Origin of the sequence: Agromyces sp. NPDC058126 (assembly GCF_042884595.1) — a bacterium.
Taxonomy (GTDB): domain Bacteria; phylum Actinomycetota; class Actinomycetes; order Actinomycetales; family Microbacteriaceae; genus Agromyces.
This window is the reverse complement of record NZ_JBHVTS010000004.1, coordinates 1-112,932: the sequence shown is the minus strand read 5'-3', so window position 1 is coordinate 112,932 and position 112,932 is coordinate 1. Positions and strand designations below refer to the sequence as shown.

The following is a 112,932-nucleotide window of genomic DNA, read 5'->3' as shown; positions in this document are numbered from 1 at the left end:
GAGCCAGCCGCGGATGCGGCTGAGGTCGAGTCGCTCGTCGGGGGAGTGGGTCACGTGGGCGCTCCTTTCGTCGCATCGGTCGTGGGCGCCGGTACCCGGGTTTCGATGCTATTCCCGGGCGGCGGGCCGGCGCGAGGTGTCGGCCCGACTCGGAGCGTTTGCCAAGGGTTTCGTCGGCTCGTGCTCGGCTGCGCGACGAGTCGCCGGCGGGGGTGACCCGGGCCTCGAATGGAGTTGTGGCGCGCGAGATGTTAGGCTCTCGTGGCTGGACGCACTTCGGTGCGACCACACATGCGCGAGTGGCGGAATTGGCAGACGCGCTGGCTTCAGGTGCCAGTACTCGCAAGGGTGTGGGGGTTCAAGTCCCCCCTCGCGCACGACAGGGGTCTTCGCGAAATCGCGGAGATCAATTAGCGAATTAGAGAACGGCTCGGGCCTCGATGAGGTTCCGGGCCGTTTTCGCGTGTTGCGGACGTCGTTTGCACGGTCTCGGCTGTGGTGATTCTGCCGGGGCGGGGCGTACTGGGCTGTTGGCGACCGTTAAACGCCGAATCGCCCTGCTTTCGGGCAGGGCGAAGCCGCTGGTACGCGGTGTCGAGCGGGTGTCAGGCGGGCAGCGAGGCGCCTATGACTGTTGCGGCGGGGGATCCTCGTCGCTTCGCGGGCTGGGGAGTCGCCTACGCATATCCCGGAGATCGTCTTCCGAGTAGTACGTGGTGAAGTCGAGCGCGTTGGCGGAGCCGAGCGCCTTCTTCGCCAGCCGCTCCCGGAAGAATGCGAGGAGCTTCTGGAGGTTGAGCGCGACGAGCGACAGGCCGACTGTCAGTGCAGAGAATGTATTGCCGCGGGGAGCGCGCTTGCGTGCGTTCCCGATGTCGGTGGACTTCTCTCCCTTGAGCATGTTGTTCACGCCTTCGACGGTGTTTCTCAGGCCGTAGTGCGCCTTCCACGCGTCCGAGTCGTACGAGTGCAGCTGGAGACGGCATTCGATCTTGCGGGGTATCACGACGGTCTTCTGCTTCGGGGGATCGACGATCTCGCCGGTCGTTGCGTCGATGAGGAGGCCGTAGTCGTCGGGCGAGGGGTACGAGTACTGCTGGCTGCCGTCACTTCGGCGTGTGCCTCGGCGCCGCAGTCGATACACCTCACGCTCGAGCAGCCGCTGCGCGAGCAGGCTCTTCTCGGCTGCCTTCGCCTTCCGGTAGGCGGCCTTCGGGAGACCACGCGCCTTGAGTTCCTGCTTCGCGGTTGTGTACAGGAGGTGCGCATCCTGGAGGTGCTCTGGCATCTGCGCCAGATACGGGGAGCCGGCAACGATGATCACGTGTTCGTTCTGCTTCAGTCGCTCGACTGCGTTGTCGGCTCGAGCGATAACGGCCGGAGCGCGCCTGCGCGACGAAGTCCCGCGTGGTCGCGGCCCGGGCGCCCGAGCAGCCTCTGCAGAGCCTTTCGTCCCACGGTCCTTCAGCTTGTAGTCGAAGACGGCGTGGTAATTGTGGTCGGCCAGGCACTCCATGAGTTCTTGGCCACCGTAGGGGGCATATGCGCGGTCGGAGATATAGAGCCCGGCCTGATACCCGCGGCGATGCAGGCTCTCGACCATCTTGATGGCGGCGCCCTTGATCTCGCCCGGAACGTGGAAGTCGTAGCCGAGGATCATGAGCGGGAACTCAGCAGGCTTCCCTGGCTCGTTCTTCGCCATGATCGCGATCTCGGCCTCAAGAGCCCATTCGGTCTTGGACTTCTTCGATGTGCTGCCGTCGTGATCGCCGCCGCGCTTGTACCGCCCTGCGTCGAAGTTGATGGATGTTCTGTCGGACTCGAGGTCGTGGTACAGCGGGTTACCGCGCGCGCCGTACATCGCGAATCGGGTCGCGTCTTGGACGATGTTGCCCTTGCTCGCTCGTCGGAGCCACCTGGGCTGCAGATTGAATGTTGCGTCGAGGAGGCCGTCGATGAGTTCGTTGAATCGATTGCGGCGGATTGCCATCTTCTTCTCGTCGCGTGCGGCGACCGTCCGCCGGTATTGAGCGGCATCGGGGACGACTTTGCGCTGGCCTGGGTACGCGTCGATCATCGGTTCGAGTCGTTGATATGCCCGGCGCAGTACGTGATACCAGTTCCCATCCGGATCGGGCTTGGCCCAGATTGCCCGCTGCTGTTCGACAGTGAGCTGGATCATCGTTCGGTTGAGTGATACCCACCGCATGTCGCTGTCGATCCGGGCCTGGATCAGCATGAGCGCGATCACGGTGAGCTCCGCCATCTGGGGCTTCCTGCCCGGGCGCGATCGCGGATGGTCCTCGCGATCCCATTGCTCAATGAGCGACCGCGTGTTCGATCTATCGATCACACGGACAGCGTCATCGACATAGGCCTCCAAAGGCCGATTGCGTTCGATCCGAAGGTAGTGGTGGTGGCTCTTGCCGAAGCCTTCGAACATTGCGTCCGCCGCGTCCAGTGCGGGCCGAATTCGATCGCTGGCCCTCATCGGTCCGACTCCAGCCGGAGGAGCCTTCTGTACTCGTCGCTATCGAGTTCGGGGAGATGCTTGAGGAGGGCGGCGAGGTTCTCGAACTTCGAAATACCTGCGGCTTTCATGAGTGCACGCATGTCGGTCCGAGCCGGGAGGTGCGTGATGAGCCAGGTGTTGCGCAGGCGGTTGGATTGCGGCTTCGGCAAGCCCGGGATGCCTTGGCTCTTCGCAACGAAGGCGTTCACGAGATTCGGGTAGTTTGTCCGCGTTGGTAGCCCGAGGAAGTAGTGCTCGGGGCTCGCGCCGTCAACCGCGGACAGCGCCCATTTGAGGTCGGGTTCCCATTCAGCAAGAAGCTGGACGTCTCGCGGAGTTCCGTCGGTGACGGTGACGAGAACGCCATCGGAGTCGATCGCGATGTCCTGGAACCGAACCCCACCGAGCTCACGTGATTTCAACCCCGCACCAGCGGCGAGAGCGAGAATGATCGTCGCGCTTCGCCTCGAGTGAAGCGTTGGCTGAGCTTTCGCCCATGTACGGAATCGGAGGAGCGTGTCCGACGAGTACGGCGGATAAGTCGCTCGCGTATTTAGCGGCCGCATCGCCTTCGGGCTCGACTCAGGAGTCAGGATCTCGGCGACCCGGAGCACGCCCGACCGGTAGTTGCGAAGGGTTCCAGCTGCGAGCCGGCCCGATTCCGCGTTGTAGTAGCGATTGATCAGTTCGCGACGGAAGATGATCCTTGCGTCGAGCGGAAATCCGGCCTGGTTGTGCGCCCAGTCGACGTAGCCCGAGATCATCGTGAGGAGACGACCTTCTGTGTAGGCGCACTGCGGCGCAGCGATAGCCGCCGCGTCCATGACGAATTCACGGATGCGCTCCCACTGCGCCGTCGGAATGGACGGCTGATACCGGTCCATGACTTCGAAACACTCGAGTGGAAGCTGTCCGTAGATACGGACAGCAACATTCTGCACCTTACCGCCATCGACGAGTCGCCGGAAGGTCCCGAGCTGGCCAGCTAGCTGCTCCGCATCGTTCAAGGTCCAGCCGGATTCGCCGAAGCACATGGTGTTCACGCATTTCGGGCCTGGGCGTGACTCGATGCATCCGAGCGCAGCAACGAGGGCGTCACTGGCTCCATCACCGCGAAAAGCTGCGCTCCGCTGCAGCGGTTGACGCCGCCTGCGAGCGATGGCGGACTGGAGGGCCGGCGAGTCGCGCGGCGATGCGTCGTGTCGCGGGTACGACCGGATGGACATCGGCTCACTGATCCGATCGGCGAACCGGAAGTGGGCGCGCGAAGAACGCAGGGTGGGGGTCATGCTGCATGAGTGCGCGGCGGGAAACGGAATTCGGTCGATGTGGTGCAAAATCAGGCAGATTCCGCTGGGGTAGCCTTCGGACATGGCCCCGCGAACCACCCGTGACGCCCCCAGCGCGAGCTCGAGGAGCTGGCCCGCTGAGCCGTGCACGGATCCAAGTGCCGAACGAGTTCGCGTGCTCGTGCTCGCACTCACCGCGGCGCGCGGCGCTGAATCGTTGCGGATCACGGCGGCGCGGAGCGGCGTCGATCGATCGACGTTGAGTGCAATCTTGGCGGGCAATTCTTGGCCCGACATGCTGACGGTTGCTCGCCTCGAGGCCGCGTATGGCGAGCTTTGGCCGCCGATCGAAGGCTAGCCTCGATCCGTGCCACGCCAGCCGAAGCCCGGAGGCTTCTCCTTCGTTCCCCGCAAGCTCTCGACTGCGCCGAGTCGATTCGGGAAGCAGCAGGAGCCGTTGATTCCGGTCGACGGTGTCGCGCCCGGAGGGCCTCGGTTCCGAGCGGCGCAGATGCAACACCAGATCGCCATCGCTATTCGAGCGGAGCTGAAAGGCCGGGGCGAGACGGTGCATGATCACGCCCCGGAGTTCCCAGACGCGGAAGCGCGGAGCGTAGATCGCGTGCAGCGAGTTCTCCGCGGTGAATCGATGATGACGTTCGCCGACGTGACGTATTGGGCCTCAATCTCGCCGCGGCTCGCTGAGGTGATCGTGGAAGTGTTCGCCGGTGCCGTTTCGCCACCCGGTGCTGAGGAAGATGGGCGCAGCCAGTAGCCTCTGGGACTCAGTACGCCCTTCCAGCGGGATCACGGGGCGCGGACGAACTCAACCTCAGGCTGCTGTGCTCCCAGACTTCGTCATCCGCAACATCATCAAGCCAGGCAACTGGCCCATGCTCGGCCAGGCAGCTCCGCTGCCCGAGCAGGAGAGGAGTTGCCGGATCCTCTCGCACCTGCGGCGGCCACCCTCGGCCAGATACGCAAAGGTGATCAGCCCGGAATCCATTCGATGGTGAATGCGACGGTCTTGGCATTGCTGCGGAGCGCTGCTGACTATTCAACCTCCATCTCGCCAAAGAGCATCGGAGAGGGTGCGATCTGCGGACACTCGGTCTCGAGGCCGTATCGCTCTTCGTTGGTGAGACTGATTGGCACTTGGCTGAAGGGGTAGAACGGATCTGACAGGTAGCTGTCGAGGAACACCTGCCGGCTCGGCACATCCCTGATGTTGAATCCGCGAGCTTCCAGACAGGGGATTACCTCGTCAACCGTCCAATCAAACTGGATGGAGATCTGCCGCTCAGTCCATTCTCCTGTGTACTTCGGCATCGGTGGGTACCGTGCAGTGCACACGTACGACTCGCGCTGGAATGCGGCCCACTGCTCTTCCGGGACCTCCCAGGTTGTGTCCGGCAATCGGCGAAAGCCCAGATCGAGGAGACAAGAATCCACGCTTGCGGTTACTTCCTCCGGGAGCACCCAGCGCTCGACTTCGACAATCGGAGGCGCCTCGATCGCGTAGAACTCGGCCATCTGCGCCAGGTACTGCACGTGCCTTTCTCGCTCGCTCGCGGACAGGCCGGTGGTCGCCTCTGGCTCGGGGGAGCACGCGACCAGCGAACCGCCAAGGCTGAGGACGATTGCGAAAGCCGCCAGGGCTTTGGCAGCGACTGCCTGTGTCACGGTCATTTGGTTCTACGCGGTGCAGCTTGCGCCACCGCTTGAAATCCGCCCAGTCGTGGAGATCTGCCAAGTTCCGCCACCAAGGGGCGACTTCCACACGTAGTAGCCAGGGGAGTTCCATCCCTTCGAATACGACCCGACCCGGTGGCCAACTGCAAAGGGAGTCGACCCAGACGTTGTGCTCGTCACGGCTACGACTCGCGGTGCGTTGCACTCCTGGTAGCCGTTGCGCTCGTCCGTCGCGTTTGCAGGTCCGGAACTGATTAGGGCCGCAGAGAGCGCGACTACGCAACCAATACCTGTCAGGTTGGCGAGCTTCATCCTTTGTACTCCTTCGAACAACTCGAGCAAATGGTCTAGGCGATTCCGTGACGTTGCACGGAATCGCGTAGCCCAGCGTGCAGACACTGCGACAAGCCGGTCAAGCGATCTCCGCTTCGCCTTCGCCCTGTGGGTGATTGGCCGCAGTCGCCGCGACCACGATGGCAACGCGACCCGAATCGGCAGCCAGAGGGGGGAAATCAGCGGCAACTCACGGGAAGCATTGGCCTTGGGGAGGCTGCGCCAATCTGCGCTAAGCGACTTGAACCAAGCGCGCAGCTCGAAGGTCGTTGTGTCGAGTGACACATCCCTTAGGGCTGAATAGCCGCGTCGTGAGCTAGTCCTCTCTGCCGTCCGAATGCTGACGCGAGTGGATCTCGTGTCGGTACACGGTTCCGCCGCTGCTGCTGGTCAGCGGTTGTTTTACGGCACTTGGGTGGAAGGTTGCGTCGCACGGGAAATGGCGACTGGTTCAGATCGTCGCCAGCCCTCACCTGCTACGGACGGGGAGCCTGCTTTCCGGCCGGCGGGGTTCTTGACACCCCGGGACAGCACTCCGGATGCTGTGCAGCACGCGACCTTCGCGGATTCTATGAAAGGGGAAGTATGAAACGACGAAAGCTCTCACTGCTCGCAGCCGCGGGCGTAGTCGTCGCGGGCGCTGTTGCGCTCGTTGGCGGACCGGCCTTCGCAACTGGTTCGGGGGCGGATCTATCCCACAACGGAGTCGGGGCGTACACCGACATGACGGTCTACGGGGGCGGCTCAAACATCACCAGCGTCAACATCGGGCACAACGACATGACGCCGGGAGAGTCCCGCTGTGGCCGTCAGGCGAAGTTCACGGGAAAGCTCACGGACGGCACATCGTACTCGTCGACGTATGGGTATACGGCGTCGTGCACGATCCTTCCGTGGGGTCTGTCGCGTTCCGTGAACAAGAACTTCGTAATGGGCACCAACGTCACCGGGCAGATGTACCACGACGGTGCGTGGGCCCCCGGATGGCCGACGGTCCGAATCTCCTAGGAGGGTGAAATGAACAAGAAGAAGATGGCTGCAGTCACCGGAGCGTTGACGGCAGTACTCGGAGTATCGCTGGCCCTTGGCGCAGTTCCGGCCTACGCGGATGGAATCGGGGTGGCGCTCTCCCACGGAACAGGTGGCACGACAGGCCTGGCCGTGCACGGCAGCGGCTCGCAAGTCGACTGGGTGAAAGTAAGCCACGGCGACGGATACCCCCGAAACTACTGCGGATTCCAAGCGAAGTTTGGAGGGACGCTCGCAGGTGGGTCCGCCTACTCGACCACCTACGGGTGGGAGGCGGCGTGCGTCCCGCTCTTTACCGAACGTAGCAAGTCCATCGTCGCGAAGTTCAAGCTCGGCACGAACGTGTGGGGCCAGGCGTACCACGACGGTGAATGGACCGGCGGCAAGCCGACCGTCGCCATCCAATAAGTCAGACCAGAGGGTCGGAGCGCACGTCACGCGCTCCGACCCCATCAAACATTCTGGAGGTCACCATGAGGTTTGTCTCTAATCGCGTGAAGGCGCTGAGCCTGGCGGCTGCAACCATTGCGCTTCTTTCTGCCTGCTCATCCCAAAGTGAACCCGCAGCTCTCAACCTTGAAGGACTGCTGGACCAGACGTCAGAATTCCAACGCGAGATCATCGAGGACGGTGAAGTTTCGAGCACTGAATATGAGCGCGCTGTGATGGCGCAGCGCGATTGCGTGATCGCTGCTGGTGCGAAACCGAGCGAGGTCAGGACCGTGGGTAACAACGAGCTCACATTCGACTACGACGTCACAGCAGCCACAGAAGATGACGTGGAGCAGATCAACGCAAAGGCAGAGGCGTGCCTGCCGGAGTTCCTCTCAGAGGTTGGACAATTGTGGGCCTACCAGGAACTCCTCTCCCCGGAGGAGCGTGAAGATCAGCGAGGCGATGTAATTGACTGCCTAACGACGGCGGGAGTCGAGCTGCCTGAGGACGCAACGTCAACCGAGATCTTCGATACGTTGTCCCAGCTCGAAGACCTCGAAGAAGCGATGGTCTGTGTCGATGAGTACCCAGGCTTCTTCTCCGTGCCTGCCACATCAGAGGATCGGCACGAGCATTGAAGTTGCTTTCGCGTACGCGGGTGACGGCGCGAGCGCCGTGGCTCGTTCTGGGAGTCGCGTTCGCTGTGCCTGCTGCGGGGCTTGTTGCAGCGATTTATGGACTCGCGCTTCCTCGGGAGCAACTCCAGCCCGCGGCGGAGCCAGTGTACGTGCCGGTCAGCGCAAAGGAGTATGACGATGCCCGACCAGCCGCTCTCGAAATGAAGTGGGCGGATGGGGCTTCGCTACTCGCACCGGGCTGGTCCGGAGTGGTGACCGAGGTAGTCCCCGACAAGGACCGCGTGATTCGGGATGGCGAGCCAGTGCTGGCCATCGATGATGTTCGCCGTATTGCTGCCAGCACGCCTCGGCCATTTCATAGGCCTCTGGGTTTTGGTGCAGAGGGCGCCGATGTGGAGATGCTCAATCAGCTTCTCGCCCGCTGGGCGATGCCGGCTGGAACGGGGGATTCCTGGGATTGGGAGACCTCCGAGGGAATCCGACTGTTGGGTGAGAAGGTAGGCGTCGACCTATCCGAGACGCCGTGGAGGGAGATCAGCTTTGATCCTTCATGGTTGATCTGGTTGCCGACGGATGCTTTCCCAATCCAATCAATCGCTGCGTCGGTTGGTGCCATGGCACCCGCGCAAGGCTCCGCGGTCGTGAACGGCCGGGCCATTCTCACGTCGGCGAGCGTCGATGCTGGGGCAGGAGTGACCGCTGAGGAAGGGTTTGTCATCGAGTTGCAAGGCCAGGAGTTTGAGTTCTCAGGCGATGCAACCGCTCCCTTCGCTGACCCCTCTGCTGTGGCGGCTGTTCTCGATGGAAAGCCGGCGCAGGCGAATGGAACGTTGCGTCGGGCCGAGCCGATCTCGGCTTGGTCTGTGCCGCCGAGCGCCGTCATGGCAGCCCGCGATGGGACCTACTGCGTGGGGTTCAGAGCCGAGAAGAGTTCGGGCGCGCCCAGAATCGTCGAAATCACGGTGCTCGGTGGGGCGATTGGCGAAACGCGGGTCGCCGGGGAATTCGGAGAATCGCGTTCGATTCTCGCGAATCCATCGGAGGTACTGGACGCACCATGCGTATCCAACTGAATGACGTTGGCCACCAATTCGCGCGGGATAGTACGTGGCTCTTTCGAGACGTTAACTGCAGCTTCGAAGCCGGCACAATCACTGCCCTGATGGGTCCATCTGGTTCCGGAAAATCCACCCTCCTCGGGATCATTAGTGGCATCGTGCGGCCCGTGGAAGGTTCGGTGACCATGCCGGGACCTCCCGATGCCTTAGAGCCTCGCTTCCGAAACTTCTCTTGGATGCTTCAGGTCAATTCGGTGCTCGCTGGGCGTACCGCGGTGGACAACGCATCGCTCGCAGCCATAGCCAATGGGTATTCACACCGTGACGCCCGCAGACTCGCCTTGCACGCGCTTGACTCACTTGGTCTGGCTGATCGGGCATGGTCCCGCGTCGGCGAGCTGTCTGGTGGAGAGGTGCAGCGTGTGACGGTCGCACGGGCTCTGTTGAGTACAGGGTCGGTCCTGCTGGCCGATGAGCCGACCGCCCAGCTCGATGCTTCGAACACCCAGCATGTAATCGACGCCCTCCGAATAGCTGCAGCGGACGGACGGACTGTGATCGTGGCCACCCACGATGAATCTGTAGCAGCAGCATGTGACCGGACGATTCGGCTCCGGAGCGGGCAGCTCCAACATTCGGAGGCCGCAGCATGAAACCCGGTTCCGTGTTGCGCGAGGCGCTGCTAGGTGTCTGTGCTCGTCCGTGGAGATCGATATTGACCATTGTGTTTCTCACCGCCACTCTCGCCGCTCCTGCTATCGCTGAGGGAATGTCAATGGATCAAGCCCTCACTGCGCTGCGGCTAAACGAGCGATTGGGTGCGAACGTCCTGGTCGTGACCGCCGATGACGGCGCACTCTCGGCGTCGGCGTGTGAGTCGATGAACTTCATCGACGGGATCAATGCGGCAGGTGCCATCATTCGAAAGAACGCCATGAGCACAGAATTCGCTCCAGGCGTCTCATTTCAGCGCGCAGTCGTAAGCCCCAAGTACTTGAGCGTCATCGCACCATGGCAAGCTAGCGGCGATGGTGCGGTGGGAGCCGATATTTCGCGAGAGCTGGGGATCTTCCCGGACTCGCGTGTGCGTCTAAATGACGGGTCGGTGATTGACCATCCAACGATCGTGTCTACCGACGACCGCGCGCCTGATCAGGCGCGATGGTTGTACAGCGTCTCACCCGCGACAGGCGAGGCGCTCGAATGCTGGGTGGAGGCTGCGCCCGGTGCACGGGAGGCCATTAAGGGCTACATTCCTGTAGCGCTCGAAGAATCATCGGCCTTGAAGATCGCTGCGCTCCAGCGCGACCGAGCGCCTTCGCTAATCGAGCAATGGGACAGCCGAGTCGTTCGGTTCGGATGGATCGTCGCCGGTGCAGCAGGCACGCTGTTTCTTGGCTTCGCCATGATGCTTCGGCGAGACGAATACTCCCTTTACGCGCTAAGCGGCCACGCCGCGCCTAACGTCGCACTCGTCACTGCCATCGAAGCAACCGTTTGCGCAATCACCGCCCTCGCATGCAGCCTTTTGTGGACGATCGCTACTCTGGCATTGCTCGGAGCGAATATTGCCGCCACGATGCCTCAGGTGGTCCAAACCGCGGCGATGACGTACCTCTTGATGGCTGCTTCGATCATTCCCATGGCCGTGTTGGCAGTGCCCAAGGATCCGCTCAGAGCAGTCAAGAACCGCGGTTGACTCCGCGGTACGAACTACCCCGGCAGGTTCCACCTCGCTGCATTTGAAGCGGGTTTAGTTCGAGAGGACCCGGAGAAGGCTCTCGGCGGCGAGGTTGAGCCCGCCGACTGCGAAAGTCATAACGATCACCGCCAGTGCAATCAACATGGGTGTTGCACGGCGGGTCCTTCGGACGAGGCTGAGCGCCACGAGCCCAAGTGCTGTGATGACGGCGACGGTGTATGCGGCAACAAGCGCAAATGCCATGCGAACGTATGCTGCGTCGTCGGGGGCGCTCCAACTGTTGAACGCGAGCACGATGGCCCCAGGCACGATCAAGATACCCACGACGCCGATCAGTCCATACTGTCGCCACGGCGAGGCCGCCTTGGGTTCACTTGCCAGCTGAGTCGTGTTCTCCATTGGTTCTCCGTTCGTGGGCCTTGTCGCGATGAGCCTAGAATCTCGGTCCCTCAATAGAGAGACTCTCGTCCTTGCTAACCGCGAGTGGGTGTCGACATGTGAAACGGAATCAAGCCCGCCAATTGTCGACCTGGACTGGGACTAGGCCTGACCGCGACCTTTCGTTGGGGAACCTCGCGTCCCAGCAAAAGTTGTGTCAATCGACACATCTCTCGTGTGCGCATCGAGCGTTTGCGACTCGCAGCCGATCAGCGGAGCAAGATGGCCCCGATGCTTGCACGGGTTAGACGGCGTAGCCCATTGCTCGCGCCCGGTTCACGGCGTCAATGCGCGAATTCGCTGAGAGACGCCGGAAGGCATCGAACAAGTGTCGTTTGACGGTCCCTTCGCTCAGCTCGAGGGCGGAGGCGACTTGAACGTTGGTGAGCCCTCGGGCTGCGAGCTCGAGAACTTGTTCTTGTCGGCTGGTCAACAACGCTGGACGCGGGCGTTTCGAGCGCGGCGGTGATTCGGGTCGATGTTCTCGTATGAGCAAGTTGACCGCACTGACTAGAAGTTCTGGCTCTGCTGAATCAGGCAAGACGAGTCCGGTCCTTGTGCGCTCGATCAGCCGTGCAGACTTGCTCCCTTCGCGCCCTCCGAACCCGAGCATGCGCACGCGAGAACTCGCCCGAACGATGGCGCGGACTACATCCCCATCGTCAATTTCGGGCAAATCTAGGTCGAGGATCAGCACATCTGGGGCGACAGCTTTCACGAGCGGCACCGTCTCGCAGGATTCACACGCCGAAGCAACAACTGTGGCTTCGGAGCGGGAGTTCACTACTCCAGCCAATGCCGCTCGCAGAAGACCGCGGTGGGAGACGACGACGACCCTTGCCCGGCGCGGGATGCCCGCGCGAATGTCAGTTACGGCGAGGGTCATGCTGGCTACCTGCCGCACAGCGTGTCAACGGAAACACCGGGTCCTGTGCCATCCAGGTTCGGTGGTAGGGAACAGTCATCGTTGGCTGCTCAGCTCCTTCTCTGTGCTAGCCGCCCAAATGGCGAACTCGCCTATGAAGTTGCGGGAGGGCGACTGAACCTGACAACTCATTCGGCATTCGTCGAAGGACGAACTCGCCGGCCGACACGTTTCACCCGGCATTGGGGCTGGCGCGCAAGAATTTCGTCCTTATGTCAGGATCGCGTAATCTGCCGCAACTGACACAGTGTCAACAGCTAGTGGGATGAGGGTTCATGGATGAACAGGCGGCGTTCGCTGCGTTCTTCCAAGAGCACTACCCGACTCTCCTGAGGTCCGCGGAGCGCCGACTCTCCAGCCGAGAAGATGCGAGGGACGCAGCCGCGGAGACGTTCATGATCGCGTGGCGCAAGTACGACCCCCAAGAGCCATTCCGAAGAGTGTGGCTCTACAAGACTCTCTGGAATGTGGTCGGGTCGATGTACCGACGGTCGTCTCAGGAACTTGACTTGCTTCGCCAATTGAAGGACCAAGAAGCGCATCACGCCCAAGATTCCACCGCAACCGAAATCATCGGAGAGGCGATGGACCAACTATCGGCGAAGGACCGCGAAGTCTTGCGATTGACGTATTGGGAAGGGCTCTCCGCTAGTGAGATCGCGATCGTCGTCGGCGGCAGCGAGCAAGCTACCTGGAAACGGATCAGTCGTGCGCGGGCGGCTGTTCGGGACTCAATCCTTCGGTCTGGTGTTCGACCTGCGGCGGGGGTGAGGTTCGATGATTGATGATGACTTCATCAAGGATCTGATGGGGCGCGCCGATCCCGCGCCGATGATTGGCTCGGACGCTGTCGAAGTCAGTCACGTGCTCGCGAGGATTGTCGAAACCCCACGTTCTCCTCGTTGGCGCGCGCAAATAGACCTCCGACCGCGCCTTGGCTTTGCCTACATCGCCATAGCACTTCTGATCATCTCGACACTAACCACTTCGGCGTTGACGATGTTCTGGCCTCCTGCACGCGCCGTCGCAGCGACACCGGTTCCGCTGCAAGTCACGCCCATCTCAGAATCCTCGAGGTCTCTCCTCTTGAACATGAGCAAGAAGCTGTCCTCCGAAACTCCTAATAGTCCGGCCGCTGTCTTGCGGTTCCAGACATGGTCGCTGAGCATCATGCCGGAGGAATCCGGCTTGCCCACCACAGTTGTGCCCGAAAGAGTGCAGATAACGCAACGTCCGGACGGATCTCGTGCGATATCCGTTTCCGCTGGCGACCCGTACACGCCGCCCGGATCCGTTGCGGCGAAGGATCTGGTCGCGCCGGGAACCGTTCTCTGGGAGCAGGCGTTCGCCCCGGGCGAGTATCAGTTCCTTTTCAGTGAGCCGCCAAACGAAGCGGGTCGAGTTGCGGACTATCTGAGTGCGCACAACGCTTTGCCGCCAGATCCAAGTGCAGGCGACTACCTCAATAGCCTCCCGGTGCTCATGACGGAAAGGACGCTAACGGCCAAGCAGGAATCCGTACTGCTCGCATTCCTTGCTGAGCTTCCCGACATCGAAACGACAGGAAAAGTAGTCGACAGGCTCGGTCGCCCAGGCATCGCCTTCTCGACGACGTCGCGAGATCCGGGCAACTACGTCGACACGATCATCGTGTCGCCGACGACTGGGCACATCCTGTCGTATGAAACAACATATACAGGCGGTACCCGAACCGACATTGCCGCCCCGGCGGTCGTCGCGTACACCGCCTGGGAAAGAACAGAACCCGAATGAAACTGCGCTCGCTCGCCCTGGTCGGACTTGCTGCCGTCCTCACCCTTGGCTTCGCCCCAGCCGCCTCCGCTGCACCTGTCGATGAGATGCAGTCCCGCATCGACAAGGTGCTCGAGGACTTCCCCGGGGGTGTCCAGATTTCGCCGAATGAGGTTGCGTGGGACGACGGCGCCACCGTTCTTACGCTCGAAGACTCGACTGCGGTCAGCGCCTTCTCTGTGGGAAGCTGCCCCGCGGGTAGCTTCTGTGCCTACAGCTACGCCGGATACGTCGGCAGTCGGCTTACGTTCACCTCATGCACCGCGAGTAACTCGGTGGCGCCCCTCGGAACGGTCAGATCTATCGCGAACTCCCGGGCCAGTGGCACCGTTCGTGGATACAACGGGACCACAGTCACCGTGAGCGTGGCGGCGAACACCGGCGTCAACACGACTGCGGCAATCACGCGACTTGGTTGCTGAGCCTCAATAGGTTCGCACGATCGATTGCGCTCAACGGCACCGCGGTCTTCCACCGCGGTGCCGTTGCAAGAGCGGTAATGGACCGTGCGCCCCGCGAAGCGGACGCACCGGTCAGTACCTCCGCATTCGCACGTTCCCATGCGTGATTTCGATCCAAGCTCTCGGACATCCGTGAAGCGACCACGATTGAGGAGTTGAAGACCGTGAACCCCACCAGCGATGAAACGACTGCCCGCCTCATCAGGGCGCGCCGTTTGGCCGCGCGAGTCGGCGGTTCGATTGGCATTCTCGTCGCAGGCGCGGCCATCGGATGGGCGGGTGCGGCGGTATTCGTGCCGCCGGAGGATGTTCTTGTTAAGACGCAGTACACGTATGTGGAGCTCGTCGATGGCGAGGTCGGGTCCTCGATCTCGTTGAACACGACGGCGGAATGGCCGCAGCGGCCGGTCGGGACGAATCAAGCGGTAGGCACGGTGACATCGGTGTCGGTGGAGCCGGGCGATGAGGTGAAGCCCGGTCAGGTCCTGTATGCCGTGAATCTGCGACCTGTCGTGGTCGCGGAGGGTTCGACCCCGGCATTCCGTGCGCTCACCCGTGGATCCGAGGGTGCGGATGTGCGGCAGCTGCAGCAACTGCTGGCCTCTCTGTCGTTCTACGGCGGCGAGGTCGATGGTGAGTTTGGAGGCGCCACCGAGCAGGCCGTGCGCGACTGGCAGGAATCGCTCGGCATCGACGATGACGGATACGTTCAAGCAGGCGATCTCGTCTTCGTGCCGAAGCTGCCGGGCCGAGTCGCGCTCGACCCGGAGTTCGTTTACCGTGGAGCGATTCTCGCGGGAGGGGAGGCTGCCGTATCCGGCCTCGCGGGCGATCCGTCGTTCACGATCGCCGCGACTCCCGAGCAGGCGGCAATGATGCCGGCCGGTACCCGGGTCGAGTTAAGCATCGGGGACGGAGTGTGGGTGGGCTTCGCCGCCAGTCAGGAGTCCGACCCGGAGTCGCCCGACACAATTCGGGTTGCGCTTGCCGGAAAGGAGGAAGGCCCACTTTGCTCTGCCGACTGCGGGATCGTACCGATCGTTGGGCAGACCCTGCTGGAGTCGACCATCGTTACGCAGGAGCCAGTGTCGGGTGTCGTTGTACCGAGCTCCGCACTGCGCTCGTCGGCCGATGGACGAGTCTCGGTCGTCGACAGAGCCGGCGAAGCGCACCCGGTTAGTGTCGTCGCGTCGGCGCGCGGCATGTCGGTGATCGACGGCGCCACCGCAGGCATGAGGGTGCGAGTGCCGGCAGATACGGCGGCCGTGAAGTGACAGTGGTACTCGCCGCAGAAGATCTGACGTTCCACTATGACCCCGCAGCACCGCTCTTGAGAGGATGGTCGGCCGAATTCCATGCTGGCGAGGTCGTCGCCGTGACCGGTCCGTCAGGGCGGGGCAAATCGACACTTCTGTACTTGCTCGGGCTCATGCTGAAACCTCGCGGTGGAGCGGTTCTCCTCGACGGTGCTCCCGTGCACTCGCTCTCGGACAGGCCGCGATCAGCACTACGGGCAAGCGAATTCGGCTTCGTGTTCCAAGACGCTGCGCTGGACGCTTCGCGAACAGTGCTCGATAACGTCCTTGAGACGGTGCTGTACCGTGGCGGTGACCGAGCGGCTGCGGCTGCGCGCGCCGACGAACTCATGGACCGGTTTGGAGTCAGGATCCGCCGTGGCGCAAAACCCGGGCAAGTGTCGGGCGGTCAGGCGCAGCGCATCGCCCTTTGCCGGGCCTTGCTCGGGGAACCTCGGGTGCTCCTTGCCGACGAACCGACCGGAAACCTTGACCCCACGTCGTCGGATCTTGTCGTCCAAGCCCTGCGCGAGCATGCGAGTGCTGGCGGCACGGCTGTGGTGGTGACTCACGACCCAGCGCTCGTCTCCCGCTGCGACCGACAGATCGTGTTGTGACTCGCTCCTCGAGGCCGGGGCCCGGAATCCGGGCGGTGGTTCGTGAAGCCGCTGCGTCCGCGCTCGCAGCACCTGTGGCGAGTATCCTCATCGCCGTCATGATTGCTGGCATGTGCGCCGCCGTCCTGCTCACGTCGGGTCGCACGGTCGGCGCCGAGCAGGCCGTCATCGGCTCGATAGATTCCGCTGGCACTCGATCGATCGTGATCCGCGCGAGTGCAGAGGCCGGACTCGATTCAGCGGTGTTGAGTCGAATCGCCAACGTCGACGGCATCGAATGGGCCGGCGCCTTCGGTCCGGCCGTTGACGTGCAGAACGCTGCATTCCCTGGCGGCACCAAGGTGGCAATGCGCCTTGCGTACGGCGACGATTGGGGCCGGCTCGGTATTGTAGCTTCGCCGTTCAGCGACGGTGGTCTTTCGTACGCTTCGAGTGAAGCATCATCGCAGCTCGGCATGCCCGATGCCACCGGCCGGGTGAGCATGCCCGGACTGCCCGATCAAACCGTCGGCGGGCCACTTGTGGTGCCCGATTTCCTCTCCTTCCTTCAGCCCGTGCTCATCGCGCCCCAACCCGTCGACGCACCTACCGCGCCCGTGAGCCTGCTCATCGTCATCGCCGAACGTCCCGACCTGGTCGCTCCGGTTAGCGCTGCAGTCGCGAGTGTGCTTGCCGCCGGTGACCCGACCCAAGTCAATGTCGAGACCAGCGAGAAGCTCGCCACCCTCCGTGCACTCATCGAAGGCCAGCTCGGAACCTTCGGTCGGAGCCTAACCCTGGGCATTCTCGCGGTCACCGCGATGCTCGCCGCCACCATCCTCTACGGAACCGTCACTTTGAGACGCAAGGACTTCGGCCGTCGCCGCGCCCTCGGCGCCAGCCAGTCCCTCATCATCGGCCTTCTGCTTGCGCAAACGGCCATGCTCGCTGCGATTGGAGCGTTGATCGGCTCAACAGCCGCGCTCGCCGTGCTTGGCTGGGCTGGCGACCCCTCTCCCGGCTGGGAGTACGCTCTCGGGGTCGCTGTGCTCGCGGTTGCGGTCGCGGTCATTGCCGCGATGCTCCCCGCGTTCGCCGCGGCCCGCCGCGAACCGATCAGCGAATTGCGGGTGCCTTAGGCCGCGGGATGTAGGCAGATCCGGGCTCGTGCGCCTCAACGGTGAGCCCAGCTCGATCACGGCCCAGATCTGTGAATGCTCGTTCGCTGTCGGTGCCCGGTCCTGACTGGCGCGGCACGTAAGTCTTGGAGCTCGCGTCGTCGCGAGCTCTGCTTCAGTCGATGACGGTGTGGGCTGACGGGCATGCCGGCACTTGGTTTTCTCGCCTGGCCGGCCGCTGAAACTTGGTCTCGCCTACCCTCATCAATCATGGTAATTAATATTACCATGATTGATAATGGTAGGCGGACCGAGTTGATTCTGAGCGGTGGCTCAATCGGTGTGCTGGGCCGCGCTGGACCCGATGGGTCGGCCGTGTTGCGCTGGCTGGAGCGGTTCGCCGACCTTGGCATCCGCAACATCGTTCAGCTCGGCAGCTGGACCAGGTTGTGGCAGTCGCCCGATTTGACTCCCCTGATCGAGGACATCACCGCCAGACTTCGCGAGGTGGGGCAGGCGATCTGGGTGGTCGATGGGGACGGTGATGGCGAGCTTCGTCGACTGCCACGCAATGGCTCAGGCTCCGTCCTTGCCGCTGAGGGGATCAGGTACTTGCCCCGTGGAACCCGTGGTTGGTTCGAGACGGGTCGCACCTGGGCAGCCCTCGGGGGCGGCGCCACGATGGGCGCAGCGTCGCACGGTTGGGTCCAACGACAGGAGATCGTGGATGGTCGATGGTGGCCCGATGAGATCGTGTCGGACGAGGACATCGAAGCTCTTGGCGAAGGTCATGCCGACGTCCTCTTCGCTCACGACATGCCCTCGGGCGTGCCGGCGGTGTCGGAGTACCTCAGGACGCAGCTTCCGAGGCGGCAGTTCACGTTCAGTGACCGGATGTACGACATTCGCGCCCGTGGAAGGTTCACAGAGGCGTTCCATCTCGTAAGTCCGCGCGTGCATTTCGGCGCCCATTTCCCGCTGTACGTGAACCAGGTCGTCGGATTCGACGGGGGCCGCGGCGGCTACGCGACACGGATAGTTCTTCTCGATGCCCTCGACAGCCCACTCCCGTGCGCGGCGATCCTCGACGTCGAGACCCTGGATGTCTCAGTCCTCGGTTCCGAAGGTGAGCGTGTGGCACCCGAATCGCAGGTTCTGGACCTGACTGTCCAAACGATGGGGCGATGGCGCGTCCTCAGCCGCGACTCCACCCACCTCTTCGACCTCGACCGCCACCTCTGGCTGCGAAGCCCAGGGCCGCTGGCCGGCGACGGGCTGGATCAGACCACTCGGCGGGTCCGCTCGATCGAACGATGCCGTGTTGGAGAGCGCGGCTACTGGACGATGCCGGGCGCGGGCTACCTCATCGACTACAGCTGGCACGACTCCTCAGTGATCCGGTTCATCGAGCCGTTCGAAGGGCACTGGCCTGACATGGGCGATGGATAGCGTGAGCGCACATCAGGAGCGGCTCGAGGTTGGCTGGCGATGCTGCGGGGCACTCGACTGCTCCGAAGATCGCGGCCGCCAATGCTGCTGGAGGCAGGGCTCGCGTTCTCGTTCTTATACTTCCGCGATGTATAACACGCATTAGCCTTGGGGCTTAATCTTGGCAGTTGTTCGCAGCCTAGGAGCTGTGTGCTCTCGTCGCGCGCGCAAACTGCCGGACATTGGAAGGGCGCCCGGCCATGTCCTGATCCATCCCTGACACGGCAACCGTGCGTTCGAACTGACAGGCCGCCGGCGATCAATGTGATGCGGGGATGTCGAGCCGGCGCTCGAGCTCGTGTTCGAGTGCCGCCATGAGGGTCGACGTCGCCAAATCGAGAACTGAACCCTCCGCATCGAGTATCGGCTCTGCCGAGAGTTCAGAACGCTCGCGCAGAAACATGATCGCGTGGACGAGGTGAGCAGTGCTGAAGCGCCGGCTGCGGATGGAGTGAGCGGCGCCGAACGTGTCTACCCACCACGTCCCCTGACCGAAGACCTCGGGATTCAGGACACCCGGCGCAAGTGCGTCGAATCGGACTCTCCATCGAAAAGAGAGGCGTTCGAACTTGTACGAGCGCTTGTAGCGATCCAGGAGGACGCGCGGCGGGATGCTGCGCCGCTTCGCCTCGGCGATCAGCTCACCGGCATGTGATCCGTAGCCGAATGCCTGGTAGGCCACCCGGCGCCAGAGTTCCTGGAGATCTGGTTGGGCGCGCATCTCTTCAGCTCGCTCGACCGTCCTGCGACGGATCTGGCCGGCGCGCAGTTCGTTGGGATGCCTCGGGTTCGAGGGGGTTCAATCGGGGCCACAGCTCGAGACCGAATGCTGCTTCCAGACGAGAAACGACGTACAGATCGCCGGCGATCGTGTCTCCGAGCAGCCCGGTCACATCCTCCGGATCGAGTCCTGCTGCCTTGGCGACGTCGCTCGGTGACGTATCGCCCATCGCGCGACGAAGATTCGTCTGGAGGTCCGCCAGTCGCCTCTCGAGCTGATGGTCATTATTAAGACCAGGCATGAGAATCACTGTACGCCGACTTGGCGCATTCGGAGCAACTCAGTTCGAGGAGACTCCCATGAGGGGGACGCCGAGCGAGGCCTCAAGCCGTGCCATCGCATACAAGTCCGGCCACGATGTGCCGTTCAGATACCCAAGCAAGACTCCGTGGCTGAGCCCCGCCTCGCGAGCGGCGGAACGGACGCTCTGATCGCCTATGGCAGCGCGAAGCCGAATCGCGAACTGTCGAGCCGCCTCTCCGGCTGGGTCGTCCGTCGGCGCATTCGGCCAGCCTGGCGCGAGCTCCGCTGGCTGAGGGCGCGGCGTACGAGACATGCGGACAGACTAGCGGGGAACCCGATTCAGCCCCTGTCGCTCATCGGCGACAGCGCTAGCCGCGCAGCATCCGATCGCGCTGGTCGCTTGCGATGGGGTCGAGGAAGCGCACGTACCGGGTAAGCGCTTCGAGCGAATCGAGCCCTGAGGCGTCGAGGAGAGCGAGCAACGGCGTCCCCTGGTTCATGTGGTGGAGCAGCCATGTTGCGCGCATGCGTTGAGTGTTGGGGCCCGCGTACTTGAGGTTGCCCCGTGCGACCAGGTTGCTGATGAAGTTCTTCGGGACGCCGGCACGTCCCGGCTTGATCAGATACTCCTCGCTGCCAGGGACCGCCGCTCTCAGCAGTTCGGCCTCCCAGACGCGTCGCACCGGAACAGTTCGCACTCGCCCGGTGCGAACTCGAACCGATGCGCCGGCCACTTCAACGACGATGTCTGTCTCGCGGACCTCACCAATCTCCGCGGCTGAAAGGCCCGCGCCAAGCCCGAGCGCGAGGATCAGCCGGGCGTCAGGCCTTTGAGGCAACTTCTGACTAGAAGCCCACTCGCGAAGTCCCTTGATCTCCGCCTCGGTGAGGTATGGGCGCTGCGGGTCGGCCGGCGCCAGCTTCTCCCGTTCGGCGCGGGGCCGTTGATCACCTCAGTCATCCGTCGCAGCTGAGCTCGGGCGTTCGCGCGAGACGCATCCGAAAGGTCCGGCAGACCGAACTCCACGAACTCGGCGATGACCGACTCAGTGAACACGGTTCGAGCGTCGAGCCGGAGCTCATGTTGGACGCACCAGAACGCGAACTTCTCGGTCACACGAAAGAGATCGACCTCGCGATAGGGGACGAGAGGAAGCGCGGCGGCGACGGATGTCTCGACGAACGTTGTCGGCGAAGTGAGGGCTGCAGCGGCAGAGGTGGGGCGGGCGAGTGACAAGAGGAAGTGTCCAATCCGGAGGGGATGAATGGTCACTTCCTTGGGTGTGCGGCTGAAAACAGGGTTTGAGGTTTCTCCGAAGATTTCTTGAGATCCTTCGATGCCACCAGTTCGGGAGGTATCTCGCGGGCCAGTGCTGTTGCGAGGATTCGACGATGGACCCAACCATCGCGAGCCTCGTGGGAACCCTCGTCATTACGACTGCCGGATCTTTCCTAGGTGCTTTCACATCCCACGCCCTCATCCAGCGCCGAACTGAGTCAGCGTTCCGCAAGAAGCGCCGGCTGGAGGCATCCGGCCAGATGCTGGAGGCCCTCCGCACGCTCGAAGGAATGTTGCGCGACCGTGAGTGCATGACGGCGGGTGACTGGGTCAACCCGATCCGAGCCTTCTATGAAGCAGCAGATGACGCCGCCTACGTTCTCCCAGAGGGGCTGCGGCACGTGAAGCGAAGCGTGCGCGCGGCGCTCGGCGAAGCACTGGGCATCGTCACAGCGATTGATCTGCGCGGAGGCTTTGCCGACGGCGAGCGAGTGACAGATTTCGATGAATGGCGCGGGTACGCGGCGGATTACCTCGCGGGCTGTAGTGGCCAACTGAGGAACTGGCGTGACTCGGGCAGGTCGTCGGTATCGATGCTCACTTACGACGCGTGGCTTCGGCAGGCCGGGTTGCACTCGGAAAGCTTCGTATCTCCTTCCAGGGGTGTCAATCCACGGGCATGGGCAAAGTTTGACGGGTCGCTGTAGCGATTCGCATGATTTAGCCGGACTGGTTTGATTCAGTAGAAGTATGGTCACGCTCACTCTGGCGGTCGGGACCTTGACGCGGGGAGGCGCCAGTTTGCCACGAAGATCAGATCTCATTGGAGAACGCGGAGTGGCGATTCTCCAGGACGCCGTGCTTCAAGAGGGGTGGGCTTTTCGCGAGCAACGAGAGCTCGATTATGGAGTCGACGCCCACGCCGAACTCATCGACGATCAGGGTCCAACGGGTCGACTCTTAGCGATACAGATCAAGTCTGGTCCGAGTCAATTTGACCGCCCAACAGATGGCGGTTGGTTCTATCCGGTCAGCGCCAAGCACGCGAAGTACTGGCTCGACTACTCACTGCCCGTCGTGCTCGTTCTCGTAGATGTCGAGGAACGAGCGGCGTACTGGGTTTCAATTAGCGATGCTGTCCTGCTCAGCACGGGCAAGAACTTCAAAGTGCTCGTCCCGACCAGGAACAGGGTGGATGGCGCGCGTGTCGAGTGGGAGAGGCTCGTGGACCGCGCGGCGCAGGACGCCATGGACTCATACGAGGACAACCTCCAGCTTCTTCCGCCAGTCACGCTGCAAGCAGTCGAGGTCTTACGTCAGACAGACGAAAGCGCAGCGGCGATGCTCGTCACGCTTCTTGCCGGATTACGGAATGAACCCGAGAAAGCAATAGAGCGGGCGTCGGAGATTGTCGGCACCGAACGGTCAGCATCGGCGACCGCATCAACGAGGGTCCTCTGCAATTTCGCACAAGCGCACGAACTTGCTCTCCAAGCCGCAGAACTCATGCTCGATATCGCCCAGCGTGATCCGGTTTCAACCAGCGGACTCTTGGCGAGGGCTGCGCTGCAGCTCAAGGCCGTGGACGAGGAGCGGGGGAGGAATCTGATCACCGATGCTTCGAACGCTGACCCAGTCGACGATCTGGCTGTTGCCGTTGCTCGTGCAAGCTACTCCCCGGGTTTGCTCGATGAGGAAAGCGAACTATTTGAGCCTGCAGTCGCTCGCACTTTGTACACGTATGCGGGGCACGAACTTGTGCAGCGGTATCGAGGGACGGTTGCTGCGATGGCTGGTAGTCCGATCGAAGCGATCGAGCACCTGGAATCCGCTCTAAATCAATCACCAAAGTCAGATGACTTGAAGCTCCTCCTAGCTGACCAGTACATTCACGCAACACATACGGCGGAAGCTCCAACGGACCTGTCGCGTGCTGAAGCGCTTGCACGCGATGCCGGGGCCTCGCACAGAATGTGGAAGCCGTACTCGACTGAATCGGGAAAGACGCTCGTCCGTATCCTCGGGCTGCAATCAAGGTTTGATGAAGCTCTGGTGCGGACGCTCCCCGTTCCACAAGGCATCGCCACTGCGGAGGAGAGCGCCGACGAAGAATTTGCTCGGCTCGGTGCTATCACGGCCGAGCTCCTCGGTCGGCGCGATGAACTCAATGCAATCGTCGAGCGCGTTCAGCCCGCAGAGTCTCGCGACCGGTTGCGACGCCGATTCGCAGATCTTAGTCAGATGGATACCGACGCTCAGCTGGAGTGGAAGCGCTCGACGCTGGCGGAGTTGCCGCCCGACGGTTGGGCCGAACGCGTCGCAATTGCACTCGAACTTGCTGCCGAAGGACTGGATGAGTCGGCATCGCTCCAAGCAGGTGTTGACGCGGGCATCATATTGCCGCACCTCGCGGAACTCAGTCGAACGATCGCTGCGTCTGTCGTGAACCCTCATTCGTTGGAATCGCTCCGAAGGATGAGCCGCACTGACCGCACAGCGGCAGGAGCGCTCGTCAAGGCTGAAATTCGCGTGGGCGAATGGCAAAAGGCGCTCACTGACACCAGACGGGCCTTCGCTGTGTTCGGAGGCGCCGAGTTCGTGAGGCTCGAAGTCGATGCGCTACTGGCAAGTGACCGAGAAGAAGACGCGGAAGCCCGGATGCGAGTCGCCGTTGATCAACGGCACGTCAACGGCGAGCACCGGAAGCAATACCTCTTCGATCTGGGCGGCAGAGCGGCCGACCGTGAGGACTGGGAGGAAGCTTCAGCTCGATACAGGCTGGCGGCGGAAAAATCTAAAGAGTTCGGAAGCTCTGACAGTGCTGCCTGGAACCTGATCGTATGCCACCTGAAGGAAGGCGACTTCGATAGGGCTCGTCGCGCTCTCCGGGACTTCGAGCCCGCAGTTTCGTCGGATGAGCAGGCCGGCGTCTGGCTTGAAGTTCATAACCAGACGGGTTGGGATGCTCCAAGCGCGACAAGAGCGCTCGGGCTCGCCCTTGAGACCGACGATGCCCAGCTCGCAACAGCATTAGTCGCTAGCGTGATTCACTTCACTCGTGGAGTCGGGGGCGGCACCTCGGAGGATGCCGATGCCGTCGAAGACTCCAAAGAGAGTTCGCTCGAGTCTCGTACGTACGACATGCGCCCAGCAGTCCCAGGCGACCTCCACCGACAGGCATTTGAACTGTTGGACAAGTTGATTTCGCGTCACGGAGCGGGTGCAGTGCAACTCAAAGTAATGCACTCGGACAACGACACGGATCTCGTTTCAGAACTGGTCGAGCTTGCTCGGCCAACAGAGCCGCAGCGCGCCCTCGCGCGGGGAATCGAGCTGGGAGTATTCCCGGTTGGGCTCGCCGCGAGCCTTCAACGAAAGTCCTACTCGATGGCTTTGCTGGGCCGGAACGCACGGGTTGCCTCAACGCTTGAACCACACACGCATGAGGCCGAGAACGGAGCTGCACTGGCAGCGTTCGGGTCCACAGTGGTCGCGGACCTTTCGGCAGTCTTCTTGGCCGAGCAGCTCGGAGTTCTGGAGCTCGTGCGCGACCAATTTCTCGACATCGAGATCACTCGTTCCAGTCGCAACGACGCACGCCGCGGCGTCGAGGACGCGCGAACAGCGACCGCGGCGATCGGCCACCTTCGCGTGTTCCGCGGGCAACCAGTGTTTGAGGAAGTAGATCCAGTTGCTCTCCGAGCTCAGTTCTCTAGGGCGAGCAACCTATACGTTGCAGCACGCAGCTTGACCGTCGTACCTGACCCAAATGGGCACTCAGAGTTGACGCGGGTTCGAGAGAACCTCGGCGACGCTCCATGGCTCGATTGCCTCGACTATGCCGAGAATCAGCGAATCGCGGTTTGGAGCGACGACCTAGCGCAGCGAAACGTAGCGAGGGCGCTCGGTCTGGCGGCATTTGGGACCGTCAACCTCCTTGAAGCGCTTGCGCTTGCGGAACTTGGTGATTCGCCAACCGCCGAAGCCACTGCGGTGTTCATTGAGAAGCAGGTACAGCTGCTCGAGAAACTGACCGCTCATCGCGTTGTAGATCAGCCAGTCTCAGTGGGGATGCTCAAAGCGATGATCGCGTCAGGATCCAATGAGGGCGCCATTGTGCTCACGAGGCCGGGATGGTGGATCCTACAAGGCGGAATCGATGCGTGGTTCGAACTGCGCGATGCTCTGGCCGCCGGCGACACCAGCAGAGCACAGGCATGGCTCTACTGCGCAATGCGCGGGGTCGCTTCTATGGGGGCGGCAGACGCGGAGGCTTCGTTGAGACACGTGACAGTTCTCGCGCTCCTCGGCCTTTCAGGCAGTCCGTCGCCAGCGCAAGTCCGATCTGGCATCGAAATTGCTGAGTTCGTATCGGATGAATACGAACTCGGTGACCCGAAGTCGATCCTCGCCGAAGTGATCGCTGCTCTCGCCTCGGATGCAGCGATCGGCGACCCGGCCTCATTCCTCGCGGACGTACTCGGGGAAGCAATTGCGGGAGAGGGTCTTCAGGTGGGCTAGCGTTTTCGCTTCAGGGGACTGCTGTTAGGTGACTCCTGATCTGTGGCGGGGTGTGCCCGCCGCGGGAAGGATGGCCGCTGTGCCGAAACCGTATCCGAGGCAACGCGGACTCGGTCGCCTCACCCACGTCGAGTACGAGACGATCATGACCACACCGGCCGCGGTAGCGGCGTAACCCGACAGTCACCAAGATCTTCAGCAGTCCCGGCGAAGCGATTCCCGACCTGTGGAGGATTCGGCAGACTGGCAGGATGGTTGACGCTCAACAACGGCTCAGAGAACTCGGCGCCTACTGGGCCACAACACGAGACGTGTATGGGTCAGCGGTCTCCGCGGAGCCCGCGCGGAATTCGGATATCGCGGGAGATTTTGCGCTTGTCGGCGACGGGCTTGGGACCTACGCCCAAGCGGTCGCTCTGATCGAGAATGCCGTCGACGCGGCCGACGCGCTATCTACTTTGTGGACGAATCAGCTGTACCACGTACCGGCGGACTACATGCTCATACGCGGCATAGTCGACTACTCGATGAAGGCTATATGGCTCCTTGACCCGGACGATCCGAGTGAACGTACTACGCGGGCTTGGAGGCTTCTCCGCGATTCGCCCAGTCGCGCAAAGAACCGTGCCGAAGCGATGATCCGCGCCAATCCGACTCGTCCAAGTCGGCCACAGTTGATTCGCGAGGCACAGAACGCAGGGGAGTACATCCAAGAACTGGATATTGCCTTCGCGGCGGCGCTCGGCACCCCGCGGAGACCGGTCCTCGTTGAGGCATCCGAGTATATTGAGGTCGCTGAGGCGCAGCCTTTTCACTCTGGACGGGACGGGGACGTCACTCGGTTTTGGGGACAGTTGAGTGAACTCGTGCACGGAGCGAGTGTGCCGATTCAGGCGCGACTGAAAGATGTCGGGATGGAGGGCGTGTTCCGTCTCACCCAACCTGACCTGGACGCTCTCGCCCGCGTCGCAGGGTTGGCGACGGGCGTCTTTGAACGGGCACTTCAGCTCTTCTACCAGCGAGTCGGATGGGAGGTGGATTAGTTCCGTCCTAGTGCTCGACGGCTACGTCGATCTACTTGCCCGCCGAATGGCGTCAAGAAGCGCCGATTTGTCGTCGCCGATCCGCCATTGAGTGACAATCGCTTGAAGTTTGAACTCTTGCCCGGGAGACAGTGGAGATGGGAACGGGGTAATCACGAGGACGCCGTCTCCGGCCGACGCGTGACTCTGCAGGCGATTCAGTGATTGGAAAACCATCGGCCGGAGGTGTTCCTCGCTGCGAGGAGCCTTGGTTTCGACCAGTACGCGCCTGCCATCTAGCTCAACAACGGCATCCGGGCCCCCGTCGTGGCCAACGTTGCGGACGACCTTGATCGTGGGATCTTCCCACGACAGGGCGATGAGGGCCTTAACAACCTCGTTCTCGTACACCAATGCTTCAGCGGCAGCGGAGGCTGCAGCCGTCCCTCGGCTGGACTCAACATAGGAGGCGAGCGCGGCGTACGTAGGGCCTTCGGGCTCTGCCCGCCTCGGAATGGGTTCATCTTCGCTGGGCTCAGTCGTCGTTTCGTCGATGCTCTCCGAGAGCAAATCGATCATGCCACCGCACGCAGCCTCCTGAACATCGGATGTAGCGCTCTCAGCCAATCGTTTGAGCGTGAGGATCGTCACACTTGCTGGTAACGACTGATCACCCGCGCGAACTGGAATTGCTCGATCAGCTGCCCACTGGAACATCGCCCACCATGCGTCCGCCCTGGCCACATCCTTTTGGTGAGCGAGTGACGCCCTTGATACCGCGACCTGCTTAACGATGCCAACAAACGCGATAATGGCCGCGATTAGCGCTGCGAATGCCGCGGCACCGGGGGTTCGGACGAAGTCCCGCAACCAGGGTCCCCAGTTTGAGATGTTCGCGCCAGCGAGGGAAACCGCAAGAAATGCCCCAAGTAGCGCTGCGGCCATGGACGCCGGGATCAGCCAATAGACCGAGATTTGAGACGGTTGTCGCTGTGGCGAGCGCCCCGTGTCCTTTCGGGCCGCCCAGCACCTGTACGGGGACTCATGGGTTGTCTTCAGCGGTCGGCGGAAACGCGATGAGCAAGGACGTTAGCGCAAAGGCTCGAACGTTCTCCGGCCCTGGATCAGTATCGTTCATCTCGGTCGCCCTTCCGAGGCGAGAAACACTCGTCAACGAGGCGCGAGTTAGATCGTCGCTGACGACCTCTCGCCAATGATCTAGTTCGAATTTCAGCTCGGAATCTTCGACTCCGGCCGTTGTCCAGACCTCTACAAACTCCGCAGCGATTATCGCTAGTGATTGCTCATCGACCGCGGTCAGAGATTCGTCGAGTATGCCGAGCAGAGAGCCAGGACCACGGACACGGCGCCGAAGATGGAGATATCTCCCCAGCAAGCCCTGCAGCGATTCAGGGTCCGCGAGCTTTTCCGCAAGTGATGAATCGAGCTGGTCGAGAAGGGATTCACCGATTTGCCTTCGGGCGTCATCATCAAAGTTGGGGTTCTGAAGGATCCGCTGGGCGAGGGCGATTGCGTAGCCATCTCCGAACCATTCGCACGCTTCTGCCGCAGTCAAAGCACCACAGTCGAGGACGTCGAACGCCTCCCTCACAAACCAACGGCCCAATACGGCCCCAGCCGAGAGAAACGAGAGCGTGTCGGTCTTTTTGGTCATGCGGTCGAAGACAAAACGGACGATCGCAATGGATGGTTTGGAGCTGCGCAGCCTAGAAGCCATTGCCTTTTCTGCCGCGAGCGCTGAGCGCTGATCATCACCGTCGTCTAGTACGGCGGTTAGCTCAACAAGAGGTTGACCGTCCGGTTCGCCTCCCTCAAGGCAACTAAGCGCGCGTTCCACCAGCACGTCGGACACATCGTCGTCCGGAATGCCCAGCACGAAATAGCGTTGCACGTACTTCTCGTCGGCTAGGCCTCGCGGATGCTGTTCGTGATAGCTGAGCCCGCCGACATGGACCGTCGGAAACAGGAAGCTCAGAACCTTCATCACGTGATCGACTTGTGAAAACCGAACGTGTCTGGTCACCCAGTCATGCCAATCTTCAGCGGTCAGATCGGCGTCATCAATCAGCTTTCGACGCCATTTGCCAGTCCGCAATCGGGCATGCCACTCGGGTATCGAGAGGTATAGGTCATGGGCAAATATTCGGAGGTATGTCGCGGCGGCAAGGTCGAGCAAATCGATCTCAGATACGTCAACGAGCGTGACGACGCTCAGCAATTGCTCACGGAAGCGAATGTGAGACCGTGGCGTCTCAAGCGAGGGGGCGAGTACGCCGAGGAGTTCGGACGCGCGTGAGATTTCTTCAGCCGAGTTGGAATGGTCTGCTCGGCTATACATGAGCTCAAGCGACTCGGAGAGGAGTCGCCGCTTGGACACTTCCGAAAGTGCGGGCAGCTCGTATGGGTACTGGACGATCTTCTCCATGAAGGCGCTCGCCCGCCCGCCAAATCCACGTTCGGCAAGTAGTGCTTCGACGCTGGCTTGGTCGTATGCAAGTAAGTAGTGCACGTTCGGGAACCGACCCAGCAGGCGGACGACTTTCAGCAGTTCGAGTAGTTCGGTCGAGTCGAGTCGGTCGATGTCATCAGCCACTATCAAGACGCGGTGACCGAGATTCTTCATCGCCTTCGAAAGATCCTGGAAGCTTCGGTCCCATGACGGAATGGAACCGGCGGTCACGTCCAACGCATGGTCGGCCACGCTCGCTAGGGCATCTCCAACCACCGGAACGAACTTGAGCCATGGTGTCGCCGCTCGGCCGTACTTTGCGGTGACCTCTTTGACTTTTGTGATGTTCTCGCTCTGCGGCAACTCGTCGAAGGCGTTCCGTAATGCAGCAAGGAACTGCTGACTCAGCCCCTCCGCGGAGGATGCTGCCCATGGTGAGAACGATACGACTTTCCAGTCGCTCGCCACCGCAGATCTGATCATGTTCAGGATCGACGACTTCCCGGCGCCCCACTCGCCGACTACACCGAAGACCGTGCTCGACTGGTTCGGCGCTGTCTCGTCGACTCGGCGCGCGATCATTCTTGCAAATGAGGCTCGCCCGAATCGATCATCCGTCGGTGCGTCGATGGGCTCGTCGGTCCAGAACCCTCTGGGCTCCGCATCGCTCATGGGCTTCCATCCTCAGGTATAGGTGAGATCAGAATTCGGCTCCTACCGCACTTGAGGCTCAGTCGACGAGGCACAGACGCAGAAGCCGGACTTCCCATGTTCAGCACTCGATGCAGGGACATGGAACAGCGCGGGCTGCCGTTATGGAAACGTGATTCTTCGTTGGCGCAATCCGCCGCCCACTTACTGGGCATGACCGAAATCGCTAACTCCCCACGACACAACTGGAAGAGCCCCCGCAGTCGCGGGGGCTCTTCGTCGTTCCGGGGGCGGGCCCGCGGATTCGGCTACTTCGCGAGGAAGGCGAGCAGCGCCTCGGTGACCTCGTCGCCGTGCGTCCACAGCAGTCCGTGGGGGGCGCCCTCGATCTCGACGTAGTCGGCCGACGGGAGTCGCTTGACGAACTCGCGGGCGGTCGCGTCGATCGGGAGGATGCGGTCGGCGGTGCCGTGCAGGATGAGGCTCGGCACCTCGACCTTCGCGATGTCGTCGCGGAAGTCGGTGAGCCAAGACTGCACGACGGCCGACGAGGCGAACCAGGAGGCGCTCGCCGCCGTGTTCCAGCTCCCGCGCACGGCGGCCTCGCTGATGCGGCTGCCGAGCGTCTCGTCGAGGTTGTAGAAGTCCTGGAAGAAGTCGTCGAACCAGGCGTAGCGGTCGGCCTTCGCCGCGGCTTCGATCCCCGCGAAGACCTCGGCCGGAACGCCGGTCGGGTTGTCGTCGGCCTGCAGCAGGAACGGCTCGAGCGAGGCGAGGAAGGCGGCCTTCGCGATGCGCTCGCCGCCGTACGCGCCGAGGTAGCGACCGAGCTCGCCGGTGCCCATCGAGAAGCCCACGAGCACGACGTCGCGCAGGTCGAGCGTTTCGAGCACCACCTTCAGGTCGTGGGCGAAGGTGTCGTAGTCGTAGCCAGTGGTGGGCTGGCTCGACTTGCCGAAGCCGCGGCGGTCGTAGGTGATCACGCGGTAGCCGGCCTGGAGGAGGGCGGCCGACTGCTTCTCCCATGAGGCGCCGCTGAGCGGGTAGCCGTGGATCAGCACGACGGGCTGGCCCGAGCCGTGGTCCTCGTAGTAGAGGTCGATGTTCTGGGAGTTCTCGGTTCCGACGGTGATGTACGACATGGCGCCCTCCTGGCTTCGCGTTCGCCTCTAACTGGAATATTGATTTAATCCGGTTAGGCTTGGTGGATGCAACGCTATAACCCCATTGCTATTCCACGCAAGTTAGAATCAGGGAAAGAGCGGATGAACCCCGAGGAGACCCGATGAGCGAACCGACCGCGGCCGCAGGGCTGCTGCTCGACCTGGTGAACTCGCGACTCGTCTACGGTGACCGGGTCGACGACGAGCTCGACGACGTGCGCGGGGCGGCCTGGTTGCGCGCGCACGGAGCCCCCGCCGAGGCATCCGACCTCGCCGATGCCCGGGAGGTGCGCGACGCGCTCGTCGGCGTGCTGCGGGGGACCCGCTCACCCGATGTGCTCGGGCCCTGGCTCGACGAGATGGCCCGTCGGCCAGAGCTCGCCGCCGAAGGCGGACTCGTCTGGCGCGATCGTGACGGCGACGGCCGCCGGGTCGGCGGTGCGGCCATCCGGGAGTGGGCGGCGCTGCAGTCGCCGACGGGTTCGCGCATCCGGCCGTGCGCCGCCCCTGACTGCCAGCACTTCTTCATCGACACGAGCCGAGCGAACGCCCGGCGCTGGCACTCGATGGAGACCTGCGGCAACCGTGAGAAGGCACGCCGGCACTATGCGAAGGCGGCCGTCTGAGGCTGAGGCTCCGCCCTTGCTCGTCCGTGGTCGAACGCCGTTCCGCGAAAGTCGATCACGATTCGGGATCGACCGCGTCGCATCGATCCTCGAGGTGTTTGGATGGATCGCCCGACCGTCCCCGGTGCGCCCCCGAAGGCGAGCTCCAGGCCGTGTCGAGCACGGCGCTCTGACGGCGACGGGGGCGGCACGCGGCATCCAGTACCTCGGAACGATTGCGCCGGGGCGTGCGGCCCGACATCCTTGAGCGGAGCCCTGCCCGAACCCACCCGAACGAAGGAACCCCGTGCTCGAGTTCTTCGCCGCTGCCCCGATCATCGGCATCATCACACTGGTCGTCATCGCCGCCATCATCCTGTGGATCTGGGCGAAGGTGCTGTACCGCAACGTCTCGCCCGACGAGGCGATCGTCGTCACCGGCAAGCGCTCGCGCCGCCGCGTCGTCGACGGCGTCGACACCGAGGAGTCGGGCCAGCGCGTCGTGCACGGCCAGGGCGTGTGGATCATGCCCTTCTTCCAGAAGGCGCACAAGATCTCGCTGCGCTCGCGCGCGATCGAGATCCGCGCCGAGGCGCAGACCAACAACGGCATCACCGTGCACGTCGACGCCGTCGCGATCGTGAAGGTCGGCGACAGCGCCGCTTCCATCCGCGCCGCCGCGCAGCGGTTCCTCGGGCAGGACAAGAACATCGACATGTTCGCGCAGGAGGTGCTCTCGGGCTCGCTGCGCGCCTCGATCGGCGCGACCGACGTGCTCACGATCATCAACCGCCGCGACGAGCTCTCGGCCGCGGTGCTCGGCGTCGCCCGTGAGTCGCTCGTCAACCAGGGCCTCGACGTCGACTCGTTCGAGATCAAGGGCATCTCCGACACCAACGGCTACATCGACGACCTCGGCCGCGCCGAGCAGGCGAAGGTGCGCAAGCAGGCCGAGATCGCCGAGGCCGTCGCGCAGCGCGAGGCCCGCGAGGCCGTGATCGCCGCCGAGCAGACCGTCGCCGAGCGCGAGGCCGAGCTCGCCCAGCGCAAGGCCGCGCTGCAGCGCGAGACCGACAAGGCGATGGCCGAGGCCGCTGCGGCCCGCCCGCTCGCCGAGGCGCTCTCGCAGCAGGAGGTCGTGGCCCAGCAGGAGATCACCGCGCAGAAGAAGGCCGCGCTGCGCGCCGCCGAGCTCGACTCCGAGGTCAAGGCCGTCGCCGACGCGCAGGCGTACAAGGTGAAGGTCGAAGCCGAGGCCTCCGCCGAGGCCGTGCGCATCGCCGCCGACGCCGACCGCATCGCCCGCACCGCCTCCGCCGAGGCGCTCAAGGCCGAGGGTCTCGCCGAGGCCGACGCGATTCAGGCGAAGGGTGCGGCCGAGGCTGCCGCCACGAAGGCCGCGGCCGAAGCCGTCGCCCAGCAGTCCGAGGCCCTGCTGCAGATGCGGGTCATCGACGCGCTGCCGCTCATCGCCCGCGAGCTCGCCGCGCCGATGTCGAACATCGACCAGCTCACCGTCGTCTCGACCGACGGCGCCTCGCAGCTCGCGAAGAACGCCGTCTCGGGCATCACCGAGGTCGACGCGATGCTGAGCTCGACCATGGGCGTCGGCCTCCGCGAGCTCCTCGGGTCGATCATCGGCGGCGCCGCCGCCGGTGGTGCGGCCGCGCGCGCCTCCGAGCGCGACGGGTCCGACATCGCCGCCGGAATCGGCGCGAGCGTCGGCGTGGGCGTCTCCGAGGCGATCTCGCCGATCGCCGACCGGCTCGAGGGACTGCAGTCGCAGCTCGACGAGGCTGCCGAGCCCACCCAGTCCTGACCGGTCGCGGTTCAGTCCGCACCGAACGATGCCGAGCGCCCCGTCGGGCGCTCGGCATCGTCGTGTCGGCGCCGGTTCAACCATTCGATCGATGCGGCGCGCGCGGCATCCGGCCATGCTGGGAGGACGGTCGGAAGGAATCGTCATGCTCAAGTTGTTCTACGCCGCATTCGCCTACATGGTCGTCGGGGTGGCGTCGGGGCTGTACTACCGCGAACTCACGAAGTCGCACGACTTCCCCGAGGGGGAGTTCACGCAGCTCGGGCTGGCGCACACGCACCTGCTGACGCTCGGCTTCATCGTGCTGCTCATCGTGCTCGCGCTCGAGAAGGTGTTCGAGCTGTCGAAGAGTCCGCTGTTCGGCTGGTTCTTCTGGGTCTACAACGTGGGCGTCGTGCTGACCTCGGCGATGCTCATCGTCCACGGCACGCTCACCGTGCTCGGCGAGGAGTCGACGGCCGCCATCGCCGGCATCGCGGGCCTCGGGCACATCGTGGTGACGGCGGGCATGGTGCTGCTGTTCCTCGCGCTGCGCGGCCGCGTCGTCGAGGCGAGCGCCGCCGCGAAGGCCGCGAAGGCGGCCGAGGTCTCAGCCGCGTAGCGCGATCGGCAGCACCTCGGCGTTCGCCGAGGCGGCGAGGAACGACCCGCTGACGAGCAGCTTCGCGTCGCGCGTGCCGCTGCCGATGATCAGTCGCTCATGCGAGGCGACCGATTCGTCGACGAGGATCAGCCAGTCGGACGGCAGCCCGACCGGCGTGATGCCGCCCACCTGCATGCCCGTCAGTTCGACCGCCTGCTCCATCGGGGCGAACGACAGCTTGCGGGCGTCGAGGTGCCGGCGCACGGCGCCGTTGACGTCGAGCCGGTCGGCGCCGCGCACGAGGCATGCGGCGTACCAGGTGCGCTCGCCGCGCCGCGCCTGCACGATGACGCAGTTCGCCCCGTCGGCCGGCGAGATCTCGTAGTGAGCGCAGAAGGCGGCGGTGTCGGCGAGGCCCGGGTCGATCGCGGCGACGAGCGCGTCGCTCGGGTCGGCGTCGGCGAGGGCCGTCGCCGTCGGTGCCGCGAGCAGCTCGGGGTGGTCGACGGCGGGGCTGAATTCGAGGGTTCCGAAGCGCATGGTCGTCTCAGGGTACGGCGGATGCCACGGCGATGACCACGATCGCGATCAGGCGTCGAGGGCGCGCCACATCGTGGTGATCGGGGCGCCGTCGAGCGAGCAGGTGAAACCGCCGACCGCGCGGAACCCGGCACGCTCGTAGCGGCGGTCGTTCGCCGGGTTCGTCGACTCGAGGTAGGCCGGGAGGCCGTCGGCGGCGAAGGCCCGCAGGTTCTCGGCGAGCATGCGCTGCGCGAGCCCCTCGCCGCGGCGAGCCGGGTTCGACGCGAGCAGGCTCAGGTACATGTGCGGTTCGTCGTGCGGATGGTTCGCCTCGAACGCCTCCATCAGTCCGTCGAACGCCTGGCGCTGTGCGGCGTCGAGCCGGTCGGCGACGATGGCCTCGACCTCGACGAACTGCTGCTCGGTCATCTCGGGCTCGCCCGACGGCAGCCACACCGCGACCGCGTCGCCGTCGTCGACGACCCACACCGTCCGGTACGGCAGTGCGCCTTCGACGAAGCGCCGCCAGAACGGTTCGAAATGGCTCGTGTCGCCGTCGGGGCGGCGCAGCACCGGGCCCCAGACGGGGTCGTCGGAGAACGCGAGGGCGAGCGTCGTGGCGATGGCGGGGACGTCGGCGTCGTCGGCGAGTCGGAGGTGCACGGGTTCATCGTCGCACGACGGGTGCGCCCCCGTCGCTGTCAGCCGCGTGCGGCACACTGGTGCGGTGATCCCCGACCATGCCCTCGAGTGGCGGCCGCGGCATCCGACCGATCTCAGACAGACCCTCGGAAGCCTGCGCCGGGGCATCGGCGACCCCTCGTTCCAGCTCGACCAGGCGGGCGCCGTGTGGCGCGCGGTTCGCACCGTCGACGGCGATGCGACCGTCAGGCTGCGGCAGCTGCCGGGCGGGCTGCTGCGCTGCGAGGGCTGGGGGGCCGGCGCGGGCGCCGCGGTCGAGCAGGCGCCCGAACTGCTCGGTGAGCGCGACGACCCGAGCGGGTTCGTGCCGCTGCTCCCGGTCCTCGACGACGCCCACCGCCGCAACCCAGGGCTGCGCGTGCCGCGCACGGCGCAGGTCTTCGAGGCGCTCGCCGCGTCGATCCTCGAGCAGAAGGTCATCACCCTGCAGGCGCATGACTCGTGGCGTCGGCTCGTCATCCGGTTCGGCACCCGTGCGCCCGGGCCGACACCCCGGCCGATGCATGTGGCGCCGAGCCCCGAGCAGTGGCGGGCGATCCCGAGCTGGGAGTGGCACAAGGCCGGCGTCGACCCCCGTCGGGCGGCGACGGTGCAGAACGCGGCACGGCACGCACGGCGCCTCGAAGAGGCGGTCGGCATGAGCCAGGCGGATGCCGCGGCGCGCCTCACCCTCATGCAGGGCGTCGGACCGTGGACCGCCGCGGAGGTCGCGCAGCGCGCCCTCGGCGACGCCGACGCCGTCTCGGTCGGCGACTACCACCTCGCGAACTACATCGGCCATGCGCTCGCCGGGCGCGACATGAGCGACGAGGAGATGCTCGAGGCGCTCGCGCCCTGGGCGGGACACCGGTACCGCGTGGTGCGGCTGCTCGGCGCGGCGGGGGTTCGGGGTCGACCGCGTCGCGGCCCGCGGATGCCCTTCGTCGACCATCGGAGCATCTGAGCGGACGCTCCTGCGGCCGATGGGCGCCGCTGTCGGCCCGTCGCCGAGCGGGTCGGGGTCTCCCCGCGAACGCGACCGGTACTTCGGTACTTCGGTACCGGTTGCGCGCGTGAAGTCCTCTTGGCCGGATGCCTCGACGCCTCGATCTCAGGCGTCGAAGTGGCGGCGCAGCAGCGCGGCGGCGGTGCGGGTGAATTCGTCGATGACCGCGGCGACGGGGCGCGACTCGCGCAGGAGGCCCACACCCTGGCCCGCATCGACGGGCACGAGCGCATGGTCGCTGTCGCGGTTCGCCGCCACGATCGCGGCGCGCAGCGCGACGAGGTCGGTGCCCTCGGTCGAGACGACCGCCGTGCGCAGCTCCTCGACGCGGTCGAGCCACTCGTCGACGAGGTCGTTGCGGATGACGCGTTCGGGGAACCGCTCGGGCCAGGGGAGCCCCAGTGCGGCGTCGAGCGCACTCGTGTTCACGGTGTCGTCGCCCGTCGCGGCGAGGAGCACCTCGATCGCCGCGGGCGGTGAGAGCGTCTCGGTCGAGGCGGAGAGGGCGGTGCCGATCCAGGCGCCGGCGGCGCCCGCCGCGATCACGGCGGCGAGGGTGCGCCCCGAGCCGATGCCGCCGGCCGCGAGTACCACCGGACGGTGCGTCGTCGAAAGGCCGGGCGACATCGCGTCGTCGCCCGGTGGTGGAGCGCCGTCCGTGGCGAACCCGCGCGACTCGATCGCGTCGAGCACGGCGTCGAGGAGGGCGAGCGTGCCGAGGCGCGGATCGCCGTGCCCGCCGCCGTCCGATCCGCGGGCGACGATGACGTCGACCCCGGCGTCGGCCGCGATCAGTGCCTCTGCGGCTGTGTAGACCTGTGTCGCCGCGAGCGAACCCGCCGCGTGCACGCGATCGACCCAGTCGAACCGTTCGGCGAAGCTCACCGAGACGAGGGCCGGGCGCGCGTCGAGCGCGACCTCGAGCAAGGAGGGATCGCGCTCGACTCCCCAGTGGACGAGCCCGATGCCGAAGGGCGCGCCGGCGTCGCCGAGCGCGGCGTCGAGCTCGGCGAGCTGCGCCGTGAGCTTCGCCGGCGACCCTGCACTGCCCATGCCGATCATGCCGAGGGCGCCGGCCCGCGACACCGCGCTCGCGAAGCGGCCACCGGCGACGCCGCCCATCGGCGCGCTGACGATCGGGGTGGTGAGCCCGAGCGACGCCGACCACGGCGTCGAGAGCACGGGCGCGGGTTCGACCGGGCGAGCAGCCCCCTGCACGCTCACGGCTGCAGCTCCTGCCGGGCGGCCCACGCGAGGAAGTCGCGATCGTCCGAGACGATGCGCGACACCTCCTCGCCGCCGTCGCAGCGGCAGAGGCTCACGATCGCCCCGTCGGCGTCGAGCTGACGCAGCGCCCAGGTGCCGCCGAAGCCCTCCCACCGGTCGAGCTCGTCGAGGGGAGATGCCGGCGAGCCCGGCGAGGCCGAGGGCCCCTGAGCGGAGGAGACCTCCCGCTCAGGTTCGTCGGTGTTCGGCGGGCCGGGCGCGATGGGCGACTTGCGGGTCCACCCGACGTGGTCGCCGCGGTCGTAGAAATGGCGGAAGCTGTAGATGAGCGGGTGCCAGGCGTGCGGGTCGATGTGGTCCGTGCCGGGCACGACGAGCTCGGGCAGGGCGTGCACGCGCAGCACCTCGACCTCGACCATGAAATAGCCGGGGTCGACGCCGGGGGTCATTCGCCGCACCTCGCCCTCGAACTGCAGCGGTGCCTCGCGCACGCGCGGCGGCGACACCAGATCGGAGGGTGCCGTCGTGAATCCGGCGAGCTCGAACTTGCGCGGCTCGAAGCGGTACTGCCCGGCCTTCGCCTCGGGCACCGGGTCGCGTCCGGTCACCGCCGAGAGCCGCTCGACGCGGCGCCACTGCGCCGCAGCCGGGAAGTTCACGGTCAGCCGGGGACGCTCGGCGAGGTTCGCCGCCGTCTGCCCGTCGGCCTCGAGCCCGAGCACGAGCATGCGGCCGAGCGCCCAGTGCGAGGAGGCGGGTGCGAGGTTCGGCGTGCCGTCGGCGTTCTCGGTGACCACGAGGTAGACCGGCGTGCCGACGTAGAGGACGCTCGGCTCGATCACGAGGTGGTCGGAGGTCTCGGCATCCATCGTGCGCCCTTCTCTGCGGATGCCCTCACGCTACGCCCGCCCGCGGGCGGCCGCGGCTCTGTGACACCCTTCACGGGAGAGGCATAGCCAACGCATACCTTCGTCCCCTACGGTCGTCAGGGCGGCGAGCCGCGCCGCACCCGACCCGAAGGACGACTGTGACCTCGAACACCCCGACCCGCGCCCTGCCCAACCTGCCGCTGATCGGCACCTGGGTCGCCGCCCTCGCACTGCTCGGCGTCGGCCTCTGGCTGCTCAACACGTCGAACGCATCGCAGGTCGAGCTGTACACGGCGCAGTCGCAGGACTACGCGGCCTACCTCGGCGCCCAGACGGGCACGACCGTCGGCGGCCTGCTGATCGCGGTGGGCGCGCTCGCCATCGTCATCGCCGCCGCCACGCAGGCGGTCGCCTGGTCGATCGCGCGTCGTGCGTCGCAGGCGGATGCCGCGGTGCCGGCCGAGTTCGACGAGGACGACTCGTTCGACGACGAGCCCGTCGAAGCCGCGGTCGCGCCGGTCGAGGAGACGCCCGAGGCGCCCGCCGCGGCCGTCGAGCCCGAGGCTGCACCCGAGGCACCCGTCGCCGCGCCCGCGGGCGAGCAGGCCGAGTCCGCCGAGCCCGGGAAGTCCGAGACCAAGTAACCCGCCGAACAGGTGTCACCCGGCCGGGCGCTCGATCGAGCGTCCGGCCGCTGCGTTCCCGGGCCCGTCGGCCTCATTCTCGAGGCCCCACTCGACGAGCGGCTGCAGCAGCTCGATGAGCCGCAGCCCCGCCGCGCTCGGTGTGTAGGCGATCGTCACCGGGGTCGTCGCCTTCACGTGCCGCTCGATCATGCCCTCGGCCTCGAGCTCGCGCAGCCGCGCCGCGAGCAGGCGGTCCGAGATGCCCGTCACCATCGCCCGGTACTCGGAGAACCGCCGTGCGCCGCGGACGCCGGCCAGCAGGATCGCGCCGTTCCACTTGCGGCCCGCGAACTCGATCGTCGACTGGAACCGTCGGCATGCCTCGTCGTCGATGTGCCCCAGCTCGTCGAGGCGCGCGCGATGCGCGGCGAGCTCGTCGCCCCCGGCAACGGGTGCGGGAATGTTCGGTTGCTCGTCATCGCTTACCACAAGTAAGCAGCTTACCCTCGACGAGCGGATGGTGCATCCGTGCAGCATGCTGGGGGAGACGTGGAAAGGGACGCGCACGATGCACTACGGCCATGAACTCGAGTTCGGCACCTTCATCACCCCGACGAACGACCCGCCGCAGGCGCCCGTGCGCCTCGCCGAGCTCAGCGAGGCGGCGGGCTACGACCTCGTCACCTTCCAGGACCACCCGTACCAGCCGCGCTTCCACGACACGCAGACGCTCCTGACCTGGGTCGCGGCCCGCACCGGGCGCATCCGCCTCGCGGCGAACGTCGCGAACGTGCCGCTGCGCCCGCCCGCCGTGCTCGCCCGCTCGGCCGCGAGCATCGACCTGCTCTCAGAGGGGCGCTTCGAACTCGCACTCGGCGCCGGCGGCTTCTGGGACGCGATCGAGGCGATGGGTGGCCGCCGCCTCACGCCCGGGCAGGCGGTCGACGCGCTCTCCGAGGCGATCGACGTCATCCGCGGCGTGTGGGACCAGGGCGAGCGCGCGCGGTTCCAGCTCGACGGCGACTACTACCGCATCGACGGCGCCAAGCGAGGCCCGGCCCCGGCGCACAACATCCCGATCTGGATCGGCGCGCTGAAGCCGCGCATGCTCCGGCTCATCGGGCGCAAGGGAGACGGCTGGCTGCCCTCGCTCGCCTACCTGCAGCCCGGCGACCTCGCCCGGGCGAACACGACGATCGACGAGGCCGCGGCCGCCGCCGGGCGCGACCCGCGTGAGATCCGCCGCCTGCTCAACGTCGGGGGCCACTTCTCCGCGGGAGGTCGCGGGGGAATGCTCGACGGGCCCGCCGAGCAGTGGGTCGAACAGCTGCTGCCCCTCGTCCTCGACGACGGCGTCGGCACCTTCATCCTCGCGAGCGACGATCCCGGCACCATCCGCCACTTCGCTGCCGAGGTCGCGCCTGGGCTCCGCGAGGCGGTCGCACGCGAGCTGGGCACGAGCGGCAGCGGGGCATCGGATGCCACGGCGCCGACCTCGCTCGTCGGCGCCGCGCCGAGCCGCAGCACTACGGTGCGGGCGAAGCGTCGCGACGGCATCGACTACGACGCCCTGCCGGCGCCGCTCGCCGCCCGGGCGGTCGAGCCGGGTGATGCGGGCTATGCCCGGGTCAAGTCGACCTACCTCCGGGGCGGCGCACCCGGGCTCGTGCTGCAGCCGACGACCGCGGCCGAGGTCGCCGACGCCGTGCGCTTCGCAGGGCGCCACCCCGAGGTGCCGTTCGGCGTGCGGAGCGGCGGCCACGGCATCAGCGGCCGCTCGACGAACGACGGCGGCATCGTCGTCGATCTCTCCCGGATGCACGGCATGACCGTGCTCGACGAGGCGAGCCGGCTCGTGCGCATCGAGGCCGGCGCCCGCTGGAAGGACGTCGCCGCGTTCCTCGCCCCGCACGGCTGGGCGCTCAGCTCGGGCGACTACGGCGGCGTCGGTGTCGGCGGTCTCGCGACGGCGGGCGGCATCGGCTACCTCGCCCGCGAGCACGGGCTCACCATCGACCACCTGCGCGCCGCCGAGCTGGTGCTCGCCGACGGCTCGATCGTGCGGGCCGACGCCACGGAGCATCCCGAGCTCTTCTGGGCGGTGCGCGGGGCCGGCGCGAACTTCGGCATCGTCACCGCCTTCGAGTTCGAGGTCGACGAGGTCGGCGTCGTCGGCTTCGCGCAGCTCGCGTTCGACGCGAGCGACCGTGCCGGGTTCCTCGAGGCGTGGGGCCGTTGGGTCGTCGAGTCGCCACGCGATGTGACGAGCTTCCTCATCATGGGCGGGGTCCGCCCCGGCCAGCCGCCCGTCGCGAACGTCATGACGATGATCGACTCCGACGACCCCGACACGGTGCTCGAACGGCTGCAACCGCTCGCCGACGCCGCCCCGCTCATCGGGCAGGACGTGCGGCTCACCACCTACGACGCCGTGATGGCGAACGCGGGCGACGAGAGCCACGGCGCCGAGGGCGAGCCGACCTCGCGCTCGGGCCTCATCGGCCCGGTCACCCCCGAGTTCGCGCGCGACGCGGCACGGTACCTCGACGAGGGGGCGAGCTACTTCTTCCAGCTGCGCGCCGTCGGCGGGGCCGTGCACGACGTGCCCGCCGACGCGACCGCCTTCGCGCACCGAGCCTCGGAGTTCTCGGTCGTCGCGTTCGGCAGTTCGGCCATGCGCACGAGCGAGCGGTGGGACGAGCTCATCGCCCCGCACACCGAGGGCGCCTACCTCAGCTTCGAGACGACGCAGGGCGACGCGACCGTCGCGGCGGCATTCCCGTCGGCGACCCTCGCGCGGCTGCGGGCGCTCAAGGCGGCGGTCGACCCGGGCAACCTCTTCCGCGACAACGCGAACATCGCGCCGGCGGCCGGGTAGCCTCAGGCCCCCAGCAAGGCGTCGAGGCTCGGGTGCAGGTGCCGGGTGACGAGCACGGATGCCGCGTGGCGGGCCCCCGCCTCGAGCGCCTCGTCGAGCCCCGACCCGGCGAGGGTCGCGTCGAGCACGCCCGCCATGAACGCGTCGCCCGCGCCGTTCGTGTCGCGCACTGCCGTCGGCACCGCCGCGACGTCGTGGCGGGTCATCCGCTCGTCGAGTGCGATCGCGCCGTCGGCGCCGAGCGTGCAGACCACGAGCGAGGCACCGCCCTCGATGCACGAGCGCATGAACGGAAGGGGGTCGTCGCCGATGCGGTCGGCGTTCATGAAGATCGCGTCGGCCGCCTCGATGAACGGGCGGTGGAACTCGCTCTCGCCGTCGTAGTCGTGGATGTCGGTCCAGATGGGCCGTCCGCTCGCCTTCGCCGCGGGGATGAGGCGGCGCGAGAGCTCCGAGAGGTCGAGGACCAGCGCCGAGGCATCCGCCATCGCCTGCCGGAGCTCGAGGTCGAGTTCGGCGTCGCTGCCCTCACCGGGGTCGGTCGGCGTCGAGAGGAACAGCGAGACCCGCTCGCCGGCGCGCGTCATGAGGTTGACGTGGCGCTCGGTGACGCCGCCGTCGGCCGCGATGAGCGCGACCCCCGCCTGCATGAGGAGGCGCTTGACCCGGGCGCCGTCGGCGTCCGCGCCGAAGAGCGCGTGCAGGCGCACCCGCCGCCCGAGGCCCACGAGGCCGAGCGCCTTGCCCGCCGAGGTCGCGCCGACGGTCTCGTACTCCTCGAGCGCGAACTGCATGTGCGGCACCGGCTCGGGCAGGCGGTCGAGGACGACGATGCGGTTCCAGGATGCCGGGCCCGAGATGAAGACGTGTTCGCTCACCCGCCCCATTCTGGCGCGTCAGGCTGAGATCGGCTCGCGGTGCTCGCGCCGGACGAACTCTCGGACGAACGCCTCGTCGACGCTCACGCCCAGGCCCGGCCCCGTCGGCACCACGAAGTCGCCGTCGGGCTTCACCTCGAGGGGCGTGGTGAGGATCCGGTTCGCGACCGGCAGGGTGAGCGGCTGGTACTCGAAGGCGAGGAGCGACGGCGAGCTCGCGGCGACGTGCACGCCTGCGGCCATCGCGATGCCGAACGCGGCGGAGTGATGCGGCGCCACCTGCGCGTGGAAGGCGTCGGCGATGGCCGCGATGGCCAGCCCCTCGGTGATTCCCGTGCGTCCGATGTCGGGCTGGGTGAGGCCGACGGCGCGGCGGGTCAGCCAGTCCGTGAACTCGAATCGGCTGCGCATCGCCTCGCCGACCGCGACGGGGGTCTCGATGGACGCAGCGAGGTCGCGATGGCCTTCGACGTCTTCAGGGGCGAGGGGCGCCTCGAAGAACCAGGCGTGGCGGTCGTCGAGTTCGCGCCCGAGCGCCTTCGCCTCGCCGAGGCGGTAGCTCCAGTGCGCGTCGAGCGCGACCTGGAGATCGGGGTGCACGTCGCGCACGGCGTCGTAGGTCGCGAGGTCGGTACGGAGATCGGTGCCGAGGTGCATCTTGAACCGGCGCACTCCGGCTTCGACGAGCACGGCGGTCTTCTCGGCGATCTCGGCGTCGTCGACGCCGCGGACGCCCGACACGTACGTCGGGAGCACCTCGGCGAATCGTCCGCCCGCGAGCTCGGAGACCGAGAGGCCGGTCGCCTTGCCCCAGAGGTCCCACAAGGCGATGTCGACGGCGGCCATCGCATCCGCCTGGTGTCCGGTGAGATGCCCGCGTTCACGCATCGACTCCGACATGCGGTGCCAGAGCGTGCGCACCGACCGCGGGTCCTCGCCGAGGATCAGGGGAGTGAGCAGGTGGTCGACGATCGCCGCTGCGACCTCGGGGGCGACGGGTGCGAGTCCTTCGCCCCAGCCGACGAGGCCGTCGTCGGTCTCGATCTTCACGATGAGCGTCTCGTAGCCGGGTGAGTAGAGGCTCCGCCACGGCGGCCGGATCATGTAGCCGCGGTGCTCGACCGCGGCCTCGCCCGCGTAGGAGTCCTCGGCATCCTCCTTCGAGATGAAGAGGGGGAAGGTCTGGACGCGCGCGATTCTCACAGGGTCTCCGGTGACTTGAGTGATCGGGAAGGCCGTCGACGGATGCCGCGGCGTGGGCTCAGAGGGCCGCGAACGCCGTCGCGGAATGGGAGGGGCTGTAGCCGAGGGCGACCGAGATCTCGTCGGCGGCCTCGATCACCTGCAGCGCGAGCTCCTGGTGGGGGGCCTGCAGGTCGAGGACCGACAGCGGCCCGCTCGCCGAGAGGCCGGCGACGATCTCGCCCGCGCGGTTGCGGATGGGCGCGGCGATGCAGGCCCGCCCGAACGCGAGTTCTTCGATCTCGGTCGCGTAGCCGCGGCTGCGGGTCTCTTCGAGGGCCGCCTCCATGACGTCGCGATCGACGATCGTGTGGGGGGTGTACCGCTGGGGCGTCTTCGCGAAGTACTCGTCGACGCGGTCGGAGCTCATGCCCGACAGCAGCGCCTTGCCGAGGCCGGTGGCGTGGAGGGGCGCCGTGCGGCCCGCCATCGCGAACGACTTGGGGGCGAGCGCGCCCTCGAAGTTGCAGAGGTAGGTGAAGGTGAAGCCGCTGAGCTCGGCGACGTTGACGCCGATGCCGAGTCGATGGGCGAGATTCTGGGCGATCTGGCGCGAGGCGCGGAAGATCGGCGAGCCGTTGATCGCGATCGTGCCGAGCGCGACGGCGGCGGGGCCGAGGCGGTAGAGGCCAGTCCGGTCGTCCTGGACGACGAACCTCATGCGGTCGAGCGCCGACATCATGCGCGAGACGGTCGACTGGCCGAGTCCGGTGAGCGCGCAGAGCTCGGACACGCGGAGCTCGCCGGCCTCCTCGGTGAAGCACGCGAGCAGGGACATAGCCCGTTCGACGGTCTGTGTGCCGCCCACCGATTCCGCTGCCATCGGGACTCCTTCTCCATGCAGTGCCGCGTCGCGAGTGCCCGCTCGGGCTGCGCCGTTGCCGTCAGTGTAGTGAGCGGAATCAGCCGAGGCAATCCAAATATGGGTGAGTCATGCATTTTGTGGATTTCACATCCGCATTGTGGTTTACTGGCCGCACGTCAGCGTTGACGACTGTGACGACGACGCACAGGGGCCCTGAGACAGGGTCGCCACCTCTCGGGAAGTGAACGCAATGCAGCAAGCCATCCTCGACCGGCCCGCGACACGCGAGAAGACCGAGCCGCGATCCGGGCGGCGCACGACACTCGGTGCGAAGGACCGCACCTTCGGATTCATGATCGCACTCCCCGCGGTCCTGCTCTTCCTCGTGATCGCGATCTACCCGCTCGTCTCGAGCATCGGCACGAGTCTCTACGACCAGTCGCTCCTGCGCCCCGAGCGCACCTTCGTCGGCTTCGACAACTACACGGCGATCTTCGGCGAGTTCGTCGCCCGCCTCGGCACGACGCTCACCTTCGCGACACTCGCGACGATCTTCCCCGTGCTCCTGGGCGTGGCGCTCGCGGTGCTCCTCAACGCACGCATCCGCGGCCGCAACATCCTGCGCGGCACCCTCATGCTGCCGTGGCTCCTGCCCGGCGTCGTCGTCTCGTTCCTCTGGGCCTGGATCTTCAACGACAGCTACGGCGTGCTGAACCACCTGCTGACCATGGTGGGCCTCCCCGAGGTGAGCCTGCTCGGCAATCCCACGGGCGCCATGGCCGCCGTGGTCATCGCGAAGACGTGGCACTCGTTCCCCTGGATCATGGTCGTCGCACTCTCGGTGCTGCAGACCCTGCCGAGCGAGCAGCTCGAGGCCGCGACGATCGACGGCGCCACCCGGTCGCAGCGCTTCCGCTACATCTCGCTGCCGCACATCGTCGGCCCCGTCGCCCTCGTCGCGACGCTCGAGTTCATCTACAACTTCGGCAACTTCGACACGATCTTCGTGATGACGGGCGGCGGACCCGGAGATTCGACCACGACGCTCGCCGTCAGCCTCTATCAACTCGCGTTCGGCAGCTACGAGCTCGGCAAGGCCTCCGCAATGGGCGTGCTCTGGCTGATCCTGCTCGCGATCATCTCGAGCGCATACCTGCTGCTCAACCGACGTCTGGAGAAGCGATGAGTCACGGCCGCGACATCGGAGAGGCGATCGTTCGCCCGAGGCTGTCGATCCCGGGGCGCGTCGGGCTGATCCTCCTCGCCCTCTTCGGGCTGCTGCCGGTCTACTGGCTGACGTCCACGGCGTTCATGAAGAAGGAGGCCGTCTTCGCACTCGACCGGCCGCTCTTCCCGATCGACCCGACCCTCGAGAACTTCATCGGGTTCTTCCAGAACGACGCCCTGCTGCAGAACCTCAAGAACAGCTTCATCGTCTCTACCGGCACCGCCGTGCTCGCCGTGATCGTCGGCGCCTTCATGGCCTATTCGCTCTCGAAGTTCCGCTACTCGGGGCGCAACGCGATCATGTTCATGTTCCTCATCGGGCAGCTCATCCCCGGGGCGCTGCTGCTCATCTCGCTCTACCTGATGCTGAGCTCGGTCAACCTGCTCTACACCTACACGGCGCTCATCATCTCGTTCACGACGTTCACGCTGCCGCTGACGGTGTTCCTCCTGAAGGGCATCATCGACGGCCTGCCCGACGACATCCTCGAGGCTGCGAAGGTCGACGGCCTCTCGCGCGTCGCGACGATGTTCAAGATCGTCGCGCCGCTCATCGTGCCGGGCCTCATCACGGCGGCGATGTTCGCCTTCATGCGCGGCTGGAGCGACCTGCTCTTCGCGCTCACGCTCGCGGGCCCCGACAAGCAGACGCTGCCGGCCGGGCTCACCCAGGCGTTCATCCGCGACGGCACGGCCGATTGGCCCGCGCTCATGGCGGCATCCCTCATCACCTCGCTGCCGCTCGCGATCATCTTCATCCTGCTCCAGCGCTACTTCGTCTCCGGCCTCGCGTCGGGGGCGGTCAAGGGCTAGCGAAGATCCACCGAACCGATTCGACCCACACCACGACGAAGGAGCATCCGCAATGAACCTCTCGACCACGCAGCTCAGCCGCCGCGCCTTCCTCGGCGGCGGCACGGCACTCGCCGCGTTCGGCGCGCTCGCCCTCGCCGGCTGCGCTACACCGGCCGCGCCCGGAGCCACTGCCGGCGCGAACGCCGCGACGAAGGCCAAGACCATCAACTTCTACGGCAACTCGCTCGGCGAAGAGGCGCTGAAGCCCGCGTGGGAGGCGGTGCTCAAGGACTTCTCCGCTGCTGAGGGCGTCACGGTCTCGCCCGTCACCTACCCCTACGACCAGGCGGCGACCCAGCTCGCCCTCACCGGTCGCTCCGGCAAGCTGCTGGGCGTCGGCCAGTCGGGCGGATGGCAGGTGCTCACGCCGATGAACGTGCTCGCCGACCTCACCGACCTCGCGAAGGGGCTCGGCATCCCGCAGGGCGTGCTCGACGCGTACACGATGGACGGCAAGCTCCTCGTCATGCCGCTCACGGCCGCCGGCATCGGCATCATCACGAACGGCGAGATCGCCAAGAGCGTCGGCATCGAGTCGGGCATGACGATCGAGCAGTTCGCGACCGCGCTCGAGAAGATCAAGTCGCAGGACTCCTCGCTGATCCCGTACGCGGCGGTCACGAAGAACCCCGACCTGAAGGACGCCACCCACTGGATGTGGGGCTTCGGCAGCCCGGTCGTCACGGACGACTTCGAGTGCACGATCGGCGACAAGGAGAGCGTGAAGGCGATCACCTGGTACAAGTCGCTACAGGACGAGGGCCTGACCCAGGCCAACGTCGCCCGCAGCGACGCGCGCATCCTCTTCGCGAGCGGGCGCGCCGCCCTCTATGACGACGCCCCGCTCGCCTCGACGTTCGTGAAGACGAACGGTGCCGCGCAGAACATCATCGACAACATCGGCGCGATCTCGAGGCCCACCGCCGGCGGCAAGGAGTCGTACAACCGCGCCTGGGGCAGCGGCCTCTTCGCGAGCGCCGGCGAAGGCGAGCTCACGAGCCGCGACTTCATCACGTACGCGGCGACGAACGTCGAGGCCGCGACGGCCTTCTACAAGCAGTCGGCCGTCGCGCCGGCCGCCAAGTCGGTCGCCGACCAGATCCCCGAGCTCGCCGCCGATGAGTTCCAGACCGCGTTCCGCACCGAGGTCTCCGAGCACGCGCGCGGTGCCGCGTGGGACCGCGTGCCCGTGACCGCGCAGATCGACACCGCGATCGGCGCCGGCGTGGCGAACATCCTCGCGGGCCAGGTCGACGTGCAGTCCGGCCTCAACTCCCTGAAGAAGGAAGTGCAGGACCTGCTCGACGCGAACACGTGATGCCGTGAGAGCCGGCGGCCTGCGGAGGGACCCGCAGGTCGCCGGCATTCGGCGCGCCCCGAGGCATCCGCTTCGAGACGGATGCCTCGGCGACCGCCGTTCGCTCAGGCCAGTCGGTCGTCGGGGAGGGCGAAGAAGTCGGCGGCATCGAGCCGCGCCGACCGCTCGGAGGCCGCGGCGATGGGCCCGTCGAGGTGCCCGTTCGCCCGGACGGTGAGTCGTCTCGCGCCCGTGAGCGAGTGGTAGACGGCGAACTGTCCGCGCGGGTCGACTGCGGGGTCGAGCACGGCCGCCGCCACATGAACGGGGATGCGGATGCGCCGCGCCGCCGCTGCGGCGTCGAAGTAGCCGAGCACGGCGCGCGCCTCGGGGTGCCCGTTCAGGTGCCGGCGCACCGCCTCGCCGCTGCCCGTGCAGCGGCGGGTGAGGCGGATCGCGTGGTGCCCGAAGCTCGGCACGTCGAACGAGGCGCGTCGGAAGCGCGCGTCCCACGGGAGGGCCATCGCCCCGATGCCGCCGCCGAAGCTCCCGCCGCTGAAGTCGAGGGCTCCCGCGGCCGCGGGCGCGGCGTCGAGCAGCACGGTCGCGGCGCGCCAGACATCGGCTGCGGCGAAGCGGTGCGAGTAGGTGTCGCGGTGCGCGATGCCGGCGAGCACGTGCTCGTCGGGGAGGGCCGGGAAGCGGCTGGAGGTGTTCGGCGGCGTGCCCGGCGCGGCGGGGAAGATCGCGGCCGTATCCGCGGGCACCTGGTCGAGGTCGGGGGCGGCGCGGCCTCCGTAGCCGTGCCCGATCACGAGGCCGCGCCGTACGACGCCGACGGCCCGCGGCACCATGAGGAACGCGACGGCCTGCTCGCCTGCGGACGACTCGAACCGGATCTCCGTCACGTCATGCGTCTCGGTGCCGGCGAGATGCCGCGCGAACTCCCACCCGACGCGGCCGGTGCCGAACTCGTCGAACGTGCCCCGCCAGAACCCGTCGAAGTCCGCCGGCTCCTCGGGCGGCTCGGGGGCGGTCAGCAGGGCGGTCAGCGAGTACTCGGTCAGTTCTTCGGATCGGTTCTGGGTCACCGCGTGGTCCTCTCAGGGCGAGTGCATGCTCGACGCTAGCGCCACCGCTGACAGCATGGCCATTGACACTCTCGCATAACGCATGCATCATTTGCATCATGGATTCAAGGATGAGCCCAGCGGCCGACGACGACGCAACAGCCGAGGACGGATCACGGGTCCACGACGACTCGGGGTTGTGGAGCCGGCGTTCAGCCCTCCGGTTGCTGCTGGTCGCGGGCGTGCTGCCCGCGGTCTTCGGCGGTCACCCCGAGGCGGCCGCCGCGGATCCCGGGTTCAGCAGCACGAACGGGTCGTATGCCGACGCGCTGCGCCGATTGGACAAGCCGGACCTCTCACTGACCCGGGTCGCGCGCCTGGTCGGGCGCCGCCATCGGATGACCTTCTTCCAGGCGAGGTGGGACGGCGGCGAGACGATCGTCCGCGATCTCGAGATCAAGCACGACGGCCGGTGGCTGTCGCTGACCGACCCCGAGCACCGCTTCGACGAGCAGTGGGTCGTGCTGGCGGGGACGCTGCCCTCGGGCAGCGCACCCGAGCTGTACGGGCCGTTGCAGCCGAGCTGGCTGGGCTTCACCTCGTTCCGGCTCCTCGGCCCGAAGGCGATCGAGCTTCGGACGAGCACCGATGACGTGGAGCTCGTCGTCAACTGGCGGCTCGACGGCGACCAGCCCGAGGCGCACTACGTGCTGACGGCGAAGACGGCGGGCGATTACCTCGTCGGCTACCAGAGCCAGGATGCACGTGGGCTCGACGACCTCGACGAGGTGCTCTGCGGGTCGTACCAGCACGCGCTCTCGGTGCTCGACGGCTCGGCTCCGCTCGGCGCATGGGAGCTGTTCGCGCCCATGGCGCTGACCCAGTACGACGTCGCCGACGTCGCCGTCACCTCGGGGGTCTACCTTCCCGCCGAGGTGGCGGAGTTCGTGCACGAGCGCCAGCTGATGTCCGATCGCCAGCCCTACGGGATGAGCCTGCGCAACGACAGCCTCGATATCGTGCCGAGCATCTACGCGCCGCAGCCGGGCCTGCGAACGGCGATGGAGGCGGGCGAGCGACGCGGCTTCGCCTTCGGCCTCGCGGCACGCGCCGGCTCGCTGTACGAGACGTACACCGCCCTGTGCCGAGGCGAGTACGGCCTGAAGGCCTACCGGCAGAACGTCTACGACCGATCGTTGACCGACGCCGTCCACGCGATCACGGAACTGATCGCCATCGAGCCCGACGGCGACGACTCGGTCGACTACATCCCGTCCTACTCCGGGTGGTGGAACCGGGCCAAGGGGTTCGCGGACGTCGAGAACGAGGACGCCGTCCGGGCTGCGGCCAGCGGCGTGCTGCTCTCGGCGCACTACCTGACCGGCACGTCGGACGGGACCCTCTACGAGCGCCGGGCCCGACCGGCGCTCGAGTTCCAGCTGTCGCGCAAGGGGATCGGGCACTCGCCGGTCATCGGCGGCTCGGTCTACAACGACAAGACGCAGTACCGGATCGGCCGGATCCCGACCGATGCCGTGAACCTGGCGGCGCTCTCGCAACTGACCCACGGCCGCAATGCGGGCATCCAGCGGCTGGCCGTGCAAGCCACCAAGGCGGGGGTCGTCGGGCAGAGCCGGGCACCCTTCGCCACCGCACTGGCCACCTATCAGGTGACCGGGGACCCGGCCTACCTGGCCGAGGCGACGCTGATCGGCAAGCGCTACGTGCAGGAGGAGATCCTCACGCCGTATCGCGGCAACGGGCAGCCTCCGGGCGGCTTCGCCTACAGCTTCTCCAAGTACTGGGTGGACCTGCTGGTGCTGTTCGAGGCGACGGGGGAGGCGGAGTTCCTCGAAGGGGCCCATCGGGAGGCCCAGCGATTCATCACCCAGACCGCGGTCCGGCCGGTGCCGGACCAGACCGTCACCGTGCCCGAGGGGCACGTGGTCATGCAGCAGTACGACTGGGAGACGCGATCCTCCCTGCCCTCCTACCCGGCCACCGGGGTCGCGACCGAGACCGTGCCCGCGTGGGTCGTCTCCCCGACCGGGCTGACGTTCGAGGCACTCTCCTCCTTCAAGCTCGGCGTCAGCTCGCTCACCGATCCGGGCGGCGGGTACGTCTTCAACCCGTGCTGGGCCGGAGCGCTGCTGCGGCTGGCGCATCACACCGGCGACCCGCTGCTGGCCGACGTCGCGCACAACATGGTGATCGGCCGCTTCACCACGTATCCCGGCTACTACAGCCGTCAGTTCCAGGTGGCCCAGATGAAGCCCGACTTCGCCACGAGCGGCCCCGTCGGCATCACCGGGTACTACTTCCACCACGCGCCCGCCCAGCTCGGTCTCGCGATGGACTACCTGATCAGCGAGAGCTTCTACCGGAGTTCGGGCGAGATCGACTTCCCGCATGCGTTCGAGGCCGACTTCGCCTACTTCAAGTACTTCGCCTACGGCCACGCCCCTGGCACCTTCTTCGGCGAGGACGGGGTCTGGCCGTACTTCCCGGCCGGCCTGATCTCCCTCGACAACCCGCTGATCAACTGGATCGCAGGAGTGGGCGACGAGGCGCTGTACGTCAGCCTCACCAACTCCTCGGCCGACGCGCAGTTCGTGGTCGTCGATCTCACCGGTGACCTCACCGGGCTCTCGGCTGGCGACGCTCCGGCGGTCGAGGTGGTGGCCGCCGACGGCACCCGCTCGTCCACGACCGCCACGGCAGGCCGCCTCAAGGTGCGCGTGCCAGGACACGGGCTGGTCGCATTGGTCGTGAGAGGCGTGACGGTCGAGCGCCCGACGCTGCCGGTCGACGACATCGTCGACCACGGCCCCGACAGCTTCCACGAGGTCGACACCGATCCGGGCACCGATTACGGCCTCGCCCGCGGCGTGCTGCTCGTGCGACCCGGCCGACCCGGCTACGACGCCTACGTGCAGATCGACACCGAGCAGCCGGCCTCACTGGGCTACCGGATCGGTGACGGCGCCGTGCAGCAGGCGGCGCCGAAGGGCTACCCCTACGAGTGGACGATCCCCGTCGACGCATCGGCCGACGCGTTCAGCTACACGATCACGGTCGGCTCGGTCGCCACCGAGGAGGTCAGTCTGGCCCTGCCGAGCCGCATCGGCGGCGCCGGTTCCGGCGTGACCGGCGACGTGGTCGCCCAGGCCACGAGCACGGCGGGCGACCGGGTGCCGCTCGTCATCGAGGTGCGCAACGCCACCGACGAGCCGTTCGCCGGAGAGGTCGCCCTGGCCCTCCCCGACGGCTGGCAGCTCGACGGCGGCGCGCCGCCCGTCTCGGTCCCCGCGCAGGGCGTGGCCCGGGTCGAGTCGGCGGCGATCACCCCCGCGGCCGCCGCGCTCGGGGAGGTCCGCATCGAGGCATCCGTGTCGGCCGCCGACGACGAGCCGGTGGAGCTGAGGCCGGCCGCGATCGAGGTGATCGATCGCCGCCGGCTGGTGTCGCTGACCAGCGACACGGCGATCGTCAGCGGTCCGGGCGCGACGGCGCGACTGACCGCCCTGGTGATCAACACCGGCGTCACTCCGCTGCGCGCCACGTTGGCGCTCTTCGGCGTGACCGGGTGGAGCGTCGGGCAGAAGGAGGTCGTGATCGAGGTGCCGCCGCGCTCCGACCTGACCCACACGTGGACGGCCACGGCCGGAGCGGCCGTGGTGCCGGGCTCGACGAGCCGGTTCGAGGCGCGCCTCGACGGCACGCTCCGCCGGGGCGTGCTGGTGCGGGTCGCCGACGAGGGCGTCATCGCCCACACCCAGTCGCCGTGGCCCGGGTATCTCGAGACCGGATTGTGGTTCCCGAGCGGCCTGGCGGGCTGGAACGGCACGCGGACGCGCTACAGCGACACCGGCTCGGTCGGCAGCACGGTGACCTGGCAGGTCGACCTGCCGGAGGCGGGCGAGTACCGGGTCTCCGTCTGGTACCCCACGAATCCGGCGACCACGACCTCCGCCGCCTACATCGTCGAGCATCAGGCCGGCAGCACCGAGGTCGTCGTGAATCAGCTCGAGGGGGCCGCGGCCTGGCGCGCGCTCGGCACCTTCCGGTATGCCGCGGGCGCGGTCGGGGTCGTGCGCCTCGAAGTGCGCAGCCCCGCGATCCACCGCGTCAGCGCCGTGCAGTTCGTCCGCGTCGGGAACTGACGGCGACCCCTGCCGGTCGAGTGCGTCGAGCACTCGACCGGCAGGGGCGGCCGGGGAATTGCAGGCGGTCGGCAGGAGAGTTGCAGCAGCTCGGCTGCGACTCAGATCCAGCGATCGCGCAGCGACGGCTTCAGCCAGGCGGCGGGGGAGGAGATCGACAGGCCGCCGTCGACCGGGATCGTCGTCCCCGTGACGAACGATGCGGCCGGCGAACCGAGGAAGGCCACGACGGCGGCGACCTCCTCGGGCCGGCCGATCCGGCCGAGCGGGTAGCCCTCGCTCTCGCCGGTGTCGGCCGCCGAGATGCTCCCGGGTGCCACGGCGTTGACGCGGATTCCGCGCGGGCCGTACTCGAGCGCGAGCTGCCGGACGAGGCCCTCGACACCGGCCTTCGCCGCCGCATAGGCCGGAACCCCCGGAGCCGCGAGCGACCCGTTCACCGAGGTGACTGCGACGATCGACGAGCCTGCCGCGAGCCGCGGCAGGGCGGCGCGAGACACGAAGAACGCCGAGTCGAGCGTCGCCCCGAGGGCGCCGCGCCAGTCCTCGTCGCTCGTCGCGTCGGCGCGGTCGATCGGCATCCGGGCGGCGGCGAGCACGACGACGTCGAGCCGGCCGAGCACCGCGGCGGCGTCGGCGACGACCTGGTCCGCGGCATCCGCGCGACTGCAGTCGGCGGTGAGGTACCGCTCGAAGGCCGGGTCGGCGGATGCCTCGAGCCCCACTCCGACGACGGCGTCGCCCCGTTCGGCGAAGGCGCGGGCGATCGCGAGCCCGATCTCGGAGGTGCCGCCGATCAGCAGCACGCCACGACGGGTCACACGTGCACCGCGGTCGGCAGCGGCGGGAGCTCGAGCTCGTCGATGACCAGGTCGACGGCGGCCCTGCTGCCGGCGTCGAGGCGGGCGGCCGGGTAGCGCACGGTGGCGTGGTCGATGATGCCGCGCGCCACGAGCACCTCCTTGTGCACCGCCCATGCGATGCCGCCCTGCAGACCCACCAGCACGAGGGGGAGCATACGGCGGAACCCGGCGCGCGCCTCGTCGACGCGCCCGGTGATGAACTGCTCGAGCACCGGGGCCAGCAGGTCGGCGAACTCGCACGCCGGCATCGTGCCGACGGCACCGCGCGCGTACTCCTCGAGGCAGAACTGCGCGTTCTGGCCGCCGAGCACCGCGAAGTCCGCGTCGCCGATCGCGTCGACGACGGCGCCGACCTTCGGTGCGGTCGGCGGTGCCTCGATCTTCACCGAGTCGACCCCGTCGAGACGGGCGAGCTCGGCGATGAGTGCGGGCGGCATCGCGACCCCGGTCACGCCCGGGGCGTCCTGGACCATCACGGAGAGGGTCGTGGAGGCGGCCACCTCGCCGTAGAAATCGATGAGGCTCGCAGCCGGCGGCTTCACCATGAACGGCGGCAGCACCATGAGCGCGTCGGCCCCGCCCTCCTGGGCCATGAGCGACTGCTCGATCGACGTCGCGGTCGAGGTGCCGTTGACGCCGGCGATGACGGGCACGCGGCCGGCGACGAGCTCGACGACGTCGGCGAGGATGATCCGTCGCTCGTCGGCGGTGAGCGCGAAGCCCTCGCTCGCCATGCCGAAGACGGCCACGCCGTCGACGCCCGACGCGAGCTGGAATTCGACCAGTCGTCGCAGGCCCGCGCGGTCGAGTGCGCCTGATTCGTCGAAGGGGGTGGCAAGAATCGGCATCAAGCCATGCAGCGTCGGGGCCATCGGCCAGTTCCTCACTTCAGCGTCGTTGCTTCAGCCAGTCTCGCAACTGACATTCATATTGTGAGATAGCCTGCCACATATCGGGTACCGCCACCACCGAAGGATGACAACGGATGTCGAGTTCCACGCTTTCACGAACCGTCGAGATCCTCTCCGACGAGCGATACGTCCAGGCCGAGTCGCCCCGGTGGGACGGTCGCGACGGCGGCCTCGGCTGGATCGACATGGCGACGGGGTCGTTCCACCGCGGTCGCCTCGAAGCCGGCAGGGTGATGCCCGGGCCGGTCGTGCGCGTCGGCGCCCGGATCGGGGCGCCCGTGCCGCTCGCGGCGCCCGGAGCCGGCTGGGCGGTGGCCGTCGACCGCGGCGTCGTGCACGTGGGCGACGACGGCGCCGTCTCGCCGATCGCCGTCGACGTCGCATCGGGCGACGACTACATGAACGACGGCGGCTGCGACCCCGCCGGCCGATTCTGGGTCGGCAGCCAGTCGATGCCCCGGCAGCCGCACTGCGCGCTCTGGAGCATCGACGCCGAGGGCGTGGCGACCGAACGGCTCGACGGCGTGACGGTCTCGAACGGGCTCGCCTTCGATCGCGCCGGTGAGACGCTCTACTACATCGACACCCTTCCGAACCGCAGCATCGAGGCCTTCGACGTCGCGCCCGACGGCGGGCTCGGCAATCGGCGCACGGTGTGCCGGGTCGAGGGCGGCAACCCCGACGGCCTGACGATCGACCTGGAGGGCATGCTCTGGGTCGCGGTCTGGGATGCCGCCGAAGTGCGCCGTTACTCGCCGAGCGGCGTGCTGCTCGAGACGATCGCGCTGCCCGCGAAGCGGCCCACGGCCGTCGCGCTCGTCGACCGCCTGCTGGTGATCACGACGGCCAGCGTGGGGCTCGACCGCCCGACCCCGGCGGACGGGGCGCTGCTCGGCGTCGAGGTCGAGGTCGGCGGGGCGCCGGCGCTCCCGTGGCGGGGTTCGCCGCCGACGGCCGGCGCCCGATCGTCGCACGACGCGGCTTCGATACGCTGAACTCTCCGCCGAGCGAAGGATGCCACGTGCCACGACTTGATGCGCCGATCGACGAGCTGCGCGACTACCGCCCCGCGGTCGCCGAGCCGGCCGACTTCGACGTGTTCTGGGCGACGACGATCGCCGAGTCGCGCGCCCTCGCGCGTCCGCCGCGGCTCGACCGCGTGGCGTCGCCGCTCACCGCGGTCGAGGTGTACGACATCGAGTTCAGCGGATTCGGGGGAGACCCGGTGCACGGGTGGTTCCTCGTGCCGGCGGGCACCGAGGGTCCGCTCCCGGCGGTGGTCGAGTACCTCGGCTACGGCGGCGGGCGGGGCCTGCCGCACGAGCGGCTCGGGTGGGCGGCATCCGGCTACGCCTACCTGCTCATGGACACCCGCGGGCAGGGCTCGGTGTGGGGCACCGGCGGCGCCACGCCCGACCCCCACGGCACCGGCTCGTCGGCGCCCGGGTTCATGACGCGCGGCATCGACGACCCCGCCGCGTACTACTACCGGCGCGTGTTCACCGACGCGGTGCTCGCGATCGACGCCGTGCGCAGCCTCGACCGCGTCGACCCCTCACGGGTCGCCGTGACGGGCGGCAGCCAGGGCGGCGGCATCTCGATCGCCGCGGCGGCGCTCGCCGAGGGGCTCGTCGGGGCGATGCCCGACGTCCCGTTCCTCTGCCACTTCGAACGCGCGGTCGGGCTCACCGACCGCGACCCGTACCAGGAGATCGTGCGGTACCTCGCCGTGCACCGCGGCGCGGCCGAGCGCGTGTTCGAGACGCTCTCGTACTTCGACGGCGCGAACTTCGCGAAGCGCGCCCGCGTTCCCGCGCTGTTCTCGGTGGCCCTCATGGACCCGGTGTGCCCGCCGTCGACGGTCTACGCCGCGCGCAACCACTGGGGCGCGGACGCCGAGATCGTCGAGTACGCGTTCAACGAGCACGAGGGCGGCCAGGGCGAGCAGTGGCAGCGCCAGGCGGCGTGGCTGGCGGCGACGCTCGCGGGCTGAGTCCCGCTTCAAGGCCAGGGAGTCGATCGACTTCGCGATGTTCACCTTCGCGCAGTCGTCGGGGATCGACGACACGATGATCGGCCGAGCGCATCGGGTCGAGGATGCCCCGGGGTGGTCGAAGCTCAGGAGGCGCCGAGACCGTCCTCGAATCCGTCCCGCCAGCTCGCGTACCGAGGCTGCCATCCCAGCTCGGCCTTGGCCTTCGCGTTCGACGAGCCCCGCGCGGTCGTCATCCACGAGACGCCGAAGTCGCCGATGAGGAGGCGGGCGATCCAGGCCGGTGCGTGCATCGGCGGCTTCGCGCCTACTGCACGGGAGAGCACGGGCATCCACTCGGCGACCTCGGCGGGCTCGTCGTCGACGATGTTGTACACACCGGCGGCCCCCCGCTCGACGGCCGCGAAGGTCGCCGCCGCCGCGTCGTCGATGTGGCAGAACGACCAGACGCCTGCGCCGTCGCCGACGATCGGCACCTGCCGCCTGCGCACCGACTCGAGCATCTCGCCGCCCTCGCCGAGCGACTGCCCGGGGCCGTAGAAGTTGCCGAATCGCAGGGCGAGCCCGCCCGCCGCGACGGTCGCCCGCTCGGCGTGGGCGATGGCCGCGAGGGTGTTGCGCGCCGCCGGCACCGGGCTCGGGTCGATCGGGTCGGTCTCGGTCTTCACCCGGGCGCCGGAGTGCTCGTTGGTCCAGCCGGTGTAACTCTGCACGACGATGCGGCCCGTGCCGGCTTCCTGGGCGGCGGCGATGAGCGCATCGGTGCCGCGGGTGCGCAGCCGGTTCGTGACGGCGAACGTCTCGTCGAAGCGCTTGAAGTCGAACCTGCCCGACAATGAGGTGAGCTGGTGCACGAGCACCTCGGGCCGGGCGTCGAGCACCGCCCGGCGGATCGACGCGTCATCCGTGCCGTCCATGACCACGCCGCGGCCTCCTGCCGCGCGGATGCGGCCGATGCCCTCGTCGGTGCGGGCGGTGCCCGTGACTTCGTGACCGGCCGCGACGAGCATGGGGACGAGGCGCGAACCGACGGCGCCCGAGCCACCTGCGATGAAGATCCTCATGATATTTCCTCTCTCTCACCCCTCCGACGAACGACCCCGCCGCCGTGTGACAGGCCGGTGTGACAATCTGGGGCCATGGTCGATCTCGTCGTCGAGACGCCGCGCCTGCGGCCGCTCATGTTCTCGATCGCGTACCGCATGCTCGGCAGCGTGAGCGAGGCGGAGGACGTCGTGCAGGCCGGCCTCCTGCGCATCCATGAACGGGTGCGGAGCGGCGAACCCATCGAGCGACCCGACGCGTTCGCGTCGACCGTGACGACGAGGCTGTCGATCGACGTGCTCCGCTCGGCCCGCCGCACGCGCGAGGTGTACGTCGGCCCCTGGCTGCCCGAACCGCTGCTCGCCGACGACGCCGACCCGGCCCGCCGCATCGAGCACGACGAGACCCTCTCGATGGGCGTGCTCACGATGCTCGAGCGGCTCGGCCCGGTCGAGCGCGCCGTGTTCGTGCTGCACGAGGCGCTCGGCTTCGACTACGCCGAGATCGGCGAGATGGTCGAGCGGGATCCGGCGGCGTGCCGCCAGATCATGCATCGGGCGCGCAGGCGCCTGGCCGCCGACGGCCCGAGATTCGAGGTGGATGCCTCGGAGGCGGCCCGCGTCGCCGGCGAGTTCCTCGAGGCGCTGCGCGAGGGCGACGTCGACGTCGTCGTCCGGCTGCTCGCCACCGACGTCGTGCTGACGGCCGACGGTGGCGGCAAGGCGCCCGCGATCCAGCACCCGGTCTCGGGCGACGTCGCGGTCGCGCGGTTCCTCGTCGGGCTCATGCGTCGCGGCGAGGCACTCGGCGTCGAGGTCGACGAGACGATGGCGAACGGGGAGCGCACGCTGCTCTTCCGCGGGCGCGACGGCGCCGTGCTCTCGGTGCTCACCCTCCACGTCGACGGCGGCGCCGTGCGGTCGCTCACGAACCAGCTGAATCCCGACAAGCTCGGGCATCTGGGTCCCGTCGGCGACCTGTTCGCGCTGCTGCGCGACGGCGCCGCCGGCGTCGCGGGGTCGGCGGGCGAGTCGCCGATCGACTGAGCCGCTCGGGAGCGCGCCGCCGGGAGGCGAGCGGTCGCGTGTGATGGGATGGCCACGTGGATCCCACGACGGCGACGAACACCGGACTCACGGCGGCGGAGGTCTCCGAGCGTGCGGCCCGGGGCGAGACGAACGCGTTCGAGAGCTCCACGAGCCGCAGCGTGTGGAGCATCGTGCGCGCGAACGTGTTCACGCTCTTCAACGGGATCATCCTCGCCTGCTTCCTCGTGCTGCTCCTGATCGGCCGCTGGCAGGACGCGCTGTTCGGGTTCAGTGCGCTCGCGAACACGATCATCGGCTCGGTGCAGGAGTTCCGCGCGAAGCGCGCGCTCGACCGGCTCGCGCTGCTGCACGCGCCGCACGCGCGGGTCCTGCGCGACGGTACGGAGCAGGAGATCGCCCTCGCCGAGGTGGTGCTCGGCGACCTGCTCGTGCTCCGGGCCGGAGACCAGGTCGCCGCCGACGCCCGGGTCGAGGTGTCCGAGCGCCTCCAGCTCGACGAGTCGATGCTCACGGGGGAGTCCGACCCGGTCGACAAGGGCGTCGACGATGCCGTGCTGTCGGGGTCGATCGTGATCGGCGGCGGCGGCACCGCGGTCGTCGACAAGGTCGGCGCCGACTCGTTCGCCAACACGCTCTCGAGCGAGGCCAAGCAGTTCTCCCTCGTGGCATCCGAGCTGCGCAGCTCGATCAACCGGGTGCTGGGCTGGGTCGCGTGGATCATCGGGCCGGTGAGTCTGCTCGTGCTGAACGCGCAGATGGTGTCGCGCGGCGGGTGGGCCGAGGCGATCGAGAGCGGAGCGTGGCAGGATGCGGCGGTCGCGGCCATCGCGGCGATCGTCGCGATGATCCCGCTCGGCCTCGTGCTCATGACGAGCATCGCCTTCGCCGTCGGCGCCGTGAAGCTCGCGAACCGGAAGGTGCTCGTGCAGGAGCTCGCGGCCGTCGAAGGGCTCGCCCGGGTCGACCTCATCTGCCTCGACAAGACCGGCACGCTGACCGAGGGCGACATCGTGTTCGACGCGGCGCACCCGCTCTCCGTCGCCCCGCCCTCGGCGTGGGAGGACGTGCTCGCCTGGTACGGCGCCGAACCCGAGGCGAACGCGACGGCGCGGTGCCTCGTCGAGCCCTACCCCGTGCAGCGCGTGCTCGATCCCGAGGCCCGGATCGCGTTCTCCTCGGCGCGCAAGTGGAGCGCGGTCGGATTCCCGGGCTCCGGCACGTGGGTGCTGGGCGGACCCGAGATGGTCTTCGCGGCGTCCTCGGACGCGTCGCACCCGGATGCCGGGTCGCACGCCGAGCTCCGCCGGCGGGCGGCCGAGCTCGCCGCCACCGGTCGCCGCACCCTCGTGCTCGCGCACAGCCCCGAGGAGCTCACGCCCGAGCGGGCGGAGGCCGAGCGCCTGCCCGGCGCGCTCACGCCGGTGACCCTCCTGACCTTCCGCGAGAGCGTGCGATCAGACGCGGCCGAGACGCTCGAGTTCTTCGCCGACCAGGGCGTCGCGGTGCGCATCATCTCGGGCGACAACCCGCAGACCGTCGCCGCGATCGCGCGCGAGGTCGGCGTCGAGGCCGCCGAGGGCTTCGACGCCCGCGAGCTCCCGACCGACCCCGACGAGCTCGGCGAGGTGCTCGAGACGCACCTCGTGTTCGGCCGGGTCACGCCGTCGCAGAAGAAGGACATCGTCACCGCGCTGCAGCAGCGCGGCCACACGGTCGCCATGACGGGCGACGGCGTGAACGACGCGCTCGCCATCAAGCAGGCCGACATCGGCATCGCGATGGACTCGGGGTCGGCCGCGACGAAGGCGGTGGCCCGGATCATCCTGCTCGACGGGCGGTTCTCACGGCTGCCCGGCGTCGTCGCCGAGGGCCGGCAGGTCATCGCGAACATCGAGCGCATCTCCATGCTGTTCCTCACGAAGACGGCGTACGCGACGGGGCTCGCGGTGATCTTCGGCGTGATGCTGCTCGAGTTCCCCTTCCTGCCCCGCCAGCTCTCGGTCACCGACGGGCTCACGATCGGCATCCCCGCGTTCTTCCTCGCGCTGATGCCGAACCGGCAGCGCTATCGGCCCGGGTTCCTGCGCCGCTCGCTGAGCTTCGCGATCCCGGCGGGCATCGTCATCGCGCTCGTGCTCGCGCTCTACAGCCGGATGGCCCTCGATGCGGGCATCTCGCAGGCAGAGCTGCGCTCGGGGTCGACCCTCATCCTCGGCATCGTCGGGCTGTGGGTGCTCATCGTGCTCTCGCGACCGATCGACGGTCTGAAGATCGTCATCATCGGCGCGATGATGGTCGGCCTCGTGCTGATCTACGCGATCCCGATCGTGGCCGACTTCCTGGAGTTCGTCGACCTGTCGCTGACCACCGCGCTGCTCGTGATCGGGGCGTCCGCGCTCGCGATCGCCGGCATCGAGGTCGTCCGATTCGTGCATCGCCGCACGGCGGCGTGACGAGGCCGCCCGGGCGCGAGGCGAGCCGTCGTCAGGCGGGCGGAGGTGACGCGCGCCGCGCGTGACGGAAGAACGCCGCACCGCGCCCGGCCCACATCGCGAGGACGACGAGGGCGGCCACCGTCCCGCCGATGACGAACGTCCACAGCGACGAGGCATCGGTGGGATGGAGCACCAGGTCGATCGCGGAGACGACCACCGAGAGCGACACCAGCGCCGTCACGAAGATCCGGGCCGAGTTGCGGCCGCGCGTGAGGCCCGACCCCATCGCGATCGTCAGGAGCCCGATGAGGATCATCAGCGTGCCCCACAGCGTGATGGCGAAGGCGTCGCCCGAGCGACGGATCTCGTCGTCGTAGCGCAGCAGGATCAGCACGAGGCCGGCCAGGATGTCGAGGATGCCCGAGATGTAGGCGAGCACCACGATGGCGATCATCCGCTTCGGCATGCGCGGTCGTCGAACCGGCTCGCTCATCTCGCCTCCCCCCGCGCCGGCGACGGCGCTCGGGTACAGCCTATGAGCGCGGGCCGCGATCACTGCATGCTGTCGAGGATCCCCACCAACTGCTCGAACGTCGTCATCGGGTTGACGATCGCGAATCGCGTGTTCGGCCGGCCGGCGTGGGAGCTCGGGGTCACGAACGCGCGCTGCTCGTCGAGGAGCTTCGCCGACCAGCGCTCGTAGTCGTCCATCGTCCACCCCTCGCGTTCGAAGACGACGATCGAGAGCTGCGGGTCGCGCACGAGCTTCAGCTCGGGGCGCGTGCGGATCTCGTCGGCGATGCGCTGGGCGAGCTCGAGCGAGTTCGTGATCGCGTCACGGTAGGCGGCAGCGCCGTAGGTCGCGAGCGAGAACCAGAACGGCAGCCCGCGGGGGCGGCGGGTGAGCTGCACCGCGTAGTCCGACGGGCTCCACTCGGGCTTGCCGGTGAGGGTGTCGAGGTACTCGGCGTGCTGGGTGTGCGCACGGCGCCCGATCTCGGGGTCGCGGTAGATGAGCGCGCACGCATCGAAGGGGGCGAAGAGCCACTTGTGCGGGTCGACGATGACCGAGTCGGCGCGCTCGACGCCCGCGTAGCGCTCGCGGGCGAGCGGCGAGAGCATGCCGGTCAGGCCGTAGGCGCCGTCGATGTGCAGCCAGAAGTCGAAGTCGTCCTTCAGCGCGGCGATCGAGGCGACGTCGTCGACGATGCCGAAGTTCGTCGAGCCGGTGGTCGCGATGACCGCGAAGACGTCGTCGCCGTGCTCCTCGAGCGCGGCGCGCACGGCGTCGCCGCGGAGCATCCCGTCGTCGCCCGCGGGCACGAGCACGACGTCGACGTCCATGACCTTCGCGGCCGACTTGTTCGAGGAGTGCGCCTCGGTCGAGCAGACGAGCTTCCAGCGCGCGGGCATGGGCTCGCCCGCGGCGGTGCGCTTCTCGCGGGCGACCTCGCGCGCGGCGACGAGCGCCGAGAGGTTGCCGATCGTGCCGCCCTGCACGAAGACCCCGCCGGCGCCGGCTGGCAGGCCGAACTCGTTCGCGAGCCAGGTGAGCACCTCGTTCTCGGCGTGCACCGCGCCCGAGCCCTCCATCCAGCTGCCGCCGTAGAGGCTCGACGCCGAGACGACGAGGTCGAACGCCATGGCGGCCTTCGTCGGCGCGGCGGGGATGAACGAGAGGTACTGCGGGTGGTCGATCGTGATGCACGCGGGCGCGAGCACGTGCTCGAAGATCGAGAGCGCGCGCGTCGCCCCGATGCCGCGCTCGTCGATCGTGCGGCCGGCGAGGCGGGTGAGCTCGGCCTCGGTCTCGGGCTTGTCGAGCGGGGTGTCGGTCGAGAGCAGTCTGCGCCGCGAGTAGTCGAGCACGAGGTCGACGATGGCCTCGGTCTCGCCGGTGACGGCGTGCATGCGGGTCGGGTTCTGGGATGCCTCGGGCCGGCGACGCCCGAGGGCGGCGTCGTTCTCGGGTGCGAGTTCGTGGTCGATGGTCACTGGAGTCTCCGGCGGGTACGTCAGGTGGTGGCGACACAAGTGTGAACACCTGCGCGCCAGAACGCAAACTTTCGGCAGGAATTCACGTTTCGGCGCACGAGTTCGGTGGTCTGTCTCTTGGCTTGCAAGAATCATGCGCTTGGCGAAGGATCCGCGCAGGCGGCCCGGACCGCGTGCTTGCGGAGCGCACGTCGTCGATCTAAACTGACTAGTCAGTACAAAACGAAGGATGCATCGTGCCGATCATCGTGCGGGCGCATGAGCTCGCCCTCCACTCCAAGCGCGGCCCCGTCTACGGCCCCGTCTCGTTTCTCGCCGACTCCGGCCTGACCGTGCTCACCGGCCCCGCCGGAAGCGGTCGCACGAGCCTCCTGCTCACGCTCGCCGGGCGCATGAAGCCCTCGAGCGGCCACCTCGAGACGCTCGGCTACGAACTGCCGCGCCGCGCACGACCAGTCCAGGTCGCGACCGCCATCGCCGGATTCCAGGGCATCGACACCCTCGAGGAGTCGGTCACCGTCGGCGCCGCGATCCGCGAGCGCGCCGCGTGGCTCTCGCCGTGGTGGGCGTTCATCCGCCGCACCGACGAGGCCGAGCTCCGCCGCGTGCTCGCCCCCGTCTTCGGGGAGGTGCCGCTGCCCGGCGTCGACACGCTCATCTGGGACCTCGACGAGGTGCAGACCGTGCTGCTCCGGATCGCGCTGGCGATGATGAGCGAACCCGATGTGCTGTTCTTCGACCAGATCGAGCAGCTGCAGGCCCCCGAGGCTCGTCTGGTCCTCTGGCACCGCCTCGACGCGATCACCCGGGCGGGCACCGCCGTCATCGCGTCGGCGGCGGCACCCGAGCTCGAGCTCTGGGCCGAGCTCGGCCTCCCCCCGCACGTCGTCGACCTCGCCGCGACGGCGGGCGAGGCATCCATCGCGCCGCGCGACGGCGCCTCCGACCTCACCGACCTCATCCTGGAGCACGCCTGATGTTCGCCTTCCTCTCCTCCGGCACCGAGCTGCGCCGCTTCCGCAAGGGCGTGCTGCCCAAGATCGCGCTCGTCGTGCTGCTGTTCATCCCGCTCATCTACGGCGCGCTCTACCTCTGGGCGTTCTGGGCGCCCAACGAAGAGATGAAGAATCTTCCCGTCGCCATCGTCAACGAGGACGCGGGCGCCAGCTCGGGCGGCAAGGACATCACGGCCGGCGACGACCTCGTCGACGAGCTCACGGGCCGCAACGACCTCGACTGGCAGGTGACGGACGCCGCGGACGCCACGGCCGGCGTCACCGACGGCGACTATTACTTCGCCGTCACGATCCCGAGCGACTTCTCGAAGAACGCCGTCTCGGTCGGCACGGACGACCCGCAGCCCGCGATGGTGGAGGTCGACTACAACGACTCCAACAGCTTCCTCGCCTCGACCATGGGCAAGCAGGCCATGGTCCAGCTGCGCGACACGGTCGCCGAGCAGGTCGGCCGGCAGACCGCCGACGCCATGCTCGTCGGGCTCAACGACGCAGGAGACGGCATCCGCTCGGCAGCCGACGGCGCGGAGACCCTCGCCGACGGCCTCGCGACCGCGAACGACGGTGCGGGCCGTCTCGTCGTCGGCCTCGGCGATCTCACGAACGGCGCCGGGGCACTCGATGCCGGCGCGATCCGGCTCGCCGACGGCTCGGGCACCCTCGCCGACGGCCTCGACCAGCTCGCCGACGGTGCGGGCTCGCTCTCGAGCGGAACCTCGACCCTTGCCGGCGGTCTCGGCCAGCTCGCCGACGGTGCGGGCTCGCTCTCGAGCGGCACCTCGACGCTCGCGGGCGGACTCGACCAGCTGGCCACGGGCGCGGGCACTCTCTCGACGGGCGCGACCAAGGTCGCCGACGGGGCGGACGCACTCTCGACGCAGCTCGGCCAGGCCGCCGCCGGCGCGGGCCAGCTCGCGACCGGCTCGCACCAGCTCGCGGACGGCGCGGGCGGGATCTCGGCGCAGACCGCGAAGCTCGCCGACGGCAGTGCGCAGCTCTCCGACTCGCTCGCCCAGCTCCTCGCAGCGATGCAGGCGAACCCCGACGTGCCCGCCTCCGTCTACCTCGACACGCTCCAGCAGGCGGCCGACGGTGCCGCGACGCTCGACGCCGGCGCCCAGGCCGCGGTGCCGCAGGTGCAGGGCTACGCTGCGAGCTCGACGGCGTTCGCCGGCAAGGTCGACCAGCTCTCGGCAGGCCTGAACGCCGGCGCACCGAAGGCGGCCGAGCTCGCCACGGGCGCGGCCCAGCTGCGCGACGGTGCTTCGACCCTCGCCCAGAAGTCGGGCGCGGCGGCATCCGGTGCCCACCAGCTCGCGACCGGAGCGTCGACCCTCGCGGGCAAGTCGGGCGATGCGGCATCCGGTGCGACGACCCTCGCGACCGGGGCGGCGACGCTCGCCGGTAAGTCGGGCGACGCGGCGACCGGCGCGCACACCCTCGCGGGCGGCGCCGCCCAGCTGAGCGCCGGAACCGGCGACCTCGTCGACGGAACCGAGCAGCTCGCCGCCGGCGGCACGACCCTCGCCTCCGGCGCCGGCAAGCTCGCCGACGGCAGCCGCACCCTGGCCGACAAGCTCGGTGAGGGCGCCGACATGGCACCCGTCATGACCGACGCCGACATCGAGTCGCGGGCCGACGTGATGTCCGCGCCCGTCCAGCTCGACGAGCGCTCCCAGAACGAGGCGTCGAGCTTCGGCGAGGGCTTCGCCCCCTTCTTCATCGCGCTCGCGACGTTCGTCGGCGGCCTGATCATGTGGCTCATCCTGCGTGCACTCCCGACGCGTGCGCTCGCCGCCTCGGCGAGCGGCCTCCGCGCCGTGATGACCGGGTTCCTCCCCGCGATGGCGATCGGCCTCGGCCAGGTCGTGATCATGGTGCTGGTGCTCGTCTACGGCATCGGCCTCGAACCCGAGTACTGGCTCGCGACGAGCGCGTTCATCTACCTCGTGACGCTCGCGTTCCTCGCCCTCCAGCAGATGTTCATCATCGTGCTCGGCACGGCCGCCGGCCGCGTCGTCAGCCTCGTGCTGCTCATGCTGCAGCTGAGCTCCTCGGGCGGTACCTACCCCGTCGAGACCACGCCCGAGTTCTTCCAGGTGCTGCACCCGTTCATGCCCGCCACCTACGTGGTGACCGGTCTGCGCGAGCTCATCACCGGCGGCGTGGACTCTAGACTGTGGCTCTCGGTGCTCGTGATGGCCGGCATCCTCGTCGGCTCGCTCGCGATCAGCGCGTGGAGCGCCGGCAAGCAGCGGATGTGGAGCGTCAGCCGCCTGCACCCCGAGCTCGCGATCTGACCGGAGGAGCGACCATGGCCCGCGCGAACACCACCAAGCGCGCCATCCTCGACGCCGCGCTCGAGCTGGCGGCGACGAAGGGCATCACCGGCACGACGATGGACGAGGTCGCTGAGCTCGCCGGGGTCGCGAAGGGCAGCCTGTACTACAACTTCAGCTCGAAGGACCAGCTGTTCGAGGCCATGCTGCAGGAGGGGGTCGGCTCGCTCGCCGACTCCCTCCGCGCGGCCAAGGGCGAGCTGCGCGGCTGGGTGGCGATCGACGCCCTCGTGCGGCAGCTGCTCGATCGGATCGCCGCGAACGCACCGCTCGCTAAGCTCATGGCGTCGGAGATCTTCCGCACCGACCGGGCCTGGCAGGAGACGCTGTTCGCGCTGCGCCACAAGGCGCTCGGCGTGTTCGAGGAGGCGATCGACGAGACGGAGGTCCCGGCGGGACGCGCGGGCATCATGGCGTCGAGCGTGTTCGGGGCGGTACTCCTCGCCGGGCTCGAGTGGTTGGTCTTCGAACCCGAGCGGTCGCGTGACGAGGTCGCCGCCGGCATCCTCGCGACGCTGAACACGTCGGCGCCCGCTCAGGCGGTCGAGTAGCGGGCGCAGCCCACCCCTCGCGACCTGCCAGAATCTCCTCCATGGCCTGGCTCTACCTCGCGTTCGCGATCGCCTTCGAAGTCGCGGCGACCAGTTTCATCGGCAAGACCGAGGGCTTCACGAAGCTGTGGTGGACGATCGGCGTGCTCGGCCTCTACGGCGTCTCGTTCGCGATGCTCGCCCAGGCGGTGCGCGAGCTCGAGATCGGCATGGTCTACGCCATCTGGTCGGGCGTCGGCACGGCGGCCATCGTCGCGATCGGCGTGCTGTTCCTCGGCGAGAGCCTCACGATGCCGAAGCTCTTCGGCATCGGCCTGATCGTCGCCGGGGTGCTCGTGCTGAACCTCTTCGCGGCACCGGCCGCGCACGGCTGAGCGGTCGCCCGCGAGCGCTTACTCGTCGTCCTTCCGGCGACCGAAGCGCGGCGGGTTGTCGACCGCGGGCCGTTCTGCGACCACCGGGAACGCTCCGGTGTGCCCCTCGCGCTCCTTCGCCGCGGCGGCGATGCGACCGCGGAACGCGAACCACCCGATGATGAGCAGCGGGATGAGCCCCAGGCTGCAGAGCAGCACCCAGCGACCCGTCTCCGAGAACGCCATGGTGACGATCACGAACGCGAGGAAGGCGAGCGTGAGGTATCCCGTGTAGGGAGCACCCCACAGGCGGAACGCGGGCCGCTCGATGCGTCCCTGCTTCGCCCATCTCGCGAGCTGCATCTGGCAGAGGATGATCGTCGCCCAACCGCCGATGATGCCGATCGCGGCGACCTCGAGCACGATCTCGAAGGCCTGCGACGGCACGATCGCGTTGAGCCCGACGCCGAGCAGCGTGATGACCGCGGTGAGGAGGATGCCGCCGTACGGCACGCCGTTGCCGCTCATCCGCTCGGTGAAGCGCGGCGCCGAGCCGTTGACCGCCATCGACCGCAGGATGCGTCCGGTCGAGTAGAGGCCGGCGTTGAGCGACGAGAGCGCGGCCGTCAGCACCACGAAGTTCATGATCGACGCGGAGACCGCGGCCGCGTCCTCGGATCCGAGGTGCGAGAAGAACGTCACGAACGGCGACTCGCCCGCCTCGTAGACCGTGTACGGCAGCAGCAGCGAGAGCAGCAAGATCGAGCCGAGGTAGAACACCGCGATGCGGAACACGACCGTGTTGACCGCCTTCGGCATGACCTTGCGCGGCTCGGCCGTCTCGCCGGCCGCGGTGCCGACGAGCTCGATCGCGGCGTAGGCGAACACGACGCCCGAGATCGCGAGGATGGGCGCGACCGCCCCCATGGGGAACCAGCCGCCGTTGTCGGCGATGACGGAGAATCCGGTCGGGCCGACGTCGGTCTGCCCGCCGAACACGATGAACACGACGCCGATGATGAGGAATGCGACGAGCGCCGCGACCTTGATGAGCGCGAACCAGAACTCCATCTCGCCGAACATCTTCACCGAGACGAGGTTCAGCGACAGCACCACGATGAGCGCCACGAGGGCGATCACCCACTGCGGGATCTCCTGCAGGGGCGGCCAGTACTGGGCCCAGAACTTCACGTACAGGGCCGCGGCCGTGACATCCACGATGGAGGTGAACGCCCAGTTGAGGAAGTACAGCCACCCCGCGGTGTACGCCATCTTCTCGCCGTAGAACTCGCGCGCGTACGAGACGAACGAACCCGAGCTCGGCCGGTGCAGCACGAGCTCGCCGAGCGCCCTCAGGATGAGGAACGCGAAGAAGCCGCAGACCGCGTAGACGATGAGCAGCGACGGTCCTGAGCTGTTCAGCCGCCCGCCCGCACCCATGAACAGGCCGGTGCCGATCGCGCCGCCGATGGCGATCATCTGGATCTGCCTGGGCTTCAGCGTCTTGTGATAGCCGTGCTCCTCGTTCGAGAAGTCCTGCACGGCGAGCATCTCGTCGCCGACACGCTCCCGGTAGTTCTCGAAGTCGTCGGCCGGGTCGTGCTCCGGGATGTGGTCGGGCGTCTGCTGCGTCGTCATCGTGCTCCCCCTCCACCAGGGTGGTCACGGTGACGGGAACGTCACGTGCGCGACCTCCGGCTTGGTCACACGATACGCGCGCGAGGGTTTCGTGCGCGAGGGTTTCGCGCGGATGCCGCGGGGTGCTCTGCGGCTGCGCGTCAGGCCGCGCGCCGCATCCGGGACCCGGTGGCCGGCACGAAGGTGAACCGGGCGCGATGCTGCGCCGAGCGGCGCGGGCGCAGCCGCTCGGCCCGGCGCAGGGGGAGCGCCGCTGAGATGAGCGCCTCGTCGAACGCGTCGGCGACGCGGGTCTCGGAGTTCGGCCGCAGGTGGCTGCCCTCGCGCGGGCAGGCGCAGGCCAGGCGGGTCTCCTCGCCGAGCGGTCCGTACACGAACTCCAAGTGGTGGGCCATGGCGCTTTCCCCTTCCTGACGGCAGAACTGATGGCTCTACCTGAGAGATGCGCGCGGGCGCCGATCATGACGCGGGTTGAGAAGACCTTGCTCCGCACAGTTCAGGACGAGACGGGCGATGGCCCCGGTGGAGGGGGTGACGACGCGCTCATCCTGAGAAGTGCGGACGATCGCCGCGCCGTTCAGGGGCCGTCGAGCCCCTTGAGCTCGACGCTGATCTGCTCGGCGTCGAGGTCCTCGAGGGCGGCGCTCAGCGCGGCGGCGCTGAAGCGGCCCTCGTCGCGGGCGTCGAGGAGGGCGGCGCGCTCGGCCTCGATCATGCGCAGGCGCAGGCGGCGCACCTGCTCGGGGTCGACACGGCGAGGGGATGCCGCAGGCGCGGGTGACTCGCCAGCGTCGGGTGCCTCGCCGACGCCGGATGTCTCGCCGACCCCGGCGGCCGCGGCATCCTGCTCGTCCGTGGCATCCGTCTCGCCGGCGCCCTCGTCGTTGGAGACCTGCCAGGCCGCGCGCATGCGCTCCGCGATCGTGCGGAGCTCGGGGTCGTCGGAGCCGGCCAGCTCGTCCATCGCCGCGGTCCGCAGCAGCTCGCGGAGCTCGCGCCGCTCGGCGGCGCCGGCGCCCGGGTCGCGGGCGGGCACGATCGCGCGCACGAGCCACGGCAGCGTGCCGCCCTGCACGAGCAGCGACGCGACCGCGACGAGGAAGGCGATGAACACGAGCAGCGAGCGGTTCGGGGTGTCGGCCGGCAGGGTCTGCGCCGCGACCAGGGTCACGACGCCGCGCATGCCCGCCCACACGATGATCGTGCCGTCGCGCCAGTCGAGCGACTCGTCCACGAAGTAGTCGATGTCGGCCACCCGTCGCCGCAGCATCGAACGAAAGCGCGCCGTCCTGGCGTGGTCGGGCTCGCGGCCCTCGCGCAGCGCGAACATGGCCGTGTCGGTGGGGAGGGACTGCAGCCGCTCCTTCACCCGGGCGCCGCGCTGCGCCCGCCGCCCGAGCGCCCCGATCAGCGGGGCGACGTACGCGGCTCGGATCAAGATCGCGGCGACGAGCGCGATCGCCGCGATGCCGGCCGCGTTCCAGGCGCCCGCGTGCGCCGACTCGACGTCGTCGATGAGCGCCGTCACCTCGAGCCCCATCACGAGGAACACCGTGCCCTCGAGCACGAGTTCGACCGTGCGCCAGTTCTGCACGTCGGAGAGGCGATGCTGCGGACTCAGGTACTTCGCCGCTCCGCGCCCCGTGACGAGGCCCGCGACGACCGCGGCGACGAGTCCGGAGGCGCCGAGGTGCTCGGCCGGGATCGACGCGAGGAACGGCATCGTGAAGGAGATCACGGTGTTCACAGTCGGGTTGGAGACGCGGGCACGCACCCGGAGGTTCACCCAGCCCACGGCGAAGCCGATCAGCGCAGCGACGACGACCGAGTAGACGAAGGTGCCGGCGACCCCCCAGATCGAGACGGATGCCGCGGCTGCGGCGATCGCGGAGCGCAGCAGCACTAGGGCGGTGGCGTCGTTGAGCAGGCTCTCGCCCTCGAGCATCGCGACGACGCGGGGCGAGACGCCCAGACGCTTCACGATCGACGTGGCGACCGCGTCGGTCGGGCTCACGATGGCGCCGAGGGCGATGCCGATCGCCAGGTCGACGCCCGGGATGAGCCAGGTGAACAGGAACCCGAGCAGCACCGAGCTGAGCACGACCAGCACGACCGAGAGGCCCCCGATCGTGCTGAAGTCCCGGCGGAACTCCATCGCCGGCATCGACACCGCCGCCGAGTACAGCAGCGGCGGCAGCACGCCCGCGATGATCCACTCGGGGTCGACCTCGATCGGCGGCACCGAGGGCAGGAAGCTCACCCCGAGGCCCACGAGGACGAGCAGCAGCGGTGCCGCGACGCCGAGCTTCGGCCCGATCGCGGTCGCGGCGGCGATCGCGAGCAGTGCGAGCACCCCGGCCAGCAGCAGGTCCATTCGCCTATTCTGGCCCCCTCCGTGCCGGCGTCGGCACCGGCGTCGGCGGTGTGTGGTGTGCTGGGCCCATGGGTTTCGACGCGCAGTTCCTGGGAGTGACGGCACCGATGCCGCGGCCGAAGCCCGGCCCCGAGGCATCCGAATGCGTCGATCTCGCGTACGTGCACTTCTCGGTCGTGCTCGACCCGGTGCGGCGATTCGCCCGGGTCACCGGCGTCAACGTCGACGGCGCCGCCCTGCTCGATCTCGCCGGCGGCGGCGACGCGTGGCGACTCGACGACCGGGTGCCGGCCGACTGGCAGGCCGGCCCTGCCGTCTACGCGGCCAACGACCTCGATCGGGGCCATCTCGTGCGCCGTCGCGATCCGGTCTGGGGCGAGCCGGCCGTCGCCGCGCGGGCGAACGCCGACACCTTCCACTACACGAACGCCGCCCCGCAGGCCGCCGGGTTCAACCAGTCGAAGGAGCTCTGGCTCGGCCTCGAAGACCACGTGCTGGCCTACGCCGAGGCGACGGCGCAGCGGCTCAGCGTCTTCACCGCCCCCGTGCTCGGCGCCGACGACCCCGGGTACCGCGGCATCCGGGTGCCGCTGCAGTTCTGGAAGGTGGTGGCATGGAACGCGGGCGCCGCGCTCGCCGCGACCGCGTTCGTGCTCGACCAGTCTCCGCTCGTCGACACGAGCGAGGTGCGCCCGCCCGAACCCGGCGCCGTGCCGCCGCTCGGTCCGTTCCGCACCTTCCAGGTGCCGGTCTCGGCCGTCGCCGAGCTCGCGGGGCTCGACATGCCCGAGCTCGTGGCCGCCGACATCCTGCCGCCGACGGTCGCGGCGGCCGGCTGGCGGCGGCTCGACGCGACCACCGGGGTGCTGCTGCCGACCCGCGCGTCCGGCGTATCGTGAGGGCGGACAGCACTTCACGTCGACGAGGTCGGGAGGGCGATGACGATGGCGAGCATCGCGTGGATCGGACTGGGGCACATGGGCGCCCCGATGGCGGCGCGGCTCGTGGCCGCGGGCCACGAGGTGCACGGGGTCGACCCCGTGCCCGAGGCGCGCGCTGCGGCGGCGGCGCGCGGCATCCGCGTGGCCGGTTCGATCGCCGAGGCGGTCGACGGCGCCGACGCCGTCTTCACGAGCCTGCCGCGCAGCGAGCACGTGCGCGAGGTCTACGGCGGCGAAGGGGGCGTCTGGGCGACGGCCCCGACGAGCGCGCTGCTGCTCGACACCTCGACGGTGGATGTCACGACCTCGGCGTTCTGCCACGAGGCCTCGGCCGCACGCGGGTTCGGTTTCGTCGACTCGCCGGTCTCCGGGGGCATCGCCGGCGCCGAGGCGGGCACGCTCACGTTCATGCTCGGCGGCGGTGCCGACGAGGTGGCGCGCGCCCAGGCGCTCGTCGAGCCGATGGCGGGGCACGTGTTCGACCTCGGCGGACCGACGCTCGGCATCGCCGCGAAGCTCGCGAACAACCTCATGCTCTTCGTGTCGCTGCTCGGCGTCTCCGAGGGGGCCGCGCTCGCCGGGTCGCTCGGTCTCGACCCGAAGAAGTTCTTCGAGGTCGCCTCGGTCTCGTCGGGGGAGTCGTGGCCGCTCCGCACCTGGTATCCCGCGCCCGGGGTCGTCGCGACGAGCCCGGCCGACCGCAACTTCGACGCGACATTCGCGACGACGCTCGCCCAGAAGGACCTCGCGTTCGCCGTCGACGCGGGCACGGCCGCCGAGCTTCCGATGCCGGCGGCGCGCATCGCGCTCGAGCAGTTCGACCGGCTCATCGACGAGGGCTACGGCGGAAAGGACTGCAGCCTCATCGCGAAGTTCGCCACGGCCGACGGAGGGGTTCCCGGGTTCGACGCGACCTCGGGGTGAGCGTGCTCAGCCGTGCTGCACGGCCGCGATCACCTCGGTGAGCCGGTCGCGCAGGGCCCCGAGCTCGGCGAGGTCCATGCCGAGGCGGTCGACGACCTGCGGCGGGATCGACAGCGCCTGCTCGCGGAGCGCCCGGCCCGTCTCGGTGAGGGCGACGTCGAGGGCGCGCTCGTCGCGCGCGTTGCGCTCGCGGGTGAGGTAGCCCTGCGCCTCGAGGCGTTTGAGCAACGGCGAGAGGGTCGCCGGTTCGAGCTGCAGGGCTTCGCCGAGGTCGCGCACGGTGCGCGGGCTGCGCTGCCAGAGCGCGAGCATGACGAGGTACTGCGGGTGGGTGAGCCCGAGGGGTTCGAGGATCGGCCGGTAGATGCCGATCACGCCGCGGGCGGCGACCGCCAGCGCGAAGCAGACCTGGTTCTCGAGGGCGAGCAGGTCGGGGGCGTCGTCGACGGGCGGGGCGGATGCCTCGGGGCCCGCGAGTGCTGCGGGAGCTGCGTGCGCGGTCATGGGGCTCCAGTCGGCGTGGTGGCTATCGTTAGTGCCCTAACGATTATGCCATGCAGCGGACCGGGCGTCGAGGATTCGACCGACCCCCGGTCAGGACGCCAGCCGGCGGCGAGCCGCTTGCCGCAGCCGAACGACGAGGAACGTGCCGACGGCCGCCACCGCCACGACGATCACGAGCAACTGGAACGTGTCGGCGTACTGCTCGACCACGTGCCAGTTCTCGCCGAGCAGGAACCCGGCGAGGACGAAGATCGTGTTCCAGATCGCGCTGCCCGCGGTCGTGAGAAGGGTGAAGCGCAGCAGCGGCATCCGCTCGATGCCCGCGGGGATGGAGATGAGGCTGCGGAACAGCGGGATCATGCGGCCGAAGAACACGGCCTTGCTGCCGTGCCGCTCGAACCAGGCTTCCGCACGGTCGACGTCCGACACCTTCACGAGCGGCATGCGGTCGACGATACGGAGCAGCCGGTCGCGGCCGAGCCACGCGCCGAGCCCGTAGAGCGCGAGCGCGCCGACCACCGAGCCGAGCGTCGTCCAGAGCAGCACCTCGACCAGGCCGAAACTGCCGCGGCTCGCCGTGAACCCGGCCATCGGCAGGATGAGCTCGCTCGGCAGCGGCGGGAACAGGTTCTCGGCCGCGATCGCGAGACCGGCCCCGGGGGCGCCGAGCCATTCCATGAGCGAGACCGCCCACTGCGCGACGGCATTCAGGTTCTCGGTCTCGGCTTGCATGCATTCGACGCTACGAGAGCGCGGCTGGGAACTCGGTGCGGGCGTTGCGCCGTGGACGGCGGTTCAGCGGTTCAGGCCGATGACGGCCGCGCCAGTCGGCGACTCACCCAGCGGGCGTACTGCGACCACGGGTCGTCCACCCCGGCCGAGAGCTCCGCGATGTGCTCGAGCAGCGCCTCATGCACCTCGAACCACTCGGTGCCCGCGCCGCGGAAGGCGGCGAACTGCTCGTGCCGGGCGCGTTCGAGCAGACGCCCGCCCTGCTCGAACGCGAGCACCTCCTCGTGCGGCAGGCTCGCGATGCGGCGCCGCGGGTTCGCCGAGGTGCCGATCTTCACCTGGTCGCGATAGCGCAGGTAGTAGACGACCTCGACGGGGTCGTCGTCGAGCGTGCGATCGGGCAGCTCGCCGTAGCGCCACTCGCACTCGGCGCAGATCCAGCCGCTCGGGTAGCGCACGCCGACCCGCGAACCGCACGCCTGGCACGGGCCGGGCAGCAGGTCGGTCGCTCCGACCTCGCGTTCGACCCATTCGTGGGCGACGAGCAGGTGCCCGGCGCAGAGCGGCACGGGCGCGCCCGGCTGCGCCGGGTTCGGGCAGGCGCGGCCGTCGTCGTCGACGAGTCCGCAGCGTCGCCCGTCGCCCGCCGCGTCGCCCGCCCCGCTGCTCCGTCCGCCATCCGTCGCGCCCGCCATTCCGGCAGGCTACGCCCGACCGACGACACCCGCGACGGTCGGCCCGGGCGTCGCGTCGGTCGCCCGCGATAGGCTCGTTCTCCGACGTCGATCGGCGTCGGACATCGACGTTCACGGGGTGTGGCCATGCCGTTCTGGCGCAGGAAGCGGGCGAAGCGGTTCAAGCCGTTCGACCGCAGCGCCCTGCCCGAAGTCACCCCGCCGACCTTCGACGAGATGCTCGCCGAAGGCCTCCTCGTCGCCGAGGCAGCCGGCCGCATGGCCCTCCGCAACCGCTTCGTCATGCACGCACTGCGCGGCGACGAACCGTTCGACAACGAGCGCGCCGCGGCCGCCGCGCGCGAGGTGCTCTACGAGCTCGTGCAGGAGGCCGACGAGGTCGCCGAGCGCACCGCCGAAGACCGCGCTGCCGCCGCACGCCGCGAGGGCCGCGCATCGAACGAGCACGATTACCGGCGGGCGGATGCCGCGAACCTCCGTCGGCGCGAGCAGGTCTACGCCGCGGTGGCCAAAGAGCTGTGGACCCGGCGCAGCGACCCCGAGTATCTCGCCGCCCTGGCCGAACGGGCCCGCTCGGAGGCGTGGGACGACGTCGCCGGGGCGATCGACGCGCGCCTCGCCCGCGAGTGGGGCGGCGGCTGGCCCGAGATCGAGGTCGACGAGGAGTACGAGGCCGAGCGCGAGACGCGGCTGGCCGGCCTGCTGCTCGACCTCGACGACGAACTGCGCGCGGCCGAGCGTGAACGTGAGCGGCGCGCTGAGGAGAACGACCCGTTCCGGGGGTTCGTGGGCTGAGCCGCGGGGGAGCAGCGCGGCATCCTGCGCAGTGAACCGCTCCCATCCCAACGCGCCCGGGGCTGCCATGATGGCTTCATCGACGACCGGGGGGCCGTATGACGAGCGTGGGGTTCAGCGAGCCGGGGCGCATCCGCCCGCTCACCGACCGCGATCGCTTCGGCCGCGTGATCGAGCGGCCCGACGGCGCCGACTTCCCCTTCTACGACGGCGTGCCGATCGAGCTCGCGGTCTGGCGCTGGGTGGTCGTCTGGGCCGCGTGCGTCGCCGGATACCTCGTGCTGACCTTCTTCCCCCAGCCCGGCAACCTCGTCGCGATCGTGCCGCGCACGCTCTTCGTCGCGATTCCGCTCGCCGCGCTCGCACTCGTCGCCGGCCGCCACTGGACGGCGCTGTTCCGCCGGGTGGGCCGGCGCGATCTGCTCGCGATGGCCTACTTCGCCCTGCTGAACATCGTCATCACGTTCACGGTCGGCGCGATCGTCTCGATGCTGTTCCCGGTGCACCCGAACACGACCATCGCGGCCGCCGGCGAGGCCGGGAGCCTCGATGCTGTCGCCCTCTACATCGGCAGCGGAATCCAGCTCGTCGGCGAGGAGGTGTTCACCCTGCTGCCGTTCCTCGCGGTGCTGCACCTGCTCTTCGCGAAAGCCCGTCTCTCGCGGAAGGCGGCGGTGCTGCTGGCGTGGGCCGCCTCCGCGTTGTGGTTCGGGGCGGCGCACCTGCCGACCTATGACTGGAACGTCGCCCAGGCGTTCCTCGTCATCGGCTCGGCGCGCATCGCGTTCACGCTCGCGTTCATCCGCACGAAGAACCTGTGGGTCGCGGCCGGGGCGCACATCCTCAACGACTGGGTGCTGCTCACGGTGGCGGTGGCCGGGCTCGCCGGGGCTTCCGCGCTAACGTGATCCGCATGTCTGCGCGCGCGATGGAGTGGAACGACGGCCGATGGACCCGAGAGCCCGACTTGGCGCGGCCCGATGGCGACGCCCTCGTCGTCACCGCTGCCGAGGGCAGCGACTACTGGCGCACCACCCACTACGGCTTCGTGCACGATGACGGTCACGGGCTGCTCGCCGACTGGCCGGCCGGCAGCGCCGTGGAGGTGAGCTTCGACTGCTCGACCCTCACCGGGCTCTACGACCAGGCCGGCATCCTCCTCTTCGCGGGCGAGGAGCTGTGGGTGAAGGCCGGCCTCGAGGTCTCCGACGGGGTGCTGCATCTCGGCGCGGTCGTCACGAACGGCGTCAGCGACTGGTCGATGGCGCCGGTGCCCGAATGGGCCGGCGAGGTCGTCACCATTCGCGCGAGCCGGGGCGGCGTGGCCGGCGACGCGATCACCGTGCGGGCCCGCACCGCGACGAGCGCGTGGCGCACCCTTCGCGTGGCCCCGTTCACCGCCGGAGCGGCGCAGGCGGGGCCGATGATCTGCGCGCCGTTGCGGGCCGACCTCAGCGTGCGATTCACCCGGTGGGTGCTCACCGACGGCGACGTCGACCTGCACGAGGATCCGCCCCTCGGCTGAGGTGCCGGGCTGCTCCGCTCACTAGGCTGGCCGGCATGACTCCCCGTCGGCTGGCCCCCGAGGCGGCACGGGTGATCGCCTGGGCGAGACTCGCGGCAGGGGTGGGATGCCTCGCGGTGCTCTCGTACGCGTACGGTCTGCGCATCGCGGCAGGCGATGGGAGTCCCGTCGACTTCTTCGGGTACTTCACCAACCAGACCAGCCTGCTCACGAGCCTCGTGCTCGTCGGCACGGGCGCCGTCGTGCTCGCCGGTCGTTCGGCGCCGAGGTGGCTCTCGACGGTGCGCGGCATCGCGGTCGCGTGCCTCGTCGTCGTCGCGCTCGTCTACAACGTGCTCGTGCCCGGCACCGGGTCGGCGCCGCCGTGGGTGAGCGCCCTGCTGCACCTCGTGTTCCCGATCGCCGTCGCGCTCGACTGGGTGCTCGTCGCCGACCGACCGGCACTGGCTTGGCGGCGGCTCTGGCTCGTGCTGCCCTACCCGATCGCCTGGCTCGCCGTCGTGCTGGTGCGCGGCGTCACCGACGGGTGGGTGCCGTACGGATTCCTGCTGCCCGAGCGGGGGCTGTCGTCGCTCGTCGCCCATATCGTCGGGCTGCTCGGCGCACTGCTGGTCGCGGGTGCGCTCGTCTGGGCGGCCAGCCGGCTGACGGTGTTCGTGATCGCAACCGCCCGCGAGCCCGTGCCCGAGTGTGCTGCCGCGCCCGGCTGAACGTCTCGACCCGGGGATGGCCCCGACGATCCCGCCGCCGCGGTGCGAACGCAGCGGCGGGATCGTGGGTGCGGGCCGCCCCGGCCTGGGTTTCAGCCGAGCGGGCTCAGCCGGCGGGCGTGATGTTGTGGTTGCGCCGGAACGAGTTGCCCGGATCGACCTCGGCCTTCACACGCCGCAGCCGTTCGAGCGTCGCCGGCGGGTACATCGATGCCGTGATCTCAGGGCTGCGGTTCGCCTCGAAGCCGCCATAGGGGCCGGTCGTGAATGCGAGCGCCACGTCGCTGCCGGCCTTCACCGCTGCGACGAGTTCGGGCTCGGCGTCGGCCGGCAGCACGCCGTTGACGACGACCAGGGCTTCGGCGTCGCGGTGGGCGATCGCGGTCGCATCGGCCTCGACGCGCGAGTACGCGCCGCCGAGTGCACGCAGCAGCACCATGGTCGGCATGTCGCGTGCGTACGCGGCCGCGACCGCCTCGAGCAGCTCGTCGGTGACCTCGGGTGCGAAGCCGTTGCCGCCGACGAACTGGAACGGCGGCCGGCCGGGCGGGGCGTCCTCGAGCAGGTCGCCGTAGGAGATCGGCGCGAGGTCGACCTTCGTGACCGACGGGAGGGCGAGCAGCGGTGCGAGCAGCTCGCGCAGCTCGGCCTCGGTACCGTGGAGGGCGATTCCCACCTGCGGGCCGCCGGGCATCTCGGGCCCCATCGGCGGCATGAGCATGATCGACGAGTTCAGCTCGTCGCCGCCTGAACGCATGACCTCGCGCCACGCGCGCAGCACGGTCGGCACGTCGGAGCGGTCGAAGTGGATCGACCCGCCCGCGAGTCCTTCGACGGGGCTCGCCTGCACGGTGAAGCGCGTGACGACGCCGAAGTTGCCGCCGCCGCCGCGGATCGCCCAGAACAGCTCGGGGTGCGACTCGGCGTTCACGGTGAGCACCTCGCCCGCCGCGGTCACGAGCTCGACCTCACGCAGCGCGTCGATGGTGAGGCCGTGGGTGCGCACGAGCCAGCCGATCCCGCCGCCGAGCAGCAGCCCGCCGACGCCCACCTGGCGGGTGTCGCCGGAGCTGATGCCGAGGCCGCGCGGCGCGAGTGCGGCCGCGACGTCGCCCCAGTGGGCGGCGGGGCCGAGGGTGACGAGGCCGGCGTCGTCGACCTCGATCGTGTCGAACTCGGCCAGGTCGATGACGAGCCCGTCGTCGACGGGGAGAAGGCCGTGACCGCCGCTGCGGACCGCGATCGAGAGGCCGTCGGCGGCGGCCCGCGCCACCGCGGTCGCGACCTCGTCGACGGTGTGCGGCCGCACCACGGCCTCGGGCTCGCCGGCCCCCGCGAAGACGGTGCGGCCGGTGTCGTATTCGGATGCGCCGGGACCGAAGGCCCGGCCTGGGAGTTGCTCGCTCAGTTCGGTGAGAAGAGACATTTCGTCAGTCTCGCAGCGGCCCGTGACATCCGGAACAGTGCTCGCTCAGCGCGGAATCGATGCGCGCGTATGGGGCACCGCTGGCCGTGGCGAGTGTCGGCGCCTCGGCGTAGGGTGCACCGCATGACGTTCGACGACGGCCTCGTCACGGCCAACCTCTCCCTCTCGCTCGACGGCTTCGTCGCGGGCCCGAACCAGACGCTCGACGACCCGCTCGGCGAGGGCGGCATGGCGGTGCACCGGTGGATGTTCGAGCAGCCCGACGAGGCGCAGCCGATCGTCGAGCAGATCCTCGCGCCGCGCGCCTACATCATGGGCCGCAACATGTTCGGGCCGATCAGGGGCGAATGGCCGGATGAGTCGTGGAAGGGCTGGTGGGGTGACGAACCGCCGTACCACGGGCCTGTCTTCGTGCTGACGCACCATGGCCGCGAGCCCATCGAGATGGAGGGCGGCACGACGTTCCACTTCGTGACGACCGGCATCCACGACGCCCTGGCGCAGGCGCGCGCCGCCGTCGGCGAGACGAGCCGCATCTCGGTCGCGGGCGGCGCGAGCACCGTGCGGCAGTACCTCGCCGCCGGCCTCATCGACCGCATCATCGTGAGCGTCTCGCCGATCACCCTCGGCGCGGGCGAGCGCCTGTTCGAGGGCCTCGACCTCGAGCTGACGCCGATCGACGTGCTGCAGACCGACCTCGTGACGCACATCACCTACGACGTCCCGCGCTGAGACGTCGTTCGGCAGCCCGGCCGGGGCTACTCCCCGCTCGGGTGCGCGCCCGCCGCGTCGATGACCCACGCGTACGAGAACGCACGCTCGCGCCACGCCGCGTACCGCCCCGAGACGCCGCCGTGGCCGGCCGCCATCTCGATCTTGAGCAGCGCGTCGGCGCCGACCTCGCGGAGCCGCGCCACCCACTTGGCGGGCTCGACGTAGAGCACTCGCGTGTCGTTGAGCGAGGTCACGGCGAGGATCGGCGGGTAGTGGCGACCGCCGTGGGCGCCGTCGTGCACGTTCTCGAGGGGCGAGTACGACTTCATGTACGAGTAGACCTCCTCGTCGTCGAGCGGGTTGCCCCACTCGTCCCACTCGATGACCGTGAGCGGCAGCGACGGGTCGAGGATCGAGGTCAGCGGGTCGACGAACGGCACCTCGGCGAGGAAGCCCGAGAAGTACTTCGGCGCGAGGTTCGCCACCGCGCCGATGAGGAGCCCGCCGGCGCTGCCGCCCTGCGCGACGAGCCGGTCGGGCGCCGTGACGTCCTCGTCGATCAGGTGGCGCGCGGCCGCCGCGAAGTCGGTGAAGGTGTTGCGCTTCTCGAGCTTCTTGCCGTGCTCGTACCAGAGCCGCCCCATCTCGCCGCCGCCGCGCACGTGGGCGACCGCGAACACCATGCCGCGGTCGAGCAGCGACAGCCGGGGGATACCGAAGCCCGGGTCGATCGAGTGCTCGTAGGCGCCGTACCCGTAGAGCAGGGTCGGCGCGGGCACGCCGAGGTCGACGAGGTCGTGCCGGTAGACGAGGGAGATCGGGATGCGCGTACCGTCGTCGGCGGTCGCCCACTCGCGGCGCTGCGCGTAGCGGGTGGGGTCGTAGTCGCCGAGCACGGCCTGGCGCTTGCGCAGCTTGCGCTCGCCCGTCGCGACGACGAGGTCGAGCACGGTCGAGGGGGTCACGAAGCTCGTGTAGCCGAGTCGCAGCGTGGGCTGCGTCCAGTCGGGATTGCCGCCGAGGCCGACCGAGAAGAGCTCCTCGTCGAAGGTGAGCTCGTGCAGGGTGTCGTCGACGGTCGCGCCGGCCGGCAGCCCGTTCGCGGGCACCTTCGCGACGGCGACCCGCGGCAGTCCGTCGCGGCGGTACTCGAGCGCCACGAAGTCGCGGAACCCGTCGACGCCCTCGATGCGCACCTCGGGGTTGTGCGGCAGCAGCATGCGCCGCGGCCCCTGCGGGTCGTCGGCCGCGACGGAGACGAGCTCGAAGTTCACCGCCCCGTCGTTGTGGGTGATGAGCAGCCGGTCCTTGCCGCCCGCGACGACGTGCTCGACGTCGTACTCGACGCCGTCCTTGCGCGGCCAGACCACCTCGAACGAACCGGTCGGGTCGGAGGCATCCAGCAGCCGGGTCTCGCTCGTGATGTTCGAGCCCGCCTCGATGACGAGGTACTTGCGGCTGCGGGTGAGCCCGACGCCGAGCCAGAATCGCTCGTCGGGTTCGCTGAAGATCGCGACGTCGGCGGATGACTCGGTGCCGACCTCGTGCCGCCAGATGGTGTCGGGGCGCCACGCCTCGTCGACCGTCGCGTAGAAGAGGTAGCGGCCGCTCGGGTCGAAGACGGCCCCCGCCGCGGTGCCCTCGATCACGTCGGAGTACTCGCGGCCCGAGTCGTCCAGCGATCGCAGCCGGATCGTGTACCGCTCGTCGCCCTCGACGTCGACGGCGTAGAGCAGCGTGCGCCCGTCGGCCGTGAGGTCGAAGCTGCCGAGCGCGTAGAACTCGTGTCCCTCGGCCTCGACGTTGTCGTCGAGGAGGATCTGCTCGCCGGGCAGCGGCGAGCCCGAGTCGTCGGTGACGGGCGGCTCCCAGTCGTCGGGGCCGTTCGCGGGCACCCGGCAGTGGATGCCGTACTGCTGCCCCTCGACGGTGCGGCTGTAGTACCACCAGTCGCCCTCGCGGGCGGGCACCGAGAGGTCGGTCTCCTTGGTGCGGTGCTTGATCTCGTCGAAGATCTGCTCCTGCAGGATCGCGAGGTGCTCCGTCCGCGCCTTGGTGAAGGCGTTCTCCTCGTGGAGGTGGGCGAGCACCTCGGGATCATCCTTGTCGCGCAGCCATTCGTAGTCGTCGACCACGACGTCGCCGTGGTGCTCGCGTTCGATCGGTCGCTTCTTCGGCACGGGAGGAGTCAGCACCTTCTCAACGCTACGTGCTCACCCGCGTTTCGGGAACGGTTCGGCGTTCGGAACGGTTCGGCGTCGCGACCGAGCCGGGAGGAAGGAACCTGAAATATGCTCCGCGGCTGGGTTAGGTTAGCCTTAGCTCAACCCCACCTCATTTCCACCCGGGAGACGCGTGCTCGCCAACTACCTGATCGGCCTCCGCGAGGGCCTCGAAGCAGGGCTCATCGTCGGCATCCTGATCGCGTACCTCGGCAAGATCGGGCGCCGCGACCTGTACGGCCGCCTCTGGGCCGGCATCGCGCTCGCCGTGGCCGTCTCGCTCGGGGTCGGCGCCCTCCTCACGTGGGGGCCGTACGCGCTCACCTTCCAGGCGCAGGAGATCCTCGGGGGAGTGCTCTCGCTCATCGCGGTCGCGATGGTCACCTGGATGATCTTCTGGATGGGCACCCACGGCGCCGGCCTCTCGAAGGAGCTGCGCAGCCAGGTCGACGCCGCCGTCGATCGCTCGTGGTTCGCCATCGTGCTGCTCGGCGCACTCAGCGTCGGCCGCGAGGGCATCGAGACCGCCCTCTTCGTGTGGGCGAACGTCTCGGGCGGCAGCGACCCCGTGCTCGGCACGCTCGGCGCGCTCCTCGGCATCCTCACCGCCGTCGCCGTCTCGTGGGGCATCTCCAAGGGTCTCGTGCGCATCAACCTCTCGGTGTTCTTCACCTGGACGGGACTCTTCCTCATCCTCGTCGCCGCAGGCGTGCTCTCGTACGGCATCGGCGACCTGCAGGAGGCCTCGGTCATCCCCGGGTGGGGCACCCACGCGTACAGCCTCACCGGCATCGTGCCCCCCGGCGGCCCGATCGACACCGTGCTCGGCGGCATCTTCAACTTCACCCCCGAGCCCACGTGGGCGCAGGTGATCGGCTGGGTCGTCTACGTCGCCGTCACCACCACCCTCTACCTGCGGATGCTCCGGCGCCGCTCCCGTCCGTCCACCGCCCCCGCCGCGGTGCCGAGCGTCGCCTCGACGGCGACCACGTCCGCCCACTGACCACACGCACCATCGACCACGACCCAGGAGTCCACATGACCCGTCGTGCCCTCGCGGCCTCAGCTGCCGCGACCGCACTCGCGCTCGCCCTCACCGGCTGCGTGGCCAAGTCCGACCTCGCCTCGGCGATCGGCGTCGACATCACCGACGACGGCTGCGCCGTCGCCGTCGACACCGCGAGCGCCGGCGCCGTGACCTTCGCACTCGCGAACAACGGCAGCGACGTCAACGAGTTCGAGATCCTCGCCGAGGACCAGCTGCGCATCGTCGGCGAGAAGGAGAACGTGACGCCGGGCCAGGAGGTCGACTTCACCGCGCAGCTCGAACCGGGCACGTACTACACGGCGTGCAAGTTCCAGCAGGTCGGGGCGCCCGTCGGGCTCGCCGAGTTCACGGTCACCGGCGAGGCATCCGCCGTCTCGGCCGACGAGCAGGAGCTCGCCGACCAGGCCGTCACCGAGTACCTCGCCTACGTTCGCTCGCAGGCCTCCGAGCTGCTGCCGCTCGTCGAGGAGTTCGCGGCGGCGTACGCCGCCGGCGACGACGAGACCGCCCGCTCGCTGTTCGCCGCGACGCGCGTGCCCTACGAGCGCATCGAGCCGACCGCCGAGGCCTTCGGCGACCTCGACCCGAAGATCGACTTCCGCGAGGTCGACGCCGTCGCCGACGGCCTCGAGTGGACCGGCTTCCACCGCATCGAGAAGGACCTGTGGCCGCCGGCGGCGGGCGCACTCAACTCCGACGGCCAGGACGCGCTGCAGGGCTGGGCACCGTCGACCCACGAGGAGCGGCAGGCGTACGCCGACGGCCTCGTCGCGGATGTCACCCAGCTCCACGAGCTCGTCACCGCCGATGACTTCGCGGTCACCCTCGACGCGATCTCGAACGGCGCGATCGCGCTGCTCGACGAGGTCGCCGCCGGCAAGATCACCGGCGAGGAGGACTGGTGGTCGGGCACCGACCTCTCCGACTTCGCTGCGAACGTGCAGGGCGCCGGTGTCGCATTCGGCGCGGTGCGCGCGCTCGCCGAGTCGAAGGGCGACGAGGGCGCCGAGCTCGCGGCGACCATCGACGAGGAGTTCGCCGCCCTCGAGGCCGAGCTCGCGAAGTACGGCTCGCTCGACGCGGGCTTCGTGGACTACGGCGAACTCACCGACGCCGACAAGAAGGCGCTCAGCGATCGGGTGAACGCCCTCGCCGAGCCGCTCTCGCAGCTCACCGCGACGGTGCTCGGAGCCTGACGTGACCGGATCCGACCCGCAGGGGACCCGTGACGGCGACGCCGAGCCCGGCGTCAGCCGCCGCGGGCTCCTCGGCGCCGGCGCGGCCGGTGCCGCGGTCGGCTTCGCGGGCGGCGCGGCGGCCGTGGGCGTCGCGGTGTCGACCGGCGAGGCCCACGCCTCGGGCTCGAGGTCCGGGGCGTCCTCGTACCCGTACTTCGGTGCGCACCAGGCGGGCATCGTGACGCCGGCGCAGGACCGCCTGCACTTCGCCGCCTTCGACCTGAGCGACGCGCTCGACCGGGAGGGCCTCATCGAGCTGCTCACCGAGTGGACCGCGGCGGCTTCACGCCTCACGCAGGGCCTCGAGGTCGCCGAGGGCGGCGCGGTCGGCGGCTCCGACTACGCGCCGCCGGTCGACACCGGCGAGGCGCTCGGCCTGCCGGCCGCGGGGCTCACGATCACCTTCGGCTTCGGGCCCGGCCTGTTCGAGGATGCCTCGGGCGGCGACCGCTTCGGAATCGCCGACCGCCGCCCCGCCGCGCTCGAGCCGTTGCCGCGCTTCCAGGGCGACGCCCTCGTGCCCGAGCGGAGCGGCGGCGACCTCTGCATCCAGGCGTGCGCCGACGACCCGCAGGTGGCAGTGCACGCGATCCGCAACCTCAGCCGCATCGCGTTCGGTCGGGCGACGCTGCGCTGGTCGCAGCTCGGCTTCGGTCGCACCTCGTCGACCTCGACCTCGCAGGCGACGCCGCGCAACCTCTTCGGCTTCAAGGACGGCACGGCGAACGTCAAGGCCGAGGAGACGGGCGAGGTCGACGAGCAGGTCTGGGTCGGCGACGGCGACGAGCCGGCGTGGCTCGCCGGCGGCTCGTACCTCGTCGCCCGGCGCATCCGCATGATCATCGAGAACTGGGACCGCGTGCAGCTCGGCGAGCAGGAGATGCTCGTCGGCCGCTCGAAGGGCGAGGGCGCCCCGCTCTCGGGCGGCACGGAGTTCACCGAGCCCGACTTCGAGGCGACCGGGGCCGCCGATGCGCCCCTCATCGACGCGAACGCGCACGTGCGCCTCGCGCACTCCTCGAACAACAAGGGCGCGCGGATGCTGCGTCGCGGCTACAACTTCGTCGACGGCAACGACGAGCTCGGCCGCCTCGACGCGGGGCTGTTCTTCCTGTCGTTCCAGCGGTCGCCGCAGCAGTTCATCGACGTGCAGACCTCGCTCGCGACCGACGGGCTCAACGAGTACCTGAAGCACGTCGGCTCGGCGATCTTCGCAGTGCCGGGCGGAATCGCCGAGGGCGAGTTCGTCGGTCAGCGGCTGTTCGACTGACCCGCGTCGTTCAGTACTCGACGAGCTCCCACCGGTCGCCCGAGACGTGACGGAGCTGGCCGAGTTCGCCGCGCTGCCCGTCGAGCACACCGACGAACTCGAGCACCGGCCGGTCACCCGACCGCTCGCCGCCCGTCGTGATCTCGGTCTCGGTGTAGCCGAACCCGCCGAGTGCGCTGCGTTGCGCCTCGGCGTCCCAGGCCTGCGAGAGCCCCCAGGTCAGGAGCGCGCCGGCGATGACGCCGCCGACGGCGACGAACACGCCGAGCTCGATCACGCGGGACCGCTTGCGGCGGACGCCGAGGATGATCACGACGGCGCCGGCGATGAGCACGAGCAGCGGGAACACCAGCGGCCACGGGTTCCACGGCGCGATGGTGACGACCTCGGGCATCCCGGCCTCCTCGCCGCTCCGCTGCCCCGAACGCCGGGGTCGCTCCGACGATAGCGGCACCGCGCGCCGGATGGGGAGTGCTGCCCATTCTCCGGATTTCGGGCTGCCGTTAGTCTCATGGAGGTCGCCCGATCGGGTGGCGGAGGATTCTGATGGATGGGGTTGATGATGGCTGATTTCAAGGCGTCGTACGGTGAGATGGAGTCGATGGCCGGTCGTCTCGACTCGGGCCGTGAGGAGATCGGCGACGTGCTGCGTCGTCTGAAGGACGATGTGGACCGTCTCCTCGGTGACGACTTCAAGACGCAGCACGCGTCGGGCAAGTTCGGTGAGGGCTACACGGAGCTGACGACCGGTCTGGAGAAGGCGATCGAGGGCATCTCCGACATGGGCGAGTCGCTGCGCAAGATGATGCAGGCGATCAAGGACACCGACCAGGCACTCGCCGGCAACTAGTCCTTCGGCGGGGAGGGCAGCCTCCCCGCCGCCGCCCGCGGCGGTCCGACCAGCCGCCGGAGGCAGCCCGATCAGTCGTCGGCTTCGATCTCGGCGATCTCCCACTGCGCATCGCCTTGGTGCCGAAGCACGCCGCGCACGCGGTCGCCGTCGCGCTCGGCTTGGAATGCGACGACGGCGGGCTCACCCGGGCCGACGATCTGCTCGGCCGAGAAGGTCGGCGAGACGTAGCCGACCGCGATGAGCGCCTTCGCGCGCTCGCCCTGATCCCAGGAGCCCGGCATCACGCCGAACATCGCGGCGAAGGCCACGATGGCGATCAGGAAGACCCCGGATCCGAGCTCCCGGACGGGCTTCGATCGCCGCCGGGTGCCGAGGCTCGAGACGACGACTCCGGCCACGGCGATCACGATGGGGATCGCGAGCGGCCATGGGTTCCACGGTGCGATGGTGACGATCTCGTTCACAGCAGGATGCCTCGAACTCAGCCCGTCTTCGTCCAGTCCAGGTTGATGACGTTGCCGATGTAGACGGTCTCACCGTAATCATGCACCTGCGGGTTCATGCGCAGCAACTGCTGCTGCGGGAGATCGAAGCGCTGCGCGATATCGAAGAAGCTGTCGCCCGCGACGACGGTGTAGCTGACGGGCATGCCGCTGTCGTCGAGCACGGGGGTGCCGTTCGCGCCGTCGCGTGCCCCGAGGTCGCTCGCCGGTCCGGGTTCGACGACCGGAGCGGCGGCGTTCGGCACGGGCTCGGGAGCCGGGGCCGGCTCGGCAGCGGGCGGAGGCGTCGTCGAAGGAGCCGGCGGGGGCGTCGGGGTGACGGTCACGGTCGCCGTGACGGTGACGGTCGGCGCGACCGGGGTCTCGGCCGCGGTGCAGCCGCTCAGGAGCGCGCTGAGTGACACGGCGCCGATCACGGCAGCCGGAGCGAATCGCCGCATCGGCGCCTCCGATCGTAGGGTGGCGCGCGCGGCGCCGATCGGCCCCACCCTAGCCCTCGCGCAGGGCGGGGTCGAGGGTGTCGACCAGCGCTGCGCGGATGCGTGCGAGCCCTTCGCCCAGTTGGGCGTCCCCGACGCCGGCGTATCCGAAGACGATTCCGCCCGGCCGCTCGGCGGGGACGGCGGAGTAATCGGCGAGCGGCGCCACGCCGACGCCCTCCTCGGCAAGGCGGGCGACGATCGCCGCGGAGGCCTCGGCGTCGGCCAGCTCGACGACCGCGTGCAACCCGCCGTCGAGTCCGCTGAGCGGTGCGCCGGGCAGCTCACCGAGGGCGGCCTGCACCATGCGGCGCCGGTGGGCGTAGTCGCGTCGGGTGGCGGCGATGTGGCGGCGCAGCGCCCCTGACGCGAGGAACGCGCGCATGGCGTCCTGGGCGGGACCGGGCGCGGGGCACGGCTCGTCGGCACGAATGCGGAGGACGGCGGCGCGCAGCGCCGGGTCGCCCGGCAGCACGAGGTACCCGAGGCGCAGCCAGGGGGTGAGCACCTTCGAGAAGCTGCCGACGAGCACGGTGCGCTCGGCGCTGCGCTCGGTGCTGCGCCCATCGCCGCTGCTCGTCGCGCCGAGCCGGTCGAGCGACGCGAGCGCGGGCAGCGGCGCCCCGAGGTGGCGGAACTCGCTGTCGTAGTCGTCTTCGATGATGAGCGCCCCGGTCGCGCGCGCCCAGTCGATGAGTTCGAGCCGGGATGCCACGGGCAGCCGCCCGCCGAGCGGGTACTGGTGGCTCGGGGTGACCATGACGGCCTGCGGCGGGCGGGGCATCCGTCGCAGCGCGTCGAAGTCGAGGCCGTCGGCGTCGACCGGCAACGGGGCGATCACGAGTCCCCGCCGTTCGAGCAGGCGCCGGGCAGAGGGGTAGCCGGGGTGCTCGACGGCGACGACGGGCGGTGCGCCGCCCGGTGCGCCGTCGCGCGCGAGTTCGAGGAGTGCGGCGCCGAGCAGGCCCAGTGCATCGCTCGTGCCCGCGGTGACGACGACGTCGTCGCTGGTGCAGGCGACCCCGCGCGCCTGGCGGAGATGGTCGGCGATCTCCGCGCGCAGTCCGGCGAGGCCCGCGCGCGGCGGCGACACCCGGGGGATCGGTGCCGCGGCGGCCTGTCGCCAGGCCGAGCGCCAGGCGCGTTCGTCGATGCGCGCGGTCGACGGGCTGCCGGGCAGCAGGTCGATGCGGTGGTGGGCGCGTTCGTCGTCGTGCGCGGCGTCGGGCGATGCGGTCCGGTCGCTCGGCCGCGCGACCGTCATCGGCTCGGACGGTGGCGCGGATGCCTCGGGCTCGACGACGAGCTGGGCGACCCGGGTCGGCGCGCCCTGGCGCAGTTCGAGGTAGCCCTCGCCGGCGAGCTGCTCGTACGCGGCGACGACCGAACTGCGCGAGATGCCGAGCTCGGCGGCGAGCGACCGCGTGGAGGGGACCGGGTCGCCGGGTTCGAGGAGACCGCCGAGGATGCCCCGGCGGATCCCGTCGACGAGTTGGACCCCGAGCGGCAGGCCCTCGCGGCGGTCGAGCACGAGCAGGGGGCCGTCCACGGCTGCTCCTCACTGGACTGGTCGGAACTGCAGCGACTGGACTGCAGACGAGGCCAGTGTACGTCCGAGACTCGACCCATGACCACGATCGAGACCCCCGCCGACCGCCCTGTACGACGCATCCGCCGCATGGCCGAACGCCAGACCGCCGACCGTGGCGCCCTCTTCGAGCTGCTCGACGGCGAACTCGTCGGCCACCTCGCCGCCGTCGCCGACGGCGTGCCGATCGTCGTGCCGATGGGCTACGCCCGCATCGGCGAGGCGATCTACGTGCACGGCTCGACCGGCGGCGGGTTCGCCCTCCGCGCCGCCGCCGAGCGGGCCACGGTCGCCTTCTCGGTCACCGCGCTCGACGGGCTCGTCTACGCGCGCTCGCTCTTCGACAGCTCGATGAACTACCGCAGCGCGGTCGCGTACGGCGTGCTCGACGAGGTCGGTCCCGAGGAGGCGGATGCCGCGTTGCTCGCGCTCTCCGAACGGCTCATGCCGGGGCGCTCCGCCGAGGTGCGCGGCATGCGCCGCAAGGAGGTCGCGGCCACACGGGTGCTCCGGATCGCCCTGGACGACGTCGTCATGAAGTCGCGTGCGCACGGGGCATCCGAGGCCGTCGACGACGGCGAAGACCACTCGCAATGGGCGGGCGTCGTTCCGCTCGAACGCGTGTGGGGCGAACCGCAGCCCTCCGGGCTGACCCCGGCGGGCACGCCCCTGCCCGATTCGGTGCGTGCGCTGACGACGCGCGACGCCCGCTCCCGCAGTGTTTCGTGATGGAAAGGGGGTTTCACCATGCTCGCAACCATGCTCATGCTGGGGCTGATCGGCGCGTCGGCGCTCGTCGCCGCACTCGTGCAGTTCCGCCGCGACGGCCTGCGCCGTCTGCCGACGATGCCCGCCTGACCGGCGAGCGGGCGCCCGTCTGAGGCGCCCGCAGACGAAATAGGGCGATCGTCCGATGAGACCGGGGTGCCTTAGCGAGCACCATCGAGACATCCGATCGCACCGAAGACTGAAGGAATGACCATGCAGTACTCAGCAGAACTGCTCGCCCTGCACACCCACGAGGCGAACCTGCTGCAGGCCGAGCGTCGCATCGCTCACCGCCTCGCAGCGGAGGAGCGTGCAGTCGCGAGCGAGCCGGCGGACCGGGCCGAGCAGGTCTCCCGCCACCGCGCGTTCGGTCGCCGCGGCCTGCGTCTCGCCGTACGGTGAGCGCCACGGCGGCGGCGTCCGCCGCGGCGGCGCCTGCGGCCCAGGACGCCTCGCGTCCCACCACGCCGCATGTCGGCGGCACGTGGCACGATGAGATCGTGACCATGTCAGCAGCGGCCATGATCGGCCGCGGCGCCGACCTCTCGCGGCTCGACGAGCGCCTCGACGGGGTGCGCGCCGGCGCGCCGTTCACGGTGATCGTCGGCGGTGAGGCCGGCATCGGCAAGACCCGCCTCATCCGCGAGTTCCAGCAGCACCTGCCGAGCGATGTGCGGCTGCTCGCCGGCCAGTGCGTCGACCTCGGCAGCGTGGCTGCGCCGTACGCCCCGGTCAAGACGGCCCTGCGGGCGCTGGTCGCCGATGTGGGCGCGGCACCGGTGCTCGAGGCGGTCGGCCCGGGGCGTGCCGCGCTCGTCGCGCTGCTGCCCGAACTCGCCGCCGAGTCGGGTGAGGTCGGTGCGCCGGGGGCCGGCATCGCCGCGGGGCAGCTGCACGAGGGCATCGCGGTGCTCCTCGAGACTTTCTCGCGCGAGCGGCCGATCGTGTTCGTGATCGAAGACCTCCACTGGATCGATGCGGCGAGCCTCGCACTGCTGCGCTTCCTGCTGCGCGCCCTCGGCTCGAGCCGTGTGCTCACCGTGCTCAGCTATCGCACCGAAGACGTCACCCGGGGGCACCCCGTCCGATCCTTCCTCTCCGAGGCCGAGCGCGACCGCTGGGTCGAGCGCCTCGAGCTCGGGCGGCTGTCGAAGGCGCAGGTCAAGCGACTCGTGAAGTCGCTCATCGTCGACGAGGCGCCGAGCGATCGGGTGCTCGAGACGGTCTTCCGCCGCAGCGACGGCATCCCCTTCTTCGTCGAAGAGCTCGTCGGCATCGACGGATGCCGCGACGAGGGCTTCGTGCCCGACACGCTCCGCGAGCTGCTGCTCGCCAGGTACGAGCGGCTGCCCGAGTCGGCCCAAGAGCTGCTGCGCCTCATCTCGACCGGCGGGGTGCGGGTCTCGCATGCGCTGCTGGCGCAGGTCTTCCAGGGCGACGACGCCGAGCTCGACGCGGCCGCCCGGCAGTGCGTGCACTACGGGGTCATCACGATCGACGGCGACGACTACTCGTTCCGGCACGCGCTCGTGCGCGAGGCGATCCTCGACGATCTGCTGCCGGGCGAGCGCGCCCGGTTCCATGCCCGCTACGCCGAGGCGTACGAGGCCGCCGCCGAGGCCGGCTCCCGCCGCCTCGCCGCCGAGATCTCCTACCACTGGCTCGGGGCGCACGACGCGGTGCGCGCGTTCCCGGCGACGATGCAGGCCATGCGCGAGGCGCGCGCCGCCGCGGCCTACGCGACCGCCGCCCAGCTCGGCGAACGCGCCCTCGAACTGTGGGACGTGGTGCCCGACCCCGAGACCGCTGCTGGCATGGGCAAGCTCGAGCTCATGGGCCGCACCGCCTCGCACCTGCGCAACGCGGGCGAGATCGAACGCGGGCTCGCGCTCGTGAAGGCCGCGCTCGCCGAGTGCCCGCGAGACGAGCCGCAGTACCCGCGGTTCCTCCGCGACAAGGCGCTCTACCTCGCGGCCATCGGCAAGCCCGGCTCCATCCCGCTCCTCGAAGAGGGGCTCGAGGTGCTCGGCGACGACGGCGACCCCGAGATCAAGGCGGGGTCGCTCGCGACCCTCGCCGGACGATTCCTGATCGAGGGGCGCACGGGCGAGGCGGTGGAGACGGCCGAGCAGGGCCTGGCCGTCGCCCTCGAGCACGACCTGCCGCGCTCGGCCTCCATCTCCATGAACATCGCGGCCGCCGGCCGCGCCGTCCGCGGCGAAGTCGAGCGCGGGCTCGAGATGCTCGCCGAGGCCCGCGAGCTGGCCGAGGGCGACGGCGCAGCCCTCCTGCGCTACTGGGTCAACTCCTCAGACCTCGCCTACCTCATCGGCGACTACCCCGAGGCCGTGCGCCTCGCCGAAGACGGGCTGGGGCGCGCACGGGCCCAAGGCGTCGAGCGGAGCACCGGAGTCATCCTCGCCTCAAACGCCGTCGACCCGCTCTTCGCGCTCGGCGAATGGGAGCGCGGTGAAGAGATCATCGAACGAGCGCTGTCGCTCGACCCGCCGGTGCCGTTCACCGTCTACCTCCACCGCGCGCGCATCTCCTCGATGCTGTGGCGCGGCGACCCCGTCGGGGCGGCCGAGGCGCTGCGCCGGGTGCGGCCGATGATGGCCGGGGTGCAGGCGGTCGAGATGCAGACCCGGCTCGCGGTCGGCCAGATGGCCGCCGAGGTCGCACTCGCGAACGACGACCTCGCCGGCGCGTGGGCCGAGATCCGGGGCATCTTCCACGAGGAGCACGCGCTCCACCCCGGCTACGCGCACCCGGGCTTCTGGGTCGCCGCACGCGTGGCCGCTGCGATCGCCGTGCGACCGCATGCGGTGCCCGAGGCCGTCGTCGCCGAGGTCGGCGCATCCGCCGCCGAAATCGACCGGCTCCTCGCGGCGGGGTCGTTCTGGCCGCATCACGAGACCTGGGTCGCGCTGATCGAAGCCGAACTCGCCGAGGCGGCCGAAGGCGCCGGCGCCCAGGTTCCGGGTACCGATCCGGTCGCCTGGCGCCGAGCGGTCGACGCCACCGAACGCGGGGGCGTGCCAGGCTTCCTCCACCCGTACTCCCTGCTGCGGCTCGGCGAGGCCGAGCTGGCTGCGGCCGACCGCACGGCCGCCCGGGCGACGTTGCAACTCGCCCTCGACCGCGCCGAGGCCGGCGGGGTCACGGCGGTACGCGAGCGCGTCGAACGCGTCGCGGCGACGGCGGCGCTCGTGCTCGACGGGGCGCACCGCCCGGTCGGCGGCGAGGTCGCGGGCATCGCCGGGGCCGCGGCATCCGACGCCGATGCCGCCGCGACCGCCGAACTCACCGCGCGTGAACGTCAGGTGCTCGAGCTCATCGCCGAGGGCCTCAGCAACCGCCAGATCGGCGAGCGGCTCTTCATCAGCGGCAAGACGGCCTCCGTGCACGTCTCGGCGATCCTGCGCAAGCTGGGCGCCGCGACTCGCACCGAAGCCGCCTACCGCGCGGGCGCGCTGCGCTGAGCGGAGCATCGCCACAGTGAACCTGTAGCGGATCCTGCTTCCTGCTTCCTGCTTCTTGCTCCGGGAACGGTTCCGGTGGGGCGGGCGGGGCCGCCTCCGGTAGCGTCGAGCGCATGACGCGTCGCATGAGCTGGGCCGGGCTTCCGAACACGTGGGATCTCGGAGGCCTCGACGGCGCACTCGGCACGACCCTGCATGGTCGGATCTACCGCTCGGCGCAGCTCGACCACCTCGACGACACCGGGCGCGCCGAGCTCTACGACGACGGCGTGCGCACGATCATCGACCTGCGCAACGGCGACGAGGTCGGCGCCGCGATCGATGCGCCATTCACTCGGCATCATCGCCCGGTCGAAGACCAGTCCGATGCCGAGTTCATGGCCAGATGGGCTCGGCTCGATACGCCCGGCTACTACCCGGAGGTGCTCGAGCGGTGGCCCGAGCTCGTGACGGCCGTGTTCCGCGAGCTCGCCGATGCCGGCGCGGGCACCGGTGCCGGAGAACCGGCTGACGGCGGTGCCGTGCTCGTCCATTGCGCCCACGGGCGGGACCGCACGGGCATGATCACCGCGATGCTGCTGCAGCTGTGCGAGGTCGATCGGGGTGCGATCGTCGCCGACTACCTCGCCGCGGTCGCTGCGATCGCCGAGCACACCGTCGCCAACGGTGGGGAGATCGCGTCAGACGAATCCGGCGATCTCGACGCGCGCCGCGTGCGCGAGCTCGAGGAGTTCCTCGACGGCCTCGACGTCGCCGAGTTCCTCCTCGGCAACGGGCTCACCGAACCCGATCTCGAGCGCGTCCGTGCTCGCCTCCTCGACTGAGATTCGCGACCGATGACGCACCCCGATGAGGCGACCACTCCCGCCGCACCGATCATCCGCGCGGCTCACGCCGACGACGCACCTGGCATCGCCCGCATGCACTGGGAGAGCCACCAGTCGACCTACATCGACCCGGGGTTCGTCACACGCGAGCGCATCGAGGCGTGGACACTCGAACAGCGCCTCGAGGGATGGCGACAGGTGCTCGACGTCGCCGGGGGCCCCGAGCGAACCGTCGTCGTCGCCGTCGACGGCGATCTGATCGTCGGCTTCGCCGACGCGTGCACGGTCGATCTCGCCGACGAGCCCGATGCGCCGCGCGATCTCGAACTCAAGGGCCTGTACCTGCTCGACGCCCACCAGGGCACCGGGCTCGGCCAGGAGCTGCTCGACGCTGCGATCGGCGACCGGCCCGCCTACCTGTGGGCGATGGCGGGCGAGACGAGAGCACGGGCGTTCTACCGTCGGAACGGCTTCGAACCCGACGGCGCCGAAGCGCCGTTCGAGCCCTGGGACATCATGACCGTGCGGCTCGTTCGCTGACGCGAGTCGGTTGCACGGTTCGACGCAGTTCGAGATCAACTGCCCCGATCGGTGAGCGCGTTCGGCGATCGCGATCCGACGGCTCGTCCGGGCCATGGTGCGGCGGCGAGGGCCGCCAGTGGCGCCTCGAGCGCGTCGTCCCATGCCTCGTCCCGAGCGTCGGGAGGGCCGGGCCGAGCGCCGTGCGCGAGGAGATGCGCGACCGCGGCGACGGTACCGTCCGGCCGCCGCGGTGGAGCGCCCCCGCCCGTCGTCGCGAACGCCGCCGAGCGTGCGAGCCGGTCGAGCCCCGCGGAGGAGCCGGTGGGACTGCGAGGCATCCCCGCCGGTGCTTCGCGGTCGACGACGAGCCGAACCTCCGGGTGCTCGACCGCGGCGAGGAACTCATCGAGCCGCGCCTCGTCGGTGAAGGTGACCCCGCTCACGACGACGAGGTCGGCGTCGGCGATCGCCCCGCGAGCCTCCTCGTCGATCGGGATATCGCGCAGGGCGATCGCGGGCTCGTCGGGGCCGGTGCGTCCGCCTCCGTCACGTCGATCGACGGCCACCCGTGCGGTGGCGCCGTCCGGCCGGCCCGCGATGAGGCGTACGCCGTAGTCGCGGAGCACGGAACGGATGCGATCCCCGTCCTCATCGTCGCCGACCGCTGAGACGAGCGTCGCCTCGTCGCCGAGGATCGAGAGCCCGATCGCCGCGTCGACACCCCGGCCGCCCACGAACTCGCGCGACCCGCCGGCATCGCGGTGCACCTCGACATGCGCGTCGCCGATGACCGTCACTCGCGCCCGGGCGCGTGGCCGGGCGTTCGCCGACGTGTCCAGGTGTCGGCTCATCCGTTGGCCCGGAACCCCCGTGCCACCTCGATGAGGATGCGCGTGCCGAACCCGGTCGCGCCCTTCGAGCGCCACGAGTCGTCAGCGTCGGACTGCATCGTGCCGGCGATGTCGAGATGGGCCCACGGGGTCTCGCCGACGAAGTGCGCAAGGAACAGCGCGGCCGTCGTCGCCCCGGCGTAGGGGCCGCCCAGGTTCGAGAGGTCGGCGATCTCCGAGTCGAGCTGCTTGCGGTACCGCCGTTCAAGGGGAAGCCGCCAGACCTGTTCGTCGGTCGCGGCGGCGGCCCGTTCGACCTCGCCGAGCATCGTCTCGTCGTTGCCGAGGAGTGCCGCCGTGATCTGCCCGAGCGACATGAGCGCCGAGCCCGTGAGCGTCGCGATGTCGACGATCGCGTCGACGCCGTCCTCGTTCGCGAGCACGATGCCGTCCATCATCACGAGGCGGCCCTCGGCGTCGGTGTTCTTCACCTCGACGGTCGTGCCGCCGCGCGCGGTCAGCACATCGCCGAGCTTGTAGGCCGAGCCAGAGGGCATGTTGTCGGTGCACATGAGCCAGCCGCTCACCTTCGCGGTGGCGCCGAAGTCGCGGAGCGCCGTGAAAGCCGCGAGCACCGAGGCAGCCCCGCCCATGTCCATCTTCATGAGCAGGTGCATCGGGTCGGAGGGCTTCAGGCTGATGCCACCCGAGTCGTACATGATGCCCTTGCCGACGAGGCCGAGATGCCCGGTCGACTCGCCGTCGGGGGTGTAGCGCAGCTTGACCATGCGGGGCTCCTCGGCTGAGCCCCGGTTCACGCCGAGCAGCCCGCCGCAGCCGAGCTCGATGAGCTGCTGCCGGTCGAACACCTCGACGTCGAAGCCGAAGCGCTCGCCGAGCGCGACCGCGACGTCGGCCATGCCGGTCGCAGTCAGGTGCCCAGGCGGAGAGTTCGCGAGATCTCGGGCGAGGTTCGCGGCGCGCGCCGTGACGAGGCCGACGTCGACGCCCGAGGTCGCCTGCGAGGCATCCGCACCGTCGATGCGCAGCTCGACACGCTCGAGCGCGACGTCCTTCGGCTCGCGCTTCAGGGTGTCGAATCGGTAGCGCGCGAGCAGCGCGCCCTCGGTGAGCGCCTGTGCGGCGCCGGCGGCGTCGGCGCTGCCCGTCGACGGCACCCGGATCCCGATGCGTGCGGACTTCGAGCCGGCGCGGGCGAACGCGGCGGCGGCGTCGCGCAGCTCGTTCGCGCCCAGCTCGCCGCCGGGGCCGACGCCGACGAGCACGAGCAGCGGGCCCGAGCCGTACGGCAGTGCGAGCGTCGTGCCCGGCTTCGCTTCGAACCCGGATCGGGCGAGCGCCGCACGGTCGAGGTCGACGCCGGCGGGCAGTTCGCCGTCGCTCGTGACCAGTACGCCGATCGCGCCGAGCGACGATTCGTCGAGCTCGTCGACGACGGCGACCGTCGCCGCGTCGGACCGCGCGAGCGAGGGCGTCGCCGTGAAGTCGTCGGGGATGAGTGAGTTCGGATCGCGGGTCATGCGCGCGCCTCCTTCTGTGCCTGGTCGATGCGCGGGCCCCGGTCGGTTCGCGCGGGCGCCTCGTCGTCGACGACGGGATCGATGGCGTCGTCATCGTCGGGCTCGAGTTTCTCGGGCAGGTCGCCGTCGCGGCGCCCCGGCATGCGCGTGGCCGGCACGATCGCGAGCAGCGAGAACGCTGCGAGCCCCAGCAACGAGATCTGGAGGGCCTGGAGGCGGGCCTCGGCATTCACCGCGATCGCCGCATCGAGCTCGGGACCGGTCGCCCGCGACTCCAGCACGGCGGCGAGCTGTTCGTTCGTGAGGAAGTTCGCCTCGTTGAAGTTCACCTGCGCGATGAGTTCGTCGCTGATCTCGGGGTGCTCCTGCGCGCCCGCGAGCAGCAGCGACGAGAGCATGCCGACCGCGAAGGCGCTCGCGACGGCGATGCCGACCGAGCCCGAGAGGTTGTGCACCAGGCCGCGCCATGCGCCCACGTCGCCGGCCAGCTGCTTCGGGGCCGCCGACAACAGGGTGTTGAACACCAGGGCGACGATCGCGCCCTGCCCGAGACCGAGCAGGATGAGGCCGGCGATCACGAACCCCTGGCTCCACTCGCCGCGCACGGTGAAGCCGAGCAGGGTGAGCGCGGATGCCACGACGATGAAGCCGCCGGTGGCGAGCACCCGGGGCGTGAAGCGCCCGTAGAGGTACGCGACGAACGTCGAGGCGAGGAAGATCGAGAGCGTGTAGGGGATGATCGAGAACGAGGTCTCGATGCTCGAGCGCCCCTGCACCACCTGGATGTACAGCGGGATCAGGAAGTTCGCCGCGGTGCCGACGAAGAGCATCGTCGCCATGCAGGCGGTGACCGCGCGCTCGGAGCCCGTCGCGAGCACCCGGAGGTCGAAGATGCGCGGCTTGTCCTCCCGTGCTCGCCGTCGCAGCCAGGAGAAGAACACCTGGCCGACCACGAGTCCGGCGATCACGAGCAGCGGTGCGGGCGAGATGCCGAGCACCTCGAACGGCGCCTGCGGCGTCGCGAGCCAGACGCCCCAGGTCGCGAGTCCGCTGAACCCGAAGCTCAGCAGGATCACCGCGACGGCGGCGATGATCGCACCCGTCCAGTCGATCGTGAGGCCGGGCTGGGCCGGCACCTTCTTCACGGCGAAGCTCAGCCCCAGGTTCACGACCGCGAGCGCCACCATCAGGATGAACGACCAGCGCCACCCGATCGTCGTCGCGAACGAGCCCGCGATGAGGAGGGCGAGCACGCCCGCCGCGGGGATGGCCGCGGCCAGCAGGCCGATCGCCTTGCCCTGCTGCTCGCCGTGATAATTCGTCGCGATGAAGACGGTGAGCGCGGGCGCGATGAGGGCGATCACGGCGCCCGAGGACGCCTGTGCGATGAACAGCATCGCCGGGCTCGCGCTGAGCGCCACCCCCAGCATCGCGAGGCCGTGCACGGCGACGGCGATCTGGAACACCCCGCGTGTGCCGAACCGCGACCCCACCTTCGCACCGAGCAGGATGAACGCCGCCATCGCGAAGGTGCCCGCGGTGATCGCGGTGCCGACCGAGGTCGCGGGGGTGTCGAGGTCGCTTGTGATCCCGGCCATCGACACCGTGAGCGCGTTCACCGCGAAGGAGGCCTGGATCTGGGTGAGCACCACCACGATGAGCGGGAGCCATGATGTCTTCGATGTCGGCTCGACCTGCGGTGCTGCGGTCATGCGTCCCCCTCGCATCGGCATTGCACTGGGGATGCGCCTCGTCGCGGCATCCGCTCGCCTTCACTGTATTGCGCCGCTAGCCTGAGCGCCATGGACCCCGTCGTGGTGACGTTCGTGATCCTCGGCGTCGCCGTGGCGGCGTTCATGACGAGCCGGATCCCCGTCGCCGTCACCGCCGTCGGCGTCGCACTCGCGCTCTGGGCCACCGGCATCCTCACCCTCGAGCAGTCGCTCGCCGGCTTCGCCGACCCGACGGTGCTCTTCATCGCCGCACTGTTCGTCGTGAGCGAGGGGCTCGACGCGACGGGCGTGACCGCCCGGCTCGGCCGCATCGTGGCCGCGAGGGGCGGTTCGAACCGGCGGCGGGTGCTCGTGCTCGTGATGGTGCTCGTGGCCCTGCTCACCGCGCTCATCAGCGTCAACGGCGCAGTCGCGGCACTCCTGCCGATGACGGTCGTCGTCGCCGTCCGCATCGGCCTGCCGCCGTCGCAGCTGCTGCTGCCGCTCGCCTTCGCGGCGCACGCGGGTTCGATGCTCGCGCTCACCGGCACGCCGGTCAACGTGATCGTCTCGGAGTTCGCGGCGGAGTCGGCGGGCGGGCCGTTCGGCTTCTTCGAGTTCGCGATCGTCGGCGTCCCGCTCGTGATCGGCACCGTGCTGCTCGCCATGCTCCTCGGCGATCGGATGCTCCCGGCGCGCAGCGCCGCCACCGTTCCGCGCGACCTCAGCGACCACGCCTGCACCCTCCTCGGCGACTACTCGGTGCTCGCGGCCGCCGACGGCGGCGGCCGCGCGGTGACGATCGACGCCGAGAACGGCGTCGCCGAGGTGCTCGTGCCGCCGAGGTCGGAGCTCGTCGGCATGCGCGTGTTCCCGGGCATGACGACGCCGAGTGGCAAGCTCGTGATCCTCGCGGTCTCCCGCAACGGACGCGAGCTCACCGCGCCCGAGCTCGACGTCGAGGTGGGCGACGTCCTGCTCCTGCAGGGCACCTGGGACGACCTCGAGGAGAACACTGCGGGCGACGACGTCCGGGTCGTCGACGCACCGGCGGCGGTGCGCGGGCAGGCGGCGCCCATCGGCCGCCGCGGTGTCGTCGCGATCGTCGTCCTCGCCGCGATGGTGCTGCTGCTCGCGACCGGGCTCGTGCCGCCCGTCGTCGCGGGGCTCGTCGCCGCCGGCGCGATGATCCTCACCGGCGTCGTCTCGCTCGGGCGGGCGTATCGGGCGATCTCGTGGACGACGGTGATCCTCGTCGCGGGGATGATCCCCATGTCGACCGCATTCACGACGACGGGTGCCGCTGAGCTCGTGGGCTCGACCCTCGTCGGCCTCGCGGGCCCGGGCGGCCCGCTCGCCGTGCTGTTCGTCGTGTGCCTGCTCGTCGTCGTGCTCGGCCAGCTCATCAGCAACATGGCGACCGCGCTCATCGTCGCGCCGATCGCCATCTCCGCGGCCGTCGAGCTCGGGGTCTCGGCCCGTCCGTTCCTGATGGCGCTCACGGTCGTGGCGGCGGCGGCGTTCCTGACGCCGATCGCGACGCCGGTCAACCTCATGGTGATGGGGCCGGGCGGCTACCGCTTCGGCGACTACGCCCGCTTCGGGTGGCCGTTCACCCTGCTGTTCCTCGTCGTCGGGGTGCTGCTCGTACCGCTCGTCTGGCCGTTCTGAACGCGGTCGGCGCGCTCGCGCGGCGAACGGGGGAGTGCCGCTGACGGCGTCCGGCGTCGAGTAGCGTTGATCCTCGACCACGAGGAGCAGCACCGCACATGAAGCCCGGCCCCCGGCGCAGCGTCAGCCAGTCAGACATCGTCGACGCCGCCTTCGAGATCCTCGAGGAGAAGGGCGTCGCCGCGGTCTCGGTGCGCGGGGTCGCCGGCGCGCTCGGCCTGACGCCGACCGCCATGTACACCTACTTCGCGTCGAAGAACGCGCTGCTGCAGGCGATGGTCGAGCACCTGCTCACCGGCGTCGCGGATGCCCCGGCGCCCGCCTGGCGCGACCGGGTCGTCGCGGTCGCGCTCGCGTTGCGGGCGAAGCTCGCCGAGCACTCGGGATCGCTGGTGCTCGTCACGAGCGGGCCGCTCGACGGCCCGAACGCGCTCTCGCTCGCGGAACGACTCATCGAGAGCTTCGTCGAGGCCGGCCTCTCGGTCGACGACGCGGCTCGTGCCGGCCACGCCGTGCGCGCCTTCGTCGTCGGTCAGTCGGCGCTCGAGGCGGCCCGCCGCACCGAGCCGGTCGAGGTGTCGGAGGCGCAGCCGCTCTGGTCGGACTCGCGGCATCCGCTCGTCGAGCAGACCACCGGCCTGTCGCTCGACGGCGGCGGCGACGAGGAGTTCGCGGCGATGCTGGGGCACGTGATCGACGGGTTCGTTCGGGCGTAACCGCCGCGGGCACCGACCTCGGCTGCTCGCGCCGCTCGCCCGCTCGACGCGGCGAGGCGCCGACCCCCGGAGGGGCCGACGCCTCGTCGGTACTGCGTGGTTGCGTCGCTGCTCAGCCTGCCGTGGGGGGCGTGATGCTGATGAGCGCTGCGGTGTTGCCCTTGAAGGCCTTCTTCACCGAGATGACGGTGCCGTAGCCCACGCCGGCGTCGGCGGGGTTGCCCGAGCCGAACGGCCCGACCCCGATGTCGAGACCGTCGTAGGCGGGCAGGCGGTTGCCGGCAAGGTCGTACAGCGGGGTGCTGTACTGGCCGTTGTCGACCGAGGGCACGACGGTCGAGGCGTCGCGGTCACGGTAGAAGAGCGCACCGTCGGACTCGCGCAGGGCGAAGCCGGGCACCCAGCCGCGGTCGTCGGTGAAGGTGCTCACCGGGGCCTGGGCCGCGATGTCGGTGCAGTACTCGTTGCCGTTGGCGCCGATGAAGCACTCCGAGAACGGGTACGTCTTGGTGAGACCGAACGACGCGTTCGACGACTGGGCACGCGACGGCATGATGTTCAGCGTCGACGGGTCGGCGTCGGCCGCGGCACCGGTGCGCTGCAGCGGGTTGAAGTGGCTGTCGACGAGCAGGAGCCCGCCCTTCGCACCGTAGCTCGGCAGCGCCGCCTCGTTCGAGAGGATCTGGTTCGAGTTGCCGTACGTGGTGTCGCGGTACCAGACCAGGGCGCCCGGCGCGTTGTACGCGAGCTTCTCGACCTTCCAGGCGCCGTCGCTGTAGACGGAGTTGTAGCCGTACTTCAGGCCCTCGTCGAAGCCGTCGAAGTTGCGCCACTCGACCAGGTAGTACTGGGCCTTCACCGACGAGCCGGTGTCGATGCGCCAGCCCGGGCCCGTGGTGTCGGCGAAGCTGCCGACCTTCGGGGTCCAGCCGTTCTCGCCCGACTCGACGTCGTCGCTCCACGTGGTGGTGGCGCCGCTCGTCAGCGAGAAGTCGTCGGCGAACCAGCCGCGCTCCTGGAAGGCGGCGTCGGTCGCCATGCGCAGGCGCACGCCGATCGTCTGGCCCGCGTACGCCGAGAGGTCGACGTACTGGTGCGCCCAGCCGTGCGAGTCACCGGTGAGGCCGTACTTGCGGTCGCCGAAGCCGTGCAGGTTGCCGTTCGGGTCGGGGTAGCCGTCGGGGGTGGTCGCCTCCGTGCCGTTCTCGTTGAACACCTTCTGGTCGGTCCAGGTGGTGCCGCCGTCGGTCGAGATCTCGACGAAGCCGAAGTCCCAGTCGGACTCGATCACGAAGTTGTTCCACATCCAGAACTTCCCGTCGGCGCCCACGTCGAGCGTGCGCTCGATGCGGATGTCGCCCCAGTCCTGGTCGGAGCCCGTGAACCACATGTTCTCGCCGCCGTGCGGTTCGGCGAGGGTGATGTGCTTGTCGGGGAGGTTGATCTTCACGCCGTCCTCGCTGCCCTTGAGGGGCCGCGAGTTCTGGCCGACCTTGACGGTCGTCTCGTCGTCACCGGGGTTCACGACCTGCGGGTCGGCCCAGCCGAGCACCCACTTGTCCCAGAGGCCCATGTGCGTCGGCATCGACTGGAAGATCGGGCCCGCGTGCGAGCCGGAGCTCATGAGGTCCCAGAAGTCGATGTCGCTGCTGCCGGCGTTCGAGGTGTCGTAGAGGTCGGGCAGACCGAGGTCGTGTCCGTACTCGTGCGCGAACACGCCGACGCCCGAGTCCTCGGGCTGCACGATGTAGTTCGACAGCTGGAGGTCGGTGCCGGGGATCGTGGCGCCGCCGAGGACGGCCGAGGAGTGCGCCCACAGGGCGTAGGTGCCCTGTGCACCGCCGCCGCCGGACTTGTCCTCACCGGCGTGCACGAGCACGACGTGGTCGATCACGCCGTCGGGCTCGTTGACGTTGCCGTCGCCGTCGCGGTCGCCCTGGTCCTCGATGTCGTAGTCGGCCCAGGGGAAATCGGGCTGCGCCGCGGCGAGGGCTGCGACCGCGTCGATCGGCAGCTGGCCGGGACCCTTGGGGTTGGAGGGGTGGCCCTGCTGGTCCTGCATGGGACCGGCCTCGTAGACGCCCTCTTCGTTCTGGTGGCACACCGTCGCGCCGTAGTACGCCTCGGAGTGGGGGACCGTGATCCACGGGGTCGCCTCACCGGTGACGGTGTAGGCGCCGCGCGACATCTCCTCGTACATCGACTTCATCGTGTAGCCCGAGATGTCGAAGCCCGGCTTGCCGTCGGGGCCGGTGAGGTCGGTGCGGACGCGCTCGGTGATGCCTTCGTCGGTGAAGAGCATCTTGTTGAAGTGCTCCGACGAGAAGTCGGGCACCCACATCGAGTTGTTGTCCTCGAGCTCGTAGTCGGCCGGGTTCGGGATGCCGTTGTGGAGGGGCCCGTTCTGGACGTTGCCGGGCTCGCAGGTGGTCGCGCCGAACGACGTCGGTACGTAGCTGCCGGTGAAGTCGTCGTTCGCCGCGTCGTTGAACTCGACGAGGATCGTGAGGAGCTTGGCCTCCTGGGTGACGTCGGCCTGCTTGTAGTTGGGGGACTTCTTCGGCTTCTTCGCCTTCTTGTCGGCCTTGAGCTGCTCCTGCTTGAGCTGCTTGGGGCTCTTGCCCGTCTCGTTCGACTTGTTCTCGAGCTTGGCCAGGCCGCCCGCGGCCTGCGGGTTGCCTGCGGCGAACTTCGCGTCGATCTCCATGGCGGTCTCGAGCGCGGTCTGTGCGCCCTGGTCGACGACCTTGTTGCCGTGGATGTCGAAGGCGGCTTCGTCATCGGCGCCCACGACCGCCTCCGCACGGGGGGCGACATAGTTCATGTAGTACTCCGAGTCGCTGATCACCGGCGGCGACACCGGTGATTCAGCCGCGGCTGCGGTGCTCACTCCGAACGACACCATTCCGGTGGCGGCGAGTGCGAGCACCGGAACAACCGCGACCGCGCGCTTGCGCGCGCGGCTGGTGAATCCAGACATGCTTCTCCCTTCGAGTGACTCGGCGGAGGTGACCGTCGAGGCACGCACGGCGCCCGTCGGTGGACGGACGTAATCGGCATACTGCCGTGCCGTGCCGGGTCTATGGAAGAGCTGTGTCGAAACTGTGGAGAACTTCGCACGGACGTTGCGTGGAACGGCGCGGATCGCCCGACGGGGGCCGATTCCGGCTGTCGTGATCCCGCCACGTGGCGGGATTACGACACCCGCCGACCAGGGTCCCACACGTTCACCTCGCCCGATGGGTCCGACGTATCGGAGCGGGTGCGGGAGCACGAGCTCCGGCCTCGGCGAGTTTGACCGGCGCCCGAACATCGGCTAACGTCGGCGGCAATAGGGTAAGAATGGAGACCTCCTGTTGGAGGTTTTCGTCTGCCCTTTTTTGGTTTGTGCGCGTCTCTGACAGGGTTTCCCGACAGAGAGGTCGGACACGTGGCACAACATGTTCTGAGAGGCGTCAGCGACGTCATCTCCTTTATCGACGCACGGTCGCGCATCGGCGGCCGAGCGGGAGTGATCTGGTGGCTCGCGCTCAGCGGGCTGTTCCTCGACGCGTTCTCGAACTCGGCGCTCTCCGCCGGTCTCGGCCCGATGACCCGGGACATGGAACTCAGCGCCACGCAGGTCGCGATCCTCACGTCGATGGCCTCGTGGGTCGCGATCGCGTTCAACCCGATCGGCGGATGGCTCGCCGACAAGTGGGGCCGCATCCCCCCGCTGCTCATCGCCAAGGTGCTCGCGCTCGCCGGAGCGATGCTCGCCGCGTTCGCCCCGAGCTTCGAGATGGTGCTCGCCGGCCGCTTCTTCGTCGGCGCCGCCTACGGCATCGACTTCGCGATCGCGATGGCGCTGCTCGCGGAGTTCACCCCAGCCCGCTTCAAGGCCCGCCTGAACACCTGGCAGGGCATCTGGTACGTCGCGGTCTGCTCGAACCTCGTGCTCGCGATCCTCTTCTACAACCTGAACGTCGGCGACTCGATCTGGCGCTACTCGGTCGGCACCGCCGGTCTCGTGGCACTCGTGCTCTTCGTGCTGCAGGCGACCTTCATGGTCGAGAGCCCCACCTGGCTCGCCCGGAAGGAGAAGCTCGGCCGCGCTGCGTCGTCGATGACGAAGATCTACGGCGAGCCGTTCAGCGCCGCACCCGTCGAGGACCGGATCCCCGTCACGAACCAGGCCACGAAGGGCTTCGCGAACGTCGCCCTCATCTTCCGCGGCATCTACCTCCCGCGCACCGTGCTCGCGGCGACCGTGCAGATGGCCCAGTCGATCCAGTACTTCGCCGTCGGGTGGTACCTGCCGATCATCAGCATCGCCCTGTTCGGCGAGGATTTCGTCGTCGCGACGCTCGGCGCCCTCGTGTTCAACGTGTTCGGCATCGTCGGCGGCTTCATGTCGCCCGTCATCGGCAAGCGCTTCGGCCTGCGCCGGGCGTCGGCGATCGGCTTCGGCGCGGTCTTCGTGATGCTCGTCGTGCTCGGCTTCTTCTACGAGTCGATGCCGCTCTGGCTCGCCTTCGTGGTGCCGTCGCTGTTCATCCTGTTCCACTCGGGCGGCCCGGGCGCCAACGGCAAGAGCCTCTCGACGCTCTCGTTCCGCAGTGAACTGCGTGCGGGTGCCAACGGCATCATCGGCGCGATCGGCAGTGCGGGCGCGGCTCTCGGCCTGCTCGTCTTCCCGCTGCTGAAGGAGGGCATCGGCCTCGGCCCGACGTTCCTCATCCTCTCGGTCGTGCCGCTCCTCGCCTTCATCATCTGCTCCGTCATCAAGTGGGACCCGACGCGCACCGCGATCAGCCCCGACGAGGAGCAGAACGCGCCGCAGTTCAAGAGCGACGCCGTGGCGCAGGCGGCCGCCGCCGAGGCATCCGTCCTGGCCGCCAAGTAACGCGAAACGGCATCCGACATGACGACACCCGCGATCCTCGCGATCGATGAAGGAACGACCGGCACGCGTGCGGCGTGGGTCACGGCCGACGGCCTCGTGCACGCGCTCGAGTACCGTCCGCTCCGTGTCAGCACTCCCGTCGCGGGCGTGGTCGAACAGGATGCGAACGCAATCCTCGACAAGACCATCGACGCCTGCCGCGCGGTCATCGCGCGCGCGGCAGGCGACGGGGTCACCCTCGTCGGACTCGCCATCGCCACCCAGCGCGCGACGACCGTGCTCTGGGACACGTCCACAGGGCGGGCGCTCGTGCCCGCCATGGTGTGGCAGGACAGCCGCTACGCCGATGAGCTCGCGGCCCTCGGGCCCGAGTGGAACGAACGCCTGATCCGCACCGTCGGGCGCCCGACGGGGGTGCGCTCGCCCTACCTCTGGGCGGCGCACCACCTGCGCGAGACCCCCGAGGTCGCCGCCGCGCACCGGGCCGGACGTCTCGGCTTCGGCACGATCGAGACGTGGCTCCTCTGGAGCCTCTCCCGCGATCGCACCTACGCCGCGACCTCGACGAACGCGACCTCGGCGGGCGCCTACGTGCTCGCCCGCCACGAGTACGAGCGCGAGTGGATCGAGGCGCTCGGCTTCCCGGGCGAGCTCCTTCCGGAGCTGCGCCAGGACGCCGACGACTTCGGGGTCACGGATGCCTCGGTGCTCGGCATCGAGGTGCCGATCCTCTCGGCGGCGGGCGACCAGCACGCCGGTACCGTCGGGCTCGGCTGCCTCCGCAAGGGGCAGGCGATGTGCGTGCACGGCACCGGCAGCTTCGTCGACCTCGTCATCGGCAGCGAGGCGCCGGCGAACCCCGGGCTCTACGACGGGGCGCTCACCCTCACGGCCTGGCGGCGGCACGAGACATCCGTCTTCGCCATCGAGACGTTCACGGCGACGACCGGCTCGGCCCTCGACTGGGTGTGCGACACGCTCGGCTGGTTCGAGTCGTCCAAGCGCATCAGCGAACTGGCTGCGACCGTCTCGTCGGCGAAGGGCGTCATGTTCGTGCCCGCCCTCACGGGCCTGCGGATGCCCGTCATGGAGCCCAGGGCGAAGGCCTCCCTCACGGGCTTCTCGATGTCGACGACGCTGCCCGAGATCGCCTACGCGGTGCTCGAGGGCATCGCGCACTCGGTCGCCTCGAGCGCCGAGGCCGACGAGCAGGTCGCCGGCACGGCGATCACCGAGATCGTCGTGGGCGGCGGGATGTCGGCGAGCGACCCCCTGATCCAGATGCAGGCCGACCTCGTCGGGGTGCCGATGCGGCGCCTGCCCGCCTCGGAGGGGGCGAGCCTGCGAGGTGCCGCGTTCCTCGCCGGCTCCGACGGGCTCCTCTGGAACTCGCTCGAGGAGGCCGCCGCGTCGATGGGCGACGGCGACGTCTTCGAGCCCCTGATCAGCGGCGACGAGCGCGCCGAGCGCCGAGCGGCGTGGAACGAACGCATCGACAACGAACTCCGGCTCACGCAGAGCCGTGCAACACGGAAGTAGAGAGCCACACGATGGTAGGACTGCCAGCCCGCAAGACCGACACCGCGCGCGAGCGCATGACCAGGGTCGAGCCCCTGCAGCTCAGCCGAGCCGAGCAGGTGGCGAATGTCGAGGGCGGTCGCTTCGACATGATCATCGTCGGCGGCGGCGTGACCGGCGCGTACGCCGCGATGGACGCGGCGCTGCGCGGCTACCGGGTCGCGCTGCTCGAGAAGGACGACTTCGCGTCGGGCACCTCCTCGAAGTCGTCGAAGATGATCCACGGCGGACTCCGCTACATCGAGCAGGGCAACCTGCCGCTCGTGCGCCACTCGCTGCTCGAGCGCCAGCGCCTGCGGAAGAACGCCAGGCACCTCGTGCAGCGGCTGCCGTTCCTGTTCCCCGTGCTCTCGCACGACGGCGTCTTCGACCGCCGCCTCGCGGCCGGCTTCGAGAGCCTGCTCTGGACCTACGACCTCGCGGGCGGCTGGCGCGAGGGCGTGCTGCATCAGAAGCTCTCGAAGAACGAGGTGCTCGCGCACTGCTCGACCTTCAAGGCCGAGAACCTCGACGGCGGCTTCATGTACTACGACGCTCGGGCCGACGACGCCCGTCTCACCCTCACCCTCGCCCGCACCGCGGCGCACCACGGTGCCACGATCCTGAACGGGGCGAAGGTCACCGGGATCACCCGCAGTCGCGGCAAGGTCAACGGCGTCGTCGCCGAGGTCGACGGTCGCGAGATCGCCGCGCTCGCCGGCGTCGTCGTCATCGCGACGGGCGCATGGCTGCGCGACTGGAACGGCGCGGGCGCCGACGCGGACGCCCCGAACATCCGCCCGGCCAAGGGCGTGCACATCGCGGTGCCGTGGCACAAGATCCGCAACGACTGCACCGTCACGATCCCGATCCCCGGTCGCAACCGTCGCGCGACGATCACCCGCTGGGGCGACACCGCCTACCTCGGCACGACCGACGAGGACTACACGGGCGACCTCGACGATGTGAACTGCACCCGCGAGGAAATGGAGTTCCTCATCTCGGGGGCGCGCACCGCGCTGAACACCGACCTCGAGGCCTCCGACGTCGTCGGCAGCATCGGCGGATGCCGCCCGCTCGTCGCGCCGCCCGGCGGCAAGACCATCGACGTCAAGCGCAAGCACGAGATCCGCACCGACCGCGACGGCCTCGTGACCGTCGTCGGCGGCAAGCTCACCACCTCGCGCCACATGGCCCAGCAGACGATCGATGCCGCGCAGAAGGTGCTCGGCGAACGCCGCCGATGCGTCACGAAGGACGCCTACCTGCTCGGCGCCGCGGGCTACGACCCCGAGGCCGTCACCGCCTCGGGCGGCCTCGCCGCCCACCTCGGGGAGCGCTACGGCAACGAGGCGCCGTTCATCACCGACATCCTCGGCAGCGACCCGTCGCTCGCGAAGCCGATCGTCGAGGGCCTGCCCTACCTCGAGGCCGAGGTCGTCTACTCGGCGCGCCACGAGATGGCCCGCAGCGTCGACGACGTGCTGAGCCGCCGCACCCGTGCGCGCCTCATGGCCCGCGACGCCTCCGCGGCCGCCGCACCGCGCGTGGGGCAGCTGCTGCAGGCCGAGCTCGGCCTCAGCGACGCCGCGGTCACCGCGCAGGTGACCGCCTACCAGACCGCCACGGCGCACGAACGCGCCATCCTGATGGGAGAGTCCGAATGATCAGCAAGGAAGCCGTCAAGCGCGGTTACAACCGCGGCAACTACGTGGTGGGCGCACCCACCCAGCCGCACTACGCCGCGAGCATCGAGACCATCGGCGAGGAGGCGTCCTTCCAGGATGGCGTCGTCGCCGTGCCGGCGACTGCGGTCGCCGAACTCGAGGCGGCGGCCGACGAGGTGATCACCGACGCGGCATCCGTCGTCGAGGGCACCCGCGACTGGTGGGCCGGCACCATGATCGGCGAGACCGGGGGCCGGCCCGCGACGCCCGACGCCGTGATCGTCAAGGTCTCGACGACCGAGCAGGTGCAGGCCGTCATGCGCATCGCCGACGCGAACGACCTCCCGGTCACCGTCTCGGCCGGCCGCAGCAACGTGACGGGCGCCGCCCTGCCCGTGCGCGGCGGCATCGTGCTCGACGTGTGCGAGCTCAACCGCTTCGTGAGCTTCGACGAGGAGAGCCAGATCGTCGAGGTCGAGGCCGGCATGTTCGGCGACGTCTTCGAGGAGCTCATCCAGTCGGAGTACGGCATGACGATGGGCCACTGGCCGTCGTCGTACGGCATCTCGACGGTCGGCGGCTGGGTCGCGTGCCGCGGCGCCGGCCAGCTGTCGACCCGCTACGGGAAGATCGAGGACATGGTCTACGGCATGGATGTCGTGCTGGCCGACGGCTCGCTCATCACCGTGGGCGAGAGCGCCCGCGCCGCGGTCGGACCCGACCTGCTGCAGCTCGTGATCGGCTCGGAGGGCACCCTCGGCGTCATCACGACGATCCGCTTCAAGCTGCACCGCCTGCCGTCGTACGGCCGCGCGATCGCCTACGGCTTCCCGACCTTCGCCGCCGGGCTCGAGGCGTGCCGGCAGATCATGCAGCAGGGGGCCAACCCCGCCGCGCTCCGCCTCTACGACGAGCTCGAGAGCGGCGTGCAGTTCGACCTGCCCGAGCAGAACGTGCTGCTCGTCGCCGACGAGGGCACGCAGGAGCTCGTCGACGCGGGCCTCGCCATCAGCGAGCGCATCTGCGCCGAGGCCGGCGTGAAGCTCGACGACGAGGCGATCTTCGAGCGGTGGCTCGACACCCGCTACCTCACGGGCAAGAGCGCCGAGGGCTTCACGCGCAGCCCCGGCTTCGTCGCCGACACGCTCGAGATGATCGGCCGCTGGCGCGACCTGCCCGCGATCTACGACGAGGTCGTCGCCGCGATCGACGCCGTGCCGGGCACGCTCGCCGGCTCGGCCCACCAGTCGCACGCCTACGTCGACGGCGCCTGCCTCTACTTCTCGCTCCGCGGCGACGTCGAGGTCGACCAGCGCGCCGAGTGGTACCGGGCCGCGTGGGATGCCGCGAACGCCGTGATCCTGAAGCACGGCGCGACCCTCAGCCACCACCACGGCGTGGGCCTGCTGCGCGCGCCGTACATGGCCAAGTCGCTCGGCGCGGGCTTCGAGGTGCTGCGCGCGGTGAAGGCGGCGCTCGACCCGAAGAACCTGCTGAACCCGGGTAAGCTCGGGCTCGACGCCTGATGCTGCGATGAACGAGTCCGCAGACGAGGGCAGGAATGCGGTGAACGTGCTGGAGTTTCCCCGCTCGCTCGACGAGCGGCTCTACCGGAACCCCGTCGTCGCCTCGCTCTACGGCACCGAGTCGGTCGAGGCGTTCCTCGCCGGCCCGTGCCAGGTCGCGATCGCCGCGAACGTGGCGCTCCCCGACCTCGAGGGCATCGTGTCGACGCTCTCGTCTGCGGGCAAGTTCGTCTTCGTGAACATCGACAACAGCGACGGTCTCGCACAGGACCGCGGCGGCGTCGAGTACCTGCGCAAGATCGGCACGCAGGGGCTCATCACCACCCGCACGATGCTCATCCAGAAGGCCAACCAGCTCGGCATGGTGACCATGCAGAAGGTCTTCATCACCGACCGTTCCACGCTGCCGCGCAGCACGAACGCGGTGCGGCAGAACCGGCCGCACCTCGTGCAGCTCATGCCGTGGCCGGTCATCCCCTACATCAAGCAGCAGGAGCTCGCCGAGCTCACGCCCTACGTCGCGGCCGGCTTCGTGCAGAGCCGCGACGACGTGATCGCCGCCCTCAAGGGCGGGGCCAAGGCCGTCTCGACGAGCGACGTCGAGCTCTGGTCGATCACCCGGCGCTGACCGGATGCCCCGTGGCCGGTCCTCGGCCGCGGGGCTCCGCTGCCCCGACCTGCCCGCTGCGCCACTTCGACAGGAGACCCACGTGTCCGCACCCCAGTTCCAGGTCATCGCCCGCTACTTCCCGCGGCCCGGCGAGACCGAGGCCGTGCTCGAGCTGCTCGGCGAGCTCGCCGCCGCCAGTCGTACCGAACCGGCCAACCGCGCCTACGACTTCTACCGCGGGGTGGCGAACCCCGACGAGATCGTCATCCTCGAGCGCTACGACGACGAGGCCGGCTTCGCCGCGCACCGCGAGTCCGAGCACTTCCAGCGCATCGGCGTCGGCCGGATCATCCCGCTGCTCGCCGATCGCGTGATCGAGCGCTACCGCGAGGCCGAGGATGCGTAGCGCGGTCCTCAGGGAGCAGGGCGCGGCCCGGCCCTACGCCGTGAGCCGTCCGCTCGAGATCGAGTCGCTCGCCGTCACCGCCCCTCGGGCCGGCGAGGTCGGCGTGCGGATCGAGCGGGCGAGCCTCTGCCACTCCGACCTCTCGGTCGTGAACGGGTCGCGGCCCCGCCCGCTGCCGAT

Annotated in this window: 102 protein-coding genes, 1 tRNA gene and 1 pseudogene (1 of these 104 only partly in view); 62 read left to right on the top strand and 42 right to left on the bottom strand. The window is 69.0% G+C overall.

The window, feature by feature from the left end:
* Positions 1-54 carry the beginning of an HAD family hydrolase gene (locus tag ACFVTR_RS13135; RefSeq protein WP_387037922.1) on the bottom strand. 759 nt of this gene lie to the left of the window's left edge, so the window shows 54 of its 813 coding nt (coding positions 1-54); the start codon lies at positions 52-54; its stop codon lies beyond the left edge, outside the window.
* Positions 55-293: 239 nt separating this feature from the next.
* Between ACFVTR_RS13135 and ACFVTR_RS13130 the strand changes: the two genes are divergently transcribed.
* Positions 294-377, top strand: a tRNA-Leu gene (locus ACFVTR_RS13130).
* A 248-nt stretch (positions 378-625) separates the two neighbouring features.
* On the opposite strand, the gene ACFVTR_RS13125 is transcribed toward ACFVTR_RS13130, so the two are convergent.
* Together ACFVTR_RS13125 and ACFVTR_RS13120 are read right to left on the bottom strand one after the other, a co-directional pair.
* Positions 626-2,443 (bottom strand): hypothetical protein, encoded by a 1,818-nt coding sequence (locus ACFVTR_RS13125; protein ID WP_387037920.1) that lies wholly within the window; start codon positions 2,441-2,443, stop codon positions 626-628.
* Positions 2,444-2,487: 44 nt separating this feature from the next.
* Positions 2,488-4,098, bottom strand: a complete 1,611-nt coding sequence (locus tag ACFVTR_RS13120) for a hypothetical protein (protein WP_387038506.1) — start codon at positions 4,096-4,098, stop codon at positions 2,488-2,490.
* On the opposite strand from ACFVTR_RS13120, the gene ACFVTR_RS13115 reads away from it, so the two are divergent.
* Together ACFVTR_RS13115 and ACFVTR_RS13110 are read left to right on the top strand one after the other, a co-directional pair.
* Complete coding sequence (locus ACFVTR_RS13115) at positions 4,061-4,159, top strand: hypothetical protein (RefSeq protein WP_387038479.1); 99 nt, start codon at positions 4,061-4,063, stop codon at positions 4,157-4,159. The two genes, ACFVTR_RS13120 and ACFVTR_RS13115, sit on opposite strands and share 38 nt — an antisense overlap.
* 9 nt (positions 4,160-4,168) lie before the next feature.
* Positions 4,169-4,576: a hypothetical protein gene (locus tag ACFVTR_RS13110; RefSeq protein ID WP_387037919.1), complete on the top strand. Its 408-nt coding sequence runs from the start codon at positions 4,169-4,171 to the stop codon at positions 4,574-4,576.
* A 278-nt stretch (positions 4,577-4,854) separates the two neighbouring features.
* On the opposite strand, the gene ACFVTR_RS13105 is transcribed toward ACFVTR_RS13110, so the two are convergent.
* On the bottom strand, positions 4,855-5,490 hold the full coding sequence (locus ACFVTR_RS13105; protein ID WP_387037918.1) for a hypothetical protein: 636 nt from the start codon (positions 5,488-5,490) through the stop codon (positions 4,855-4,857).
* A 921-nt stretch (positions 5,491-6,411) separates the two neighbouring features.
* On the opposite strand from ACFVTR_RS13105, the gene ACFVTR_RS13100 reads away from it, so the two are divergent.
* The 6 genes from ACFVTR_RS13100 (at position 6,412) to ACFVTR_RS13075 (ending at position 10,685) form a co-directional block, all read left to right on the top strand.
* Entirely contained in the window at positions 6,412-6,834 is a 423-nt protein-coding gene (locus tag ACFVTR_RS13100; RefSeq protein WP_387037916.1) for a hypothetical protein, read from the top strand.
* A 9-nt stretch (positions 6,835-6,843) separates the two neighbouring features.
* Positions 6,844-7,263, top strand: coding sequence for a hypothetical protein (locus tag ACFVTR_RS13095; RefSeq protein ID WP_387037915.1), 420 nt, complete (start codon positions 6,844-6,846; stop codon positions 7,261-7,263).
* A gap of 86 nt (positions 7,264-7,349) precedes the next feature.
* Complete coding sequence (locus ACFVTR_RS13090; RefSeq protein WP_387037913.1) at positions 7,350-7,928, top strand: hypothetical protein; 579 nt, start codon at positions 7,350-7,352, stop codon at positions 7,926-7,928.
* 149 nt (positions 7,929-8,077) lie between these two features.
* Entirely contained in the window at positions 8,078-9,001 is a 924-nt protein-coding gene (locus ACFVTR_RS13085) for a hypothetical protein (RefSeq protein WP_387037912.1), read from the top strand.
* The gene (locus tag ACFVTR_RS13080) at positions 8,986-9,639 is read left to right on the top strand and encodes an ABC transporter ATP-binding protein (protein ID WP_387037910.1); all 654 of its coding nucleotides are present in this window, start codon (positions 8,986-8,988) and stop codon (positions 9,637-9,639) included. Before ACFVTR_RS13085 ends, ACFVTR_RS13080 begins: the two co-directional genes overlap by 16 nt.
* Positions 9,640-9,761: 122 nt before the next feature.
* Positions 9,762-10,685 carry a hypothetical protein gene (locus ACFVTR_RS13075; protein WP_387037909.1) on the top strand — a complete coding sequence of 308 codons (924 nt, stop codon included), beginning with the start codon at positions 9,762-9,764 and terminating at the stop codon, positions 10,683-10,685.
* 54 nt (positions 10,686-10,739) lie between these two features.
* Here the strand turns inward: ACFVTR_RS13075 and ACFVTR_RS13070 are convergent, their stop codons facing one another.
* Positions 10,740-11,087: a hypothetical protein gene (locus tag ACFVTR_RS13070; RefSeq protein WP_387037908.1), complete on the bottom strand. Its 348-nt coding sequence runs from the start codon at positions 11,085-11,087 to the stop codon at positions 10,740-10,742.
* A gap of 283 nt (positions 11,088-11,370) precedes the next feature.
* Positions 11,371-11,739, bottom strand: coding sequence for a response regulator transcription factor (locus ACFVTR_RS13065; RefSeq protein ID WP_387038477.1), 369 nt, complete (start codon positions 11,737-11,739; stop codon positions 11,371-11,373).
* A 587-nt stretch (positions 11,740-12,326) separates the two neighbouring features.
* On the opposite strand from ACFVTR_RS13065, the gene ACFVTR_RS13060 reads away from it, so the two are divergent.
* From ACFVTR_RS13060 to ACFVTR_RS13030, 7 genes are all read left to right on the top strand, one after another.
* Entirely contained in the window at positions 12,327-12,836 is a 510-nt protein-coding gene (locus ACFVTR_RS13060; RefSeq protein WP_387037906.1) for an RNA polymerase sigma factor, read from the top strand.
* The gene (locus tag ACFVTR_RS13055; RefSeq protein ID WP_387037904.1) at positions 12,829-13,824 is read left to right on the top strand and encodes a hypothetical protein; all 996 of its coding nucleotides are present in this window, start codon (positions 12,829-12,831) and stop codon (positions 13,822-13,824) included. Before ACFVTR_RS13060 ends, ACFVTR_RS13055 begins: the two co-directional genes overlap by 8 nt.
* On the top strand, positions 13,821-14,285 hold the full coding sequence (locus ACFVTR_RS13050; protein ID WP_387037903.1) for a peptidase inhibitor family I36 protein: 465 nt from the start codon (positions 13,821-13,823) through the stop codon (positions 14,283-14,285). Before ACFVTR_RS13055 ends, ACFVTR_RS13050 begins: the two co-directional genes overlap by 4 nt.
* Before the next feature lie 203 nt (positions 14,286-14,488).
* Positions 14,489-15,598, top strand: coding sequence for a peptidoglycan-binding protein (locus ACFVTR_RS13045; RefSeq protein WP_387038475.1), 1,110 nt, complete (start codon positions 14,489-14,491; stop codon positions 15,596-15,598).
* The gene (locus tag ACFVTR_RS13040; RefSeq protein WP_387037901.1) at positions 15,595-16,236 is read left to right on the top strand and encodes an ABC transporter ATP-binding protein; all 642 of its coding nucleotides are present in this window, start codon (positions 15,595-15,597) and stop codon (positions 16,234-16,236) included. Before ACFVTR_RS13045 ends, ACFVTR_RS13040 begins: the two co-directional genes overlap by 4 nt.
* Positions 16,237-16,271: 35 nt before the next feature.
* Entirely contained in the window at positions 16,272-17,354 is a 1,083-nt protein-coding gene (locus tag ACFVTR_RS13035; RefSeq protein WP_387037899.1) for an FtsX-like permease family protein, read from the top strand.
* A 354-nt stretch (positions 17,355-17,708) separates the two neighbouring features.
* Positions 17,709-18,782 carry a hypothetical protein gene (locus ACFVTR_RS13030; protein WP_387037897.1) on the top strand — a complete coding sequence of 358 codons (1,074 nt, stop codon included), beginning with the start codon at positions 17,709-17,711 and terminating at the stop codon, positions 18,780-18,782.
* A gap of 298 nt (positions 18,783-19,080) precedes the next feature.
* Here ACFVTR_RS13030 and ACFVTR_RS13025 read toward each other — a convergent pair whose 3' ends face one another.
* From ACFVTR_RS13025 to ACFVTR_RS13015, 3 genes are all read right to left on the bottom strand, one after another.
* On the bottom strand, positions 19,081-19,542 hold the full coding sequence (locus tag ACFVTR_RS13025) for a hypothetical protein (RefSeq protein ID WP_387037896.1): 462 nt from the start codon (positions 19,540-19,542) through the stop codon (positions 19,081-19,083).
* A gap of 4 nt (positions 19,543-19,546) precedes the next feature.
* Complete coding sequence (locus ACFVTR_RS13020; protein WP_387037895.1) at positions 19,547-19,843, bottom strand: hypothetical protein; 297 nt, start codon at positions 19,841-19,843, stop codon at positions 19,547-19,549.
* Positions 19,844-20,213: 370 nt separating this feature from the next.
* Positions 20,214-20,684, bottom strand: a complete 471-nt coding sequence (locus ACFVTR_RS13015) for a hypothetical protein (RefSeq protein ID WP_387037894.1) — start codon at positions 20,682-20,684, stop codon at positions 20,214-20,216.
* 553 nt (positions 20,685-21,237) lie between these two features.
* Between ACFVTR_RS13015 and ACFVTR_RS13010 the strand changes: the two genes are divergently transcribed.
* From ACFVTR_RS13010 to ACFVTR_RS13000, 3 genes are all read left to right on the top strand, one after another.
* Positions 21,238-21,831, top strand: coding sequence for a hypothetical protein (locus tag ACFVTR_RS13010; protein WP_387037892.1), 594 nt, complete (start codon positions 21,238-21,240; stop codon positions 21,829-21,831).
* Positions 21,832-21,961: 130 nt separating this feature from the next.
* The gene (locus ACFVTR_RS13005) at positions 21,962-25,645 is read left to right on the top strand and encodes a DUF4365 domain-containing protein (RefSeq protein WP_387037891.1); all 3,684 of its coding nucleotides are present in this window, start codon (positions 21,962-21,964) and stop codon (positions 25,643-25,645) included.
* A 251-nt stretch (positions 25,646-25,896) separates the two neighbouring features.
* Entirely contained in the window at positions 25,897-26,688 is a 792-nt protein-coding gene (locus ACFVTR_RS13000; RefSeq protein ID WP_387037889.1) for a hypothetical protein, read from the top strand.
* A gap of 21 nt (positions 26,689-26,709) precedes the next feature.
* Here ACFVTR_RS13000 and ACFVTR_RS12995 read toward each other — a convergent pair whose 3' ends face one another.
* The 3 genes from ACFVTR_RS12995 to ACFVTR_RS12985 all read right to left on the bottom strand — a co-directional run bounded on the left by ACFVTR_RS12995 (position 26,710) and on the right by ACFVTR_RS12985 (position 30,930).
* Positions 26,710-27,318 carry a hypothetical protein gene (locus ACFVTR_RS12995; protein ID WP_387037888.1) on the bottom strand — a complete coding sequence of 203 codons (609 nt, stop codon included), beginning with the start codon at positions 27,316-27,318 and terminating at the stop codon, positions 26,710-26,712.
* Between the two features lie 391 nt (positions 27,319-27,709).
* The gene (locus ACFVTR_RS12990) at positions 27,710-29,809 is read right to left on the bottom strand and encodes a P-loop NTPase fold protein (RefSeq protein WP_387037886.1); all 2,100 of its coding nucleotides are present in this window, start codon (positions 29,807-29,809) and stop codon (positions 27,710-27,712) included.
* A gap of 287 nt (positions 29,810-30,096) precedes the next feature.
* On the bottom strand, positions 30,097-30,930 hold the full coding sequence (locus ACFVTR_RS12985; RefSeq protein ID WP_387037884.1) for an alpha/beta fold hydrolase: 834 nt from the start codon (positions 30,928-30,930) through the stop codon (positions 30,097-30,099).
* A 143-nt stretch (positions 30,931-31,073) separates the two neighbouring features.
* On the opposite strand from ACFVTR_RS12985, the gene ACFVTR_RS12980 reads away from it, so the two are divergent.
* From ACFVTR_RS12980 to ACFVTR_RS12970, 3 genes are all read left to right on the top strand, one after another.
* Positions 31,074-31,577 (top strand): CGNR zinc finger domain-containing protein, encoded by a 504-nt coding sequence (locus tag ACFVTR_RS12980; protein ID WP_387037882.1) that lies wholly within the window; start codon positions 31,074-31,076, stop codon positions 31,575-31,577.
* Positions 31,578-31,863: 286 nt separating this feature from the next.
* A complete protein-coding gene (locus tag ACFVTR_RS12975) occupies positions 31,864-33,375 on the top strand; it encodes an SPFH domain-containing protein (RefSeq protein WP_376942632.1) in 1,512 nt (503 codons plus the stop codon).
* A gap of 145 nt (positions 33,376-33,520) precedes the next feature.
* Positions 33,521-33,976 (top strand): DUF2871 domain-containing protein, encoded by a 456-nt coding sequence (locus tag ACFVTR_RS12970; protein ID WP_387037881.1) that lies wholly within the window; start codon positions 33,521-33,523, stop codon positions 33,974-33,976.
* Here ACFVTR_RS12970 and ACFVTR_RS12965 read toward each other — a convergent pair.
* Positions 33,965-34,498 carry a YbaK/EbsC family protein gene (locus ACFVTR_RS12965; RefSeq protein ID WP_387037879.1) on the bottom strand — a complete coding sequence of 178 codons (534 nt, stop codon included), beginning with the start codon at positions 34,496-34,498 and terminating at the stop codon, positions 33,965-33,967. The genes ACFVTR_RS12970 and ACFVTR_RS12965 overlap by 12 nt on opposite strands.
* Before the next feature lie 48 nt (positions 34,499-34,546).
* A complete protein-coding gene (locus ACFVTR_RS12960; protein ID WP_387037878.1) occupies positions 34,547-35,143 on the bottom strand; it encodes a GNAT family N-acetyltransferase in 597 nt (198 codons plus the stop codon).
* 64 nt (positions 35,144-35,207) lie between these two features.
* Here ACFVTR_RS12960 and ACFVTR_RS12955 point away from each other — a divergent pair, with 64 nt between their 5' ends.
* On the top strand, positions 35,208-36,125 hold the full coding sequence (locus tag ACFVTR_RS12955; RefSeq protein ID WP_387037877.1) for a DNA-3-methyladenine glycosylase family protein: 918 nt from the start codon (positions 35,208-35,210) through the stop codon (positions 36,123-36,125).
* A gap of 147 nt (positions 36,126-36,272) precedes the next feature.
* On the opposite strand, the gene ACFVTR_RS12950 is transcribed toward ACFVTR_RS12955, so the two are convergent.
* Together ACFVTR_RS12950 and ACFVTR_RS12945 are read right to left on the bottom strand one after the other, a co-directional pair.
* A complete protein-coding gene (locus tag ACFVTR_RS12950) occupies positions 36,273-37,391 on the bottom strand; it encodes an NAD(P)H-dependent flavin oxidoreductase (RefSeq protein ID WP_387037876.1) in 1,119 nt (372 codons plus the stop codon).
* On the bottom strand, positions 37,388-38,263 hold the full coding sequence (locus ACFVTR_RS12945; protein WP_387037874.1) for a flavin reductase family protein: 876 nt from the start codon (positions 38,261-38,263) through the stop codon (positions 37,388-37,390). Before ACFVTR_RS12945 ends, ACFVTR_RS12950 begins: the two co-directional genes overlap by 4 nt.
* Positions 38,264-38,421: 158 nt before the next feature.
* Between ACFVTR_RS12945 and ACFVTR_RS12940 the strand changes: the two genes are divergently transcribed.
* Positions 38,422-38,907, top strand: coding sequence for a hypothetical protein (locus tag ACFVTR_RS12940; protein ID WP_387037873.1), 486 nt, complete (start codon positions 38,422-38,424; stop codon positions 38,905-38,907).
* A 15-nt stretch (positions 38,908-38,922) separates the two neighbouring features.
* Here the strand turns inward: ACFVTR_RS12940 and ACFVTR_RS12935 are convergent, their stop codons facing one another.
* On the bottom strand, positions 38,923-39,378 hold the full coding sequence (locus ACFVTR_RS12935; RefSeq protein ID WP_387037872.1) for a winged helix-turn-helix transcriptional regulator: 456 nt from the start codon (positions 39,376-39,378) through the stop codon (positions 38,923-38,925).
* A 79-nt stretch (positions 39,379-39,457) separates the two neighbouring features.
* On the opposite strand from ACFVTR_RS12935, the gene ACFVTR_RS12930 reads away from it, so the two are divergent.
* Positions 39,458-41,767: an LLM class flavin-dependent oxidoreductase gene (locus ACFVTR_RS12930; RefSeq protein WP_387037870.1), complete on the top strand. Its 2,310-nt coding sequence runs from the start codon at positions 39,458-39,460 to the stop codon at positions 41,765-41,767.
* 2 nt (positions 41,768-41,769) lie between these two features.
* Here ACFVTR_RS12930 and ACFVTR_RS12925 read toward each other — a convergent pair whose 3' ends face one another.
* The 3 genes from ACFVTR_RS12925 to ACFVTR_RS12915 are packed head-to-tail and all read right to left on the bottom strand — an operon-like array spanning position 41,770 to position 44,710.
* Positions 41,770-42,645: a carbohydrate kinase family protein gene (locus ACFVTR_RS12925; protein ID WP_387037868.1), complete on the bottom strand. Its 876-nt coding sequence runs from the start codon at positions 42,643-42,645 to the stop codon at positions 41,770-41,772.
* An 18-nt stretch (positions 42,646-42,663) separates the two neighbouring features.
* Positions 42,664-43,848, bottom strand: a complete 1,185-nt coding sequence (locus ACFVTR_RS12920) for a mandelate racemase/muconate lactonizing enzyme family protein (protein WP_387037867.1) — start codon at positions 43,846-43,848, stop codon at positions 42,664-42,666.
* A 58-nt stretch (positions 43,849-43,906) separates the two neighbouring features.
* The gene (locus ACFVTR_RS12915; protein WP_387037866.1) at positions 43,907-44,710 is read right to left on the bottom strand and encodes an IclR family transcriptional regulator; all 804 of its coding nucleotides are present in this window, start codon (positions 44,708-44,710) and stop codon (positions 43,907-43,909) included.
* 232 nt (positions 44,711-44,942) lie between these two features.
* Here ACFVTR_RS12915 and ACFVTR_RS12910 point away from each other — a divergent pair, with 232 nt between their 5' ends.
* Genes ACFVTR_RS12910 through ACFVTR_RS12900 form a run of 3 tightly spaced genes read left to right on the top strand, consistent with a single transcriptional unit; the run spans position 44,943 to position 48,092 of the window.
* A complete protein-coding gene (locus tag ACFVTR_RS12910) occupies positions 44,943-45,878 on the top strand; it encodes a carbohydrate ABC transporter permease (RefSeq protein ID WP_387037864.1) in 936 nt (311 codons plus the stop codon).
* A complete protein-coding gene (locus ACFVTR_RS12905) occupies positions 45,875-46,732 on the top strand; it encodes a carbohydrate ABC transporter permease (RefSeq protein WP_387037863.1) in 858 nt (285 codons plus the stop codon). The genes ACFVTR_RS12910 and ACFVTR_RS12905 overlap by 4 nt, the downstream gene beginning before the upstream one ends.
* A 52-nt stretch (positions 46,733-46,784) precedes the next feature.
* Positions 46,785-48,092, top strand: coding sequence for an extracellular solute-binding protein (locus ACFVTR_RS12900; RefSeq protein ID WP_387037861.1), 1,308 nt, complete (start codon positions 46,785-46,787; stop codon positions 48,090-48,092).
* Positions 48,093-48,196: 104 nt separating this feature from the next.
* On the opposite strand, the gene ACFVTR_RS12895 is transcribed toward ACFVTR_RS12900, so the two are convergent.
* The gene (locus tag ACFVTR_RS12895) at positions 48,197-49,162 is read right to left on the bottom strand and encodes an acetylxylan esterase (protein WP_387037859.1); all 966 of its coding nucleotides are present in this window, start codon (positions 49,160-49,162) and stop codon (positions 48,197-48,199) included.
* A gap of 110 nt (positions 49,163-49,272) precedes the next feature.
* Here ACFVTR_RS12895 and ACFVTR_RS12890 point away from each other — a divergent pair, with 110 nt between their 5' ends.
* Positions 49,273-53,304 carry a hypothetical protein gene (locus tag ACFVTR_RS12890; RefSeq protein WP_387037857.1) on the top strand — a complete coding sequence of 1,344 codons (4,032 nt, stop codon included), beginning with the start codon at positions 49,273-49,275 and terminating at the stop codon, positions 53,302-53,304.
* A gap of 101 nt (positions 53,305-53,405) precedes the next feature.
* Here ACFVTR_RS12890 and ACFVTR_RS12885 read toward each other — a convergent pair whose 3' ends face one another.
* A complete protein-coding gene (locus ACFVTR_RS12885) occupies positions 53,406-54,125 on the bottom strand; it encodes an SDR family NAD(P)-dependent oxidoreductase (protein WP_387037855.1) in 720 nt (239 codons plus the stop codon).
* Positions 54,122-55,015 carry a dihydrodipicolinate synthase family protein gene (locus ACFVTR_RS12880; protein ID WP_387037854.1) on the bottom strand — a complete coding sequence of 298 codons (894 nt, stop codon included), beginning with the start codon at positions 55,013-55,015 and terminating at the stop codon, positions 54,122-54,124. Before ACFVTR_RS12880 ends, ACFVTR_RS12885 begins: the two co-directional genes overlap by 4 nt.
* A gap of 137 nt (positions 55,016-55,152) precedes the next feature.
* Here ACFVTR_RS12880 and ACFVTR_RS12875 point away from each other — a divergent pair, with 137 nt between their 5' ends.
* Positions 55,153-56,073: an SMP-30/gluconolactonase/LRE family protein gene (locus ACFVTR_RS12875; RefSeq protein WP_387037852.1), complete on the top strand. Its 921-nt coding sequence runs from the start codon at positions 55,153-55,155 to the stop codon at positions 56,071-56,073.
* Between the two features lie 26 nt (positions 56,074-56,099).
* Entirely contained in the window at positions 56,100-57,071 is a 972-nt protein-coding gene (locus tag ACFVTR_RS12870; RefSeq protein WP_387037850.1) for an acetylxylan esterase, read from the top strand.
* A 125-nt stretch (positions 57,072-57,196) separates the two neighbouring features.
* On the opposite strand, the gene ACFVTR_RS12865 is transcribed toward ACFVTR_RS12870, so the two are convergent.
* Positions 57,197-58,135: an NAD-dependent epimerase/dehydratase family protein gene (locus ACFVTR_RS12865; protein WP_387037847.1), complete on the bottom strand. Its 939-nt coding sequence runs from the start codon at positions 58,133-58,135 to the stop codon at positions 57,197-57,199.
* A gap of 75 nt (positions 58,136-58,210) precedes the next feature.
* On the opposite strand from ACFVTR_RS12865, the gene sigJ reads away from it, so the two are divergent.
* Together sigJ and ACFVTR_RS12855 are read left to right on the top strand one after the other, a co-directional pair.
* Complete coding sequence (gene sigJ / locus ACFVTR_RS12860; protein ID WP_387037845.1) at positions 58,211-59,161, top strand: RNA polymerase sigma factor SigJ; 951 nt, start codon at positions 58,211-58,213, stop codon at positions 59,159-59,161.
* A 56-nt stretch (positions 59,162-59,217) separates the two neighbouring features.
* The gene (locus ACFVTR_RS12855; protein ID WP_387037843.1) at positions 59,218-61,617 is read left to right on the top strand and encodes an HAD-IC family P-type ATPase; all 2,400 of its coding nucleotides are present in this window, start codon (positions 59,218-59,220) and stop codon (positions 61,615-61,617) included.
* 31 nt (positions 61,618-61,648) lie between these two features.
* On the opposite strand, the gene ACFVTR_RS12850 is transcribed toward ACFVTR_RS12855, so the two are convergent.
* The gene (locus tag ACFVTR_RS12850; RefSeq protein ID WP_387037841.1) at positions 61,649-62,092 is read right to left on the bottom strand and encodes a hypothetical protein; all 444 of its coding nucleotides are present in this window, start codon (positions 62,090-62,092) and stop codon (positions 61,649-61,651) included.
* A 59-nt stretch (positions 62,093-62,151) separates the two neighbouring features.
* Positions 62,152-63,510 carry a pyridoxal phosphate-dependent decarboxylase family protein gene (locus ACFVTR_RS12845; RefSeq protein ID WP_387038472.1) on the bottom strand — a complete coding sequence of 453 codons (1,359 nt, stop codon included), beginning with the start codon at positions 63,508-63,510 and terminating at the stop codon, positions 62,152-62,154.
* Between the two features lie 320 nt (positions 63,511-63,830).
* Here ACFVTR_RS12845 and ACFVTR_RS12840 point away from each other — a divergent pair, with 320 nt between their 5' ends.
* From ACFVTR_RS12840 to ACFVTR_RS12825, 4 genes are read left to right on the top strand one after another with little or no spacing between them, the layout of a single operon-like run.
* Entirely contained in the window at positions 63,831-64,571 is a 741-nt protein-coding gene (locus ACFVTR_RS12840) for an ATP-binding cassette domain-containing protein (RefSeq protein ID WP_387037839.1), read from the top strand.
* Positions 64,571-66,910 carry a YhgE/Pip family protein gene (locus tag ACFVTR_RS12835; protein ID WP_387037838.1) on the top strand — a complete coding sequence of 780 codons (2,340 nt, stop codon included), beginning with the start codon at positions 64,571-64,573 and terminating at the stop codon, positions 66,908-66,910. Before ACFVTR_RS12840 ends, ACFVTR_RS12835 begins: the two co-directional genes overlap by 1 nt.
* Positions 66,911-66,924: 14 nt before the next feature.
* A complete protein-coding gene (locus ACFVTR_RS12830) occupies positions 66,925-67,500 on the top strand; it encodes a TetR/AcrR family transcriptional regulator (RefSeq protein WP_387037836.1) in 576 nt (191 codons plus the stop codon).
* A 41-nt stretch (positions 67,501-67,541) separates the two neighbouring features.
* Complete coding sequence (locus ACFVTR_RS12825; protein ID WP_387037833.1) at positions 67,542-67,874, top strand: DMT family transporter; 333 nt, start codon at positions 67,542-67,544, stop codon at positions 67,872-67,874.
* Positions 67,875-67,892: 18 nt separating this feature from the next.
* Here ACFVTR_RS12825 and ACFVTR_RS12820 read toward each other — a convergent pair whose 3' ends face one another.
* From ACFVTR_RS12820 to ACFVTR_RS12810, 3 genes are all read right to left on the bottom strand, one after another.
* The gene (locus tag ACFVTR_RS12820) at positions 67,893-69,404 is read right to left on the bottom strand and encodes an amino acid permease (protein ID WP_387038470.1); all 1,512 of its coding nucleotides are present in this window, start codon (positions 69,402-69,404) and stop codon (positions 67,893-67,895) included.
* Between the two features lie 227 nt (positions 69,405-69,631).
* Complete coding sequence (locus tag ACFVTR_RS12815; RefSeq protein ID WP_387037832.1) at positions 69,632-69,886, bottom strand: hypothetical protein; 255 nt, start codon at positions 69,884-69,886, stop codon at positions 69,632-69,634.
* Positions 69,887-70,068: 182 nt separating this feature from the next.
* Positions 70,069-71,865, bottom strand: coding sequence for a cation:proton antiporter (locus ACFVTR_RS12810; RefSeq protein ID WP_387037830.1), 1,797 nt, complete (start codon positions 71,863-71,865; stop codon positions 70,069-70,071).
* A 68-nt stretch (positions 71,866-71,933) separates the two neighbouring features.
* Between ACFVTR_RS12810 and ACFVTR_RS12805 the strand changes: the two genes are divergently transcribed.
* Entirely contained in the window at positions 71,934-72,764 is an 831-nt protein-coding gene (locus tag ACFVTR_RS12805; RefSeq protein WP_387037828.1) for a DNA/RNA non-specific endonuclease, read from the top strand.
* Positions 72,765-72,803: 39 nt separating this feature from the next.
* Entirely contained in the window at positions 72,804-73,730 is a 927-nt protein-coding gene (locus ACFVTR_RS12800) for an NAD(P)-dependent oxidoreductase (protein WP_387037826.1), read from the top strand.
* A gap of 6 nt (positions 73,731-73,736) precedes the next feature.
* Here ACFVTR_RS12800 and ACFVTR_RS12795 read toward each other — a convergent pair whose 3' ends face one another.
* The 3 genes from ACFVTR_RS12795 to ACFVTR_RS12785 all read right to left on the bottom strand — a co-directional run bounded on the left by ACFVTR_RS12795 (position 73,737) and on the right by ACFVTR_RS12785 (position 75,661).
* Positions 73,737-74,234, bottom strand: a complete 498-nt coding sequence (locus ACFVTR_RS12795; protein WP_387037825.1) for a MarR family winged helix-turn-helix transcriptional regulator — start codon at positions 74,232-74,234, stop codon at positions 73,737-73,739.
* Between the two features lie 90 nt (positions 74,235-74,324).
* A complete protein-coding gene (locus ACFVTR_RS12790; protein ID WP_387037823.1) occupies positions 74,325-74,966 on the bottom strand; it encodes a DedA family protein in 642 nt (213 codons plus the stop codon).
* Positions 74,967-75,037: 71 nt separating this feature from the next.
* Positions 75,038-75,661: a GIY-YIG nuclease family protein gene (locus tag ACFVTR_RS12785; RefSeq protein ID WP_387037822.1), complete on the bottom strand. Its 624-nt coding sequence runs from the start codon at positions 75,659-75,661 to the stop codon at positions 75,038-75,040.
* A 126-nt stretch (positions 75,662-75,787) separates the two neighbouring features.
* Here ACFVTR_RS12785 and ACFVTR_RS12780 point away from each other — a divergent pair, with 126 nt between their 5' ends.
* From ACFVTR_RS12780 to ACFVTR_RS12765, 4 genes are all read left to right on the top strand, one after another.
* A complete protein-coding gene (locus tag ACFVTR_RS12780) occupies positions 75,788-76,456 on the top strand; it encodes a hypothetical protein (protein ID WP_376942554.1) in 669 nt (222 codons plus the stop codon).
* Positions 76,457-76,554: 98 nt separating this feature from the next.
* Positions 76,555-77,364: a CPBP family intramembrane glutamic endopeptidase gene (locus ACFVTR_RS12775; protein ID WP_387037820.1), complete on the top strand. Its 810-nt coding sequence runs from the start codon at positions 76,555-76,557 to the stop codon at positions 77,362-77,364.
* A 5-nt stretch (positions 77,365-77,369) separates the two neighbouring features.
* On the top strand, positions 77,370-77,981 hold the full coding sequence (locus ACFVTR_RS12770) for a DUF1349 domain-containing protein (RefSeq protein WP_387037819.1): 612 nt from the start codon (positions 77,370-77,372) through the stop codon (positions 77,979-77,981).
* A gap of 35 nt (positions 77,982-78,016) precedes the next feature.
* A complete protein-coding gene (locus tag ACFVTR_RS12765; protein ID WP_387037817.1) occupies positions 78,017-78,691 on the top strand; it encodes a Pr6Pr family membrane protein in 675 nt (224 codons plus the stop codon).
* 106 nt (positions 78,692-78,797) lie between these two features.
* Here the strand turns inward: ACFVTR_RS12765 and ACFVTR_RS12760 are convergent, their stop codons facing one another.
* Complete coding sequence (locus tag ACFVTR_RS12760) at positions 78,798-80,117, bottom strand: FAD-binding oxidoreductase (RefSeq protein ID WP_387037815.1); 1,320 nt, start codon at positions 80,115-80,117, stop codon at positions 78,798-78,800.
* A gap of 123 nt (positions 80,118-80,240) precedes the next feature.
* Here ACFVTR_RS12760 and ACFVTR_RS12755 point away from each other — a divergent pair, with 123 nt between their 5' ends.
* A complete protein-coding gene (locus ACFVTR_RS12755; RefSeq protein ID WP_387037814.1) occupies positions 80,241-80,849 on the top strand; it encodes a dihydrofolate reductase family protein in 609 nt (202 codons plus the stop codon).
* A 26-nt stretch (positions 80,850-80,875) separates the two neighbouring features.
* Here ACFVTR_RS12755 and ACFVTR_RS12750 read toward each other — a convergent pair whose 3' ends face one another.
* Positions 80,876-83,026 carry a S9 family peptidase gene (locus ACFVTR_RS12750; protein WP_387037811.1) on the bottom strand — a complete coding sequence of 717 codons (2,151 nt, stop codon included), beginning with the start codon at positions 83,024-83,026 and terminating at the stop codon, positions 80,876-80,878.
* Between the two features lie 160 nt (positions 83,027-83,186).
* On the opposite strand from ACFVTR_RS12750, the gene efeU reads away from it, so the two are divergent.
* The 3 genes from efeU to efeB are packed head-to-tail and all read left to right on the top strand — an operon-like array spanning position 83,187 to position 86,609.
* On the top strand, positions 83,187-84,056 hold the full coding sequence (gene efeU, locus ACFVTR_RS12745) for an iron uptake transporter permease EfeU (protein WP_387037809.1): 870 nt from the start codon (positions 83,187-83,189) through the stop codon (positions 84,054-84,056).
* Between the two features lie 35 nt (positions 84,057-84,091).
* Positions 84,092-85,297 carry an iron uptake system protein EfeO gene (gene efeO, locus ACFVTR_RS12740; RefSeq protein WP_387037807.1) on the top strand — a complete coding sequence of 402 codons (1,206 nt, stop codon included), beginning with the start codon at positions 84,092-84,094 and terminating at the stop codon, positions 85,295-85,297.
* Position 85,298: 1 nt separating this feature from the next.
* Entirely contained in the window at positions 85,299-86,609 is a 1,311-nt protein-coding gene (efeB, locus tag ACFVTR_RS12735; protein ID WP_387037806.1) for an iron uptake transporter deferrochelatase/peroxidase subunit, read from the top strand.
* Positions 86,610-86,619: 10 nt separating this feature from the next.
* Here efeB and ACFVTR_RS12730 read toward each other — a convergent pair whose 3' ends face one another.
* Entirely contained in the window at positions 86,620-87,003 is a 384-nt protein-coding gene (locus ACFVTR_RS12730; protein WP_387037804.1) for a hypothetical protein, read from the bottom strand.
* 168 nt (positions 87,004-87,171) lie between these two features.
* Between ACFVTR_RS12730 and ACFVTR_RS12725 the strand changes: the two genes are divergently transcribed.
* Positions 87,172-87,459 (top strand): WXG100 family type VII secretion target, encoded by a 288-nt coding sequence (locus ACFVTR_RS12725; protein WP_157423389.1) that lies wholly within the window; start codon positions 87,172-87,174, stop codon positions 87,457-87,459.
* A 71-nt stretch (positions 87,460-87,530) separates the two neighbouring features.
* Here ACFVTR_RS12725 and ACFVTR_RS12720 read toward each other — a convergent pair whose 3' ends face one another.
* From ACFVTR_RS12720 to ACFVTR_RS12710, 3 genes are read right to left on the bottom strand one after another with little or no spacing between them, the layout of a single operon-like run.
* The gene (locus tag ACFVTR_RS12720; protein ID WP_387037802.1) at positions 87,531-87,926 is read right to left on the bottom strand and encodes a hypothetical protein; all 396 of its coding nucleotides are present in this window, start codon (positions 87,924-87,926) and stop codon (positions 87,531-87,533) included.
* Between the two features lie 17 nt (positions 87,927-87,943).
* Positions 87,944-88,405 (bottom strand): LysM peptidoglycan-binding domain-containing protein, encoded by a 462-nt coding sequence (locus tag ACFVTR_RS12715; protein ID WP_387037800.1) that lies wholly within the window; start codon positions 88,403-88,405, stop codon positions 87,944-87,946.
* Positions 88,406-88,454: 49 nt separating this feature from the next.
* Positions 88,455-89,993: a PLP-dependent aminotransferase family protein gene (locus ACFVTR_RS12710; protein ID WP_387037798.1), complete on the bottom strand. Its 1,539-nt coding sequence runs from the start codon at positions 89,991-89,993 to the stop codon at positions 88,455-88,457.
* 78 nt (positions 89,994-90,071) lie between these two features.
* On the opposite strand from ACFVTR_RS12710, the gene ACFVTR_RS12705 reads away from it, so the two are divergent.
* From ACFVTR_RS12705 to ACFVTR_RS12685, 5 genes are all read left to right on the top strand, one after another.
* Positions 90,072-90,761 carry a pyridoxamine 5'-phosphate oxidase family protein gene (locus ACFVTR_RS12705; RefSeq protein ID WP_387037797.1) on the top strand — a complete coding sequence of 230 codons (690 nt, stop codon included), beginning with the start codon at positions 90,072-90,074 and terminating at the stop codon, positions 90,759-90,761.
* Between the two features lie 246 nt (positions 90,762-91,007).
* Positions 91,008-91,202 (top strand): hypothetical protein, encoded by a 195-nt coding sequence (locus tag ACFVTR_RS12700; protein ID WP_387037795.1) that lies wholly within the window; start codon positions 91,008-91,010, stop codon positions 91,200-91,202.
* 104 nt (positions 91,203-91,306) lie between these two features.
* A complete protein-coding gene (locus tag ACFVTR_RS12695) occupies positions 91,307-94,282 on the top strand; it encodes an AAA family ATPase (RefSeq protein WP_387038468.1) in 2,976 nt (991 codons plus the stop codon).
* Between the two features lie 113 nt (positions 94,283-94,395).
* Complete coding sequence (locus tag ACFVTR_RS12690; protein WP_387037793.1) at positions 94,396-95,106, top strand: tyrosine-protein phosphatase; 711 nt, start codon at positions 94,396-94,398, stop codon at positions 95,104-95,106.
* Between the two features lie 12 nt (positions 95,107-95,118).
* Complete coding sequence (locus tag ACFVTR_RS12685; RefSeq protein ID WP_387037791.1) at positions 95,119-95,649, top strand: GNAT family N-acetyltransferase; 531 nt, start codon at positions 95,119-95,121, stop codon at positions 95,647-95,649.
* A gap of 35 nt (positions 95,650-95,684) precedes the next feature.
* Here ACFVTR_RS12685 and ACFVTR_RS12680 read toward each other — a convergent pair whose 3' ends face one another.
* The 3 genes from ACFVTR_RS12680 to ACFVTR_RS12670 are packed head-to-tail and all read right to left on the bottom strand — an operon-like array spanning position 95,685 to position 99,714.
* On the bottom strand, positions 95,685-96,482 hold the full coding sequence (locus ACFVTR_RS12680) for a PfkB family carbohydrate kinase (RefSeq protein ID WP_387037789.1): 798 nt from the start codon (positions 96,480-96,482) through the stop codon (positions 95,685-95,687).
* Positions 96,479-98,002 (bottom strand): leucyl aminopeptidase, encoded by a 1,524-nt coding sequence (locus ACFVTR_RS12675; RefSeq protein WP_387037788.1) that lies wholly within the window; start codon positions 98,000-98,002, stop codon positions 96,479-96,481. Before ACFVTR_RS12675 ends, ACFVTR_RS12680 begins: the two co-directional genes overlap by 4 nt.
* Positions 97,999-99,714, bottom strand: a complete 1,716-nt coding sequence (locus ACFVTR_RS12670; protein WP_387037786.1) for an MFS transporter — start codon at positions 99,712-99,714, stop codon at positions 97,999-98,001. The genes ACFVTR_RS12675 and ACFVTR_RS12670 overlap by 4 nt, the downstream gene beginning before the upstream one ends.
* Positions 99,715-99,804: 90 nt before the next feature.
* On the opposite strand from ACFVTR_RS12670, the gene ACFVTR_RS12665 reads away from it, so the two are divergent.
* Both ACFVTR_RS12665 and ACFVTR_RS12660 read left to right on the top strand, forming a co-directional pair.
* Positions 99,805-101,385 (top strand): SLC13 family permease, encoded by a 1,581-nt coding sequence (locus tag ACFVTR_RS12665; protein ID WP_387037784.1) that lies wholly within the window; start codon positions 99,805-99,807, stop codon positions 101,383-101,385.
* A gap of 98 nt (positions 101,386-101,483) precedes the next feature.
* Complete coding sequence (locus ACFVTR_RS12660) at positions 101,484-102,101, top strand: TetR/AcrR family transcriptional regulator (RefSeq protein WP_387037782.1); 618 nt, start codon at positions 101,484-101,486, stop codon at positions 102,099-102,101.
* A gap of 112 nt (positions 102,102-102,213) precedes the next feature.
* Here the strand turns inward: ACFVTR_RS12660 and ACFVTR_RS12655 are convergent, their stop codons facing one another.
* Complete coding sequence (locus ACFVTR_RS12655; protein WP_387037781.1) at positions 102,214-105,081, bottom strand: immune inhibitor A domain-containing protein; 2,868 nt, start codon at positions 105,079-105,081, stop codon at positions 102,214-102,216.
* Positions 105,082-105,612: 531 nt separating this feature from the next.
* Here ACFVTR_RS12655 and ACFVTR_RS12650 point away from each other — a divergent pair.
* The 7 genes and pseudogenes from ACFVTR_RS12650 to ACFVTR_RS12620 all read left to right on the top strand — a co-directional run.
* Positions 105,613-106,986 (top strand): MFS transporter, encoded by a 1,374-nt coding sequence (locus ACFVTR_RS12650; RefSeq protein WP_387037779.1) that lies wholly within the window; start codon positions 105,613-105,615, stop codon positions 106,984-106,986.
* An 18-nt stretch (positions 106,987-107,004) separates the two neighbouring features.
* Positions 107,005-108,525, top strand: coding sequence for an FGGY family carbohydrate kinase (locus ACFVTR_RS12645; RefSeq protein WP_387037777.1), 1,521 nt, complete (start codon positions 107,005-107,007; stop codon positions 108,523-108,525).
* Between the two features lie 11 nt (positions 108,526-108,536).
* Entirely contained in the window at positions 108,537-110,210 is a 1,674-nt protein-coding gene (locus ACFVTR_RS12640; protein ID WP_387037776.1) for an FAD-dependent oxidoreductase, read from the top strand.
* A complete protein-coding gene (locus ACFVTR_RS12635; protein WP_387037775.1) occupies positions 110,207-111,736 on the top strand; it encodes an FAD-binding oxidoreductase in 1,530 nt (509 codons plus the stop codon). Before ACFVTR_RS12640 ends, ACFVTR_RS12635 begins: the two co-directional genes overlap by 4 nt.
* Positions 111,737-111,743: 7 nt before the next feature.
* The gene (locus ACFVTR_RS12630) at positions 111,744-112,364 is read left to right on the top strand and encodes a glycerol-3-phosphate responsive antiterminator (protein ID WP_376947865.1); all 621 of its coding nucleotides are present in this window, start codon (positions 111,744-111,746) and stop codon (positions 112,362-112,364) included.
* Positions 112,365-112,446: 82 nt separating this feature from the next.
* On the top strand, positions 112,447-112,752 hold the full coding sequence (locus tag ACFVTR_RS12625) for a putative quinol monooxygenase (RefSeq protein WP_387037773.1): 306 nt from the start codon (positions 112,447-112,449) through the stop codon (positions 112,750-112,752).
* Positions 112,745-112,932: pseudogene (locus ACFVTR_RS12620) on the top strand (alcohol dehydrogenase); the annotation flags it as partial. The gene ACFVTR_RS12625 and the pseudogene ACFVTR_RS12620, both read left to right, overlap by 8 nt.

Bases quoted from the DNA above. Each gene is read 5' to 3' on its own strand.
- ACFVTR_RS12900 (WP_387037861.1), top strand. From the start codon at position 46,785: ATGAACCTCTCGACCACGCAGCTCAGCCGCCGCGCCTTCCTCGGCGGC.
- ACFVTR_RS12845 (WP_387038472.1), bottom strand. From the start codon at position 63,510: ATGCACGCCGTCACCGGCGAGACCGAGGCCATCGTCGACCTCGTGCTC.
- ACFVTR_RS12630 (WP_376947865.1), top strand. From the start codon at position 111,744: ATGAACGAGTCCGCAGACGAGGGCAGGAATGCGGTGAACGTGCTGGAG.
- ACFVTR_RS12795 (WP_387037825.1), bottom strand. From the start codon at position 74,234: ATGACCGCGCACGCAGCTCCCGCAGCACTCGCGGGCCCCGAGGCATCC.
- ACFVTR_RS13055 (WP_387037904.1), top strand. From the start codon at position 12,829: ATGATTGATGATGACTTCATCAAGGATCTGATGGGGCGCGCCGATCCC.
- ACFVTR_RS12805 (WP_387037828.1), top strand. From the start codon at position 71,934: ATGGGTTTCGACGCGCAGTTCCTGGGAGTGACGGCACCGATGCCGCGG.
- ACFVTR_RS12700 (WP_387037795.1), top strand. From the start codon at position 91,008: ATGACCATGCAGTACTCAGCAGAACTGCTCGCCCTGCACACCCACGAG.
- ACFVTR_RS12640 (WP_387037776.1), top strand. From the start codon at position 108,537: ATGGTAGGACTGCCAGCCCGCAAGACCGACACCGCGCGCGAGCGCATG.
- efeO (WP_387037807.1), top strand. From the start codon at position 84,092: ATGACCCGTCGTGCCCTCGCGGCCTCAGCTGCCGCGACCGCACTCGCG.
- ACFVTR_RS12815 (WP_387037832.1), bottom strand. From the start codon at position 69,886: ATGGCCCACCACTTGGAGTTCGTGTACGGACCGCTCGGCGAGGAGACC.
- ACFVTR_RS12770 (WP_387037819.1), top strand. From the start codon at position 77,370: ATGTCTGCGCGCGCGATGGAGTGGAACGACGGCCGATGGACCCGAGAG.
- ACFVTR_RS12765 (WP_387037817.1), top strand. From the start codon at position 78,017: ATGACTCCCCGTCGGCTGGCCCCCGAGGCGGCACGGGTGATCGCCTGG.
- ACFVTR_RS12695 (WP_387038468.1), top strand. From the start codon at position 91,307: ATGTCAGCAGCGGCCATGATCGGCCGCGGCGCCGACCTCTCGCGGCTC.
- ACFVTR_RS12730 (WP_387037804.1), bottom strand. From the start codon at position 87,003: ATGCCCGAGGTCGTCACCATCGCGCCGTGGAACCCGTGGCCGCTGGTG.
- ACFVTR_RS12655 (WP_387037781.1), bottom strand. From the start codon at position 105,081: ATGTCTGGATTCACCAGCCGCGCGCGCAAGCGCGCGGTCGCGGTTGTT.
- ACFVTR_RS13050 (WP_387037903.1), top strand. From the start codon at position 13,821: ATGAAACTGCGCTCGCTCGCCCTGGTCGGACTTGCTGCCGTCCTCACC.
- ACFVTR_RS12820 (WP_387038470.1), bottom strand. From the start codon at position 69,404: ATGCTCGCCGTGCAGGACTTCTCGAACGAGGAGCACGGCTATCACAAG.
- ACFVTR_RS12645 (WP_387037777.1), top strand. From the start codon at position 107,005: ATGACGACACCCGCGATCCTCGCGATCGATGAAGGAACGACCGGCACG.
- ACFVTR_RS13075 (WP_387037909.1), top strand. From the start codon at position 9,762: ATGGATCAAGCCCTCACTGCGCTGCGGCTAAACGAGCGATTGGGTGCG.
- ACFVTR_RS12930 (WP_387037870.1), top strand. From the start codon at position 39,458: ATGCACTACGGCCATGAACTCGAGTTCGGCACCTTCATCACCCCGACG.
- ACFVTR_RS12825 (WP_387037833.1), top strand. From the start codon at position 67,542: ATGGCCTGGCTCTACCTCGCGTTCGCGATCGCCTTCGAAGTCGCGGCG.
- ACFVTR_RS12760 (WP_387037815.1), bottom strand. From the start codon at position 80,117: ATGTCTCTTCTCACCGAACTGAGCGAGCAACTCCCAGGCCGGGCCTTC.
- ACFVTR_RS12915 (WP_387037866.1), bottom strand. From the start codon at position 44,710: ATGGCAGCGGAATCGGTGGGCGGCACACAGACCGTCGAACGGGCTATG.
- ACFVTR_RS12800 (WP_387037826.1), top strand. From the start codon at position 72,804: ATGACGATGGCGAGCATCGCGTGGATCGGACTGGGGCACATGGGCGCC.
- ACFVTR_RS12675 (WP_387037788.1), bottom strand. From the start codon at position 98,002: ATGACCCGCGATCCGAACTCACTCATCCCCGACGACTTCACGGCGACG.
- ACFVTR_RS12685 (WP_387037791.1), top strand. From the start codon at position 95,119: ATGACGCACCCCGATGAGGCGACCACTCCCGCCGCACCGATCATCCGC.
- ACFVTR_RS12715 (WP_387037800.1), bottom strand. From the start codon at position 88,405: ATGCGGCGATTCGCTCCGGCTGCCGTGATCGGCGCCGTGTCACTCAGC.
- ACFVTR_RS12785 (WP_387037822.1), bottom strand. From the start codon at position 75,661: ATGGCGGGCGCGACGGATGGCGGACGGAGCAGCGGGGCGGGCGACGCG.
- ACFVTR_RS12945 (WP_387037874.1), bottom strand. From the start codon at position 38,263: ATGGATGCCGAGACCTCCGACCACCTCGTGATCGAGCCGAGCGTCCTC.
- ACFVTR_RS12985 (WP_387037884.1), bottom strand. From the start codon at position 30,930: ATGTCGTACATCACCGTCGGAACCGAGAACTCCCAGAACATCGACCTC.
- ACFVTR_RS13070 (WP_387037908.1), bottom strand. From the start codon at position 11,087: ATGGAGAACACGACTCAGCTGGCAAGTGAACCCAAGGCGGCCTCGCCG.
- ACFVTR_RS12665 (WP_387037784.1), top strand. From the start codon at position 99,805: ATGGACCCCGTCGTGGTGACGTTCGTGATCCTCGGCGTCGCCGTGGCG.
- ACFVTR_RS13080 (WP_387037910.1), top strand. From the start codon at position 8,986: ATGCGTATCCAACTGAATGACGTTGGCCACCAATTCGCGCGGGATAGT.
- ACFVTR_RS12980 (WP_387037882.1), top strand. From the start codon at position 31,074: ATGAGCGAACCGACCGCGGCCGCAGGGCTGCTGCTCGACCTGGTGAAC.
- ACFVTR_RS12835 (WP_387037838.1), top strand. From the start codon at position 64,571: ATGTTCGCCTTCCTCTCCTCCGGCACCGAGCTGCGCCGCTTCCGCAAG.
- ACFVTR_RS13010 (WP_387037892.1), top strand. From the start codon at position 21,238: ATGGACCCAACCATCGCGAGCCTCGTGGGAACCCTCGTCATTACGACT.
- ACFVTR_RS12830 (WP_387037836.1), top strand. From the start codon at position 66,925: ATGGCCCGCGCGAACACCACCAAGCGCGCCATCCTCGACGCCGCGCTC.
- ACFVTR_RS12790 (WP_387037823.1), bottom strand. From the start codon at position 74,966: ATGCAAGCCGAGACCGAGAACCTGAATGCCGTCGCGCAGTGGGCGGTC.
- ACFVTR_RS12680 (WP_387037789.1), bottom strand. From the start codon at position 96,482: ATGAGCCGACACCTGGACACGTCGGCGAACGCCCGGCCACGCGCCCGG.
- ACFVTR_RS13060 (WP_387037906.1), top strand. From the start codon at position 12,327: ATGGATGAACAGGCGGCGTTCGCTGCGTTCTTCCAAGAGCACTACCCG.
- ACFVTR_RS12990 (WP_387037886.1), bottom strand. From the start codon at position 29,809: ATGAGCGATGCGGAGCCCAGAGGGTTCTGGACCGACGAGCCCATCGAC.
- ACFVTR_RS12660 (WP_387037782.1), top strand. From the start codon at position 101,484: ATGAAGCCCGGCCCCCGGCGCAGCGTCAGCCAGTCAGACATCGTCGAC.
- ACFVTR_RS13125 (WP_387037920.1), bottom strand. From the start codon at position 2,443: ATGTTCGAAGGCTTCGGCAAGAGCCACCACCACTACCTTCGGATCGAA.
- ACFVTR_RS13100 (WP_387037916.1), top strand. From the start codon at position 6,412: ATGAAACGACGAAAGCTCTCACTGCTCGCAGCCGCGGGCGTAGTCGTC.
- ACFVTR_RS12810 (WP_387037830.1), bottom strand. From the start codon at position 71,865: ATGGACCTGCTGCTGGCCGGGGTGCTCGCACTGCTCGCGATCGCCGCC.
- ACFVTR_RS13065 (WP_387038477.1), bottom strand. From the start codon at position 11,739: ATGCTCGGGTTCGGAGGGCGCGAAGGGAGCAAGTCTGCACGGCTGATC.
- ACFVTR_RS12905 (WP_387037863.1), top strand. From the start codon at position 45,875: ATGAGTCACGGCCGCGACATCGGAGAGGCGATCGTTCGCCCGAGGCTG.
- ACFVTR_RS13020 (WP_387037895.1), bottom strand. From the start codon at position 19,843: ATGCCTGGTCTTAATAATGACCATCAGCTCGAGAGGCGACTGGCGGAC.
- ACFVTR_RS12890 (WP_387037857.1), top strand. From the start codon at position 49,273: ATGAGCCCAGCGGCCGACGACGACGCAACAGCCGAGGACGGATCACGG.
- ACFVTR_RS12965 (WP_387037879.1), bottom strand. From the start codon at position 34,498: ATGCGCTTCGGAACCCTCGAATTCAGCCCCGCCGTCGACCACCCCGAG.
- ACFVTR_RS12875 (WP_387037852.1), top strand. From the start codon at position 55,153: ATGTCGAGTTCCACGCTTTCACGAACCGTCGAGATCCTCTCCGACGAG.
- ACFVTR_RS13120 (WP_387038506.1), bottom strand. From the start codon at position 4,098: ATGTCGGGCCAAGAATTGCCCGCCAAGATTGCACTCAACGTCGATCGA.
- ACFVTR_RS12865 (WP_387037847.1), bottom strand. From the start codon at position 58,135: ATGAGGATCTTCATCGCAGGTGGCTCGGGCGCCGTCGGTTCGCGCCTC.
- ACFVTR_RS13095 (WP_387037915.1), top strand. From the start codon at position 6,844: ATGAACAAGAAGAAGATGGCTGCAGTCACCGGAGCGTTGACGGCAGTA.
- ACFVTR_RS12775 (WP_387037820.1), top strand. From the start codon at position 76,555: ATGACGAGCGTGGGGTTCAGCGAGCCGGGGCGCATCCGCCCGCTCACC.
- ACFVTR_RS12880 (WP_387037854.1), bottom strand. From the start codon at position 55,015: ATGCCGATTCTTGCCACCCCCTTCGACGAATCAGGCGCACTCGACCGC.
- ACFVTR_RS12670 (WP_387037786.1), bottom strand. From the start codon at position 99,714: ATGACCGCAGCACCGCAGGTCGAGCCGACATCGAAGACATCATGGCTC.
- ACFVTR_RS12690 (WP_387037793.1), top strand. From the start codon at position 94,396: ATGACGCGTCGCATGAGCTGGGCCGGGCTTCCGAACACGTGGGATCTC.
- ACFVTR_RS13105 (WP_387037918.1), bottom strand. From the start codon at position 5,490: ATGACCGTGACACAGGCAGTCGCTGCCAAAGCCCTGGCGGCTTTCGCA.
- ACFVTR_RS12780 (WP_376942554.1), top strand. From the start codon at position 75,788: ATGCCGTTCTGGCGCAGGAAGCGGGCGAAGCGGTTCAAGCCGTTCGAC.
- ACFVTR_RS12635 (WP_387037775.1), top strand. From the start codon at position 110,207: ATGATCAGCAAGGAAGCCGTCAAGCGCGGTTACAACCGCGGCAACTAC.
- ACFVTR_RS13025 (WP_387037896.1), bottom strand. From the start codon at position 19,542: ATGCGCGCCCAACCAGATCTCCAGGAACTCTGGCGCCGGGTGGCCTAC.
- ACFVTR_RS12755 (WP_387037814.1), top strand. From the start codon at position 80,241: ATGACGTTCGACGACGGCCTCGTCACGGCCAACCTCTCCCTCTCGCTC.
- ACFVTR_RS12910 (WP_387037864.1), top strand. From the start codon at position 44,943: ATGCAGCAAGCCATCCTCGACCGGCCCGCGACACGCGAGAAGACCGAG.
- ACFVTR_RS12850 (WP_387037841.1), bottom strand. From the start codon at position 62,092: ATGAGCGAGCCGGTTCGACGACCGCGCATGCCGAAGCGGATGATCGCC.
- ACFVTR_RS12705 (WP_387037797.1), top strand. From the start codon at position 90,072: ATGACCACGATCGAGACCCCCGCCGACCGCCCTGTACGACGCATCCGC.
- sigJ (WP_387037845.1), top strand. From the start codon at position 58,211: ATGGTCGATCTCGTCGTCGAGACGCCGCGCCTGCGGCCGCTCATGTTC.
- ACFVTR_RS12725 (WP_157423389.1), top strand. From the start codon at position 87,172: ATGGCTGATTTCAAGGCGTCGTACGGTGAGATGGAGTCGATGGCCGGT.
- ACFVTR_RS13000 (WP_387037889.1), top strand. From the start codon at position 25,897: ATGGTTGACGCTCAACAACGGCTCAGAGAACTCGGCGCCTACTGGGCC.
- ACFVTR_RS12970 (WP_387037881.1), top strand. From the start codon at position 33,521: ATGCTCAAGTTGTTCTACGCCGCATTCGCCTACATGGTCGTCGGGGTG.